This window comes from Duganella sp. CF517, assembly GCF_900110275.1.
GTDB lineage: Bacteria > Pseudomonadota > Gammaproteobacteria > Burkholderiales > Burkholderiaceae_D > Rugamonas.
Genome location: NZ_FODC01000005.1, coordinates 512,017 through 626,551, shown reverse-complemented (window position 1 = coordinate 626,551; position 114,535 = coordinate 512,017). Strand labels below are relative to the sequence as shown.

The 114,535-nt window shown below is 65.8% G+C and carries 101 protein-coding genes (2 of these 101 running past the window's edge); 59 read left to right on the top strand and 42 right to left on the bottom strand.

Going from position 1 to position 114,535, the window contains the following annotated elements:
• A protein-coding gene (locus tag BMX85_RS22070; RefSeq protein WP_090323750.1) for a YifB family Mg chelatase-like AAA ATPase crosses the window boundary here: on the bottom strand, nt 1-886 show its 5' portion. The gene continues 626 nt to the left of window position 1, outside the view; only the first 886 of its 1,512 coding nucleotides appear in the window; the start codon lies at nt 884-886; the stop codon falls past the left edge of the window.
• A 280-nt stretch (nt 887-1,166) separates the two neighbouring features.
• Between BMX85_RS22070 and BMX85_RS22065 the strand changes: the two genes are divergently transcribed.
• The 4 genes from BMX85_RS22065 to BMX85_RS22050 all read left to right on the top strand — a co-directional run bounded on the left by BMX85_RS22065 (nt 1,167) and on the right by BMX85_RS22050 (nt 10,721).
• Nucleotides 1,167-2,936, top strand: coding sequence for a M61 metallopeptidase family protein (locus BMX85_RS22065; RefSeq protein WP_090323748.1), 1,770 nt, complete (start codon nt 1,167-1,169; stop codon nt 2,934-2,936).
• A gap of 376 nt (nt 2,937-3,312) precedes the next feature.
• Nucleotides 3,313-6,273, top strand: coding sequence for a TonB-dependent receptor (locus BMX85_RS22060; RefSeq protein ID WP_090323746.1), 2,961 nt, complete (start codon nt 3,313-3,315; stop codon nt 6,271-6,273).
• 113 nt (nt 6,274-6,386) lie between these two features.
• Nucleotides 6,387-9,536: a glycoside hydrolase family 2 TIM barrel-domain containing protein gene (locus BMX85_RS22055; RefSeq protein WP_090323902.1), complete on the top strand. Its 3,150-nt coding sequence runs from the start codon at nt 6,387-6,389 to the stop codon at nt 9,534-9,536.
• 129 nt (nt 9,537-9,665) lie between these two features.
• Nucleotides 9,666-10,721 (top strand): LacI family DNA-binding transcriptional regulator, encoded by a 1,056-nt coding sequence (locus BMX85_RS22050; RefSeq protein WP_090323744.1) that lies wholly within the window; start codon nt 9,666-9,668, stop codon nt 10,719-10,721.
• A gap of 79 nt (nt 10,722-10,800) precedes the next feature.
• Here BMX85_RS22050 and BMX85_RS22045 read toward each other — a convergent pair whose 3' ends face one another.
• From BMX85_RS22045 to BMX85_RS30580, 3 genes are all read right to left on the bottom strand, one after another.
• Complete coding sequence (locus BMX85_RS22045) at nt 10,801-11,199, bottom strand: SWIB/MDM2 domain-containing protein (protein ID WP_090323742.1); 399 nt, start codon at nt 11,197-11,199, stop codon at nt 10,801-10,803.
• Nucleotides 11,200-11,446: 247 nt separating this feature from the next.
• Nucleotides 11,447-12,814: a signal recognition particle protein gene (gene ffh / locus BMX85_RS22040; RefSeq protein WP_090323740.1), complete on the bottom strand. Its 1,368-nt coding sequence runs from the start codon at nt 12,812-12,814 to the stop codon at nt 11,447-11,449.
• Between the two features lie 107 nt (nt 12,815-12,921).
• Nucleotides 12,922-15,108: an NHL repeat-containing protein gene (locus BMX85_RS30580; RefSeq protein ID WP_177196849.1), complete on the bottom strand. Its 2,187-nt coding sequence runs from the start codon at nt 15,106-15,108 to the stop codon at nt 12,922-12,924.
• A gap of 322 nt (nt 15,109-15,430) precedes the next feature.
• Between BMX85_RS30580 and BMX85_RS22030 the strand changes: the two genes are divergently transcribed.
• From BMX85_RS22030 to BMX85_RS21985, 10 genes are all read left to right on the top strand, one after another.
• Nucleotides 15,431-16,405, top strand: coding sequence for an ABC transporter substrate-binding protein (locus tag BMX85_RS22030; protein WP_090323735.1), 975 nt, complete (start codon nt 15,431-15,433; stop codon nt 16,403-16,405).
• Nucleotides 16,406-17,236, top strand: a complete 831-nt coding sequence (locus BMX85_RS22025; RefSeq protein ID WP_090323733.1) for an ABC transporter permease — start codon at nt 16,406-16,408, stop codon at nt 17,234-17,236.
• A gap of 13 nt (nt 17,237-17,249) precedes the next feature.
• Nucleotides 17,250-18,047 carry an ABC transporter ATP-binding protein gene (locus tag BMX85_RS22020; protein WP_090323731.1) on the top strand — a complete coding sequence of 266 codons (798 nt, stop codon included), beginning with the start codon at nt 17,250-17,252 and terminating at the stop codon, nt 18,045-18,047.
• 22 nt (nt 18,048-18,069) lie between these two features.
• Nucleotides 18,070-18,873: a cytochrome C assembly family protein gene (locus BMX85_RS22015; protein WP_090323729.1), complete on the top strand. Its 804-nt coding sequence runs from the start codon at nt 18,070-18,072 to the stop codon at nt 18,871-18,873.
• Nucleotides 18,870-19,178: a PP0621 family protein gene (locus BMX85_RS22010; RefSeq protein WP_090323899.1), complete on the top strand. Its 309-nt coding sequence runs from the start codon at nt 18,870-18,872 to the stop codon at nt 19,176-19,178. Before BMX85_RS22015 ends, BMX85_RS22010 begins: the two co-directional genes overlap by 4 nt.
• A gap of 15 nt (nt 19,179-19,193) precedes the next feature.
• Nucleotides 19,194-20,888, top strand: coding sequence for a sensor histidine kinase (locus tag BMX85_RS22005; RefSeq protein WP_090323727.1), 1,695 nt, complete (start codon nt 19,194-19,196; stop codon nt 20,886-20,888).
• Between the two features lie 14 nt (nt 20,889-20,902).
• A complete protein-coding gene (locus BMX85_RS22000; protein WP_090323724.1) occupies nt 20,903-22,384 on the top strand; it encodes a sigma-54-dependent transcriptional regulator in 1,482 nt (493 codons plus the stop codon).
• Complete coding sequence (ampD, locus tag BMX85_RS21995) at nt 22,381-23,004, top strand: 1,6-anhydro-N-acetylmuramyl-L-alanine amidase AmpD (RefSeq protein WP_090323721.1); 624 nt, start codon at nt 22,381-22,383, stop codon at nt 23,002-23,004. Before BMX85_RS22000 ends, ampD begins: the two co-directional genes overlap by 4 nt.
• A 273-nt stretch (nt 23,005-23,277) precedes the next feature.
• Complete coding sequence (locus tag BMX85_RS21990) at nt 23,278-26,214, top strand: ribonucleoside-diphosphate reductase subunit alpha (RefSeq protein WP_090323718.1); 2,937 nt, start codon at nt 23,278-23,280, stop codon at nt 26,212-26,214.
• A 117-nt stretch (nt 26,215-26,331) separates the two neighbouring features.
• Nucleotides 26,332-27,447: a ribonucleotide-diphosphate reductase subunit beta gene (locus BMX85_RS21985; RefSeq protein ID WP_090323716.1), complete on the top strand. Its 1,116-nt coding sequence runs from the start codon at nt 26,332-26,334 to the stop codon at nt 27,445-27,447.
• A 54-nt stretch (nt 27,448-27,501) separates the two neighbouring features.
• On the opposite strand, the gene BMX85_RS30810 is transcribed toward BMX85_RS21985, so the two are convergent.
• The 4 genes from BMX85_RS30810 to BMX85_RS30570 all read right to left on the bottom strand — a co-directional run bounded on the left by BMX85_RS30810 (nt 27,502) and on the right by BMX85_RS30570 (nt 30,443).
• On the bottom strand, nt 27,502-27,765 hold the full coding sequence (locus BMX85_RS30810; RefSeq protein WP_218147396.1) for a hypothetical protein: 264 nt from the start codon (nt 27,763-27,765) through the stop codon (nt 27,502-27,504).
• A 93-nt stretch (nt 27,766-27,858) separates the two neighbouring features.
• Complete coding sequence (locus tag BMX85_RS31440; protein ID WP_304529058.1) at nt 27,859-28,725, bottom strand: FAD-dependent monooxygenase; 867 nt, start codon at nt 28,723-28,725, stop codon at nt 27,859-27,861.
• A gap of 115 nt (nt 28,726-28,840) precedes the next feature.
• The gene (locus BMX85_RS31105; RefSeq protein ID WP_177196827.1) at nt 28,841-29,173 is read right to left on the bottom strand and encodes a hypothetical protein; all 333 of its coding nucleotides are present in this window, start codon (nt 29,171-29,173) and stop codon (nt 28,841-28,843) included.
• 574 nt (nt 29,174-29,747) lie between these two features.
• Entirely contained in the window at nt 29,748-30,443 is a 696-nt protein-coding gene (locus BMX85_RS30570; protein ID WP_218147391.1) for a hypothetical protein, read from the bottom strand.
• Nucleotides 30,444-30,898: 455 nt separating this feature from the next.
• Between BMX85_RS30570 and BMX85_RS21970 the strand changes: the two genes are divergently transcribed.
• A complete protein-coding gene (locus BMX85_RS21970) occupies nt 30,899-31,414 on the top strand; it encodes a YggT family protein (protein ID WP_090323710.1) in 516 nt (171 codons plus the stop codon).
• A gap of 153 nt (nt 31,415-31,567) precedes the next feature.
• Here BMX85_RS21970 and BMX85_RS21965 read toward each other — a convergent pair whose 3' ends face one another.
• The 8 genes from BMX85_RS21965 to BMX85_RS21930 all read right to left on the bottom strand — a co-directional run bounded on the left by BMX85_RS21965 (nt 31,568) and on the right by BMX85_RS21930 (nt 38,633).
• The gene (locus tag BMX85_RS21965) at nt 31,568-32,506 is read right to left on the bottom strand and encodes a carbohydrate kinase family protein (protein WP_090323707.1); all 939 of its coding nucleotides are present in this window, start codon (nt 32,504-32,506) and stop codon (nt 31,568-31,570) included.
• Between the two features lie 9 nt (nt 32,507-32,515).
• Nucleotides 32,516-33,928: a DUF3426 domain-containing protein gene (locus tag BMX85_RS21960; RefSeq protein WP_090323704.1), complete on the bottom strand. Its 1,413-nt coding sequence runs from the start codon at nt 33,926-33,928 to the stop codon at nt 32,516-32,518.
• A gap of 8 nt (nt 33,929-33,936) precedes the next feature.
• On the bottom strand, nt 33,937-34,869 hold the full coding sequence (gene prmA / locus BMX85_RS21955; RefSeq protein WP_090323701.1) for a 50S ribosomal protein L11 methyltransferase: 933 nt from the start codon (nt 34,867-34,869) through the stop codon (nt 33,937-33,939).
• Entirely contained in the window at nt 34,869-36,245 is a 1,377-nt protein-coding gene (gene accC / locus BMX85_RS21950; protein WP_090323699.1) for an acetyl-CoA carboxylase biotin carboxylase subunit, read from the bottom strand. Before accC ends, prmA begins: the two co-directional genes overlap by 1 nt.
• A gap of 114 nt (nt 36,246-36,359) precedes the next feature.
• Entirely contained in the window at nt 36,360-36,824 is a 465-nt protein-coding gene (gene accB / locus BMX85_RS21945) for an acetyl-CoA carboxylase biotin carboxyl carrier protein (RefSeq protein WP_090323697.1), read from the bottom strand.
• Nucleotides 36,825-36,923: 99 nt separating this feature from the next.
• Entirely contained in the window at nt 36,924-37,361 is a 438-nt protein-coding gene (gene aroQ / locus BMX85_RS21940) for a type II 3-dehydroquinate dehydratase (RefSeq protein WP_090323695.1), read from the bottom strand.
• An 83-nt stretch (nt 37,362-37,444) separates the two neighbouring features.
• On the bottom strand, nt 37,445-37,990 hold the full coding sequence (locus BMX85_RS21935) for a TlpA family protein disulfide reductase (RefSeq protein ID WP_090323693.1): 546 nt from the start codon (nt 37,988-37,990) through the stop codon (nt 37,445-37,447).
• A complete protein-coding gene (locus tag BMX85_RS21930) occupies nt 37,983-38,633 on the bottom strand; it encodes a hypothetical protein (protein ID WP_090323691.1) in 651 nt (216 codons plus the stop codon). The genes BMX85_RS21935 and BMX85_RS21930 overlap by 8 nt, the downstream gene beginning before the upstream one ends.
• An 88-nt stretch (nt 38,634-38,721) precedes the next feature.
• Here BMX85_RS21930 and mpl point away from each other — a divergent pair, with 88 nt between their 5' ends.
• The 10 genes from mpl to corA all read left to right on the top strand — a co-directional run bounded on the left by mpl (nt 38,722) and on the right by corA (nt 48,019).
• On the top strand, nt 38,722-40,089 hold the full coding sequence (mpl, locus tag BMX85_RS21925) for a UDP-N-acetylmuramate:L-alanyl-gamma-D-glutamyl-meso-diaminopimelate ligase (protein ID WP_090323689.1): 1,368 nt from the start codon (nt 38,722-38,724) through the stop codon (nt 40,087-40,089).
• Nucleotides 40,086-40,664, top strand: a complete 579-nt coding sequence (locus tag BMX85_RS21920) for a YqiA/YcfP family alpha/beta fold hydrolase (RefSeq protein ID WP_090323687.1) — start codon at nt 40,086-40,088, stop codon at nt 40,662-40,664. The genes mpl and BMX85_RS21920 overlap by 4 nt, the downstream gene beginning before the upstream one ends.
• Before the next feature lie 5 nt (nt 40,665-40,669).
• Entirely contained in the window at nt 40,670-41,272 is a 603-nt protein-coding gene (locus BMX85_RS21915; RefSeq protein WP_090323896.1) for a chorismate--pyruvate lyase family protein, read from the top strand.
• Between the two features lie 20 nt (nt 41,273-41,292).
• Nucleotides 41,293-43,347, top strand: a complete 2,055-nt coding sequence (locus BMX85_RS21910) for a ribonuclease catalytic domain-containing protein (RefSeq protein WP_090323685.1) — start codon at nt 41,293-41,295, stop codon at nt 43,345-43,347.
• Entirely contained in the window at nt 43,344-44,054 is a 711-nt protein-coding gene (locus tag BMX85_RS21905) for a DUF6445 family protein (RefSeq protein WP_090323683.1), read from the top strand. Before BMX85_RS21910 ends, BMX85_RS21905 begins: the two co-directional genes overlap by 4 nt.
• Before the next feature lie 76 nt (nt 44,055-44,130).
• A complete protein-coding gene (locus BMX85_RS21900; RefSeq protein ID WP_090323680.1) occupies nt 44,131-45,018 on the top strand; it encodes a TonB family protein in 888 nt (295 codons plus the stop codon).
• 2 nt (nt 45,019-45,020) lie between these two features.
• Complete coding sequence (gene aroE, locus BMX85_RS21895; protein WP_090323678.1) at nt 45,021-45,839, top strand: shikimate dehydrogenase; 819 nt, start codon at nt 45,021-45,023, stop codon at nt 45,837-45,839.
• The gene (mtgA, locus tag BMX85_RS21890; protein ID WP_090323676.1) at nt 45,836-46,546 is read left to right on the top strand and encodes a monofunctional biosynthetic peptidoglycan transglycosylase; all 711 of its coding nucleotides are present in this window, start codon (nt 45,836-45,838) and stop codon (nt 46,544-46,546) included. The genes aroE and mtgA overlap by 4 nt, the downstream gene beginning before the upstream one ends.
• Nucleotides 46,547-46,573: 27 nt before the next feature.
• Complete coding sequence (locus BMX85_RS21885) at nt 46,574-46,969, top strand: hypothetical protein (RefSeq protein WP_090323674.1); 396 nt, start codon at nt 46,574-46,576, stop codon at nt 46,967-46,969.
• An 81-nt stretch (nt 46,970-47,050) separates the two neighbouring features.
• Nucleotides 47,051-48,019 (top strand): magnesium/cobalt transporter CorA, encoded by a 969-nt coding sequence (gene corA / locus BMX85_RS21880; RefSeq protein ID WP_090323671.1) that lies wholly within the window; start codon nt 47,051-47,053, stop codon nt 48,017-48,019.
• Between the two features lie 75 nt (nt 48,020-48,094).
• On the opposite strand, the gene BMX85_RS21875 is transcribed toward corA, so the two are convergent.
• Together BMX85_RS21875 and BMX85_RS21870 are read right to left on the bottom strand one after the other, a co-directional pair.
• Complete coding sequence (locus BMX85_RS21875) at nt 48,095-49,729, bottom strand: methyl-accepting chemotaxis protein (RefSeq protein WP_090323669.1); 1,635 nt, start codon at nt 49,727-49,729, stop codon at nt 48,095-48,097.
• 201 nt (nt 49,730-49,930) lie between these two features.
• Complete coding sequence (locus BMX85_RS21870) at nt 49,931-50,677, bottom strand: GAF domain-containing protein (protein ID WP_090323666.1); 747 nt, start codon at nt 50,675-50,677, stop codon at nt 49,931-49,933.
• 300 nt (nt 50,678-50,977) lie between these two features.
• Between BMX85_RS21870 and BMX85_RS21865 the strand changes: the two genes are divergently transcribed.
• On the top strand, nt 50,978-52,708 hold the full coding sequence (locus BMX85_RS21865; protein WP_090323663.1) for an ABC transporter permease: 1,731 nt from the start codon (nt 50,978-50,980) through the stop codon (nt 52,706-52,708).
• A gap of 25 nt (nt 52,709-52,733) precedes the next feature.
• Nucleotides 52,734-54,017 (top strand): ABC transporter ATP-binding protein, encoded by a 1,284-nt coding sequence (locus BMX85_RS21860; protein ID WP_090323661.1) that lies wholly within the window; start codon nt 52,734-52,736, stop codon nt 54,015-54,017.
• Nucleotides 54,018-54,046: 29 nt separating this feature from the next.
• Here BMX85_RS21860 and hemL read toward each other — a convergent pair whose 3' ends face one another.
• Both hemL and BMX85_RS21850 read right to left on the bottom strand, forming a co-directional pair.
• Complete coding sequence (hemL, locus tag BMX85_RS21855; RefSeq protein ID WP_090323658.1) at nt 54,047-55,351, bottom strand: glutamate-1-semialdehyde 2,1-aminomutase; 1,305 nt, start codon at nt 55,349-55,351, stop codon at nt 54,047-54,049.
• A gap of 50 nt (nt 55,352-55,401) precedes the next feature.
• Nucleotides 55,402-56,253, bottom strand: coding sequence for a bifunctional hydroxymethylpyrimidine kinase/phosphomethylpyrimidine kinase (locus tag BMX85_RS21850; RefSeq protein ID WP_090323656.1), 852 nt, complete (start codon nt 56,251-56,253; stop codon nt 55,402-55,404).
• Between the two features lie 57 nt (nt 56,254-56,310).
• On the opposite strand from BMX85_RS21850, the gene BMX85_RS21845 reads away from it, so the two are divergent.
• The 6 genes from BMX85_RS21845 (at nt 56,311) to BMX85_RS21820 (ending at nt 66,214) form a co-directional block, all read left to right on the top strand.
• A complete protein-coding gene (locus tag BMX85_RS21845; protein WP_301547057.1) occupies nt 56,311-56,502 on the top strand; it encodes a rubredoxin in 192 nt (63 codons plus the stop codon).
• A gap of 102 nt (nt 56,503-56,604) precedes the next feature.
• Nucleotides 56,605-57,027, top strand: coding sequence for a response regulator (locus tag BMX85_RS21840; RefSeq protein WP_090323653.1), 423 nt, complete (start codon nt 56,605-56,607; stop codon nt 57,025-57,027).
• 19 nt (nt 57,028-57,046) lie between these two features.
• Nucleotides 57,047-57,448 carry a response regulator transcription factor gene (locus BMX85_RS21835; protein WP_090323651.1) on the top strand — a complete coding sequence of 134 codons (402 nt, stop codon included), beginning with the start codon at nt 57,047-57,049 and terminating at the stop codon, nt 57,446-57,448.
• Between the two features lie 3 nt (nt 57,449-57,451).
• Nucleotides 57,452-58,030, top strand: a complete 579-nt coding sequence (locus BMX85_RS21830) for a chemotaxis protein CheW (protein ID WP_090323649.1) — start codon at nt 57,452-57,454, stop codon at nt 58,028-58,030.
• Between the two features lie 85 nt (nt 58,031-58,115).
• On the top strand, nt 58,116-60,434 hold the full coding sequence (locus tag BMX85_RS21825; RefSeq protein ID WP_090323646.1) for a methyl-accepting chemotaxis protein: 2,319 nt from the start codon (nt 58,116-58,118) through the stop codon (nt 60,432-60,434).
• A gap of 38 nt (nt 60,435-60,472) precedes the next feature.
• Complete coding sequence (locus BMX85_RS21820) at nt 60,473-66,214, top strand: hybrid sensor histidine kinase/response regulator (protein ID WP_090323644.1); 5,742 nt, start codon at nt 60,473-60,475, stop codon at nt 66,212-66,214.
• A gap of 6 nt (nt 66,215-66,220) precedes the next feature.
• Here the strand turns inward: BMX85_RS21820 and BMX85_RS21815 are convergent, their stop codons facing one another.
• Nucleotides 66,221-67,666, bottom strand: coding sequence for a cryptochrome/photolyase family protein (locus tag BMX85_RS21815; RefSeq protein ID WP_090323641.1), 1,446 nt, complete (start codon nt 67,664-67,666; stop codon nt 66,221-66,223).
• 261 nt (nt 67,667-67,927) lie between these two features.
• Here BMX85_RS21815 and BMX85_RS21810 point away from each other — a divergent pair, with 261 nt between their 5' ends.
• The 6 genes from BMX85_RS21810 to BMX85_RS21785 are packed head-to-tail and all read left to right on the top strand — an operon-like array spanning nt 67,928 to nt 72,539.
• Nucleotides 67,928-68,533 carry a YqgE/AlgH family protein gene (locus tag BMX85_RS21810; protein ID WP_373923994.1) on the top strand — a complete coding sequence of 202 codons (606 nt, stop codon included), beginning with the start codon at nt 67,928-67,930 and terminating at the stop codon, nt 68,531-68,533.
• A 12-nt stretch (nt 68,534-68,545) separates the two neighbouring features.
• Nucleotides 68,546-68,932 (top strand): Holliday junction resolvase RuvX, encoded by a 387-nt coding sequence (gene ruvX / locus BMX85_RS21805; protein ID WP_090323636.1) that lies wholly within the window; start codon nt 68,546-68,548, stop codon nt 68,930-68,932.
• Between the two features lie 9 nt (nt 68,933-68,941).
• Nucleotides 68,942-69,457 carry a bifunctional pyr operon transcriptional regulator/uracil phosphoribosyltransferase PyrR gene (gene pyrR, locus BMX85_RS21800; protein ID WP_090323633.1) on the top strand — a complete coding sequence of 172 codons (516 nt, stop codon included), beginning with the start codon at nt 68,942-68,944 and terminating at the stop codon, nt 69,455-69,457.
• 19 nt (nt 69,458-69,476) lie between these two features.
• Nucleotides 69,477-70,442, top strand: a complete 966-nt coding sequence (locus tag BMX85_RS21795) for an aspartate carbamoyltransferase catalytic subunit (protein WP_090323630.1) — start codon at nt 69,477-69,479, stop codon at nt 70,440-70,442.
• An 8-nt stretch (nt 70,443-70,450) separates the two neighbouring features.
• Entirely contained in the window at nt 70,451-71,776 is a 1,326-nt protein-coding gene (locus tag BMX85_RS21790; protein WP_090323627.1) for a dihydroorotase, read from the top strand.
• 16 nt (nt 71,777-71,792) lie between these two features.
• Complete coding sequence (locus BMX85_RS21785; RefSeq protein WP_090323624.1) at nt 71,793-72,539, top strand: lysophospholipid acyltransferase family protein; 747 nt, start codon at nt 71,793-71,795, stop codon at nt 72,537-72,539.
• Between the two features lie 98 nt (nt 72,540-72,637).
• Here BMX85_RS21785 and BMX85_RS21780 read toward each other — a convergent pair whose 3' ends face one another.
• Nucleotides 72,638-73,507: a symmetrical bis(5'-nucleosyl)-tetraphosphatase gene (locus BMX85_RS21780; protein ID WP_090323621.1), complete on the bottom strand. Its 870-nt coding sequence runs from the start codon at nt 73,505-73,507 to the stop codon at nt 72,638-72,640.
• A 140-nt stretch (nt 73,508-73,647) separates the two neighbouring features.
• On the opposite strand from BMX85_RS21780, the gene rfbB reads away from it, so the two are divergent.
• The 9 genes from rfbB (at nt 73,648) to waaA (ending at nt 82,615) form a co-directional block, all read left to right on the top strand.
• Nucleotides 73,648-74,721, top strand: coding sequence for a dTDP-glucose 4,6-dehydratase (rfbB, locus tag BMX85_RS21775; RefSeq protein ID WP_090323618.1), 1,074 nt, complete (start codon nt 73,648-73,650; stop codon nt 74,719-74,721).
• Complete coding sequence (gene rfbA / locus BMX85_RS21770) at nt 74,718-75,626, top strand: glucose-1-phosphate thymidylyltransferase RfbA (RefSeq protein WP_229210611.1); 909 nt, start codon at nt 74,718-74,720, stop codon at nt 75,624-75,626. The genes rfbB and rfbA overlap by 4 nt, the downstream gene beginning before the upstream one ends.
• Nucleotides 75,623-76,168 carry a dTDP-4-dehydrorhamnose 3,5-epimerase gene (gene rfbC, locus BMX85_RS21765; RefSeq protein ID WP_090323612.1) on the top strand — a complete coding sequence of 182 codons (546 nt, stop codon included), beginning with the start codon at nt 75,623-75,625 and terminating at the stop codon, nt 76,166-76,168. The genes rfbA and rfbC overlap by 4 nt, the downstream gene beginning before the upstream one ends.
• Nucleotides 76,165-77,022, top strand: coding sequence for a dTDP-4-dehydrorhamnose reductase (rfbD, locus tag BMX85_RS21760; protein ID WP_090323610.1), 858 nt, complete (start codon nt 76,165-76,167; stop codon nt 77,020-77,022). Before rfbC ends, rfbD begins: the two co-directional genes overlap by 4 nt.
• Before the next feature lie 226 nt (nt 77,023-77,248).
• The gene (locus tag BMX85_RS21755) at nt 77,249-78,343 is read left to right on the top strand and encodes a glycosyltransferase family 4 protein (protein ID WP_090323607.1); all 1,095 of its coding nucleotides are present in this window, start codon (nt 77,249-77,251) and stop codon (nt 78,341-78,343) included.
• A 67-nt stretch (nt 78,344-78,410) separates the two neighbouring features.
• Nucleotides 78,411-78,731 carry an H-NS histone family protein gene (locus BMX85_RS21750; protein WP_090323605.1) on the top strand — a complete coding sequence of 107 codons (321 nt, stop codon included), beginning with the start codon at nt 78,411-78,413 and terminating at the stop codon, nt 78,729-78,731.
• 177 nt (nt 78,732-78,908) lie between these two features.
• Nucleotides 78,909-80,291 carry a phosphomannomutase/phosphoglucomutase gene (locus BMX85_RS21745; protein ID WP_090323603.1) on the top strand — a complete coding sequence of 461 codons (1,383 nt, stop codon included), beginning with the start codon at nt 78,909-78,911 and terminating at the stop codon, nt 80,289-80,291.
• 3 nt (nt 80,292-80,294) lie between these two features.
• Nucleotides 80,295-81,302, top strand: a complete 1,008-nt coding sequence (waaC, locus tag BMX85_RS21740) for a lipopolysaccharide heptosyltransferase I (protein ID WP_090323601.1) — start codon at nt 80,295-80,297, stop codon at nt 81,300-81,302.
• 5 nt (nt 81,303-81,307) lie between these two features.
• The gene (waaA, locus tag BMX85_RS21735; RefSeq protein ID WP_090323598.1) at nt 81,308-82,615 is read left to right on the top strand and encodes a lipid IV(A) 3-deoxy-D-manno-octulosonic acid transferase; all 1,308 of its coding nucleotides are present in this window, start codon (nt 81,308-81,310) and stop codon (nt 82,613-82,615) included.
• An 11-nt stretch (nt 82,616-82,626) separates the two neighbouring features.
• Here waaA and BMX85_RS21730 read toward each other — a convergent pair whose 3' ends face one another.
• The 9 genes from BMX85_RS21730 to BMX85_RS21690 form a co-directional block, all read right to left on the bottom strand.
• Nucleotides 82,627-82,806, bottom strand: coding sequence for a hypothetical protein (locus BMX85_RS21730; protein ID WP_177196846.1), 180 nt, complete (start codon nt 82,804-82,806; stop codon nt 82,627-82,629).
• 147 nt (nt 82,807-82,953) lie between these two features.
• Nucleotides 82,954-84,030, bottom strand: coding sequence for a patatin-like phospholipase family protein (locus BMX85_RS21725; protein WP_090323592.1), 1,077 nt, complete (start codon nt 84,028-84,030; stop codon nt 82,954-82,956).
• A 187-nt stretch (nt 84,031-84,217) separates the two neighbouring features.
• On the bottom strand, nt 84,218-85,177 hold the full coding sequence (locus BMX85_RS21720; RefSeq protein WP_177196845.1) for a M48 family metallopeptidase: 960 nt from the start codon (nt 85,175-85,177) through the stop codon (nt 84,218-84,220).
• Between the two features lie 17 nt (nt 85,178-85,194).
• Nucleotides 85,195-85,887, bottom strand: coding sequence for a lysophospholipid acyltransferase family protein (locus BMX85_RS21715; RefSeq protein WP_373923992.1), 693 nt, complete (start codon nt 85,885-85,887; stop codon nt 85,195-85,197).
• Between the two features lie 67 nt (nt 85,888-85,954).
• Nucleotides 85,955-86,536, bottom strand: a complete 582-nt coding sequence (gene gmhB, locus BMX85_RS21710) for a D-glycero-beta-D-manno-heptose 1,7-bisphosphate 7-phosphatase (RefSeq protein ID WP_229210609.1) — start codon at nt 86,534-86,536, stop codon at nt 85,955-85,957.
• Nucleotides 86,537-88,645, bottom strand: coding sequence for a glycine--tRNA ligase subunit beta (gene glyS, locus BMX85_RS21705; protein WP_090323587.1), 2,109 nt, complete (start codon nt 88,643-88,645; stop codon nt 86,537-86,539).
• A 5-nt stretch (nt 88,646-88,650) separates the two neighbouring features.
• Entirely contained in the window at nt 88,651-89,574 is a 924-nt protein-coding gene (glyQ, locus tag BMX85_RS21700; protein WP_090323584.1) for a glycine--tRNA ligase subunit alpha, read from the bottom strand.
• Nucleotides 89,575-89,673: 99 nt separating this feature from the next.
• Nucleotides 89,674-91,245, bottom strand: a complete 1,572-nt coding sequence (gene lnt, locus BMX85_RS21695; protein ID WP_090323581.1) for an apolipoprotein N-acyltransferase — start codon at nt 91,243-91,245, stop codon at nt 89,674-89,676.
• Complete coding sequence (locus BMX85_RS21690; protein WP_090323577.1) at nt 91,245-92,129, bottom strand: CorC family transporter; 885 nt, start codon at nt 92,127-92,129, stop codon at nt 91,245-91,247. The genes lnt and BMX85_RS21690 overlap by 1 nt, the downstream gene beginning before the upstream one ends.
• A 383-nt stretch (nt 92,130-92,512) precedes the next feature.
• On the opposite strand from BMX85_RS21690, the gene BMX85_RS21685 reads away from it, so the two are divergent.
• Nucleotides 92,513-94,321, top strand: coding sequence for a DUF4132 domain-containing protein (locus BMX85_RS21685; protein ID WP_218147390.1), 1,809 nt, complete (start codon nt 92,513-92,515; stop codon nt 94,319-94,321).
• An 18-nt stretch (nt 94,322-94,339) separates the two neighbouring features.
• Here the strand turns inward: BMX85_RS21685 and ybeY are convergent, their stop codons facing one another.
• Nucleotides 94,340-94,819, bottom strand: a complete 480-nt coding sequence (ybeY, locus tag BMX85_RS21680) for an rRNA maturation RNase YbeY (protein ID WP_090323572.1) — start codon at nt 94,817-94,819, stop codon at nt 94,340-94,342.
• Nucleotides 94,803-95,882: a PhoH family protein gene (locus BMX85_RS21675; protein ID WP_090323569.1), complete on the bottom strand. Its 1,080-nt coding sequence runs from the start codon at nt 95,880-95,882 to the stop codon at nt 94,803-94,805. The genes ybeY and BMX85_RS21675 overlap by 17 nt, the downstream gene beginning before the upstream one ends.
• A gap of 531 nt (nt 95,883-96,413) precedes the next feature.
• Here BMX85_RS21675 and BMX85_RS21670 point away from each other — a divergent pair.
• Complete coding sequence (locus tag BMX85_RS21670; RefSeq protein WP_090323567.1) at nt 96,414-96,746, top strand: hypothetical protein; 333 nt, start codon at nt 96,414-96,416, stop codon at nt 96,744-96,746.
• Nucleotides 96,747-96,883: 137 nt separating this feature from the next.
• Here BMX85_RS21670 and BMX85_RS21665 read toward each other — a convergent pair whose 3' ends face one another.
• Nucleotides 96,884-97,729: an HDOD domain-containing protein gene (locus BMX85_RS21665; protein WP_090323565.1), complete on the bottom strand. Its 846-nt coding sequence runs from the start codon at nt 97,727-97,729 to the stop codon at nt 96,884-96,886.
• Nucleotides 97,722-98,087, bottom strand: coding sequence for a hypothetical protein (locus BMX85_RS21660; RefSeq protein ID WP_090323563.1), 366 nt, complete (start codon nt 98,085-98,087; stop codon nt 97,722-97,724). The genes BMX85_RS21665 and BMX85_RS21660 overlap by 8 nt, the downstream gene beginning before the upstream one ends.
• Before the next feature lie 187 nt (nt 98,088-98,274).
• On the opposite strand from BMX85_RS21660, the gene BMX85_RS21655 reads away from it, so the two are divergent.
• From BMX85_RS21655 to BMX85_RS30565, 3 genes are read left to right on the top strand one after another with little or no spacing between them, the layout of a single operon-like run.
• Nucleotides 98,275-99,855, top strand: coding sequence for a sensor histidine kinase (locus BMX85_RS21655; protein ID WP_090323560.1), 1,581 nt, complete (start codon nt 98,275-98,277; stop codon nt 99,853-99,855).
• Nucleotides 99,856-99,867: 12 nt separating this feature from the next.
• Entirely contained in the window at nt 99,868-100,269 is a 402-nt protein-coding gene (locus tag BMX85_RS21650) for a DUF3224 domain-containing protein (protein WP_090323558.1), read from the top strand.
• A 35-nt stretch (nt 100,270-100,304) separates the two neighbouring features.
• Complete coding sequence (locus BMX85_RS30565) at nt 100,305-100,472, top strand: hypothetical protein (RefSeq protein WP_177196844.1); 168 nt, start codon at nt 100,305-100,307, stop codon at nt 100,470-100,472.
• A gap of 72 nt (nt 100,473-100,544) precedes the next feature.
• Here the strand turns inward: BMX85_RS30565 and BMX85_RS21645 are convergent, their stop codons facing one another.
• A complete protein-coding gene (locus tag BMX85_RS21645) occupies nt 100,545-100,895 on the bottom strand; it encodes a PEP-CTERM sorting domain-containing protein (protein WP_090323555.1) in 351 nt (116 codons plus the stop codon).
• Between the two features lie 236 nt (nt 100,896-101,131).
• Between BMX85_RS21645 and BMX85_RS21640 the strand changes: the two genes are divergently transcribed.
• From BMX85_RS21640 to BMX85_RS21620, 5 genes are all read left to right on the top strand, one after another.
• On the top strand, nt 101,132-102,001 hold the full coding sequence (locus BMX85_RS21640) for a ChaN family lipoprotein (RefSeq protein ID WP_090323553.1): 870 nt from the start codon (nt 101,132-101,134) through the stop codon (nt 101,999-102,001).
• Complete coding sequence (locus tag BMX85_RS21635; protein ID WP_090323550.1) at nt 102,002-102,322, top strand: thioredoxin family protein; 321 nt, start codon at nt 102,002-102,004, stop codon at nt 102,320-102,322.
• Nucleotides 102,323-102,412: 90 nt separating this feature from the next.
• On the top strand, nt 102,413-103,711 hold the full coding sequence (locus BMX85_RS21630; RefSeq protein ID WP_090323547.1) for an MFS transporter: 1,299 nt from the start codon (nt 102,413-102,415) through the stop codon (nt 103,709-103,711).
• 191 nt (nt 103,712-103,902) lie between these two features.
• The gene (locus BMX85_RS21625) at nt 103,903-105,306 is read left to right on the top strand and encodes an MFS transporter (RefSeq protein WP_090323545.1); all 1,404 of its coding nucleotides are present in this window, start codon (nt 103,903-103,905) and stop codon (nt 105,304-105,306) included.
• Between the two features lie 85 nt (nt 105,307-105,391).
• Nucleotides 105,392-106,384 (top strand): LacI family DNA-binding transcriptional regulator, encoded by a 993-nt coding sequence (locus BMX85_RS21620; protein WP_090323542.1) that lies wholly within the window; start codon nt 105,392-105,394, stop codon nt 106,382-106,384.
• 40 nt (nt 106,385-106,424) lie between these two features.
• Here BMX85_RS21620 and BMX85_RS21615 read toward each other — a convergent pair whose 3' ends face one another.
• The 4 genes from BMX85_RS21615 to BMX85_RS21600 are packed head-to-tail and all read right to left on the bottom strand — an operon-like array spanning nt 106,425 to nt 110,017.
• On the bottom strand, nt 106,425-107,687 hold the full coding sequence (locus tag BMX85_RS21615) for an NAD(P)/FAD-dependent oxidoreductase (protein WP_090323539.1): 1,263 nt from the start codon (nt 107,685-107,687) through the stop codon (nt 106,425-106,427).
• Nucleotides 107,684-107,989 (bottom strand): (2Fe-2S)-binding protein, encoded by a 306-nt coding sequence (locus tag BMX85_RS21610; RefSeq protein ID WP_090323537.1) that lies wholly within the window; start codon nt 107,987-107,989, stop codon nt 107,684-107,686. The genes BMX85_RS21615 and BMX85_RS21610 overlap by 4 nt, the downstream gene beginning before the upstream one ends.
• Nucleotides 107,982-109,088: an NAD(P)/FAD-dependent oxidoreductase gene (locus BMX85_RS21605; RefSeq protein ID WP_090323534.1), complete on the bottom strand. Its 1,107-nt coding sequence runs from the start codon at nt 109,086-109,088 to the stop codon at nt 107,982-107,984. Before BMX85_RS21605 ends, BMX85_RS21610 begins: the two co-directional genes overlap by 8 nt.
• Nucleotides 109,085-110,017 (bottom strand): 4-hydroxyproline epimerase, encoded by a 933-nt coding sequence (locus tag BMX85_RS21600; protein ID WP_090323532.1) that lies wholly within the window; start codon nt 110,015-110,017, stop codon nt 109,085-109,087. The genes BMX85_RS21605 and BMX85_RS21600 overlap by 4 nt, the downstream gene beginning before the upstream one ends.
• A 123-nt stretch (nt 110,018-110,140) precedes the next feature.
• On the opposite strand from BMX85_RS21600, the gene BMX85_RS21595 reads away from it, so the two are divergent.
• Nucleotides 110,141-110,968, top strand: a complete 828-nt coding sequence (locus tag BMX85_RS21595; protein ID WP_229210608.1) for an AraC family transcriptional regulator — start codon at nt 110,141-110,143, stop codon at nt 110,966-110,968.
• Here the strand turns inward: BMX85_RS21595 and BMX85_RS21590 are convergent.
• Both BMX85_RS21590 and BMX85_RS21585 read right to left on the bottom strand, forming a co-directional pair.
• Complete coding sequence (locus BMX85_RS21590) at nt 110,961-112,469, bottom strand: GGDEF domain-containing protein (RefSeq protein ID WP_229210607.1); 1,509 nt, start codon at nt 112,467-112,469, stop codon at nt 110,961-110,963. The genes BMX85_RS21595 and BMX85_RS21590 overlap by 8 nt on opposite strands.
• Before the next feature lie 161 nt (nt 112,470-112,630).
• Nucleotides 112,631-114,535: the 3' portion of a beta-galactosidase gene (locus tag BMX85_RS21585; RefSeq protein ID WP_090323528.1), read on the bottom strand. 450 nt of this gene lie beyond the right edge of the window; 1,905 of the gene's 2,355 nt are visible here — the last part of the coding sequence; the start codon falls outside the window, past its right edge — the gene reads right to left on this strand; its stop codon occupies nt 112,631-112,633.

The window sequence follows — 114,535 nt, the reverse complement described above, 5'->3', positions numbered from 1 at the left end:
GGGAGATCTCGCCGGGGCGCGGCACGCTGCCGCCGCCGACCAGGGCCACGCCCGACGACGTGTGGTGCGGCGCGCGGAACGGCCGGCGCTTCCAGTGTTCGATGCGGAAGCCGCCGGTCAGCGATTGCACGGCGGCCGCTTCCAGCGCTTCCTCGTCCGTCATGGCCGGCAGCAGTCCGGCGAAGCGCGCGGCCAGCATGGTCTTGCCGGCGCCGGGCGGCCCGACCAACAGGATGCTGTGGTTGCCGGCGGCCGCCACCTCCAGCGCACGCTTGACGAAGATCTGGCCTTTGACGTCGGCGAAGTCTGGATATTCGGCCGGCACGACCAGCGGCGACGATTCATGGCGCGACAGCATCGACTCGGCCGACCTGGCGGAGAAATGCGCGCACACCTGCAACAGCGATTGGGCCGGATAGATGGCGGCGTCGGCCACCAGCGCCGCCTCGTCGGCGTTGGCTTGCGGCAGGATGAAGGCCAGGCGGCCGCCGTCGCGCCGGGTGGCGAGCGACATGGCCAGCGCGCCGCGTATCGGTCGCAGCTCTCCCGACAGCGACAGCTCGCCTGCGAACTCGTATTGGTGCAGCCGCGAGGACGGGATTTGCTTGGAGGCGGCGAGGATGCCGAGCGCGATGGGCAAGTCGAAGCGGCCCGATTCCTTGGGCAGATCGGCCGGCGCCAGATTGACGGTGATGCGTTTGGCGGGAAACTCGAAGCCGCCATTCTGGATGGCGGCGCGCACGCGGTCCTTGGCCTCCTTGACCTCGGTGTCGGCCAGTCCGACGATGGTAAAGCCGGGCAAGCCGTTGGCCAGGTGCACCTCGACATTGACTTCCTGCGCGTCCATGCCGGCTAGGGCGCGGCTTTTCAACACGGCTAGACTCATCGGTTTCCCCAGGGCTGGTGGCGCGGATCAAACCAGTATAGGAAGCCGCGCGCGGAACGGTTTGCGGGTGAGCAGACGCGCGCGCATTGGACGCCCCCTCCACCCCGGGGTCAGTGCCGACATTCGGACAAATGGCGAAAAATCGGAACTTTTTTGGTTATTAGAAGTTCCCCAATGTCCGAATGTCGGCACTGACCCCGAAGGTTGGGGCTGTACGTTGCGCGGCGAAATGTTGACGGGTGGTAAAGTCGTAGCCTACCCCAGCCATTTCGGAGCACCCATGTTCGCAGATGTCGTCGCGCGTCGCGTTGCCGCTTTCCTGTTGTTGGCCGCGCTGGCCGTTGGCGCCGCCGCGCGGGCGCAGGCGCCTCTGCCCAAGCCGCTGGTGCTGACGCTTCAGCCGGGGCCGCTCAAACAGACCGACGACATCGATGCCGGCAGCGGCGTGGTCGACGTGACGATGACGATACCGGACGTCCAGGCCGCCGTCGGCGTGCCGCTGTTTAAGTTGCCGCGCGTGGTGGCCAATGTCGAGACGGTCGCGCTGACGCTGAAGGATCTCGTGGTGCGCGATGGCTTCGGCGAGGTGCCGCTCGCCGCCCGCGATGTCAAGGGACCGGATGGTCCGGTGCGCCACTGGTCGTCCACGCGCGAGGTGCAGGGCGATCTGGTGATCCATTACCAGGCGCCGATCGACAACCGGCCGCCGGCCCGTGGCGCGGCGCCGCCGTACAGCTTGCGCACCGAGGGCGGCGGCTTTTCCGGCGTCGGCAATGTGTTCCTGCTGCTGCCCGGGGGCGACAAAAATTATCCGCTGTCGCTGCGGTGGGACCTGTCCAAGCTGGGCGAGGGCGCAACCGCCACGTCGAGCTTCGGCGAGGGCGATCTGAACCTGCCGAACGGGGCGCCGTCGCGGCTGTGGTCGACCATCTTCATGGCCGGTCCGATGACGCGCGTGCCGGCCGCGGTGGCGCCGCATGGCTTCTCGTCCGCCTGGCTGGGTGCGCCGGCCACCGATCCGGCGCCGCTGATGGAATGGGCCGGCAAGCTGCATCAGTGGATGAACGGCTTTTTCGGCGACGGCAAACAGGCGCCGCCTTACCGCGTGTTCCTGCGCTATAACCCGATCAACGCCGGCGGCGGCACGGCGCTGACGCAGTCCTTCCTGATCACGCACGGCAAGGGTATCTCGACCGACGACCTGAAGATCACCTTGTCGCACGAAATGGCGCACACCTGGACCGAGGGCGTGGACGCGCCCTGGTACGACGAGGGCATCGCCGTGCACTACCAGGCGCTGGCGCCGTTTCGCGCCGGGCTGATCACGGCGAAGCAGTTTCTGGACGACCTGAACCACACCGCCGCGCGCTATTATTCCGACGCCCTCAACACCACGCGGGACGCCGAGATCATGCCGCGCTTTTGGGAGGACACGCGCATCCGCACCTTGCCGTACGATCGCGGCGCGATGTACTTCGCCGTCGTCGACGCGCGCATCCGCAAGGCTTCCAACGGCAAGCGCTCGCTCGACGATCTGGTGCTGGAGATGAACAGGCGCCGTGGCGCGACGTCCGACGCAAAATCCGACGCCAAGCCCGACGCCAAGCCCGCCGACATGGCCGCGTTGTGGCCGCAACTGCTGGCGCGCGAACTGGGGCCGGCGGGCACGGCGCTGCACGAGGCGATGCTGGCCGGCGAGGTGATCGTGCCGGAGTCCGACGACTTCGGGCCGTGCTTCAAGCGCACCACCCAAAAGGTGCGCCGCTTCGAGCTGGGTTTCGATCCGGCCTCGCTGGTGGGCGACGTCAAAACGATACGCGGCCTGCAGGCCGGCGGCGCGGCGGCCAAGGCCGGCGTGCGCGACGGCGATGTGGTGACCTACGCGGTGGCGATGGACAAGATCCAGGGCGAGCAGGACACCAGGCTGACGCTCAACGTCACCCGCGACGGCCGCCGCTTCCCCATCACCTATTTGCCGCGCGGCGAGCGGGTCCAGGTGTGGCAGTGGCAGCGCGCCTCCGGCGTCGCCGATAGCGATTGCCGGTTGTAACCGCTTCCCGGGCAAGAAAAAAATAATCGGAAAATAATGTAAGTCGCAAAAAAGATGTGCTACGATCTGAACTGTTATCGATAACACGTTGTCGGTACGCCCCCGGGCCGGCCCGGTCTTGCGCCGGTCTTGTTTCCCAGTGTTTGTCGCGGCATCGCTGGATATCGCTTTGTCTCCAGTGGAGCTGTATCCCCGTCGCTCTTGGCCGGCGGCCTCACGACCGCCGGTTTTTTTTACTGTTAGAAAAAAGAGACATACCGATCCGCAAGTATTTAACTGTCGTACAATGTGGCTGAAACCTGTTATCGATATCATGTCGGCAGAGTTTCTAAAAACGGGCACCAAGCCCGTATAAAACAATAACGGAGATCATTCAATGAACAAGCAAGTCACTGTCGCGGTACAGGTGTCGGCGCTCGCGCTCGCCGTAGCGCAAGGGTTATTGGTGGCGCCCTGCGCGCTGGCGCAGGAGCCCGAAGTCGTCGTCGTCACCGGTATGCGCGCCAGCGCCCGTTCCTCCCTGGCCATCAAGCGCGATGCGATGGAGATCGTCGATTCCATCACCGCCGAGGATATCGGCAAGCTGCCCGATCCCAATGTCGTCGATACGCTGACCCGCGTGCCCGGCGTGCAGGGCTACCGCTATGGCGGCGAGGGCGCGTCGCCGGTCGGCACCGGCTCCGGCCTGGTGATCCGCGGCTTGTCGGGGCAGACCGCCTCGCAGGTCAACGGCCGCGCCTACTTCACCGCCGGCAGCCGCGAATACAATCTGGAAGGCGCGATTCCGGCCATGATCGCCGGCGTCGACGTGTTCAAGAATCCGAGCGCCGAGCATATCGAGGGCGGCATCGGCGGCCTGGTCAACGTGCGCACCCGCAACCCGAGCGATTTCAAGGGACTGACGGTGTCGATGGGCGTCGCCGGCAAGTACAACGACCTGGCCAGGGAAACCGAGCCGGAAGTGTTCGGGCTGGTGGCCAACCGCTGGAACCTGTCGGGCGGCGCCAAGCTCGGCCTGATGGCGGCCGGCGTCTATCAAAAGAGCACCGGCCGCTCGGACAACAACCCGGCCAACGGCAGCGCCAACCTCAAGCGCGCGATCCGCGCCGACAGCGCCGAGTACGCGGCACTGGCGGCGGCCAACACCGGCAACAACCGCGGCCAGGCCAATCCCGCCTATGTGGGCCGCACGGACGTCCACTTCCTGACCGGCGTGCCCACGTTGCCGACGTCGGCGACCGTCGGCGCCAACACGCCCGACCTGCGCGGGCTGACGGCCGAGCAGGTCAACAATGTGATGGTCGCGCCCGCGCTGACCAGCAACGTGTTCCAGGAAACCATCATGCGCGAGCGCAAGGGGTTGAACCTGGCGGCCGACTACCGCGCCGACAACACCCTGCGCGTGTTCACCGAGTTCAATTACACGTTCTACGAATACCACCAGAACTATCGCGGCTTGAACTCGGTCGACGGCGCCAATGTGCAGAACCTGCAGACCACGCCGTTCGCCTTCACCGAGGGGCTGGCCAACCGCAACGCCAACGGCGGCGCCGACAATGTCCTGGTGGGCCAGCGCCTGCGCGGCGGCACCTTCCTCAATTCCGGCGTCAGCACCACCGGCGGCGACGAGCGCCGCCCTTACACCACATGGATCGCCGCCGGCGGCGTGGACTGGAACCCGACCGAGAACCTGTCGCTCAAATGGGACGTGAACTACGTCAAGGCCACGCAAAAGCAGGACAACCGCTCCGTCAACCTCGATTCGGCGCCCGGCCTGGGCTGGTCCACCAGCCGCGTGGCCGACGGCGCGCCGCACCAGCTGAACTTTGCCGGTCCGAGCCTGACCGATCCGGCCAACTTCGTCTATCGCGACTATAACAACGGCACCAACGTGAAGTACGACGACAGCGGCTACGCCAGCGCTCTCGGCGCCGCCTACAGCGTCGGCGACGGCTTCCTGCGCCGCGTCAAGGTTGGCGGCCGCTACGCGCACCAGGAAAGCACCTTCAATAACTTCACCTTCAACGGCCGGCCGCTGACCACCGACGGCGCGGCGCTCGCCGCCAACCGCTCGAACGCCATTTCGGTGGCCACCGTCGGCCAGGTCGAGCAGTCGCCGACCAATTTCATGAAAGGCGAAGCCGGTTATGCCGGCGGCTACCTGGTGTATGCGCCGGACCGCTTGACCGGCAACCAGGTGGCCACGCAGTTCCCCAACGCCGGCATCCGCCAGGAGGGCAACTATGTCGAGAACCTCGAGGCCCGCCGTCTGATCAGCGAGAACACGCTGGCCGGCTACATGATGGGCGAATTCTCCGCCTTCGACGACCGCGTCACCGGTAACGTCGGCGTGCGCGTGGTGCGCACCAAGGGCAAGGCGACCGCGCGCACCATCAACAACCAGACCACGCCGGCCAGCTATCCGGAGATCTTCCGCGAGACGTCGTACACCAACGCGCTGCCGTCGCTGAACGTGACCGGTTACATCACGCAGGATTTCCTGGCCCGCTTCGGCTACGGCAAGGGCATGACGCGCGCCGGCCTCGATCAACTCAATCCGAGCATCACCGTCAATCCGGTCAACGGCACCGGCAACGTCGGCAATCCGGACCTGCGGCCGCAGACGGCCAACAGCTTCGACTTCTCGCTGGAGCGCTATTTCAGCAAGTCGAACTATGTGTCGGCGGCGATCTTCGACAAGGAGATCAGCGGCTTCTTCAACGGCATCACGCAGTGCCAGGCGGTCGCCACCGCCGTGCCGTACAGCGGCTCGGCCGACAACGGTTGCAGCGGCGGGCAGTATTCGGTGACCAAGTCGGTCAATTCGGAAAAAGGCTATGTGCGCGGCATCGAGCTCGGCGGCCAGTACTTCCTCGACGCCTTCGGCGGCGTCTGGAAAAACTTCGGCGTGGCCGGTTCCTACACCCACGTCAACACCTCGAACCCGGTCAACTTCGGCACCGCGTCGGCGCCGCGCATCGTCGCCACGCCGCAGCCGATGCAGTCGAAGAACAGCTACAGCATTTCCGGCCTGTACGAGGACAACAAGCTGTCGGCGCGGCTGGTCTACACCTGGCGCTCGGAGGCGATCCTGTTCGGCGTGTCGGCCAACCCGATCGAAGCACGCTACATGGATTCCAACGGTGTGCTCGACGGTTCGATAAACTACCAGCTCACCGATGAGTTTACCTTGTCGTTGAACGCGTCGAATATACTCGACAAGGCAATCAACCGTTATGTCGGCGAACCGGGCACGTATCAGACCAGCCTGGAACGCCAGCACTACGGCAATGGACGGACCTTCAGCCTGGCATTGCGCTACAAATTCGGTAAATAAACCGGGGCGCTGTCATGGACAAGACGGAAGGTCATACCTTCCGTCTTTTTTCGTTTTTGGAACAAAAACAATAAAGGAGATAAAGACAGATGGCAAAACAGATGGCAAAACCGATGGCAAAACCGATGGCGCTGCGCCTTTCCGTTCACGCATGCCTGCTGGCGCTGGCCAGCCTATCCATGGGGACCGCGCACGCCGCGCCGCCGACCGAGTGGGAGCAGCCCGAAGTGGTTGCCGTCAATCGCGAGCCGATGAAGGCGACCTTTTTCAATTTCGAGAGCACGGACAAGGCGATCGCCGCCGACCCGGCCGCGTCCAAATACTATCTGTCGCTCGACGGCACCTGGTCGTTCGCGTACTCGGAGCGGCCGGAAACCCGTCCCAAGGACTTCTACCGCGACGGCTTCGACCTCGCCGGCTGGAAGACGATCCAGGTGCCCGGCATGATCCAGGCGCAGGGCTTCGGCAAGCCGATCTTCACCAACATCGATTATCCGTTCCCGATGGCCGAGCCGTTTATTCCGCCCGCGCTCAACGAGGTCGGCTCCTACCGCCGCGACTTCGTCGTGCCCGCCGACTGGGACGGGCGCGATGTCTTCCTGCACATCGGCGCCGCCGGCGCGGCCTACTACATCTGGGTCAACGGCGAGAAGGTCGGCTATTCGGAGGATTCCAAGCTGCCGTCGGAATTTAATCTGAGCAAATACGTCAAACCGGGCAAGAACAGCATCGCGATCGAGGTCTACCGCTGGGCCGACGCCTCGTATCTGGAAGACCAGGACTTCTGGCGCCTGTCCGGCATCGAGCGCAGCGTGTATGTCTACGCCGAGCCGAAGTCGCGCCTGCGCGACTACACGGTCACCGCGCTGCTCGACAAAAAGACCTACAAGGACGGCCTGTTCGCGCTGAACGCCGAACTGGCCGGCGCGCCATCGTCCGGCGAAATCGCCGTCACGGTGTACGACGGCGACAAGGCGGTGCTGAGCACCGCCGGCCGGGTGCGGGGCGACAAGCTGGCGCTGGACGGCGTGATCCGCAACGTCAAGCCCTGGTCGGCCGAGACGCCCAACCTGTACCGCATGGTGGTCGAGTACAAGGACGCCGACGGCAAGCTGCTGTCGGCGACGGCGCGCCGGATCGGCTTCCGCACGGTGGAGGTGGCCGGCGGGGAAGTGCGCGAGGTTCGCGTAAACGGCAAGCGCGTGATGATCAAGGGTACCAACCGCCACGAGCACGATCCGGTCACCTACCGCGTGATGTCGATGGACCTGATGCGCAAGGACATCGAGATGATGAAGCGGGCCAACGTCAACGCCGTGCGCACCTCGCATTATCCGAACGATCCGCGCTGGTACGACCTGACCGACGAATACGGCCTGTACGTCATGGACGAGGCCAACATCGAATCGCACGGCTACATGCAGGCCGGCGACCAGGCGCTGGAAAAGGGCCGGCCGGAGGAGCGCGAAAAGATCCAGCTCGGCTACAAGCCGCACTGGAAGGCGGCGCACCTGGACCGCGTCTCGCGCATGGTCCAGCGCGACAGGAACCATCCGTCGATCATCTTCTGGTCGCTGGGCAACGAAGCCGGCACCGGCCCCAACTTCGACAACGCGGCGCAGTGGATACGCGACAACGACCCGACCCGCCTGATCAGCTATCTGGGCCACGGCACCATCGGCGAGGAGCACCTGCCCAACACGTACACGGACATCTACGCGCCGATGTACGACGATATCGAGAAGATGGCCGACTATGCGGCCGATCCGCGCTACAAGCAGCCGATGATCCAGTGCGAATACGCGCACGCGATGGGCAATTCGCTGGGCAATTTCGAGGACTACTGGCAAGTCATCCGCGCCAACAAGAAGCTGCAGGGCGGCTTCATCTGGGACTGGGTCGACCAGACCGTCTACATGGACGATGACAAGGGCCGCCGCTTCTGGGCCTCCGGCTTCGACGTCAACCCCAAAAACGGCGACAACAGCGTGGTCGGCGACGGCGTGCTGCGCGCCGACCGCACGCCCGATCCCGAGTACTACGAGGTGCAGAAGGTGTATTCGCCGCTGGTGTTCGAGGGCAAGCCCGGCGCCGGCAGCATCACCGTGGTCAACCGCTACGACTTCAGGGACACCTCCGGCCTCGATTTCGACTGGGTGCTGACCAACGACGGCGTCGAGGCGGCCAAGGGTGTGTTGAAGGTGCCGGCCGTGGCCGCCGCCGGCAGGCGCGAGGTGCCGCTGCGCCTGCCCCGGATCGGCAATGGCGGCGGCGAGCAGGTGCTGACGCTGCGCGCCAAGGCCAAGGACGCGTCCACCATGGGCGTGGCCGCCGGCAGCGTGGTCGGCTGGTCGCAGTTCGTGCTGGCGCCGGCGCCGAAGGTGGCCAAGGCGACGCGGATGGTCAAGCCTTCCCGCAACGGCGACGACGTCCGCATCGAGGCCGGCAAGGCGTCGCTGCGGATGGATGCCAAGACCGGCTTGATCAACTACATCGTCGACGGCAAGATCCTGCTCAAGGGCGGCACGCCGAACTTCTGGCGCGGCCTCAACGACAACGACGAGGGCACCGGCGTCGAGAAGACGCACAAGGTCTGGAAAACCTTCACCGAGCAGCGCAATGTCCGCGCGGTGGAGGCGGGCGCCAACAGCGTCAAGGTGCTGTACAGCTTTGGCGCCGGGGCGGCGCACTGGGAAACGGTCTACACGCTGAACGCCGACGGCGTGCTGGGCGTGGCCTCGACGTTCACGCCGCTGCGCGACGACCTGCCCGATCCGCTGCGCCTCGGCCTGCGCTTCGACAACGACAATTCGCTCGACGGCGTGCGCTGGTATGGCCGCGGTCCGCAGGAATCGTACGCCGACCGCAGCACCGGCTACGCCATCGGCCGCTACAGCGGCAAGGTGGCCGACCAGTATTATGATTACAGCCGTCCGCAGGAAAGCGGCAACAAGACCGACGTCCGCTGGCTGTCGCTGTTCGACGCGCGCGGCGCCGGCATCACGGTCCGGGGCGCGGCGCCGTTGTCGGTCAACGCGCTGGCCTTCCCGTACGAGGACTTGTACCTGCGTCCGCGCGGGACGTGGAAAAGCTCGGAGATCGCGCCGCATGGCGACGGTTCGCTGTTGATCGACCTGGCGCAGGCCGGCGTCGGCGGCGATACCGGCTGGAGCCTGGACGGCCGGGCGCACGCCAAGTACCGCGTCAAGTTGCAGCCGGCCAGCTACAGCTTCACCGTGGCGCCGTCGGCGGTGCGTCAGTGAGGCTGCGCTAGGCACGCGCCCGGCTTTCGGACATGGCGCCCGCCCCGGGCGTCGGAAAGGCGGGCGTGATCGCATATAATCAGCACTTGATGAACCAAGGAATCGCTGACCAGCCAGCAAGGGAACCACGTGCCTGTAAAACAAAACGATCGGAGCCAGAGCGGCGCCACCATTTACGACGTGGCGCGCGTTGCCGGCGTATCGGCCATGACGGTGTCGCGGGTGATGAACGGCAACTCGCACGTCTCCGACGCCACGCGCGACAAGGTGACGGCGGCGATCGCGGCGTTGAATTACCAGGTCAACTTCGCCGCCCGCGCCGCCCGCGTCGGCACCCTGGGCGTCGGCCTGCTCTACAGCAACCCCAGCTCGGCCTACATGAGCGCCTTCCTGGTCGGCGCGATGGACCAGTGCAGCCAGAGCGGCGGCCAGTTGATCCTGGAGCGTTGCGACGACTTGCGCAGCCAGCGCAGCGCCATCGCGCGCCTGATCGCCAACGGCGCCGACGGTATCCTGGTGCCGCCGCCGCTGTGCGATTCCAAATCCGCGCTGAAGCAGCTCGACCAGATCGGCATGCCGACCGTGGCGATCGCCACCGGCCGGCCGGTGGCGGGCGTGTCGGCCGTGCGCATCGACGACTATGAAGGCGCGATGGCGATGATGCGCTACCTGCTGGGGCGCGGCCACCAGGACATCGCCTTCATCCAGGGCGACCCGCTGCACACGCCGGCGCTGCTGCGCTACAAGGCCTACCAGGACGCGATGGCCGAGGCCGGCCTGGCCGTGCTGCCGGAGCGCGTCGCGCCCGGCCTGTTCACGTACCGCTCGGGCCTGACGGCCGCGCGCCAGTTGCTGGCGCACAAGACCCGGCCGAGCGCCATCTTCGCCGCCAACGACGACATGGCCGCCGCCGTGGTGGCGGTGGCGCACGGCCTGCACCTGCAGGTACCCGAGGACCTGGTGGTGTGCGGCTTCGACGACACGCCGGTCGCCACCACCGTGTGGCCGGAGCTGACCACGATCCACCAGCCGATCAGCGACATGGCGCGCGCCGCCGTCGACCTGCTGATCGACCAGATCCGCCGCCGCCGCGCGGGCGACCCGGCGCCGGTGCAGCACAAGCTGATGCCGTTCACCCTGATCACGCGCGAATCGTCCGACGCCTCGCTGGCCGGCACGGCGTAACGCCGGCGTCGGGCAAAAAAAAATGCCTCCGTCGCTGGGCGAGGGAGGCATCTCCGGCGCGGCCTGGCGGCCGCTGCGCTTATTTCAGGTGGTCGGAAATGAGCTTGGTCATTTCGAACATGGACACTTGGGCCTTGCCGCCGAATACAGCTTTCAGCTTGTCGTCGGCGTTGATCATGCGGCGGTTGGCCGGATCTTGCAGGTCGAGCTTTTTGATGTAATCCCAGACTTTTTTGGTCACTTCGGTACGTGGCAGCGGATCGGCGCCCACGACGGCTGCGAGCACGGTCGACGGGGTCATCGCTTTCATGAATGCGGCATTCGGTTTGCGTGCGGCGGCCGGTGCCGCGGCTTTTTTCACTGCGGCTGGTTTGGCTGCCGCTTCTTTTGCGGGTGCTGCTTTTTTCGCGGCTGCCGGTTTGGCGGCCGCGGCCTTCTTAGCTGGTGCTGCTGCTGGGGTTTTTTTGGCTGTTGCCATTCTCGAGCCTCCTTAACGAACACATGGAAAATTGCGCAATTGATCGCACCGGCTAATATTGGTGGGGTTTTAAGCCTTATGCAAGTCTTTTTCGCGTTTTTGCCCGGAAACACCACGTAAATACCTGGCTACGTGAGCCAGTGCACCGTCCAGGGGCGCAAACCCGCATATTTCCCCGTGTGCGCGCTGCTTTGGCGCATGCGTTGGGGCACCCTCCGGGCACGCGCGGGCGCGCCCGTGGTCCGCCTTAGCGCATGCCAGGCATCATGCCCTTCATCGAGCGCATCATCTTCATCATGCCGCCGCCGGAGAGCTTTTTCATCATCGATTGCATCTGTTCGAACTGGGTCAGCATGCGGTTCACTTCCTGCACCTGGACGCCGGCGCCGGCGGCGATGCGGCGCTTGCGGGTGGCCTTGATCAGTTCCGGCTTGGCCCGTTCCTGCGGCGTCATCGAATCGATGATGCCGACCATGCGCCGCACCTGCTTGTCGGCCTGGTCCATGTTGGCGCCGCCGGCGGCCTGCTGGAACTGCGCCGGCAGCTTGTCGACCAGGCTGGCCATGCCGCCCATTTTCTTCATCTGGCCCAGTTGCGCCTTGAAGTCGTTCATGTCGAACTTGCCGCCGACCTTCATCTTCTGCGCCAGGTCGGCCGCCGCCTTGCTGTCGACGCCTTTGCGCGCCTCTTCCACCAGCGCCATGATGTCGCCCATGCCGAGCACGCGGCTGGCCATGCGGGCCGGGTCGAACGGTTCGAGGCCGTCGAGTTTTTCGGACACGCCGGCGAACTTGATCGGCTTGCCGGTGATGTGGCGCACCGACAGCGCCGCGCCGCCGCGCGAGTCGCCATCGAGTTTGGTGAGCACGATGCCGGTCAGCGGCAGCGCGTCGTTGAAGGCCTTGGCGGTGTTGATGGCGTCCTGGCCGAGCATGGCGTCGACCACGAACAGGGTTTCGATCGGCTTGACGGCCGCGTGCACGGCGGCGATCTCGGTCATCATCGCCTCGTCGATGCCCAGGCGGCCGGCGGTGTCGATGATCAGCACGTCGTGGTAGTGCTTCTTGGCCCAGTCGAGCGCGGCGAGCGCGATGTCGACCGGCTTGTCCTGCGCGGTCGACGGGAAGAAGTCGGCGCCGACCTGCGCGGTGACCGATTGCAACTGGGCGATCGCGGCCGGACGGTAGACGTCGGCCGACACCGTCAGCACCTTTTTCTTCTTTTCTTCCTTCAGGTATTTGGCCAGCTTGCCGACGGTGGTGGTTTTACCGACACCCTGCAGACCGGCCATCAGGATGATCGCCGGCGGCTGCTGGGCAAAGCTCAGCTGCGTGGCCTCCGGGCCGAGGTCGGCGCCCATCAGCGTGGCCAGCTCGCGCTGCACCACGCCCACCAGCGCCTGGCCCGGCGTCAGCGAGGAAATGACTTCCTCGCCCAGCGCCTTTTCCTTGACCCGGGCGATGAATTCGCGCACGGCCGGCAGGGCGACGTCGGCCTCGAGCAGCGCCATGCGCACCTCGCGCAGCATCTCGGCGGTGTTGGCCTCGGTCAGTCGGGCCTCGCCGCGCATCGTTTTGACGACCTTGGCAAGGCGTTGGGTAAGATTATCTAGCATGATGCACCTGGAGTATGGACGTGAGGGCGCCCGGCGCCAGGCCGGGCAATGGCCGCCATTTTACCGCATCGCACCGGGGTTGGCTGCGATGCGGCGTGCCCGTTCGCTTAGTTGGGCAGCAGCAGGCGCAGAACGGCGGCGCCGGAGATCACGGCAAAGCTGTTCGGGCCGGTCGGCACGATGCCGGCCGGCGCATACAGTCCGGCCGGCAAGGCGCCCAGGCGGATGCCCGGCACGCCCGGCGCGCCCACCGCCACCGTGCGCTTGCCGGCCGCGTCGGTGGCGTAAATCACGTCCTCGGCGGCGTCGGCCGTGTAGACCAGGCCGTTCGGCGCCGCGTTCAGGCCGGCCGGCAGCGCGGCGATGGTGGTGACCACCGCCTGCGGCGTGACCTTGCGGAACTTGTCGACGTCGCTGACATAGAGGTTGCCGGCGATGTCGATTCCTTCGAGCTTAGGTGCGATAAAGGTTGCCGCTGCGCCGGTGCCGTCGGTCGACGCGGTTTGGCCGCGCGTGGCCGTGCCGGCGAACACCGTGACGGCGCCGGCGGCCGTGACCTTGTACAGCGCGCCGCCCGAGTTGACCGACATCGAGTTTTGCGGCGGGCGCGCCGACAGGAAGACGTTGCCGTCGGCGTCGACGACGATGCCGTTCGGTTTGAACGCGAAGTCCTTGTCGGCCACCACGGTGCTGACCGTGCCGTCGGCGGCGACCTTGCGCAGCCACAGGCCGTGGGCGTCCTCCATGCGCGCGCCGAAGTTCCACTCGGCGAACTCGAGCGTATAGAGGTTGCCCGCCAGGTCGGCCGCCAGATGGCTCAGGCGCACGAAGCGCGCCGTCTCGCCCGGGCCGTCGACCTCCAGGTGGCTGTCGCCCTCGAAGCCGGCGAACGGTTGCAGCGTGCCGCCGCTCAATTGGTCGATCTGGGCTTCGCGCGCCAGCTGGATGGTGCGCGTGGCGCTGTTGAAGCGCAGCTTGCGCACGCCCGTGGCGCTGCCGTAGGGCGGGAACAAACCGGTGGCCGGCGGCTTGGCCACCCGGTGCAGCGTGCTCACCACGCCGGCCGGGGTGACCTGGCGCACGTTGACGCCGTCGCTGCCCTCTTCGAGCACGACGAGGTTGCCGTTGTTGTCCAGCGAGACCGACAGCAGTCCGCCGAAGCGCGCCGTGGCGGCGTCGCCGTCGATCGATTCGTAGGGGGCGCCGACCACGCCGGCGACGGTGGTCACCAGGCCGGTGCGGCTGATCTTGCGCAAGATGTTGCCGTCGGCGACGTAAAGGTCGCCGTTGGCGTCGGTGGTGGCGTCGGTGATGTTCCAGAAGCGGGCGGCGGCGCCCTGGCCGTCGGCTTGCACGCCGGCGGTGGCGGCGCCGGCCAGCACGGTGGCGGTGGCGCCGTCGGCGGATGCGCGCAGCACCTGCGCTTCGCTGTAGAGGTAGATGTTGCCGTTACGGTCGATCACCACGCGCGCGGCGGCCAGGTTGCTCTGCAAGGTGGTGATCTGGCCGCCACGCAGCACGCGCAGGCGCGCGCCGCCGTCGTTGTCGACGAAATAGATGTCGCCGTTGGGGGCGGCGGCCAGGCCGCTGACCTTGCCGGTCTGCGCGGTGGCGGCGCCGCCGTCGGCGTGGCCGTAGCCGAGCGACGCCGTCGGCATGGCCGTCAGCACGTTGCCGCTCGGACTGACGACGCGGATGACGGTGAACTGGTTTTGGATACCGGCCGCTGTTCGGCTGTCGGCCCAGTTGAGATCGGCCACCACCAGATTGCCGCTGCGGTCGACGTCCATGGCGCCGATTTCCAGGAAGCGCGCCGCCGTGCCCTGGCCGTCGATCAGGCCCTTGCCGCCCAGCGAGCCGGCCAGCAGGGCCAGGCCGGTGCGCTGGCGCGGGTCCGGCATCAGCGCCAGCTTGGCCGTGGCCGTCACGCCGGCCGAGGTGGCGGTGATGGTGACCGGCGTGGCGGCGCTCACGGCGGCGGCCGGCGGCGTGTAGGTGACGCTGGCGCCGGTCGTGGCCGACAGCGTGCCCAGGCTGCCCACGCCGAGCGCCCAGGTGACGTCGGCGGCGCGGCCCAGCGTCGCCGTCAGGGTCACCGGTTTGGTGCCGACGATGCGGCTCGCGGTGGTGCCCAGGTCGATCTTCTGCGGCGCCTCCGGCGCCGGCGGCGTGGTGGGGGCGGTGGTGCCGCCGCCGCCGCCGCCGCCGCAGGCGGCCAGGTTGGCCGCCACCAGGGCGCCGAGCGCGGTGCCGACGAACTTGCGGCGCGTATAGGTCTTTTTGCTTGAGGTCATCTGCGACTTTCTTGGTGGGTTGTTGTAGTTTTGTGCCCGCCCGGCGGCGCCGGTTCGCGAGGTTTGCTTCATTGAGCTAGGTCAACGTCCGTGCGGGAACTTTGTAATCTCATGTGAGTAGACGCAACCTTGGTGAATCAACATGTCATTATCGATGCAGATCGCCTTTAAATACTCACGCATTGTCACTCTGACAGGGTTGTTTTGTAACAAATAGCAACGGGAGACGGCTTCATGACGATAGGCAAGTGCCCGCCTGCTTGATATGATCGCCACACTACAAGAGTGGCCGCCGGCCATGTCGAGACCTTAGGAGGGACGGATGAGACTGAAATCGATCTGCAGGATGGTGTGTGTCGGGTTGTTGGTCAGCGCCGCCGGCGCCCAGGCGCAGGACGTGGTCCGGCTGGGCAACCTGAAGTTCGCCCACTACGGCGCCGTCTCCTATATCAAAGAGATCGCGCCCAAGTGCGGCATCAAGGTCGAGGAGCATGTCTTCGCCAAGGGGCTGGACGTGATGCAGGCCATCATCGCCGGCGAGCTCGACATCGGGACCACGGCCTCGGAGGCGGCCATCTCCGGGCGCGCCGGCGGCGCGCCGATCTACGTCGTGGCCGGCTTCGCCAAGGGCGGCGCGCGGCTGGTCGGGCGCACCGACCTCAATTTGAAGACCGTCAAGGACCTCAAGGGCAAGCGGGTCGGCGTCACGCGCGGCGGCATCCAGGAGGTGCTGCTGCTGGCCGAGCTGCAAAAAAACGGCATGACGTTCGCCGACCAGCCGGGCAAGGACGTGCAGCTGGTGTTCCTCGCTTACGCCGACCTCAACCAGGCGCTGCTGGGGAAGAACATCGACGCCATGATGCAGTCCGAGCCGCAGTCCTCGCAAGCGATCAACAAGGGCTTCGGCACCGAGATGCTCAAGCCCTACGACACGCCGATCGGCGAACCGGTGCGCACCATGGTGATGACCGAGAAGTTCTATAAGGAGAAGCGGCCGGTGGCCGAGAAGTTCATGAACTGCTTCGTGCAGGCGACCAAGAGCTTCATCGAGAACAAGGCGCTGGCCGAGAAATACGTGCGCGAGGTGGTGTTCAAGGGGCAGATCACCAAGGACGATTTCGACGACGCCATCGGCAATTCGCCGTACAGCTACGACATCACGCCCGAGCATATCCAGACCACCACCGACGTCATGGTCAAGACCGGCGTCGGCCGCATGAGCAAGCCGCCGCTGGCCAAGGACTGGGTCAAGACCGACCTGCTCGACGCGGCCAAGAAGAACCTGGGCGTGAAGTAAATGGCCGCCCGCTCCAACTCGTCCTGGCGGCAGGCCGCCGTCGGCATGGTGGTGCCGGCGCTGGTCATCGCCGTGTGGCAGGCGGTGGCGATGCTCGGCTGGGTCAATCCGCAGGTGCTGCCGTCGCCGCTGGCGGTGGTGGAAAAGTGGATCGCCTACCTGCTGCCGCTGCAGCCCTACGACCCGGCCGCCGGCGGCTGGCTGTCGTGGGCCGTCTCCGGCGAGTTGATCACCGATTCGATCGGCAGCCTGTATCGGGTGGTGGTGGGCTTCGTCATCGGCGCCGGGCTGGCGCTGCCGATCGGACTGGCCATGGGCGCCAACGCGCGCGTCTACGACTGGCTCAATCCGCTGGTGCAGCTGCTGCGGCCGATCCCGCCGATCGCCTACATTCCGCTGTCGATCCTGTGGTTCGGGCTGGGCAATCCGCCGGCCGTGTTCCTGATCGCGCTGGGCGCCTTCTTCCCGGTGCTGATGAACACCATCGCCGGCGTGCGCCAGGTCGACGGCATCTACCTGCGCGCCGCGCGCAACCTGGGCGCCACCGGCGGCACCATGTTCGTGCGCGTGATCCTGCCGGCCGCCGTGCCCTATATATTGTCCGGCGTGCGGATCGGCATCGGCACCGCCTTCATCGTGGTCATCGTCTCCGAGATGATCGCCGTCAACAACGGCCTCGGTTTCCGCATCCTGGAGGCGCGCGAGTACTTCTGGTCCGACAAAATCATCGCCGGCATGATCAGCATCGGCTTGATCGGCCTGGCCATCGACGTCGGCATGAACAAGCTGAATAACCACCTGCTGCGCTGGCACCGCGGGTTGGAAAACTAAGATTGGAGCATCGATGAGCGCCACCCATATCGTCGTATCGAATGTGAGCAAGGTGTTCCAGACCGCCGACCGCGAACTGGTGGCGCTCAAGGACATCAACCTGGAGATCCCGCAGGGGCAGTTCGTCTGCCTGCTGGGGCCTTCGGGCTGCGGCAAATCCACCTTGCTCAACGCGGTGGCCGGCTTCGCGCCGCCGACGGCGGGCAGCATCACCGCCGACGGCAAGCTGGTGACCGGTCCGGGACCGGAGCGCGGCATGGTGTTCCAGGAATACGCGCTGTTCCCGTGGATGACGGTGGCCGACAACGTCGCCTTCGGCCTGGAGATCAAGGGCATGGCCAAGGGCGAGATCAACGCCGTCGTCGACAAGCTGCTCGCCATGCTGTCCTTGCAGGACTTCCGCAGCCGCTTTCCGAAGGACCTGTCGGGCGGCATGCGCCAGCGGGTGGCGATCGCCCGCGTGCTGGCGCTGGACTCGCCGATCATGCTGATGGACGAGCCGTTCGGCGCGCTCGACGCGCTGACCCGGCGCAACCTGCAGGACGAACTGCTGCGCATCTGGTCCGAGCTGAAAAAGACCATCATCTTCATCACCCACAGCATCGAAGAGGCGATCTACCTGGCCGACCGCATCGTCGTCATGACCTACCGGCCGGGCACCGTCAAGCGCGACCTGATGGTCGACCTGCCGCGCCTGCGCGATCCGGCCGCCGCCGAATTCAACGCCTTGAAGCGCGAACTGGGGCAGCTGGTCATGGAGGAACAGCAGCGCCACCACAACGACGAACTGAGGATGGCAGCCGTCGACTGAGCGATGGTGTAAACTGCGGGACATGCAGACCTACTTGTTCATCGCAGCCATCGCGCTGTACATCCTGTGCGCCGCCCTGCCATCGCGCCGCGCCGGCCTGATTTCGGCCGTGACGGTGGCCGCCTGGACGCTGCACGGCGCCGGCCTGTGGCTGGAGGTGGCCGCCGCCGGTTCGCTGCGGATCGGCTTCGCGGCGATGCTGTCGTCGGCCTTGTGGGTGTCGGTGGCGGCCTACTGGCTGGAAAACCGCAATTTCAGCCTGGACGGCATGCGCCGCCTGGTCATGCCCAGCGCCGCCGTCGCCGCCGCGCTGCAAGCCGTCTTCCCGGGCAACCTGATCCCGCTGGAGGGCAAAACCTCATTGTTCGGCTGGCACATCGCCATCGCCACCATGGCCTATAGCACGCTGACCATCGCCGCCTTCCACGCCGTGCTGATGGCGCTGCAGGAGGCGCGCCTGCACGCGGCCACCGACCGCAAAAGCTTCCTGTCCGGCGCGCTGGACCAGCTGCCGGCGCTGCTGACGATGGAGAAGCTGTTGTTCCGCATGATAGGCTTCGGTTTCACGCTATTGAGTTTGACGGTGTTGTCGGGCATCGTGTTTTCGGAACAGTTGTTCGGCCAGGCGCTCAAATGGGACCACAAGTCGGCGTTTACGCTACTGTCCTGGATGCTGTTCGCCGCGCTGCTGGCCGGCCGGCGCTTCCGCGGCTGGCGCGGCAAGACGGCGCTGAGCTTCACGCTGGCCGGATTTGCGACGTTGTTGCTGGCATATGTCGGCAGCCGTTTTGTGTTTGAAGTGGTTTTGCATAAAGGATGGGCATGAGCCGTATTTTGATTTGGCTGGGATTGATTTTCCTGGTGATCTTCGCGATCCGCAGCAAAATCCGCAGCGCGCAACAGCGCAACCAGCAGCAGTTCCGCCAGCCGCCGCCGAACCAGGAGGTGCCGCCCGGCGCGCCTGGCGCCAGCCAGACCGCCTACAAGGCGCGCACCGACAAGGCGCTGGCCGACGCCGAGACGATGCTCGAATGCGCCAGGTGCGGTATTTTCTTCCCCGCCTCGGAGGCGGTCCACGCCAACGGCCGCGATTACTGCTGCGCGGCGCACGCCGCCGCGCCGGCGGCGTAAAGCCCGGGCCGGCCGGTGGTGGCGCGCCTGCAAGCCCTGTCGGCTGAATCGCGCGCCACCTTCTGGCGCTCGCTGCAAACGCTCAACGCCACCCGCGTGGTCATCGCGCTGGTGCTGCTGGTCTATCTGAGTTTCGACAGCCGGGGCCTGCGCGCCGTCGACGAATATCCGTACCTGCCGGTGTGCCTGGCGTATCTGGGCCTGGCGGTCGGCTTCGCGCTGATGGCCGTCTCCTGGCGCCGCCGCTTCCTGCTGCAACTGCTGTCGCAGATCGCCTGCGACCTGGCCGTCATCTCGCTGCTGTACCTCGCCGGCGGCGGCGTGCGCAGCGGCCTGGCCATCTTGTATCTGTTCCCGCTGGCCGGTTCGGCCATCCTGGCGCCGCTGGTGCTGGCGCTGTTCTGCACCGCGCTGGTGGCGCTGTTCATGCTGGGCGAGAGCGTGTGGCAGCTGCTGGCGATGGAGAGCCAGCACGGCCTGCTGCAATCGGGCCTGTACGGCGCCGCCTTCTTTGCCGCCGTGCTGGTGGTCAACCGCATGGCCGGCAAATTGATCGGCCAGGAGGAGCTGGCGATCCAGCGCGGCGTGGAAATCAATGTGCAGCAGGCGGTCAACCGGCTGGTGATGGCCAATATCGGCGACGGCATCCTGGTGGTCGATCCGGACGGGCGGGTCTCGGCCGGCAATCCGGCCGCGCGCCAGATGCTCGGACTGGTCGGCCCGGACCTGAACTTCAAGCTGTCGGCGGCCGCGCCATTGGCGCCGCTGGCGCAGGCGTACGCCGAATGGCGCGACGATCCGGCGCGCAGCACGGTGTTCGTCACCATCAAGCCGTTCAGCGACGCCGCGCTGCAAGGGTTGACCGCCGCCTGGAGCGCGCGCCGCGACCTGTCGGCGCATTTGAAGGTGCGCTTCGCGGCGGTCGACGCGTCGTCGTCCGGCGTCGGCTTCGAGCGCAGCGTGATTTTCCTGCAGGACGTGACGGGCATCGAAAACCAGGCGCAGCAACTGAAGCTGGCGTCGATGGGACGCCTGACGGCCAGCATCGCCCACGAGGTGCGCAATCCGCTGTCGGCCATCGGCCACGCCACCGCGCTGCTGGGGGAGGACCTGGACAGCGCCGTGCATCTGCGCCTGCTCAAGATCGTCGGCGACAACGTGGCGCGGGTCAACCGCATGGTCGAGGACATCCTGCAGCTGTCGCGCAAGGTGCAGCCGAATAACGAGCCGCTGGCGCTGGACGGCTTCCTGGCCGAGTTGCGCTCGGAATTCATCAACAACCACGGCCTGCCGCCGGACATCGTCGGCCTGTCGGTGGCGCCGGGCACGATGGTGCGCTTCGATCCGCTGCACCTGCGCGAGGTGGTGCTTAATCTGTTAAACAACGCCGTGCGCTACGCCAGCGGCGGGCCGCGGTCGATCCGGGTCGACCTGCTCACCCATCCGCACCACGCCCAGCGCATGGAGCTGCACGTGCAGGACGACGGCCCGGGCATCTCGCCGGAGGTGCGGGCCCACCTGTTCGAGCCGTTTTACACCACATCGAGCAAAGGCACGGGCCTGGGGCTGTATCTGGCGCGCGAATTGTGTTTGAATAACGAAGCCCGGCTCGATTACGAATACCGTTTCGATAGCCGCGACAGCCCCGATGGCGGCCGCCGCTCCAGCGGACGCTTTGTGATCACCTTCGCCCAACCGGCGCAAAAATAAGAAGAGGCAGTGCCATGAGCGAGCGTTCTCCCCGCGTGCTGGTGGTCGACGATGAAGCCGACCTGCGCGAATTGCTGGAACTGACCCTGGTGAAAATGGGGCTGGATGTCGACAGCGCGGCGACCCTGGCGCAGGCGCGCGCGCTGCTGGCCGGGGCGGAACGCGAGCATCGGGATTATCAATTGGTGCTGACCGACATGCGCCTGCCCGACGGCTTGGGGCTGGAGCTGGTGCGCGAGGTGAACGCCGCCCACAAGAACACGCCGATCGCGGTGGTGACGGCCTTCGGCAGCGCCGACAACGCCGTCGTCGCGCTCAAGGCCGGCGCCTTCGATTACATCTCCAAGCCGGTGGCGCTGGACCAATTGCGGCTGATGGTGCGCTCGGCGCTGCGCCTGAACGCGCCGCCGGCCGGCCTGGCGGCCAGCGAAACGCCGCCGGCCAGCCGGTTGAAGGGCGAGTCGGCGGTGATCCAGTCGCTGCGCGCGCAGATCGCCAGGCTGGCGCGTTCGATGGCGCCGATCGCCATCCACGGCGAATCGGGCAGCGGCAAGGAGTTGGCGGCGCGCGAAATCCACGCGCAAAGCTCGCGTGCCGGCAAGCCCTTCGTCGCGGTCAACTGCGGCGCGATTCCGGAGGCGCTGATGGAGGCCGAGTTTTTCGGCTACCGCAAGGGCGCCTTCACCGGCGCCGCCGACGACCGCGACGGCTTTTTCCAGGCGGCCGACGGCGGCACCCTGATGCTCGACGAGGTGGCCGACCTGCCGCTGGCGATGCAGGTCAAGCTGCTGCGGGCGATCCAGGAGCGGCGCGTGCGCAAGATCGGCGCCACCGCCGAGGAGCCGGTCGACGTGCGGATTATCAGTGCGACCCATAAAAACCTGGCGCAATGCGTGGAGCAGGGCAGCTTTCGCCAGGATCTGTTCTACCGGCTGAACGTGATCGAACTGGGCCTGCCGCCGCTGCGCGAGCGGCTCGACGACCTCGGCGTGCTGACCGGCGCGATACTGGAGCGGCTCGGCACCTTCGAGCACCGGGCGGCGCTGGGGGACGGCGTGCTCGACGCGCTGCGCGGCTATTCCTTCCCCGGCAACGTGCGTGAGCTGGAAAACATCCTGGAACGGGCGCTGGCCTTCGCCAACGATGGCGTCATCGAGGTGGCCGACCTGGCGCTCAAGGGCGCGCGCGGCGCCGAGTCGGCGGGGCCGTTGCCATCGCCGACGCCGGCGCCGGCGCCGATGTGGATACCGCTGCCGAATATCCCGGCGCAGCCGGACGCCGGGCCGGCACCGCCGCCCGCGCCGGTGCCGCCGCTGCCGGAGCCGCTGCCGGCCAGCCTGCCCGACTACCTGAACCAGATCGAGCGCGACATCATCCTGCGCGCGCTGACGCAGACGCAGTTCAACCGCACGCAGGCCGCGCAACTGCTGGGCATCAGCTTCCGCCAGCTGCGCTATCAAATGCAGAAGCTGAACATCCAGGAGCCCGAGGCATGAAGGACAGCATAGGCGCGGACGGCTGGTGGCCGGCGGCGAGCCGCTACGACAGCCCGCACTTCGATTGCCGTCCCGACCCGGCCGACATCACGCTGCTGGTGATCCACAATATCAGCCTGCCGGGCGGCCGTTTCGGCGGTCCCCACGTCTCCGACCTGTTTACCGGCCGGGTGGACTATAATGCTGACCCTTCGTTCGCCGACCTGCGCGGGCTGAAAGTGTCGAGCCATTTTTTTGTGCGCCGCGACGGCCGGGTGATCCAGTATGTCTCGGCCAACGACCGCGCCTGGCACGCCGGTACGTCGTCGTTTCGCGGCCGCGAAAAATGTAACGACTACTCGCTTGGCATCGAGCTCGAAGGCACCGACGACACGCCGTTCGAAGCGGCGCAGTACGCGGCGCTGGCGGCGCTGACGGCGGCGCTGGCGCGGCGCTACCCGCTGACCGACGTCCAGGGCCACGAGGACATCGCGCCGGGCCGCAAAACCGACCCCGGACCGTTGTTCGATTGGAACTTTTATGTTAAAAGTTGCCGGAAATTATGTGAAGAATTCCCGATCGCGAAAGCCGGGTTAGTGGGCGCTAGCGCTGTATTGCGCTTTGTAAAAGGCGTTCTGTAAAGTCAACCGAAAAAATGGCGGAAACGCAAAAATTTCCCCTTGTATTAGCCCCATCGGAACACTACAATCAGTGGATCGGTTCTTCGCAATCACTAGATATAGTAGTTAACATGGCACTGGTTAATCAAGTCACAGCAAGTTCCTGGACCAACTCACCACCCTTATTAAAGTAGTTTAACCAGCCAGGCAGGTGTGGCTGATCGCTTCAATTTGGCCTTTTTTTACAAACATAGCCGCGCAGCACTGACTGCACGCCGTTATCGGGGAGCTTAAATGCAATCTACACAAGACATCACCATCAATCCAGCGCTGGTACCAGCAGCCGCTGCGAGCACCGCCAGCAGCCCGTCCACGGCAGCGGGCGACCTCGGTGACTACCGCATCATCCGCCGTAACGGCGCGGTCGTCGCGTTTGAACCGTCGAAAATCGCGATCGCTGTCACCAAGGCCTTCCTGGCCGTGAACGGCGGCCAGGGCGCCGCCTCGGCGCGCGTCCGCGAACTCGTAGAACAGCTGACCGCCAGCGTCGTGACGGCGCTGGTGCGCCGCCAGCCATCGGGCGGCACCTTCCACATCGAAGACGTGCAAGACCAGGTCGAGCTGGCGCTGATGCGCTCCGGCGAGCACGATGTCGCCCGCGCCTATGTCCTGTACCGCGCCAAGCACATGGAAGAGCGCCGCGCGCTCAAGGAAGCACAGGGCGCCAGCGCCAAGATCGCCGCGCCGCAAATCCACGTGCTGGAAAACGGCGAGCGCAAGCCGCTGGAAATGGACCGCGTCACCGGCCTGATTAACGCCGCCTGCATCGGCCTGGAAAAGCACGTCGACGCCGACGCCATCGTCGCCGAGACCCTGAAAAACCTGTACGACGGCGTGCCGGTCGAAGAGCTGCACAAGTCCGCCATCCTGGCCGCCCGCGCGCTGATGGAAAAGGACCCGGCCTACTCGCAAGTGACGGCCCGCATCCTGCTGCACACGATCCGCAAGGAAGTCTTCGGCAAGGAAGTCGCGCAGGGCGCGGCCGCCGCCGAGTACCTCACCTACTTCCCGCAGTACATCGCCAAGGGCATCGAAAACGAGCTGCTGGACACCAAGCTGGCCGAATTCGACCTGGCCCGCCTGGCCAAGGCGCTGGTCGCCGACCGCGATCTGCAGTTCGGCTACATCGGCCTGCAAACCCTGTACGACCGCTACTTCCTGCACGTCCGTGACGTTCGCATCGAAATGCCGCAGGCGTTCTACATGCGCGTGGCGATGGGCCTGGCGCTGAACGAGTCCGACCGCGAAGCGCGCGCCATCGAGTTCTACAACCTGCTGTCGTCGTTCGACTTCATGTCCTCGACGCCGACGCTGTTCAACGCCGGCACCCTGCGCTCGCAGCTGTCGTCGTGCTACCTGACCACCGTCTCGGACGACCTGGAAGGCATCTACGACGCCATCAAGGAAAACGCGCTGCTGGCCAAGTTCGCCGGCGGCCTGGGTAACGACTGGACCCCGGTGCGCGCGCTGGGCGCCCACATCAAGGGCACCAACGGCAAATCGCAAGGCGTGGTGCCGTTCCTGAAAGTGGTCAACGACACCGCCGTCGCGGTCAACCAGGGCGGCAAGCGCAAGGGCGCGGTGTGCGCCTACCTGGAAACCTGGCACATGGACATCGAAGAGTTCCTGGACCTGCGCAAGAACACCGGCGACGACCGCCGCCGCACCCACGACATGAACACCGCCAACTGGATTCCGGACATGTTCATGAAGCGCGTGATGGAAAAGGGCGACTGGACCCTGTTCTCGCCGTCGGATTGCCCGGACCTGCACGACCTGGTCGGCAAGGCCTTCGAGAAAGCCTACCTGGGCTACGAAGCCAAGGCCGCCGCCGGCGAAATCCGCGTGTTCAAGAAGATCGCCGCGCTGGACCTGTGGCGCAAGATGCTGTCGATGCTGTTCGAAACCGGCCACCCGTGGATCACCTTCAAGGACCCGTGCAACATCCGTTCGCCGCAGTCGCACGTGGGCATGGTCCACAGCTCGAACCTGTGCACCGAGATCACCCTGAACACCGGTCCCGACGAAATCGCCGTCTGCAACCTCGGTTCGGTCAACATGCCGGCCCATATGAAAGAGGGCAAGCTCGATCACGTCAAGCTGCAAAAGACCATCCGCACCGCGATGCGCATGCTCGACAACGTCATCGACATCAACTACTACGCGGTCGACAAGGCCCGCAACGCCAACATGCGCCACCGTCCGGTGGGCCTGGGCGTGATGGGCTTCCAGGACTGCCTGCACATGATGCGCGTGCCGTTCTCGTCGCCGGAGTGCGTGGCCTTCGCCGACACGTCGATGGAAGCGGTGTGCTACTACGCCTACCTGGCCTCGACCGAGCTGGCGGAAGAGCGCGGCCATTATCAATCGTACAAAGGTTCGCTGTGGGACCGCGGCATCCTGCCACAGGACTCCGTCAAGCTGCTGGCCGAAGAGCGCGGCGGCTACCTGGAGCAGGACCTGTCGTCGGCGATGGACTGGACGCCGGTGCGCGAGCGCATCAAGAAGTTCGGCATGCGTAACTCGAACTGCGTGGCGATCGCCCCGACCGCGACCATCTCGAACATCATCGGCGTGTCGGCCTGCATCGAACCGACCTTCCAGAACCTGTACGTGAAGTCCAACCTGTCGGGCGAGTTCACCGAGATCAACTCCTACCTGGTGCGCGACCTGAAGGCGCGCGACCTGTGGGACGAGGTCATGATCGCCGACTTGAAGTACTTCGACGGCTCGCTGGCCAAGATCGACCGCATCCCGAACGACCTGCGTGACATTTATGCAACCGCATTCGAAGTGTCGCCGACCTGGCTGGTGGAAGCGGCGTCGCGTCGCCAGAAGTGGATCGACCAGGCCCAATCGCTGAACATCTACATGGCCGGCGCCTCGGGCAAGAAGCTCGACGAGACCTACAAGCTGGCATGGCTGCGCGGCCTGAAGACCACCTACTACCTGCGCACCACCTCGGCCACCCACACCGAGAAGTCGACCTCGAAGACCGGCGCGCTGAACGCGGTGTCGGTGGACGGCGGCATGTCTGCCAGCGCGATCGCCTCGGCGGCGGCCGCCGCTCCGGTGGCGGCGGCTGCGGCGGTGACCGCCGAAGCGGACGGCGAAGCCTGCTACCTGCGTCCCGGCGACGACGGTTTCGAGGAATGCGAAGCTTGCCAATAAGCCGGCCGCGGGCTTGCCGGCCTTGCCAACACGCCCGCGCCACCTAATATATATAGAGCGAACCGCCCCGGCCCGTCCGGGCGGTTCTATTTGACCGAATTCAGAAGGAAACACACTATGTCGCTGTCCTGGGACGAAGAAGCCGCACCAGCGGTACCACAAGCTATCAACGACGCCGCACTGGCCACCGGCGAAGCCAATGCCGAGCAAGTCGCGCTGCGCGTCAACGCCGACGACAAGCGCATCATCAACGGCAAAACCGACGTCAACCAGCTGGTGCCGTTCAAGTACAAGTGGGCATGGGACAAATACCTGGCCGGCTGCGCCAACCACTGGATGCCGCAGGAAGTGAACATGCAGCGCGATATCGAGCTGTGGAAGAACCCGAACGGCCTGACCGACGACGAGCGCCGCCTGGTCAAGCGCAACCTCGGCTTCTTCGTCACCGCCGACTCGCTGGCCGCCAACAACATCGTGCTGGGCACCTACCGCCACATCACGGCGCCGGAGTGCCGCCAGTACCTGCTGCGCCAGGCGTTCGAGGAAGCGATCCACACCCACGCCTACCAGTACATCGTCGAGTCGCTGGGCCTGGACGAGTCGGAGATCTTCAACGCCTATAACGAAGTCAAGTCGATCCGCGACAAGGACGAGTTCCTGATCCCGTTCATCGACACCCTGACCGATCCGGCCTTCACCACCGGCACCGTGGAAAACGACCAGAAGCTGCTCAAGTCCCTGATCGTCTTCGCTTGCTTGATGGAAGGGTTGTTCTTCTATGTCGGCTTCACCCAGATCCTGGCGCTGGGCCGCCAGAACAAGATGATGGGCGCGGCCGAGCAGTATCAGTACATCCTGCGCGACGAATCGATGCATTGCAATTTCGGTATCGATTTGATCAACACGATCAAGATGGAAAACCCGCTGCTGTGGACCCCGGCGTTCAAGGAAGAGATCAAGCAGCTGTTCCTGAAGGCCGTGGACCTGGAGTACGCGTACGCCGAAGACACCATGCCGCGCGGCGTGCTCGGTCTGAACGCGACCATGTTCAAGGGTTACCTGCGCTTCATCGCCAACCGCCGCGCCACGCAGATCGGTCTGGAGACGCTGTTCGACCAGGAAGAGAATCCATTCCCGTGGATGAGCGAGATGATCGACTTGAAGAAAGAGCGTAACTTCTTCGAGACCCGCGTGATCGAGTACCAGACCGGCGGCGCGCTGAACTGGGATTGATGGCGGTCTGAGTTGCATGGAAAAAGCCCGGCTTCGATAGCCGGGCTTTTTCTTTTATACGAACCGTTCCAGATACTCCCGCAGGCCCGCCTCCCCGCCGGCCAGCGCGCCGATGTAGCCGTCCGGCCGGATCGGCGCCACGTCCCCCGGCGCGAAACCGTACGCCGCGCGCAGATGGCCGCCGTCGTCGCGCGGCGCGCGGTTCATTCCAACGGTCACTATTCTCAGCCCGGCGCGCGCGGCGATGGCCGTGGCGCCGGCCGGCTCGTAGCGCAGCAAGGTCCACGCGCCGCCACCGAGCAACGCAAACAAACGCACAGGCTGACCGGCCGCGCCGCGTCATGGCGCGTCCGGCGCGCGGTCGCCGGCGCGCACGATGGCGTCGTCGTCGTCGTCGCGGCGCGTCGTGCGTCAGCGGCGAGCTCCGGTAGCCCAGGTCGAGCTGCTGCGTCTCGCGCCCGCGCCGCAGGTCGCCGCGCGTGCGCGCCGCCTGCAGCAGCTTGCCCGACAGCCCCGGCACGCCGGCCGCCACCTCGCGCCGCTCCGTCTCGTAGGTGTCGAGCAGCGCGTCCGGCGCGCCGTCCACCACGCCGCCAGTTTCCATCCCAGGTTCCACGCATCCCGCACGCTGGTGTTCGGACCCTGTCGGTGGGTCGGCGGGTGGACGTGCGCGGCGTCGCCGGCGATCACCACGCGGCCGACCCGGTAGCGGTCGGCCAGCCGTGAACTCATCTCTTGCACCGAGCACCAATGCACCGCGTGCAGCGCGATGTCGGCGCGCCCGGTGCGGGCGGCGATGACGGCGGCAGCGTCTTGCGCACGAGGATGCGGCCGCCGTCGGCGCCGACCAGGTGGCGCGCCCGCACCGTGGCCATCGCCGCCGGCCGTCGCCCGCCGCGCGGTGACGCCTTCGCCATCCGGTTCGAAGCCGGTCAGCTCGTGGCCGCAGCGCGGCGCGTGTCCGAGTTCGGCGAGCCTGTCGCGTAGGACGCCCTCGGTCAGATACCGCGGCGGCATCAGCGGCAGCGTGTACGGCTCGGCGGGCGAGGGCGCCAGGCCTTCGGTCGACGCTTGCTCGTCGTGGCCGCCGTCGGCGCGGTATCCGCGCTGCGCCGGATAAAGGCCGCCGGCGTCCACCATGCGATCGGCCACGCCCAGCGCGTCGAGCATTTGCAGGGTGCGCGGCTGGATGCCATTGCCGCGCGAGCCGCTGGGCGGTCCTTCAATTCTGTAGACCAGAACAACGTCGACGTGGCGGCGCGCGAGGTCGATCGCCAATGCGAGGCCGGCGCGGCGACGTGAACGCCCGGGTGCTGCGCCACAAGAGTACCGACGCCGACCACGAAGCCGAGTAGTCCGACACGCCCTCGCCGACGCGCAACGCGTCGAACACTCAACCAGCGCGCATCGGCGACAGCGCTCGCGACGCGCCGACACATCGTCGACCACTCGCCGACACACATCGCCACGCATCGACGCGCGCGCCGAGCGCGCAGGCGTCGTCGCGCATCGCTGTATTCCGCTTGCCATTCCCCGCACTCTGTCTCATAATCGCGACGAATTTAAAAACAGTGAGCAGCGACAGCGCGCATGCGATGCGCCAGCGCTCTCGAATTCGGAAGTTGGTGGCGAGCGACGCGCGCAGATGACGGCGGCATCGCAGACACCCAGGCGGCAATTGGCTCGCTTTGAAGCGCGATTTTTCCGCGCGGCGCGGCAGGCGCATTTTCGAACTCGATTGAGCGCGCACATCGCACCACGATGTCGCAAGCGAGCAAGCGCGAACTGCCACGCGTATGTGAAATGGCGAGCATAAGACGAAAAAAAGCGGACGAATACTTCTCGTGCCGGTTGCGTACCGACAAGGTTTTCGTGTACTTTACGAGATTGAAAATGTGTGTTTATAAAGGTGCGCTTTTTTTGAAGTGCGCACACCGCAGAAATGATCGCGATCACGGGATACAGATTCACAAAGATATGCACAAGACCAAACCGTTTTTGTTCAACCGTCTTTCCTGATTCGGTTCAGGTTGGGCGGTTTTTTGTTTGAAAACAAAAACGGTCGATGGCTGCGACGTAGGTCCCTGGAGCTGAGCACACGCCCGACCACCCGCAAAACGTCGCAACAAGATTTGTATCTGCACGCCGCGCCGGCCACGGACGGCGGACAGATAGATGGCTGAAGCGCTGCACTCGTGAGGGGTTGCAGCAGTTCAGCTGGTGCCGAATTCATTAGCGCAAACAGTGTCCTGTTTGTGCCGATGAATAATTCGCCTGGCCCAATCCGGGGCCGGACGGGTTTAAATCTTGTATGTGAATTTTCCCATCCCCGATGAAGGAGAACTAAAAATGGCAACTGCCGCAAAGAAACCAGCAGCAAAAAAGCCGGCCGCTACTAAAGCCGCCGCCCCAGCGAAAAAGCCTGTCGCCGCGAAAGCAGCCGCCAAGCCAGCAGCGAAAGCCGCCGCCAAACCAGCCGCCAAACCAGCCGCCAAACCAGCCGCTAAACCAGCTGCCAAAGCCGCTGCTAAACCAGCTGCAAAGCCAGCTGCAAAACCAGCAGTGAAAAAAGCAGCCGCCAAACCAGCAGCGAAGCCAGCAGCGAAAGCAGCAGCCAAGCCAGCGGCTAAGCCAGCCGTGAAAAAAGTAGCAGCCAAGCCAGCGACCAAAGCAGCAGCGAAGCCAGCAGCGAAAGCTGCAGCCAAGCCAGCAGTGAAAAAAGCGGCAGCCAAGCCAGCAGCAAAGCCAGCAGCCAAAAAAGCAGCAGCCAAGCCAGCAGCAAAGCCAGCCGCTAAAAAAGCAGCTGCCAAGCCAGCGGCGAAGCCAGCAGCAAAAGCTGCAGCCAAGCCAGCGGCAAAAAAAGTAGCCGCCAAACCGGCAGCGAAAAAAGCGGCCGCCAAGCCAGCCGCTAAACCTGCCGCGAAAGCAGCAGCTAAACCAGCAGCCAAAAAAGCTGTCGCCGCTAAACCAGCCGCCAAGGCAAAAACAGCAGCCAAGCCAGCTGCAAAGGCAGCGGCTAAGCCAGCAGCAAAAAAGCCGGTTAAGGCAGCGGCCAAGCCGGCAGCTGCCAAGAAGCCAGCCGTCAAGGCTGCCGCTAAACCAGCTGCCGCCAAGCCAGCCGCTAAACCGGTAGCCGCCAAACCGGCCGCCGCGCCAGCGCCGGCAGCCGCGCCAGTTGCCGCGGCAGCGCCTGCTCCGGCAGCCAAGCCGGCGGTGAAAAAAGCCGCCCCTAAAGCGGCCGCGCCGAAGAAGGAAGCTGTCGCCAAGCCAGCCGCTCCTGCCGCCGTGCCGGCAGCGAAAACCGTGTTGGCACCGGCGGCCGCATGGCCGTTCCCAACCAGCACGCGTCCTTCCTAAGCTAAATACTTAGGTGCCTGCTGAGGCAACCGGCCGCTGTGTGAGACAATCACACAGCGGCTTTTTTTTTGGAGGGACCGTGCTTAGTATTGTTATGTTGATTGTCGACGCCATCGCCACGCTGTTGGGCGGCGCCTTGCTGTTGCGCTTCTGGATGCAGGCGATCCGCGTGCGTCCGCCGCAATCGGTGGCCCAGTTCACGTTCCAGCTGTCGGACTGGCTGGTGCGGCCGCTGCGGCGCATCGTGCCGGGCATGGGCGGCTACGACTGGGCCAGTCTGATCGGCGCCTTCCTGATCGTGCTGCTGGCGACCTCGGTGCTGTTCTTTGCCGGCTGGCCGGCGCAGGCGGTGTTGCTGGCCGCGTTCGAGCGCTTCCTCAAATGGATACTGTACGGCTTCATGGCGCTGCTGGTGGTCGAAGCGATCTTCAGCTGGGTCAATCCGCACGCGCCGCTGGCGCCGTTCGTGCGCGCGCTCAACGAGCCGCTGCTCAAGCCGATCCGCCGCGTGGTGCCGCTGGTGGGCAATCTCGATTTATCGCTGCTGGTGGCGCTGATCGCGCTGCAGATCGCCCAGATTCTGCTGGGCATGGCCTTCAACGGCCGATAAAAAATCCGGGGTCCGGTCTGCCATTGCTACACGAGCTGTTGTGTAGATGGTGAACCCGATCCCGGATTTGCCTTGTGTGGCGGGCCCATCGTCCGCCATGTCCGCCACACGTGGGCCGTGTAGCCATGGCGGACCTGACCCCGGATGTGACTTTTAGAAGCGGTAGCCGAACGCGGCTTCGAAGCGATCGGCGATCTCGGCCGCCGTGAGCTGGTGGTTCTGGCCGCCCTTGCTGGCGATCTTGATCGCGCCCATCAGACTGGCCAGGCGGCCGGTCGTTTCCCATTTCCAGCCTTGCGTGATGCCGAACAGCAGACCGGCGCGGTAGGCGTCGCCGCAGCCGGTCGGGTCCAGCACGTCGGCGACCTTGACGGCGGGAATCTCGATCCGTTCGCCCTTGGCGTAAATCTCCGAGCCGTGCTCGCCGCGCGTGACGATCAGCGCGTCGAGGCGGCTGGCGATCTGCGGCAACGTCAGGCCGGTGCGGTCCATCAGCAATTCGATTTCGTAGTCGTTGGCGGTGACGTAGGTGGCCTTGTCGATGAAGGCGATCAGCTCGGCGCCATTGAACATCGGCAGCTGCTGGCCCGGGTCGAAGATGAACGGGATCTGCAGCTTGGCCAGGTCGGCGGCGTGCTTTTGCATGCCCAGGTGGCCGTCCGGCGAGATGATGGCCACCGCCGCCGTGCCCGCCTTGGCGACGTCGTTCTCGTGCGCGTACGACATGGCGCCCGGGTGGAAGGCGTTGATCTGGTTGTTGTCCTCGTCGGCCGTGACGAAGCATTGGGCGTTGTAGGCCTCCTGCTTGATCAGGATGTTGTCGGTCGAGATGCCGAGCTTGTGCAGGCGTTCGATGTAGGCGGCGTTGTCCTGGCCCATGACGCCGACGATGCGCGGCTCGCCGCCCAGCATCTTGAGGTTGTAGGCGATGTTGCCGGCGCAGCCGCCGTATTCCGTTCGCATCGTCGGCGCCAGGAACGATACGTTCACCTTGTGCAGCTGGTCGGCCAGCAGGATGCTGTCGAAGCGGCCCGGGAATTGCAGGATGGTGTCGATCGCGAGCGAGCCGCAGATGATGGATGTCTGAGTCATGATAGTTCTTTATGGATAGAAGACTGCGATGTGATAGCCGGATGCTTTCAGCTGTTTCAATTCAAAGTACAGTTTGACAGATTGCTCGCTGCGCGGGGCGAATCCTTTTTCCGGTGCGGCATCGGCGCCAAGATAGTCGCGCGGCGTGAACACGCGGCGCAAGATGGCCTTGTCGTTGGCGTCGTCGAGCACCAGTTCGATGTGCGGCCACTGCTGCGCGGTGGCGCCCTGGTTGCGCAGCAGGGTGGTGAACGAGAACGTGGTCTCGCTCAAGGTTTGCAGTTCGCCCTGCTCGATGACGAGCTCGTCGATCCGGGTCGGCAGTTCGATCTTGCAACCCAGTGCGGCGCAGATGTCCTGCAATGTCGGCTTGAGTCCCGGGTAGCTGGCGGCCAGCTGGTTGCGGAAGGTGGTCAAGCCTTGCGCCGCCAGCGCGCCCGCCAGCAGCAGCGAGCCGACGCCCATGGCGATGTTGATGGTCTTGCCGTAGCGCTCGCGGCGGCGGTCGCGCTTGAGGAAGCCCGGCTCGTTCGGGTCGTCGACTTCCGCTTCGACCGCCTCCGGTGCCGGCGGCTCGACGCTGTGGACTTCGGCCTGGGGCGCGAAGTGGTCTTGCGACGGGGCCGAGGCGGCGCGCAGCAAGGTGTGCAACTGTGGCGCGCTGTCGCGCTCCCTGGCGGCGGCGAGCTGGACCAGCGCCTCCTCGTCGGCCTCGTCGAGGTCGTAGCGGGAGTCGGGGTCGAGGGTGGGTTCCTGGCGGTCGGCGGCGGCCGTCGATGGCGCGGCCTTGGCTTCCTGCTCGGCCGCCCCGGCCGCGATGTCTTGCTCCATCAGCGCCAGTTCGGCCGCCAACGCCGCCTCCAGCTCCTCGTGCGTCATCGGTTCGATGGCGAGCGGGTCGTCCGGCGCCGGCTCGAGGACGGGCGGGCGCTGCTCTTCAGCAGGGAAAGGTTCGGGCTCGACCCCGGCTTCGGCTTGACGTTCAGCATCGGCCTCGGGTTCGACGTCGGACTCGGGTTCAGCGTCGGCCTCCGGTTCCGGCAGGACTTCGGGCTGGATCGCCGGCTCGGGTCCGATCGCGGGTTCGTGCCCGGACTGCCATTCCGGCGCCGTCTCGTCCACCGCGCTGTCGAGCTCCAAGGTGTAGATCGGTTCGGCTCCGGCCGGTTCAAGCGCGCGCGGATCCGGCGCGGCCACCGCTTCATCGAAGGGCGCGGGTGTCGGCGGAGGGAAGTAGGGTGCTTCGGACACAACCGGCGCGAACACCGGTTGCGGGATGGCGAGCGGCTCGAGCAGGGCCGCGTTGCCGTCGAAAACTTCATTGCAGGAGCCACAGCGCACTATGCCCCCACGTAATTTCAACTGGTCATGAGCGACCCGAAACGTCGTGCTGCAGTGGGGGCATTTAGTGGCGAGCGCCATCGCTGCCGTTAGCGCGGGGCGGGTACCGCATCACTGCCGAGCCGGCCATGCAGGGCGACCCAGCCGTCTTGCTCCGCCCAGACGCCGAGCTTGATGAACGGCGCGTAGGCGGCGGCCACTTCGTCGGCCTGGCGCGCCAGCACGCCCGACAGGATCAGCGCGCCACCGGGGGCGACGCGGCCCGACAGCATCGGCGCCATCAGTTTGAGCGGGCTGGACAGGATATTGGCGACCACGATGTCGAACTGTTGCGCGGCGTGCTGCGATTGCGCGAAGGTGTCCGGCAGGAAGTATTCGATGTCGCACTTGTTGCGTTCGGCGTTGTCGGCCGCCGATTCGATCGCCTGCGGATCGATGTCGACGCCGACCACTTCGCCGGCGCCGACCTTCTTGGCGACCATCGCCAGGATGCCGGAACCGCAACCGTAGTCGAGCACGGTTTTGCCGGGCGCCGGGTTCGCTTCCAGCCACTCCATGCACAGGCGGGTGGTCGGATGGCTGCCGGTGCCGAAGGCCAGGCCCGGGTCCAGTTCGAGGATCAGGCCGTCGGGGTCCGGCGCCTCGTGCCAGCTCGGCACGACCCAGATGTTCTTGCCGATGTGAATCGGCGCGAACTGCGATTGCGTCAGGCGCACCCAGTCCTGCTCCTCGACCTTGCGCGTGGCGAACTTCGGCAGGGTCGCCAGCTTGATCTGTTCGGCGGCGGCGGCCACGATGGCGGCCTGGTCGTCATCCTCGTTGGTCAGGGCGACGACGCGGCTGTGATCCCATGCCGCTTCGGTCGGTTCCATGCCCGGCTCGCCGAACAATGGGCGCTCCTGGTCGGTGCCTTCGTCGGCGTCTTCCACGGACACCGACAGCGCGCCGACTTCCATCAACGCGTCCGACAGGGCTTCGGCGTGGTCGCGCGCGATTTCGATGACGATTTCAGTCCAGCTCATTATTGCGCCTTCAAACTCAGTTTATGCAGGTCCGGCATGTCGGCCAGCTTCTGTTCCAGGTAATGGATGTTGGTGCCGCCTTCGATGAAGCGGGCGTCGATCATCAGTTCGCGGTGCAGCGGGATGTTGGTCGAGATGCCTTCGACGACCATTTCCGACAGCGCGATCTGCATGCGGCGGATCGCCTGCTCGCGGGTGGCGCCGTACGAGATGACCTTGCCGATCATCGAATCGTAGTGCGGCGGCACGTAGTAGCCGGCGTAGGCGTGCGAATCGACGCGCACGCCGGGACCGCCCGGCACGTGCCACGAGGTGATGCGGCCCGGCGACGGCGTGAACTTGAACGCGTCCTCGGCGTTGATGCGGCACTCGATGGCGTGGCCCGAGAGCATCACGTCGCGCTGGCGGAAGCGCAGCTTTTCGCCGGCGGCGATGCGGATCTGCTCTTGCACGATGTCGATGCCGGTGATCATTTCGGTCACCGGATGTTCGACCTGCACGCGGGTGTTCATCTCGATGAAGTAGAACTCGCCGTTTTCATACAGGAATTCGAAGGTGCCGGCGCCACGGTAGCCGATCTTGCGGCAGGCTTCGGCGCAGCGGTCGCCGATCTTTTCGATCAGCTTGCGCGGGATGCCCGGCGCCGGCGCTTCCTCGATGACCTTCTGGTGGCGGCGCTGCATCGAGCAGTCGCGTTCGCCCAGCCAGACGGCGTTCTTGTGTTCGTCGGCCAGGATCTGGATTTCCACGTGGCGCGGATTTTCCAGATACTTCTCCATATACACTTCCGGATTGCCGAAGGCGGTGCCCGCTTCGGTCTTGGTCATGGCCACGGCGTTGATCAGCGCGGCCTCGGTGTGCACCACGCGCATGCCGCGACCGCCGCCGCCGCCGGCCGCCTTGATGATGACCGGATAGCCGACCTTGCGGGCGATCTGCACGATCGCCTTCGGATCGTCCGGCAGCGCGCCGTCGGAACCGGGCACGCACGGCACGCCGGCCTTGATCATGGTTTGCTTGGCCGAGACCTTGTCGCCCATCATGCGGATCGATTCGGAGCGCGGGCCGATGAAGACGAAGCCCGATTTTTCCACGCGCTCGGCGAAGTCGGCGTTTTCCGACAGGAAGCCGTAGCCCGGGTGGATCGCTTCGGCGTCCGTCACTTCGGCGGCGCTGATGATGGCCGGCATGTTCAGATAGCTCAGCGACGAGGGCGCCGGGCCGATACACACCGACTCATCGGCCAGCTTCACGTATTTGGCGTCTTTGTCCGCTTCCGAGTGGACCACGACCGTCTTGATGCCCATTTCGCGGCAGGCGCGCTGGATGCGGAGGGCGATTTCGCCACGGTTGGCAATGAGGATTTTTTCAAACATGATAGGTTCGCGTATGTCTGTGAGCGCCGAAAATCCGGCAACGTCAGGTAGAGGAGGGAATGCGGAACAAAGCCGGCGCGCCCGTCACCGACGGGGGGAGGGCGCGAACCGGACTTAGCCTATCACAAACAGCGGTTGGCCGAATTCGACCGGTTGGCCGTTCTCGACCAGAATCTGGGTGATCGTGCCGGATTTGTCGGCATCGATTTCATTCAACAGTTTCATTGCTTCGATGATGCACAGGGTGTCGCCTTCCTTGACGACGGCGCCCACTTCGACGTACGCGGCCGAACCCGGCGCCGACGAACGGTAGAAGGTGCCGACCATCGGCGATTTAACGATGTGGCCGGTCGGCTCGGCTGCGACGGCCGGGGCCGCTGCGGCGGCCGGCGCGGCGGCTGGCGCGGGAGCTGCGTGGTACTGCGGCATGCCTTGCGGCTGCATCATCACCATCTGGTTTTGCGGCATGGCCGACGATTTGACGATGCGCACTTTGCTTTCGCCTTCGGTCACTTCGAGCTCGGCGATGTCCGACTCCGCGACCAAATCAATCAAGGTCTTCAGCTTGCGTAGATCCATGTAACCCCCGGAATATCTTGTTATGTAAAGTGTGAGCGGCGCCGCCTCGTGGGCGAAACCGTGTTAAGTTCGTAATTTTTTGCGCGCAGATCGCGTAGATTAACGCCTTTTAACGACGAAGTCGATGGCAAACCGATATCCTTCGATACCCAGTCCGCAGATCGTGCCCAACGCGATCGCGCTCAGGAAGGAATGGTGGCGAAACGACTCGCGCTGGTAAATATTGGAAATATGTACTTCCACGAACGGAATCGCGACCCCCGCCAGCGCGTCGCGCAGCGCGACGCTGGTATGGGTCAACCCGCCCGGGTTGATGACGATGGCGTCCACGCCTTCGGTCCTGGCGGCATGGATACGGTCGATCAGCGCCCCCTCGTGGTTGCTCTGGAAACAGGACAGCGTCGCGCCGGCCGCCTCGGCCTGCGCCACGGCGGCTTGCTCGACATCGGCCAAGGTGTTGGCGCCGTACACCTCCGGCTCGCGGGTGCCCAATAAATTGAGGTTGGGACCGTTGAGAAGTAGAAGCTTTTTTGCCATGGTTCTAGACCGTTTTCCGCGAAAGTTCCGCATTTTGCCGCCAACTGCTGGCATTGGCAAGAGAAAAAAACTGCTGAATCCAGTTAAAGAGTTGCAAGGTCTTTACGCAGCTCGTCGAATTTGAGCCGCCCCAGATAGGTCTTCTTGACCTGGCCGTCGGCGCCGATCAGCACCGTGTACGGCAGGCCGCCGCCGGTGTTGCCGAACTGCCGCGACAGCTCGGTGCCGCTCATGCCGGCCACCAGCACCGGATAGGTAATTTTGTATTTGTCGCTAAAAGCGGCGATATTTGACGGCGAATCAATACCGATGCCGATAACTTGCAGCTTCTTACCCGCTTCTCCGGCGGCCAGCTCGGACAGCTCGGGCATCTCCTGCACGCACGGCGCGCACCACGGCGCCCAGAAATTGACCAGCATCGCCTTGCCTTTATATTGGGCCAGCGCGGTCGGCGCGCCCTTGGCGTCGGGCAGTGTTTGCGCGTACAGCGCGCCCACCGGACCGGTCACGCCGGCCGGCGCCGTGGTGGTGATCGGCGCCGCATGTTGTTTGTTGAAGCCGACCCAGGCGCCGGACGCGGCGAACAGGAGGGCGACGCCGACATAAGCGGCCAGATGTTTTTTATTCATGATCGGGGTTTCGGTTGGTGTTGTCGTCGGTATGGGTGCTACTAACCAGCAGCGCGCGCACGGCGGCGATATCGGCGCGTATCAGCTTGTCGCCACGGGTTTTGACGGCGCCGCGCAAATCGTCCAGCTCATATAAGGCGGCGTGGACGCCTTCCTTGTGCCACATGAAGCTGACCGTCTCGACCGGATCGTAGCGCGGACCCTTGAAGTGCGGCGTTTCGGAGATGTCGATTTGCAAATTGCGGTTCAGCAGGAAGATCTCGACTTCCTTGGCGCTGTCGGCGAACAGTTGCAGATGGATGTCGTCGTGCGCACCGGCGGTGCCGTTCAGGACCGCGCCGGTCAGGAACGGATTGAACGCGGCCAGGCCTTCCATGATGTCGACCGCCAGGGTGCGCAGCCGGAACAGGCGCGCCGGCTGGGTGTCCGCGTGGAACAGCGATTGGTAGATGCGGACTTCCTCTTCGATCTGCGCGTTGTCCGGCAGCAGGTTCGGCGGCGGTTGCGTGTCGCCGAGGATTTGTTTGGCGGCCTTGCGCTTGGCGGCGTTGTAGTCGGCGCCATCCTGCGCGATCAGGCGCGCGGCGGCGGCGGCGATCTCGGCGCGGAGCAGCAGGACTTCTTCGATAACATTCGGCGTCATGGACGAGATAATACTCTGAACCGGGAATTCGGCGTCGGCTCAGGTAAAATCGCGTATTCACTTGCGCGGATCGATCCTGTTACACACTATGCATATTCATATTCTCGGTATTTGCGGCACCTTCATGGGCGGCCTGGCGGTCCTGGCGAAAGAGGCGGGCCACCGCGTGACCGGCTGCGACGCCAACGTTTATCCGCCGATGAGCACCCAGCTGGAAGCCCAGGGCATAGAACTGATACAGGGCTTCGGCCCCGAGCAGACCGCGCTCAATCCCGACCTGTACGTGATCGGCAACGTGGTCTCGCGCGGCAATCCGCTGATCGAAGAGATTCTCAATCGCGGCCTGCCGTACGTGTCCGGCCCGCAGTGGATGGGCGAACATATATTAAGGGACCGCTGGGTGCTGGCCGTGGCCGGTACGCACGGCAAGACCACCACCTCGGCCATGCTGACCTGGATACTGGAAGACGCCGGCTACGCGCCCGGCTTCCTGATCGGCGGCGTGCCGCTGAACTTCGGCGTCTCCGCCCGGGTGCAGGGTGATAAAGAGTCGATCTTCTTCGTCATCGAGGCCGACGAGTACGACACCGCTTTCTTCGACAAGCGCAGCAAGTTCGTCCACTACCACGCCAAGACCGCGATCCTGAACAACCTGGAATACGATCACGCCGACATCTTCCCCGACCTGGGCGCCATCGAGACGCAGTTCCATCACCTGGTGCGCACCGTGCCCGGCATCGGCCGCGTCATCTACAACGGCGACGAGGCCTCGCTGCAGCGCGTGCTCAAGCGCGGTTGCTGGAGCGAGAAGGAAAGCTTCGGCCACAATGACGGCGCCGAATGGGCGATGAACGAATACGATGACGGCACATTCGACGTCATTTTCGGCGGCGAAACCGTCGGCAAGGTCGAGTGGAACCTGACCGGCAAGCACAACCGCGCCAACGCGCTGGCCGCGATCGCCGCCGCCCGCCACGTCGGCGTGCCGGTGGCGCAGGCGGCCAAGTCGCTGGCCACGTTCGAGAACGTCAAGCGCCGCATGGAAGTGCGCGGCACCGTCAACAACATCACCGTGTTCGACGACTTCGCCCACCACCCGACCGCGATCGCCACCACCGTCGGCGGCCTGCGCCAAAAGATCGGCAAGACCGCGCGCATCCTGGCCGTGCTCGAGCCGCGCTCGAACACGATGAAGCTGGGCGCGATGAAGGATGCATTGCCGGGCAGCCTGGGCGACGCCGACCTGGTGTTCGGCTTCGGCAGCGAAAAGTCGCTGGGCTGGAGCCTGGGCGACGCGCTCGCGCCGCTGGGCGAGATCGCCAGCGCCTACGAGGACATCGACGCGCTGGTGGCGGCCATCGCCAAGGCGGCCCGGCCGGGCGACCAGGTCATTGTGATGAGCAATGGCGGCTTCGGCGGCGTGCACGCTAAAATCCTGGAAGCGCTGGCGCGATGATTCTTTACCTGCACGGATTCCGCTCGTCGCCGAAGTCGATGAAGGGGCGCGTGATCAGCGAGCGGATGGCCGAACTGGGTCTGTCGGACCAGCTGGTCTGCCCGCAGCTGCCGGCCTCGCCGAAGCTGGCGATGGAATTGGCGCTCTCTTTAATAGAGGGCGTGCCGGCCGAGGAGTTGAGCATTATCGGCTCCTCGCTGGGCGGCTACTACGCCACCTGGCTGGCCGAGCGCATCGGTTGCCGCGCCGTGTTGCTCAATCCAGCCATCGTGCCGTTGCAGGATCTGGACAAGCATGTCGGCGTGACAACGCAATTCCACTCCGACGAGCCGTTCGAGTTCAAGCGTGAATATATCGACGAACTGCGCGCGCTGGCGGTCGATCCGATCACCCGGCCCGCGCGCTATTTCCTGATCGCCGCCACCGGCGACGAAGTGCTGGACTATCGCGACATGGTCAAGCATTATGCGGGCGCGCGCCAGCACGTGATCGACGGCAGCGACCACGGCATTTCCGAGTTTCCCGAGTATGTGGATGCGGTGCTGGCGTTTTGCGGCATCGAGGCCGGCCGTTGAGAGTGTTGTCCTCGCCGAGCCGTGGCGCTTCCCTGCGACAGACCCAATGGCAGCCGCATGTGCTGGCCCTGAACGCGCCGCCGTCCCTGCGCCCATGGTTGACGGCCGGCGGTTCGCTGACCGCCAGACTGAAGGACCACAGCCAGACTTTCCGCGTGCAGTGCCTGCACCAGCGCGTCGCCCGCTGCCTGTCCGACGAGGCCGCCGTGATCGGCCTGCACCGGCCCGGCCGCGTGTGGGAGAGGGAAGTGTTGCTGCGGTGTGATAATAGGCCGGTGGTGTTCGCGCACACGGTGGTGCCGATGTCGGCCACGGCGGCCGATTGGCCTTTATTTAGCGCGCTGGGCGAGCGCTCGCTGGGGACGACCTTGTTTGGCGACCCGCAAGTGCGGCGCGGCGTTTTGGAATTTGCAAGATTGCGGGAAGGGCATCCATTGGCGCAGCGCGCCGCGGCCGCCCTGTTCCGCGAGAACGAGGCGCCTTTGCAAGAGCGCATATTATATGCACGGCGCTGTTTATATCGGCGCCGCCGGGGTACTCTGCTGGTCACGGAAGTGTTTCTGCCTGCCGTGCTGGACCTGAAACAACAGCGCAGTCATAACGAATAAACAACGAACAGAAGCGAGCAATGAATCTATTTTTCGAAGAATCCGGCGATTTCAAGGTCGGGACCATGATGTCGCAAGCGGGCGAGGCCTATCAGGTGGAGATGGCCAGCGGCAAGCGCAGCAAGGTCAAGATCAAGGACGTGCTGCTGCAGTACGAGAAGCCGTCGCCGACGGATTTGATGGAACAGGCGAAGGCGGTTGCCGCCGAGATCGACCTCGACTTCCTGTGGGAAGTGGCCGGCGAGGAGGAGTTCGGCTTCGCCGAGCTGGGCGCCGAGTACTTCGGCCACGCGCCGCTGCCGGCCGAGGCGGCGGGCCTGATCCTGAGCCTGCACTCCGCGCCGATCTATTTCTACAAGAAGGGCCGTGGCCGCTACAAGGCCGCGCCGGAGCAATCCCTGCGCGCGGCGCAGGCCGGTATCGAGAAAAAGAAACAGCAAGCGCTGATCCAGGCCCAGTATGTCGAGGAGCTGAAGGCCAACAAGTTGCCGGAATCGATGAAAAACATCGTCATGCAACTGCTGTTCAAGCCCGACAAGAATTCGATCGAATACAAGGCGATGGAAGCGGCTTGCAATGAATTGCACACCAATCCGCAGCGTTTGATGCTCGCGGCCGGTGGCGTGGAGTCGCCCAAGGCGCTGCACATGGCCAAGTTCCTGTTCGAGAGCTTCCCGCGCGGCGCCGGCTTCCCGGACGTGCCGGTGCCGGTGGCGCCGACCAAGCTGCCGCAGGCCGACGTCAAGGCGTTCTCGATCGATGACGTCACCACCACCGAAATCGACGATGCCTTCTCGGTCACCAGGCTGGCCGACGGCAACGTCAAGATCGGCATCCACATCGCCGCGCCGGGCCTGGGCATCAAGCCCGACGACGCGGTCGACAAGATGGCGCGCGCGCGCATGTCCACCGTGTACATGCCGGGCGATAAGATCACCATGCTGCCGGATTCGATCGTCGAGGCGTTCACCCTGGCCGAAGGCAAGACCTGCCCGGCGCTGTCGCTGTACGCGACCCTGAACCCGGCCGACTGGTCGGTGGTCGCCACCGAGACGCGCGCCGAGATGGTGCCGATCGCAAGCAATCTGCGCCACAACGACCTGGACGACCTGGTCAACGAGGAAACCCTGGCCAGCGGCGAGGGCGACTACGCCCACAAGGAAGAACTGGGCCTGATCTGGAAGTGGGCGCAGGTGCTGGAGGCGGCGCGCATGGTCAAGCGCGAAGGCTTCGGCCTCAAGCCGGAACAGAACAACCGCGTCGATTTCAACTTCTACGTCGAGAACGATATCGTCACCGTCAGCCGCCGCAAGCGCGGCGCGCCGCTGGACAAGATCGTCGCCGAACTGATGATCTTCGCCAACAGCACTTGGGGCAAGCTGATGCACGACCACGGCGTGCCGGGCATCTACCGCAGCCAGGGCCAGGGCGTCGGCGGCTGGGCCGCCAAGATGCAGGTGCGCATGGTCACGCATGCCGCGCCGCACCAGGGCCTGGGCGTCGATCAATACGCGTGGAGCACGTCGCCGCTGCGCCGCTATACCGATCTGGTCAACCAGTGGCAGATCCTCGCGTGCGCCGAGCACGGCGTGACGGCGCCGCTGGTGGCGCCGTTCAAGCCGAAGGATTCGGAACTGTTCGCCATCGTGTCGCAGTTCGACGCGGCCTACGCCGCCTATGGCGACCACCAGTCGAACATGGAGCGCTACTGGTGCCTGCGTTGGCTGGGCCAGGAAAACGCCCGCCAGGTCGAAGCGGTCGTGCTCAAGGACGAGGTGCTGCGCCTGGTCGACATTCCGCTGATCATCCGCCTGCCGGGCATGCCGTCGGTGGCGCGCGGCGCGCAGGTCAAGATCGACATCCTGCGTTGGGACGAGGTCGACCTGTCGATCGAAGCGCGCATCCTGGAAATTCCGACCACCGACGCGGTGGCCGCCGATGCCGAGCTGGACTACGAGGAAGAGGAGGCGATTCCCGCCGGCGACGCCAACGACCCCGAAGCAGCCGAGGAAAACACGGCCGAAGCAAGCGCGGCAGCGGAAGCGGCGGCAACGAGCGGGCCGCCGGCCGCATGATGTTCAATCCGCGCGCCAAGATCAGCGTCGTGCCCCTGTACGGCGAAGAAAACCTGGTCATCGTCGACGACTTGCTGCTGGAACCGCGCAAAATGATCGAACTGGCCGGCCGCGCGCGCGCGGAATTCAGCGATGCCGACCACAACTACTTTCCCGGCCCGGAACTGAACCTGGCGCCGGAAATGACCCAGGCCTTCGACCAGTTCGTGGTCCAGCATGTGCGCAAGCCGCTCGGCGCGCGCCGCACCACGATGCTGGCAACGCGGCTGGCCTTGGCCACGCTGCAGCCGCCGCAGTTGCGCAATTTGCAGCGCGTCTGTCACTTCGACACCGTTCCCCAGCCCAACCGGGAAGGCACCGGCGCCATGGTGCTGTATCTGTTTGAGGACCCGCGCCTGGGTGGCACCGGCTTCTTCCGGCAAACCTGCTCGGCGTCCGAGTTCGAGCACATGGTGTTGCAATCGAGCGTACTGGATCGCCAGGCGTTTACCGAGCTGACCGGCGCCGGCGACGGCTACGCGGTGGCCTCGGACCGCTACTTTGAAAAGGTCTACACCGCGCAGCCGGCGTTCAACCGGGCCATCTTCTACCACGGCACGGTGCTGCACAGCGCCGACATCCACAGTCCCGCGCTGCTGCGCGACGACGTGCATACGGGGCGGTTGACCGTCAACGCCTTCTTCAACTTGCGCCGCAACGCCGCCTGATGAGGGTGGTAAATCGGTTAAAATCAGCTACCGCCTTGGCGCATCGCCTTGAACCGACGAAACTGAAGCCCGCCGCGTGAAATCCTTCAAAGAAAACCGCTTCCTGTACATCGCCATCGGCATCTCGGTGGCCGCGCACGCCGCCATGCTGGCGGTGCGCTTTGTCGCCCCGACGCCGGCGCCGGTCAAGCCCACCGATCCCGGCCTGGAAGTCATCCTCGTCAACGCCAAGCACAGCAAAGCACCGCTGAAAGCCGAAGCACTGGCCCAGGCCAACCTGGACGGCGGCGGCAACGTCGACAAGGGCCGCTCCAAGTCGCCGCTGCCGGACATGCGCAAGACCGAAGACGGCGAAAGCATCAAGGCCTCCAAGCGCCGCATCGCCGAGCTCGAGGAACGCCAGCGCAACCTGCTGACGCGCGTGGCCAAGCCCGATCCGTTCAACGCGCCGCCGGTGACCGAGAAAGCCGCGCCCGATCCGTTGCCGAGCGGCGCCGACCTGCTCGACTCGAGCAAGGCCATCGCCCGCCGCGCCGCCGAGATCAGCGAAACCATCGAAGACCAGAACAAGCGGCCGAAGAAAACCTTCATCACGCCGAGCACGCGCGGGGTTGGCTACGCGATGTACTACAAATCGCTGCAAAAGCGGATCGAAGATATCGGTACGCTGAACTTCCCGCAGAAAAACGGGCGCAAGCTGTACGGCCAGCTGGTGCTGTCGATCCCGGTTTTCCAGGACGGCACGATTTACGAAAAGGAGGGCGGCATCAAGGTCGACCGCAGCTCCGGCAACGCCGCGCTGGACGACGCCGCCATGAATATCGTGCGCCGCGCGGCGCCGTTCGGCAAATTCCCGCCGAACATGCTGTCGGCCGACAAGGACGATCTGTGGGTGATCGTCACGACGTTCAAATTTACCCGCGATGACAAACTACAAGCCGACATGAGCGGCGGAGGACGATGACGATGGATCGCTATTGCGTGTTCGGCAACCCGATTGCCCATAGCAAATCGCCCGAGATACATGCGGCCTACGCGGCCCAGACCGGTCAAGCGCTGCACTACGAAAAACGGCTGGCGCCGCTGGACGGCTTCGCCGCCGCCGTGCACGCCTTCATCGCCGAAGGCGGCAAAGGCGCCAACGTCACCGTGCCGTTCAAGCTCGAAGCGGTCAAGGTCGCCAACGCGCTGACGATACGCGCGCAGGCGGCCGGCGCCGTCAATACCTTGCACTTCACCGAGGATGGCATCATCGGCGACAACACCGACGGCGCCGGCCTGGTGGCGGACATCGTCGGCAACGCCGGCGTGGCGATCACCGGCAAGCGCGTGCTGCTGCTGGGCGCGGGCGGGGCGGCGCGCGGCGTCGTGCTGCCGATCCTGGAGCATCGTCCGGCGCAGCTGGTCATCGCCAACCGCACCGTGGCCACCGCCCTCGCGCTGGCCGAACAGTTCGCCGCGCTGGGCGGCGAGGGCGTGGTGTCGGGCTGCGGTTTCGCCGACATCGACGGCGGATTCGACATCGTCATCAACGCCACCGCCGCCAGCCTGGGCGCCGAGGTGCCGCCGGTGTCGCCTTCGGTGTTCGCGCCGGGCGCGCTAGCTTTCGACATGATGTATGCGAAGTCCCCCACCGTATTTTTGCAGTTCGCCGCCCAACACGGCGCACGGCTGCGCGACGGCCTGGGCATGCTGGTGGAGCAGGCCGCCGAGGCGTTCAGCGTCTGGCGCGGCGTGCATCCGGCCACCGGCGACGTGCTGCAACGCCTGCGCGAGCAGCTATGAGCGCCGCCAAGGGTGGCCGCAAGTTCGCCTGGGTGAAGTGGATCTTCATCCTGCCGGTGCTGTTGTTCGCGGCGGTGCAGCTGTATTTCTTCCTGCAGATCTGGTGGTGGATCGACCACAATCCGTCGCGCACCAGCTTCATGCGCCAGCAGGAGTCGGCGCTGCGCGAGAAAAATCCCAAGGCCGAAATCAAGCAGGTCTGGGTGCCGTACAACCGCATCTCGAAGAATCTTAAACGCGCCATCATCGCCTCGGAGGACGCCAATTTCTCCGAGCACCAGGGCGTGGACTGGGAGGCGCTGCAAAAGGCCTACGAGAAGAACACCAAGAAGAGCAAGGTGGTGGCGGGCGGTTCGACCATCACGCAGCAGCTGGCCAAGAACCTGTTCCTGTCCGGCTCGCGCAGCTACCTGCGCAAGGGCCAGGAGCTGATCATCACCTATATGCTGGAAACGCTGATGGAAAAAGAGCGCATCTTCGAGATCTACCTGAACGTGGTGGAGTTCGGCAGGGGCATCTTCGGCGCCGAGGCGGCGGCGCAGCATTATTACCGCGTCAGCGCGGCCAACCTGGGCGCCTCGCAAGCGGCCAAGCTGGCCGTGATGCTGCCCAATCCGCGCTTCTACGACACGCACCGCGACTCCGGCTATCTGGCGCGGCGCACCGGCGTCATCCTGCGCCGCATGGGATCGGCGGAGTTACCATAGCGGTTGAACCCGCGCGGAGATATCGGTATGCAAAAACGGCAACACGGTTTCGGACTCATCCAGGTGGCGATCGTCATGGCCTCGCTGGCGGCGGTGGCGATGGCGTTGTTGATGTCGGCGCGGCACGAGCGTAATTTTTTCACCGAAGGGCTGGCCCGGCTGACCGGCAAGCCGCCGGCGGCGCCGGGCGCGGCCAACGCCAACGGTCACGCCGTCGTCGCGCCGCCGGCGCCGGCCGGCGTGCTGCGCAAATGCGTGATCGACGGCAAAACCGTGCTGTCCGATGTCGACTGCAAGGATGGCAAAGTGGTCAAATCCCTCGACACGCGCGGCATCGAGGCGCCGAAACCGCCCAAGCCCGACCCGGCCGAGTCCGGCCCGCGGTCGGCAACCGATAAAATGATTGAAAAAGCGACCCGATAGGGCGAAAAACCGTGTGGCAGGCTGGCCTCGGCAGGGGCTTTGCGGGTACACTTGCGCTGTTTCCAGAAGGCTCGCGTACCCATGATCAATGTTTTCGTTCTCCAGAATGGCCGACTCAACCAGGTGCCCATCGACAGCCGCTCGGACCTGGAACAGGTTGAGCCGGTCTGGGTCGACCTGACCGACCCGACGGACGACGAACGCGCATGGGTCAAGGCCATCTACGGCGTGACCTTGCCGGGCGAGGACGAAGTCAAGGACATCGAAGCGTCGGCCCGTTATTACGAAGCGGAAAACGGCGACTTGCACTTGCGCACCGACTTCCTGCTGGAAGAGGAGGACGGCCCGTCGCGCATCGTCACGGTCGCCTTCATCCTGGCGCGCAAGATGCTGTTCTCGGTCCACACCGACGACTTGCCGGTGTTCCGCCTGGTGCGCATGCGCGCCCGCTCGCGGCCCGGTTCGATCGCCGACTACATGGACGTGCTGCTCGACCTGTACGCCACCGACGCCGAATATTCGGCCGACGCGCTCGAGGGCATTTATCAGAATCTGGAAGAGGTCAGTGGCCGCGTGCTGCAGGAACAGTTCACCGACCAGGACGCGGCCGCCGCGCTGAACTCCATCGCCCACGAGGAAGACTTGAACGGCCGCATCCGCCGCAACATGATGGATACGCGGCGCGCCGTCAGCTTCTTGATGCGCGGACGCTTGCTCAATTCCGAGCAGTTCGAAGAGGCGCGCCAGATTCTGCGCGACATCGAATCGCTGGACGGCCACACGTCCTTCCTGTTCGACAAGATCAACTTCCTGATGGACGCCACCGTCGGCTTCATCAATATTAACCAGAACAAGATCATCAAGATCTTCTCGGTGGCCAGCGTGGCCTTCCTGCCGCCCACCCTGATCGCCTCGATCTACGGCATGAACTTCAAGCGCTGGTTCCCGGAATTGGATTGGGCGTTCGGCTATCCGTTCGCGCTGATACTGATGGTCACCAGCGCCATCGCGCCGTTCTGGTACTTCCGCCGGCGCGGCTGGCTGAAGTAATTTGTCCCGGCGCGCGCCGTCACGTTGACGGCGCTACCGCTCACTTCGTGTCCGAATGTCAGACTTGACCCCGGGCTAGCCGCGCGCCAGGCGCAGGCTTGGACGGGCGCTCGCCCTGCCAGCCTTGATGTGCGGCTGGGCCGCGGCAATGTGACTGCGATCGCCGTCCAGCTTGAACTGGCCGACCAGGCCGGCCAGGCCGGCCGACTGCTCCTGCAGTTGCTGGGCCGCCGCCGATGCTTCCTCCACCAGCGCCATGTTTTGTTGCGTCATGCCGTCCATCTCGCCGATGGCGCTGCCCACTTCGCCGATGCCCTGGCTCTGCTCGGCGCTGGCGGTGCTGATCTCGCCCATGATCTCGGTCACGCGCTTGACGCTGTCGACCACCGCGTGCATCGTCGTGCCGGCCTTGAGCACCAGTTCCGACCCGGTGCCGACCTTGGTGACGGAGTCGTCGATCAGCGCCTTGATTTCCTTGGCGGCGGAGGCCGAGCGCTGGGCCAGGTTGCGCACCTCGGTGGCCACCACGGCGAAGCCGCGGCCCTGTTCGCCGGCACGGGCCGCTTCGACGGCGGCGTTCAACGCCAGGATGTTGGTCTGGAAGGCGATGCCGTCGATGACCGAAATAATGTCGACGATCTTCTTCGACGATTCGTTGATCGAGGCCATGGTGTCGGTCACTTGCTGCATCACTGCGCCGCCATCCTCCGACACCGACGAGGCGGTCTGCGCGAGGGTGTTGGCTTGCTGGGCGTTGCTGGCGTTCTGTTTGACGGTCGAGGTCAGCTCTTCCATCGCGGTGGCGACCTTCTCCAGCGACGACGCTTGCGTGGCGGTGCGCGACGACAGGTCCTCGTTGCCGTGGGCGATCTCGGCCGAGGCGCTGGCGATCGCGTCCGTCCCCTGGCGCACCTGGCCGACGATGGATGCCAGGCTGTCACGCATGGTCTTGATCGCGTGCAGCAGGCTGTGGTGGTCGCCGTCCTTGAGGTCGACGATGACGGCCAGGTCGCCCTCGGCGATCTGGTTGGCGATCTCGGCCGCGTAGGCCGGCTCGCCGCCCAGCTGCTTGAGCAGCAAGCGCCTGATCTGGCGGGCGATCAGCACGCTCAGCACGAAGGCGACGATGGTGAGCGTGATGGCCCAGCTCCGCACGGTTGCCGCGCGGCTTTCGGACAGCTCGGCGGCGGCGGCGGCCTCCTGTTGCGTGGCCTTCACCAGCACCGCGATGTCGGTGACGATCTGGCGGCGCAGCGGGCTGCATTCGGTGACCAGGAATTTGCCGAACGCCTCCATCTGCTGGGCCTCGCGCAGTTTGCGCGGCTGCTTCAGCGCCTCGGCCATCGCCAGCAGGCCGGACTTGACCTTGCCGAACTGGGCGTTACCGCCGTAGGCCGGCGTCATTTTCTCGACGGCGGCCAGATACAGCGCCTTTTGTTCGTCGACGATCGCCAGTTCCCTGGCGGCTTGGGCGTCGTCGTTGAAAATGAAGGCGTTGCGCGCGGCCAGGCCGGTCTGCGCCAGCGCCTCGCGCGCCGCGTACAGCGGTTCGAGGTGCTGTTCATTGATACGGTCCTGCTGCTTGAAGGCGGCCGCGATCGACGACACGCCGACGATGGCGACGGCGGCCAGGATCAGCATGAAGGCGGTCAGCATGCCGAATCCCAACCTGAGCTGGGTACCGATTTTGAGTTTTTTCAGTGCGTTCATTGTATTTTCCCGAACATATAGAGGTCTCCACAACATCCGGCGCAACGCTGGCTAGGGAAACGAAACCGCAAGGCGGCGATAAGTGGTTTGGTGGCGGTCGCGGGAGCTGGGCGGGGCCGACGGATTTGCTGCTGTTTATCTGGTTGCTACCAAAGTGCTGGGCGCGCCGGCGGGGGCGGGGCGGCGCGCCTCGTGCGATCCTTAGCGCGGAGCGCGGCGCTGAATTTCTTCCGATGCCAACGCCGCCAGTTCGCGCAGCGAGCGCACTTCGCGGTCCCTGAGCTTGCGCGGTTCCCGGTCCAGGATGCACAGCGTGCCCAGCGGATGGTTGCCGCCGTCGAGCAGCGGAAACGCGGCGTAAAAACGAATATGGGGTTCGCCGGTGACCAGCGGGTTGTCGTGGAAGCGGGGATCGCGGGTCGCGTCCTCCACCACGAACAGGCCTTTTTGCAGGATCGCATGGCTGCAGAACGCCCAGTCGCGCGGCGTTTCGCTGGCGTCGATGCCGACGCGCGACTTGAACCACTGGCGGCGCGACGTCAATAAACTGATCAGTGCCATCGGCGAATCGGTGACCTGGCTCGCCAGCCACGTCAGGCGGTCGAATACCGACTCGGCCGGCGTGTCGACCAGCCGCGCCGCGTCGAGCGCCAGCAGGCGCTCGGCTTCGTCGTGCGCGACCGGGTACGGCGGCGCGGCGGCCGGCAGGAATTCGACGCCGCTGGCGGCGCGCTCGTTGGGCTTGGCGGCGCCGGCCGGCGCGCCATCGCCGTTGCGCTGCTCCATCAGGCGCCGCACCGCGCTCAGGCGCACGCGGCGGTGGCCGCCCGGCGTCTTCCACGACGGGATCGCGCCGTTCTCGATCCACAGCTGGGCCGTACTGACGGCCACGCCCAGCAATTCGGCGGTGGCGCGCGTGGTCAGGACTGAGTCTTTGCTATGGGGCATCGTTCGGCTTTCGGTGGGGGCGTCGGTCAATGCAGGGATTGTACTTAATTTCCATACGGAAATATAGGAAAATGACGAAAATGATTGCTTAGTTGGTTATTGGCAACGAAATGGTGGCGATTTATGACGATGTACGCGGGCGCCGGCGGTGGGCGGCCCGCCGGCCGTCAAATTCGTCATTTGTGAAATTTCCGTGTTCTGCGATAGCGCGTTCACCGTTGTTCAACTTTCACAACCGTAATAAAGGTGACATCCGTTTCCTTTAGAATGGCCGCCAGTCTCACTTTCCGGCCATAAGTCATGAACAAGAAACGCCAATTTTTCCCCCGCCAGGTGGTCGAGGCCGGCGGCAACCGCTGGGATTGGGCGCTGCTGCCCGTCGTGCTGGCGGTGTTCGTGCTGCTGGCCTACGGCGGCCAGCAGATGGCGCGGCCGTACGAGCTGGGCCAGGCGCTGCCGCTGTCGCTGGACCCGGTCAACCTGCCGTACTACCTGCTGCGCACCACCTTGCGCATGTTCATCGCGCTGGGCGCGTCGGTGGTGTTCGCCTGCGTGTTCGCCGCGCTGACCACCAAATACAAGCTGGCCGAAAAGGTGCTGGTGCCGCTGCTCGACATCCTGCAGTCGATCCCCATCCTCGGCTTCCTGTCGATCACGGTGACGGCTTTTATCGCGCTGTTCCCCGGCAACCTGCTGGGCGTCGAATGCGCGGCGATCTTCGCCATCTTCACGTCGCAGGCGTGGAACATGGCGTTCTCCGCCTACCAGGGCTTCCGCAACGTGCCGGCCGAATTGTCGGAGGCGGCCAGCGTGTTCCAGCTGTCGGGCTGGCAGCGCTTCTGGCGCCTGGAGCTGCCGTTCGCCATGCCCGGCCTGTTGTGGAACATGATGATGTCGATGTCCGGCGGCTGGTTCTTCGTGGTGGCGTCGGAGGCGATCTCGGTGTCCAACCAGAACATCAAGCTGCCCGGCATCGGCTCGTACATCGCGCTGGCGATCGAGCGCAGCGACCTTGGCGCGATGGGCTGGGCGGTGTTCGCCATGCTGATCGCGGTGCTGATGTACGACCAGCTGTTCTTCCGGCCGTTGCTGGCGTGGGCCGACAAGTTCCGCTTCGAGGAAACCGGCGGCGACACGGCCCAGCAATCGTGGCTGCTCACGTGGCTGCGCCGCACCGAGCGCACGCAGGCGCTGGTGGCGTGGTGCGGCGACCTGCTGTCGCGCTCCATCGCGCTGTTCCGCCTCGGACACGACGGCACCTCGATCCGCGCGCGCCGCCACACGCGGGCGCGCGGCGCGCAGCGGGTGTGGGACGCGGTGATCGCCGCCGTCGTGTTCTACGCCTTGTGGACCCTGGGTCATTTCATCAGCACGGAGGTCGGCTGGAGCGAGGTCGGACATGTGTTCGTGCTGGGGCTTTACACCTTGCTGCGCGTGGTGCTGCTGCTGGCGCTGGCGGCGCTGATCTGGGTGCCGGTCGGCGTCTGGATCGGCATGAACCCGCGCTGGGCCTCGCGCACGCAGGCGGTGGCGCAGTTCCTGGCCGCGTTCCCGGCCAACCTGGTGTTCCCGGTGGCGGTGATCCTGATCATGCGCTTCCATCTGAACCCGGACATCTGGCTGTCGCCGCTGATGATCCTCGGCACCCAGTGGTACCTGCTATTCAACGTGATCGCCGGCGCCTCGACGATACCGACCGAGCTGCGTCACGCGGCGCAGAATTTCGGCCTGGCCGGCTGGCTCAAATGGCGGCGCTATCTGCTGCCGGCGATCTTCCCCAGCTTCGTCACCGGCGCCATCACGGCGTCGGGCGGTTCGTGGAACGCCAGCATCGTGGCCGAATACGTCAGCTGGGGCAGCACCACCGTCAAGGCGCATGGGCTGGGCAGCTACATCGCCGAGATGACCGCCAGCGGCGATTTTCCGCGCATCGCGCTGGGCATCGGGGTGATGTGCATCTTCGTCATGGGCTTCAACCACTTCGTCTGGCGCCGCCTGTACACGCTGGCCGAAAGCCGGCTGCATTTCTAGCCGCATTTTTTGTATTGGGTCCATCATGAGCACACCTATCGTCGAATTGAAATCGGTCGGCAAACACTTCCGCGCCGCCGACGGCTCCGCGCGCGCGGTGCTGCAGGGCGTCGACTTCACGCTGCACGAGGGCGAGATCGTCGCGCTGCTGGGGCAGTCCGGCTCCGGCAAATCGACCATGCTGCGCATCATGGCGGGCTTGATTCCCGCCGACGACGGCCGGGTGCTGTATCGCGGCATGCCGCTGTACGGCACGGCGCGGGGCATCCGCATGGTGTTCCAGTCGTTCGCGCTGTTCCCGTGGCTGACGGTGCAGAAGAATGTCGAGCTGGGGCTGGAGGCGCAGGGCATGCCGGCGGCCGAGCGCGCGCAGCGCGCCGGGAAGGTGATCGATTTGATCGGCCTGTCGGGCTTCGAGGGCGCGCTGCCGCGCGAGCTGTCCGGCGGCATGCGCCAGCGGGTCGGCATCGCCCGCGCGCTGGTGATGGAGCCGGAGGTGCTGCTGATGGACGAGGCGTTTTCGGCGCTGGACGTGCTGACCGGCGAGCGCCTGCGCGAGGAGATCCTGGAGCTGTGGCAGTCGGGGCGGATTCCGACCAAGGCGATCCTGGTCGTCTCGCACAACATCGAGGAGGCGGTGATGATGGCCGACCGCGTGCTGATTTTCGCCAGCGATCCGGGGCGGGTGCGCGCCGAGCTGCCGATATCGCTGCCGCAGCCGCGCAAGGCCGAGGGGGCGGAGGTGCGCCACCTGATCGACCAGGTGTACGAGTTGATGACGGCGGGGGCGGGGCGGCGCGGCTTGATCAGCGAGAAGGAGGTCAAGCTGCAACTGGGCGACCGTCTGCCGCAGGCCAACATCGCGCACATGGAGGGGATACTGGAGCTGCTGGCCGAGGAGCCGTTCTCGGGGCGGGCCGATTTGCCGCAGCTGGCCGAGGAGACCGAATTGACCGACGCCGAGCTGCTGGAGGTGCTCAACGCCTTGATTTTATTGGGGTTCGCTTATCTGACCAACGGCGATATCCTGTTGACGGAGCTGGGCGGGCGCTACGCGGTGGCCGCCAACGCCGAGCGGCAGGCGATGTTCGGGGCGCAGTTGTTGGAGCATGTGCCGCTGGTGGCGTACATCTGCCATGGGCTCAAGCAGGACAAGTCGGGGGATTTGCCGGAGGAGTTGTTCCTCAAGCTGCTGCGCTTCACCCTCAGCGACGAGGAGGCCGAGCGCGCGTTGCGCGTGGCGATCGAGTGGGGGCGCTACGGCGATCTGTTCGAGTACAACTTCAATACGGGCGTCATCGAAACATGACGCCCTTGGTCCGGGGTTAAGACCGCGAATCAGCCCGCGAGCTTCTTGAACACCCGGCCCGCCGCCGCGATGGTCTCGTCGATCACTGCGTCGCTGTGCTGCGCCGAGACGAACCCCGCCTCGAACGCGGCCGGCGCGAAATACACGCCCTCGTCCAGCATCGCGTGGAAGAAGGTGTTGAAGCGCGCGCGGTCGCCGGCCATCATCTCGGCGTAGTTGTTCGGCGGCGTCTCGCTGAAATACAAACCGAACATCCCGCCCACCGAATCGGCGCAGAACACCACGCCGGCCGCCTTGGCCGCCGCCGTCAATCCCGCCGCCAGGCGCGCCGCCGTGGCGCTCAATTTTTCGTAGAACCCCGGCTCCTGGATGATCCGCAAGGTCGTCATCCCGGCCGCCACCGCCACCGGATTGCCCGACAAGGTGCCGGCCTGGTAGACGGCGCCCAGCGGCGCCATGTTGCCCATCAACTCGGCGCTGCCGCCGAAGGCCGCCACCGGCAGGCCGCCGCCGATCACCTTGCCCAGCGCCGTCAGATCGGGCTTGATGCCGTACAGTTCTTGCGCGCCGCCCAGCGCCACGCGGAAGCCGCACATCACTTCGTCGAAGATCAGCACCGAGCCGTGCTTGGTGCACAGCGCGCGCATGGTCCGCAGGAAGGCCTCGCTGGCCTTGATCAGATTCATATTGCCGGCCACCGGTTCGACGATGACGCAGGCGATGTCGTCGCCGAACGAGGCGAACGCCCCCTCCAGCTGTTCGACGTCGTTATAGTCCAGCACCAGCGTGTGCTTGACGAAGTCCTCCGGCACGCCGGCCGACGTCGGATTGCCGAAGGTGAGCAGGCCGCTGCCCGCCTTCACCAGCAGCGAATCGGCGTGGCCGTGGTAGCAGCCCTCGAACTTGACGATCTTGTCGCGCCCCGTGGCGCCGCGCGCCAGGCGCAGCGCGCTCATGGTCGCCTCGGTGCCCGACGAGACCAGCCGCACCTGCTCGATCGACGGCACCAGGCGGCAGATCTCCTCGGCCATCAGCACTTCGCCCTCGGTCGGCGCGCCGAACGACAGGCCGCGCGCGGCCGCCTCCTGCACCGCCTTGACCACCGCCGGATGGGCGTGGCCGACGATGGCCGGGCCCCACGAGCCGATGTAGTCGATATAGCGCTTGTCGTCGGCGTCCCAGAAGTACGGGCCTTCGGCGCGGGTGATGAAGCGCGGCGTGCCGCCGACGGAACGGAAGGCGCGCACCGGCGAGTTGACGCCGCCCGGCGTGGTTTTCTGGGCGCGGGCAAACAGGGTATCGTTGTTCGAGGTGTTGTTCGAGATCGTGGTCATGTTGGCATCTTCAGTGTCAGGTGTGTGGACGGCGCGCGAGGGTGGCCGGATTACTGCATGTCGGCGGCCGTGGTCAGCAAATGGAAAAAGCGGTTGGGCACGAACTTGCCCATGCCGTAGCGCTGCGCGTGCGCCAGCGCGCCGACGGTGTATTCCTGCGCCGCCGCCACCGCTTCGGGCACGTCGGCGCCGCGCGCCATGAAGGCGGTGATCGCCGCCGACAAGGTGCCGCCGGCGCCGAGGAAGGGCCCCGGAAGGTGCTGCCAGGCGTCGTGGCTGACCATGCCATCGGCGCCGAACAGCGTGTTGGCCAGGATGTTGGGCGAGCTCGGATCGCCCTGCGGCGTGCCGGCGGCGGTGCCGGTGACGAGCACGAATTCGCAGCCCAACGCCAGCAAATGCTCGACGTCCGATTCGAGCGTGTCCTCGGCGCCTTCGCGCCAGGTCTCAGCCAGCCGGCCCAGTTCCACCAGCGACAGCATCAGCAGGGTCGCCTGCGGCACCAGCAGCTGGCGCACGGCGGTGAGCAGTTCCTCGGCGTCGTCGTCGGGCAGGTCGGGCAGGCGGGAACTGAACGGATCGAGGATCAGCGGCGCGTCCGGATAGTCCGACAGGATCTCGGCGATCGCCGCCACCTGCTCGATGTTGGTCAGCGCCCCGACCTTGAAGGCGGCCATGGTCATGTCCTCCAGGACCACGCGGGCCTGGTCGGAAACCCAGTCCGGATCGATTTCCTGCACGTCCTCGACGCGCGCGCTGTCGCCGATCAGCAACGCGGTGGTGACCGCCAGTCCGGTGCAGGAGAGGGCCGAAAAAGCCGCCAGGTCGGCCTGGACGCCCATCGCGCCAGCCGGATCGGCAGCGCCGAAGCTTAATATGAGAGGAGAAGTTTGGTTTTGCACGGCTGGTAGATTAAGATACCTAATTCAGCATTTTACTTGATTGAAGGGTGGCAGAACGTGAGTAGCAATGAAACAACGCAGGAGTTCCAGACCTGGATGTGCCTGATCTGTGGCTGGATCTACGACGAGCAGGCCGGACTCCCGGACGAAGGCATCGCCCCCGGCACCCGCTGGGCCGACGTGCCGATGAACTGGAGCTGCCCGGAATGCGGCGCGCGCAAGGACGATTTCGAGATGGTCGCCATCTGACACAAGCCGGCGCGGGCGGTTGTATCCGGCCGCCCGGCGCCAGCAAGGCGCGCCGGCCGCTCCGCCTATGCTATCGTGTAGCATCAATCAAGCGATTCGATTATGACGACCACGCCGCAAGCCAATGTGACCGATTCGGCCCTGAAAATCATGGTGATCGACGATAGCAGCACGATACGCCGGTCGGCCGAGATCTTCCTGAGCCAGGCCGGCTATCGGGTGGTGCTGGCCGAAGACGGCTTCGACGCCCTGGCCAAGATCAACGACCACCACCCGGCGCTGGTGTTTTGCGACATCCTGATGCCGCGCCTGGACGGCTACCAGACCTGCGCCCTGATTAAAAAAAGCGCGAAATTCCATGCCACGCCGGTGCTGATGCTATCGTCCAAGGACGGTCTGTTCGACCGCGCGCGCGGCGCGATGGTCGGTTCGGCCGCCTATCTGACCAAACCTTTTACCAAGGACAGCCTGCTGGCCGCCGTGCGCGAGCACACCGGCGGCGCGTCCGTCCCGTCACCAGAATAAGAAAGCCACAGAGGCAATTATGGCCATACACCGCATTTTGATCGTCGACGATTCGCCCACCGAACGTTACTACCTGACCGATATCCTGGTGCGCAACGGCTTTTCGGTGTCCGTGGCCGAAAACGGCGAGGAGGCGCTGGTCAAGATCAAGGCCGACAAGCCGCAGCTGATCCTGATGGACGTCGTCATGCCCGGAGCGAACGGCTTCCAGGTCACCCGTTCGATCGCCCGCGACCCGGCGCTGCAGGATGTGCCGGTGATAATCTGCTCCAGCAAAAACCAGGAGACCGACCGTATCTGGGGCATGCGCCAGGGTGCGCGCGACTACCTGGTCAAGCCGGTCGACGCGGCCGACCTGCTGGCCAAAATCGCCGCGCTCGACGTCCAGGCGGGCAATGCCGGCCCGGCCGGCCAAGACTAAGCGATGGACAACCGCGCGCCAGACAGCGCCGCCGACGGCGCCGCCGCGCCGGCCGGCACGGAACGCCGCAGCCGCCTGCGCCAGTATCAGGTGCAACTGCTCGAGCGCATGCAGGCCGCCAAGACCGGGGCCAACGTCGGCGGGCGCGAATTGGGTGTGCTGATCGGCGGCCGTCCGTGCCTGCTGGACCTGACGCAGATCGGCGAGATCGTGCCGCCGCAGCCGGTGACGCCGGTGCCGTTGACGCGCGACTGGTATCAAGGCCTGGCCAATATACGCGGCAACCTGACCGGGGTTATCGACCTGGCGCGCTACCAGTGGCAGGGCGACGGCGCCGACGACACCACGGTGTCGGAGCGCCGCTTCATCACCTTCGCGCCGGGATTGGGCTTTAACTGCGCGCTGCTGGCCGGGCGCGTGCTGGGGCTGCGCAAGCTGGCGGACATGCAAGCGGCGCCGCCCGCCGACGGCGCGCCGGCGTGGTGCGGCCACCAATTCGACGACGCCGAGGGCCGAAGCTGGACCCGGATCGACCTGGCGCAGCTGGTGCGCGAGCCCGCTTTTCTGCAGGTGGGCTACTGATGCACGTACACTGCGGGTGATGGGGACCAAACTGGCAGGGGCGGGCCGCACCGCCGGTCGCATAATTTAATCCGGAGAGGGTGGAATGGCTTTCAAGATGGGTAGTTTTTCGAATGGCAACCGGAATGCCGACCAGGACCTGACAGCGAATTCGGAATTCGGCGAGGCCGGCGATTCGCAGTTCATGCATGCCGCCGCCGCAACCGAAAACGCCGCCGCCGATGCCGCCACCGACGGCGGCGCGCCGCTGCGCCTGCGCGATGCGCTGGGCCGTCTCGGCACCCGCGTGGCGCCCGCCGAAACCGCGGCCGGCTTCAAACTGCCGCTGATCGGCCATCTGCCCGCGCAGCGCCAACTGAGTATTTTGTCGACGGCGCTGGCCGTGAGCCTTGGCGCGAGCGCGGTGTTCGTCGCGCTCAACACCATCCACAGCGCCAACCGCTCGGCCCAAACCCAGGTCGCCAGCGACGCGTTGATGCATTCCCAGCGCATCGGCAAAGCGGCGCCGAACGCGGTGCAGGGTAGCGCCGAAGGCTTCCGCCAGCTGGAGGAAAGCCGCAAGGAACTCAATAACGACATCCGGCTGATGACGCGCGGCGGCACCTATCAGGGGCGCGAAATCGGCGAACCGCGCGCCGACCTGGCGCCGGTGGTGGTGGCGGCGAGCAAACAGTGGAGCGCCACCGACATCGCCGCCGACACCATCCTGACGCTCAAGGGCGACTTGAGCGGCGTCGACAAGACGCTGCAAAAACTCAACACGATGTCGCCGGACCTGCTGGCGCGCACCGAGGAAATCACCGCCATCAAGCTGCAGCGCGGCGGTACGGGGCGCGAGCTGGCGGCCCTGGGCGGGTTGTCGATGCTGACCCAGCGCATGAGCCGTGGCGCCAGCGAGTTCCTCACGGCCGGCGGCATCAGCTCGGAGACGGCGTTCCAGCTGGGGCGCGACACGACCGTGTTCCGCAACACGGTCGACGGTTTCCTCAACGGCAGCGCGCCGCTGGGCATCGCCGCCGTGCGCGACGCGGACCTGCGCGAGAAGTTCACCGCGCTCAAAGGCGACTTCGAGGAATATCAAAAGCTGGTGACGGCGATCCTCAACAAGCTGGATAAATTCAGCGCCGCGAAAACCGCCGAGCAGCTGATCTTCAATGACAACGAGGCCTTGCGCCAACGACTGTCGGTGCTGCAGCAGGCCTACCGCGAAGACCAGGACTCGCTCGGGCCGACGTTCTGGCTGATGGTGGCCGGCGGTTTGCTCACGCTGATCATAGCGGCGGCCATCGGCCGCGTGCTGCTGATGGATTCCCACAACCGCACGCGCGGCGCCGACCGCCGCCGCCGGGAGGCGGAGGCGATGCGCCAGCAATCGCAGCGCAAGGAGGAGGAAGCCAAGGCCATGAACGACCAGAACCAGGCGGCGATCCTGCGCCTGATGAACGAGCTGCAGGAAGTGGCCGACGGCGACCTGACGGTGCAAGCCACCGTGTCCGAGGACATCACCGGCGCGATCGCCGACTCGGTCAACTACACGGTCGAAGAATTGCGCGGGCTGGTGGGGCGGGTGACCGCGACCGCCGAACAGGTGACCAAGGCGTCGACGCACGCGCAAACGATCGCCAGCAATCTGCTGCAGGCGTCGCAGCGGCAGTCGCGCGAGATCCAGGACGCCAGCGCCACCGTGGCCAAGATGGCCAACGAGATCACCGACGTGTCGCGCTCGGCCAGCGAATCGGCCGACGTCGCGCGCCAGTCGGTGGCGGCGGCGCAGCAAGGGTCGACGGCGGTGGAAAACGCCATCAAGGGCATGCACGAGATCCGCGAGCAGATCCAGGACACCTCCAAGCGCATCAAGCGGCTGGGTGAATCGTCGCAGGAGATCGGCGAGATCACCGAGCTCATTTCCGACATCACCGAACAGACCAACGTGCTGGCGCTGAACGCGGCGATCCAGGCCGCGTCGGCCGGCGAGGCGGGGCGCGGCTTCTCGGTCGTGGCGGAGGAGGTGCAGCGGCTGGCGGAGCGCTCGGCCGAAGCGGCCAAGCAGATCGGCGCGCTGGTGCGCACCATCCAGACGGACACCCACGACGCGGTGGCGGCGATGGAAAAGTCGACCCAGGGCGTGGTCGAAGGCGCGCGTTTGTCCGACGCGGCCGGCGCGGCGCTGAACGACATCTCGCAGGTGTCGAACCGGCTGGCCGAGCTCATTTCCGGCATTTCGCTCGCCACCGGCCAGCAGGCGACATCGGCCAACGGCGTGGCGCACAACATCCAGCACATCCTCACGGTGACCGAGCAGACGCAGGACGGCACGCAGCAAACCGCGCAATCGATCCATAAACTGTCCGTGCTGGCGCAGGAATTGAAAAACTCGGTGGCGCGATTCCGTATCGCGTCCTGAACGCACGCTGCGCACCTCATTGAAAGGCCTAGGCAAGCATGACCACAACTGATTTTTCGACACCGCCGCAACCGCAACTGGATACCGGACCGCTGTCCTGGGTGATGGTCGAGATCCGCGAATCGCTGGCGCGCTCCAGGACCGCGCTGGTCGAGGCGGGCGGCAGGGCGGCGGAAGATCAGGCGACGCAGCTGCAGCATGCGAAATCGCATCTGCACCAGGCCCACGGCGCGTTGCAGATGGTCGACATCGACGGTGTGAGCCAGATGACGCAGCTGGCCGAGGCGGCGCTTGACCGCTTCAAGGCCGGCACGGTCAAGTGCAGCACCGATCATGTGGAGGCGGTCTCGCAGTTGTACCAGGCGCTGGTCGAGTATCTGGAGGAGCTGCTGGAGGGCGCGCCGTCGCAGCCGGCCAGGCTTTTCCCTTACTACCGCGCGGTGCAGGAGATGATAGGCGCCGACCGCATACACCCGGCCGATTTGTTCTTCCCCGATCTGTCCGCGGCGCCGGCCCCCGACTTCGCCGAAGGCGGCGAGGGCGCCGACGCGCCGGCCGACGCCGTGGCCGACGCCGTGGCCGACTACACGGCCTACCGACAGCGTTTCGAACGCGCGCTGCTGCCTTACATGAAAAGCACCGAGCCGGGGCAACAGCGGCAACACGCCGCCGCGCTGCTCGACGCCGTGAAGCTGGTCGCCGACGCCCAGCGCGACGCCAAGGCCCGCACCTTCTGGCTGGCGATGCAGGGCTTCGCCGAGCTGGTGGCCGACGGCGAGCTGGCCGGCAGCCTGTATGTGAAACAGCTGTTCGGGTTGATCAATCTGCAAATCCGCCGTCTCAGCCAGGGCACCGTCGCCCAGCCGGACACGATGCTGCGCGACGCGCTGTTCTTCATCGCGGCGGCCGGCGCCGGCACCGAATCGCCGACGGCGAGAACCATGCGCGCCGCCTTCGCGCTCGACGGCCTCGCGCCGGACGACTACGAGACCCGCCGCTATGGCCAGATCGACAGCGAGGCGCTGGAACGCGCCAAGACCGGCATGGCGCAGGCCAAGGCCAGTTGGGACAGGCTGGCCGACGCGGAAATCGATCCGGGTCTGGATGTCGCCTTCGACACCGCGCTGGCCGATGTGGCGGGCGAATGCGACAAGTTGAATATGCCGGCCCTCGGCGCGCTGATGCGCCAGTTGGCCGAGGTGGCCCGCACCGCCGTCGCGGCCGGCCGCAGCGAGGAGCTGGCGCTGGAAATGGCCACCGCGCTGCTGTTCGCCGAGCATGGCCTGGAACAGATCCGCCACCTGCCGACCGACTTCGCGGCGAACGCCGATACGATCGGCGCGCGCTTGCTGGCGCTGGTCTCCGGCGATACGCCGCCGGAGCCGGCGCAGTGGCAAAACGGTTTGGCGCGGCAGATGCGGCAGGACGACACCGCGATCGCGCTGGCGCTGGAAATGAAGACCGGCTTGCGCCAGGTGGAGAAGGTGCTCGACGAGTACTACATCGATCCGTCCAAGCGCGCGGCGCTGGCCGAACTCGATCCGGTGCTGCACCAGCTGCAGGGCGCGCTGGCGATGCTCGATCAGGAAGACGCGATGAAGGCGGCGCTGCACGTCAAGGCGTCGGTGCAGGCGCTGGCTGCCGGCGGCGGCGATCCGGCGCTGCAGGCGAAGACGCTCGACGACATCGCGCAGAATGTCGGCGCGCTGGGCTTTTTTGTCGATATGCTGGCGCAAAACGCGGCCGGCGCGCGCCAGCGTTTTACCTTCGATGCGCAGCAGGGGACCTTCCGTTCGGTGCCGTTCAAGAAGATGGCGGAATCGGAGTCGATACCTGTGCTGGATCAGGAGGTGATGGCGCCCGCGCCGGCGTCGATGCCGGCCGAAGCGCCGCCGCCCGCCGCCAGCGACGCGGCGGTGGAGGCCGAACTGCTGGAGATCTTCATCGCCGAGGCGCGCGAGGTGCTGGACTTTGTCGATGAAACGCTGGGCAAGCCGCGTTCGGCATTCGGCGGCGAGCAGTCGCTGATCATGTTGCGCCGCTCCTTCCATACGCTCAAGGGCAGCGGACGGATGGTGGGGCTGAACCAGTTCGCCGACGCCGCGCATGCGGTCGAGCGCGTGATGAACACCTGGCTGGCCGAGGAGCGGCCTTTGTCCGATGCGCTGTTCGAGTTGCTGGCCGCCGCCGCGCGGGAGCTGGGTGCATGGGTCGGGGAGCTGGCGTCCGCAGGCGTGTCGGCACGCAACGCCGACGCTTTGACGGCCGCCGCCCTGCGTGTTCAGGAGGGCGGCGAATTCTTCATCGAAGACGCGGCTGCGGCGCCGGAGGCGACCGAGGCGCCTGTGGCGATCGAGGCATCCGAGGTCGCCGAGCCGCCGCCGGCCACCGAACCGGTGCCGGTCGCCGAGCCGTCAACGCCACCTGCGGCGCCGTCCACCACCGGCAACGTCATCGAGTTCCCCACCGTCGCGCCGCCGCTGGCGCCGCGCGACGACAACGTCAAGCATATCGGCGAGCTGGCCATCCCCCTGCCGTTGTACAACATCTATCTGCACGAAACGGACGAACTGGTTCGCCTGCTGCAGCAGGACTTCGGCGAGTGGCGCCATGAGCCGCGCCGGCCGGTCAATCCCGAGGCGTTGCAGGCGTCCCACACGCTGGCCGGCACGTCGGGCACGGTCGGCTTCAAGGTGTTGCGCGAAGTGGCGCTGGCGCTGGAGGCCACGCTGGAATCGCTGCTGCCCCCCGCTCCGCATCTGGATCAGGCGCAGCACGACCTGCTGGACTTCGCGATAGAGCGCATCCGCCAGATGCTGCAAAGTTTTGCGCAGGGTGGGATGCCGGCCGCGCAGCCGGAACTGGTCACCGCCTTGCAGCAGTTGAGCGAGGAACTGGCCGCCACGCCACCCGGCGCCGGCCGGGATATCGAAGCGCGCCTGGACGATCTGGTGGCGGAGACGATGGAGAACATCGCCTCGCCGCCGCAGTCGACGGAGCCGGAGGCGGAGGACACGCCGCTGGACCGTTTGTTCAGGGACGCCTACGAAGTGCTGAGCGGGAGCGTGCCGGAATCGGAAGTCCCCGCGTCCGCGCCGGAGCCGAAAAAGATAGAAGCGCGCGCCGATGACAGCATCGATGACCTGTTCAACGCGGCCTTTGACGACGCCTTTGCCGAGCCGCCCCTGAACATCGCCGCGCCGTCGGAACCGGAAATGGAGCCGGAGCCGCAGCCGGAAGTGGCGCCCGGGCCGGAAGCGGAACCCGAGCCGGAACACGAACCCGAGCCGGAAGCCGAACCCGAACCCGAGCCGGAAGCCGAGCCGGAACCCGAGCCGGAACCGGCACCGGAACCCGAACCCGAGGCGGAATCCGAACCGGAACCCGCCGCCACGCCGGACGCCGAGATCATCGAACTGGCCCCGGCCGAGCCGGAAATTCTGGCCGCCGCCCCCGCGCTCTTCAACGACGAGCTGGACGCCGACCTGCTGCCGGTCTTCGTCGAAGAAGGCGCCGACCTGCTGCCGCAAGTGGGCGAAGCGTTGCGCGCCTGGCAGCATAATCCCGCCGACACGTCCCACGCGCAAGGCCTGCTGCGCCTTCTGCACACCGTCAAGGGCAGCGCGCGCATGGCCGGCGCGATGCGCCTGGGCCAGCACGCGCATGAAATCGAAACCCATATCGAAAACATGGTGCACGCCGGCTTCGCCACGCCGCAGGCGTTCGACGAGCTGCTCGCGCACTACGACCACGCCTTGCTGCTGTTCGAGCAGTTGCAGCATCCGGACGCGCTCAAGTCCGTCCCGGCCGAGGCGGGTGTGGCAGGCCTTGCCGCCGATATCGACAGCATGCAGGCCGGCACCCCGGCGACGGCGGGTGGCGATGCGGCGCCCGGCGCCGACATCGCGGCCGCGGACGACGTGGCCACCGCTGCGTCGGCGATACCGCCGGGCGAGGAGCCGCCGGCCGGCGCCAAATCGCCGCTGGTGCGCGTGCGCGCCGACATCCTGGACCGGCTGGTCAACCAGGCCGGCGAGGTATCGATCTCGCGCTCCAAGCTGGAGAACGAAGTGGCCACCTTGCGCTCGTCGCTGCTGGACTTCTCGGAGAACCTGACCCGCCTGCGCCGCCAACTGCGCGAGGTGGAAATGCAGGCCGAATCGCAGATCGCCTCGCGCATGTCGGTGTCGAGCGAGCGCGAATTCGACCCGCTCGAATTCGACCGCTTCACCCGCCTGCAGGAGCTGACCCGCATGATGGCGGAAAGCGTCAACGACGTCGCCTCGTTCCATGAAAGCTTGACCCGTGGCGTCGACGCCGCCGGCAACGATCTGGTGCTGCAAGCGCGCCTGACGCGCGACCTGCAGCGTGACCTGATGCGGGTGCGCATGGTGCCCTTCGCCAGCATCTCGGAGCGGCTGTTCCGCGTGGCCCGTCAAAGCGCCAAGGAAGTGGACAAGCGCGTCAACCTGGACATTCGCGGCAGCGCCGTGGAGATCGACCGCAGCGTGTTGGAGCGCATGGCCGCGCCGTTCGAACACCTGCTGCGCAACGCCATCGCCCACGGCGTGGAGTCGCGCGCCGCCCGGGCCGAAGCCGGCAAGAGCGAGACCGGCGAGCTGCTGGTGCAGGTCACGCAGCAGGGCAACGAGGTTGTCATCGAATTTTCCGACGACGGCGCCGGCCTCGATCTGGACCGCATCCGCGCCAAGGCGATCGGCAGCGGCCTGCTGCACGAGGGGGACGAGGTCACCGACGCGCAGATCGCCGACCTGATTTTCGAGCCGGGCTTCTCCACCGCCGAATCGCTGACCGAGCTGTCGGGGCGCGGCGTCGGCATGGACATCGTGCAGTCGGAGGCGCAAGCGCTGGGCGGGCGCGTCGACCTGTTCTCCGAGCGGGGCAAGGGTACGCGCTTCACCATCCACCTGCCGTTGACCCTGGCCGTCACCCAGGTCGTGCTGCTCGACGCCGGCGGCAAGACCTACGCCTTCCCGTCGATCCTGGTCGAACAGGTGCTGCAGATGAAGGACGCGGCGCTGGCCGACGCGCATCACAGCGGCTTCGTGCCGATCCAGGGGCACCAGGCGGCGCTGCATTACCTGCCCGCCTTGCTGGGCGAGGCGGATGCGCCGCCGCCGTCGCAGCGGTCGGCGCCGGTGATGATGCTCAAGAACGGCAACGAGCGGCTGGCGGTGCAGGTCGACGAGGTACTGGGCAACCGCGAGGTGGTCATCAAGAACATCGGTCCGCAGTTGTCGCGCATGGCGGGCATCGCCGGGGCGACGGTGCTGGGGACGGGCGATATCGTGCTGATTCTGAATCCGGTGGCGCTGGTGCAGCATCTGGCGCATCAGCCGGAGGCGCGGCGGCGGTATGCGCAGGCGGCCAATCCGGCGGCGCCGGCGCGTCCGGGCGCGCGCTCCATCATGGTGGTCGATGATTCGATGACGGTGCGGCGCGTGACCCAGCGCTTGCTGGAGCGCGAAGGCTACAACGTCCTGCTGGCCAAGGATGGCGTGGACGCGCTCGAGCAGCTGCAGGACATGACGCCGGATTTGATGCTGGTCGATATCGAGATGCCGCGCATGGACGGCTTCGACCTGACACGCAACGTGCGCGGCGACGACCGGACCAGGGAGATTCCGATCATCATGATCACGTCGCGCAGCGCCGACAAGCACCGCAATTACGCCTTGCAGCTGGGCGTGAACGCGTATTTCGGCAAGCCGTTCCAGGAGCCGGTGCTGCTGGAAGCGATCAGCGGCTTATTGAAATAACCGCGCTTATTCCGGCTGCGCGGGTTTCTTCACCACCTCGTAGCGCTCCAACGTGCGTTTGCGCGCTTCGTCGTGCATCACGACCGGTGCCGGATAATCGAGCGGCGGCATGCGCGGGGTTTGCCATGGTGCGTGGATTTCCTTGTCACCGAGGTCTTTCAACTGCGGCAGATAGCGCCGGATGAATTTACCGGCGCCGTCGAATTTCTCCGATTGCGTGATCGGATTGAAAATCCGGAAGTACGGCTGCGCGTCGCAGCCCGACGACGACGCCCATTGCCAGCCGCCGTTGTTCGACGCCAGGTCGAAGTCGTTCAGCTGCAGCGCGAAATACGCCTCGCCGCGCCGCCAGTCGATGCCCAGGTCCTTGATCAGGAAGCAGGCCGTCACCATGCGCAGGCGGTTGTGCATATAGCCGGTCTGGTTCAGCTGGGCCATCGCCGCGTCCACCAGCGGATAGCCGGTGCGGCCTTCGCACCAGGCGGCGAACAATGCATCCGCCTCCGGTCCCGTCTCCCATTGAATGGCGTCGTAGGCCGGCTTGTAAGCGCCGCCGACCACGTGCGGATTGTGGAACAGGATCATCGCGTAGAACTCGCGCCAGATCAGTTCGGCCAGCCAGACCGGCGCGCCTTCGCCGCCGGCGCCGCGCGCCATCAGGTCCACCACCGTGCGCACCAGATGGCGCACCGACAGGGTGCCGAAGCGGAAATGCAGCGACAGGTACGACGGCCCCTTGACCGCCGGATAGTCGCGCGCCGTCTTGTAGTCGGCGATGCGCGGCAGGAAATCGTCGAACAGCGCCGCCGCGCCGGACATGCCGGTCGGAATAGCGAGCTCGGCCAGATTACTCGGCTCGAAGCCCAACTCGGCCAGGGTCGGCAGCGCCGGCGCGGGCGAGGGCGGCGGCGCCAGCCGCGCCGCGTGCGGTCCGATGTGGTATGGCGCCAGCACCGACGGATCGGCCGTCATCTTTTTCAGCCAGGCGTTCTTGTAGGGCGTGAATACCGAGAACACGCCGCCGGTTTGCGACAGCACTTCGCTTTTTTCAAAGATCACCTGGTCCTTGTAGCTGAAGAACCGGCGGCCGGCCGCTTCCAGCGCCCCGGCCACGGCGGCGTCGCGGGCGATCGCTTGCGGTTCGTAATCGTGGTTGCAAAACACGGCGTCGACGCCCAGTTCGGCCGCCAGCGCCGGGATGTCGGTGACCGGATCGGCATGGCGCACGATCAGGTGGCCGCCCAGCTGGCGCAGCTCGTCGGCCACCTCGGCCAGGCTGGCATGGATGAAGTCGACGCGGCGGTCGCGGCGCGGCAGGGCGTCCAGGATGGTCGTATCGTAGACAAAAACACAATGCACGGCGGCGCTGTCCTGCAGCGCCTGATTCAGGGCGACATGGTCGAACACGCGCAAATCGCGGCGCAGCCATACCAGGGACGATTTCAGTTTCATTCGGTCTGTGTCAATCTCGTGGGGGAACGCAATCATGGCCGCACCCTCAATTCAGTGTAAACTATCGGTGAGAGGGACAGCTGCTAGCGGCGCGATGTTACAGCATTTGTCCAGGACAAGGCGAGGGAACTAGTGCAGGACCCAGCGGCGGCACGGTAAGATCACGCACCCAGCACAGAGAGAGCAACGCGTATGAAGAAGAGCAAAATCGGCAAAACTCTACCTGTATCGGCCCTGAGCAAGGGAGAATCCCGGGAGGAGATGGACGAACTGGGCCCCATCGGCACCGGCGGCACCCCATCCTTGAACCTGGCTAATCATTTCCTAATTGCAATGCCTTCCATGCAAGACCCGGTCTTTGGCGGCACCGTCGTATATGTCTGCGAGCACAACGAAAACGGCGTGTTGGGCGTGGTGATCAACAAACCGACCGATATGACCATGCAAGTGTTGTTCGAACGCATAGACTTAAAGCTGGAGGAGGGCCCGGGCCTGGAATCCCACGTGGACGAGCCCATCATGTTCGGCGGCCCGGTGCAGGACGACCGCGGCTTCGTGCTGCACACGCCGGGCCAGCGCTACTCGTCGTCGCTGACGGTGACCAAGGATATCGCCTTCACGACGTCGATCGACGTGCTCGAGGCCGTCGCCGCCGGCGAGGGCCCGCCGCAAATGCTGGTGTCGATCGGCTACTCGGGCTGGAGCCCGGGCCAGCTGGAGGAGGAGATCGGCCGCAATGGCTGGCTCACCGTCGGCGCCGATCCCGACATCCTGTTCAACCTGCCCATCGAGGAACGCTACACGGCCGCCATGCGCCTGCTGGGCATCGATCCGCTGATGCTCACGTCCGAGGCCGGCCATGCGTGAGTTCGGTCAACCGTGAGCGTCGACACCATCTTCGCTTTCGATTTCGGCGTCAAACGGATCGGCGTGGCCATGGGTAACACGATGATTCGCCAGGCCCAGCCAGTCAAAGTCATCGCCGCCATCGACAACGCCACGCGCTTTGCCGCCATCGGCGCCTTGCTCGACGAATGGAAACCCGCCCGCCTGGTGGTCGGCCTGCCGATGCATCCCGATGGCGCCGAGCACGACATGACGGCGCGCGCGCGCAAGTTCGCCAACCAGCTGCACGGCCGCTTCAACCTGCCGGTCGAGCTGGTCGACGAGCGCTATTCGTCGGCGGTCATTTCCGCCAGGCGCGGCGAGGTCATCGACGACCGCGCCGCCGCCATCATCCTGCAACAATATTTCGACGCAACCTAGCGAACCACCATGTCCACACTGAACCCCCACCAACTCGATGCCGAGACGCTGTACGCGGCCCTGCTGGCCGACGTCAAGGCCGGCCTGGAAGGCGTGTCCGACGTCGCCATCGTCGGCATCCACTCCGGCGGCGCCTGGATCGCCGAACGCCTCGCGGCCGACCTCGGCCTGTCGGCCCGCTGCGGCGTGCTCGACGTCTCGTTCTACCGCGACGATTACGCCAAGAAGGGCTTGCCGGCCGAGGTCAAGCCGACCAACATCTGCTTCGACGTCGCCGCCGCCAACATCCTGCTGGTCGACGACGTGCTCTACACGGGCCGCACCACGCGCGCCGCGATCAACGAGCTGTTCGACTACGGCCGCCCGGCGCGCATCATGCTCGCCGCGCTGGTCGACCGCAGCGAGCGCCAGTTGCCGGTGGCCGCCGATTTCGTCGCCGCGCACGTGGCCGTGCCGCCGGGGCAGGCGCTGGTGCTCAAGCGCGCCGACGATGGACAATTCACGCTTACCCTAGACCACGCATAACATCACGACCCCCACCACCATGCTCAATCCGCAACTGAATAAAAACGGCGAACTCCAGCACCTGCTGTCGATCGAGGGACTGCCCAAGTCCATCCTCAATCACATCCTGGACACCGCCTCGTCGTTCGTCGGCATCTCGGACCGCGACGTCAAGAAAGTGCCGCTGATGCGCGGCAAGTCGGTGTTCAATCTGTTCTTCGAGAACTCGACGCGCACCCGCACCACCTTCGAGATCGCCTCCAAGCGGTTGTCGGCCGACGTCATCAACCTGAACATCCAGGCCTCGTCGGCCAGCAAGGGCGAATCGCTGCTCGACACAATCGACAACCTGTCGGCCATGCACGCCGACATGTTCGTGGTGCGCCACGCGCAGTCGGGCGCGCCGTACCTGATCGCCAAGCACCTGCACGACACCAGGCAGTCGCACGTGCACGTGGTCAACGCCGGCGACGGCCGCCACGCGCACCCGACCCAGGGCCTGCTGGACATGTACACGATCCGCCACTACAAGAAGGACTTCACCAACCTGACGGTGGCCATCGTCGGCGACATCCTGCACAGCCGCGTGGCGCGCTCGGACATCCACGCGCTGACCACCTTGGGCGTGCCGGAAGTGCGCGCGATCGGCCCGCACACGCTGCTGCCGGGCGGCCTGGAGCAGATGGGCGTGCGCACCTTCACCAACATGGAAGAGGGCTTGAAGGGCGTCGACGTGATCATCATGCTGCGCCTGCAAAACGAGCGCATGAGCGGCGCGCTGCTGCCGTCGGCGCAGGAATACTTCAAGAGCTACGGCCTGACGCCGGAGCGCCTGGCGCTGGCCAAGCCGGACGCGATCGTCATGCACCCGGGGCCGATGAACCGCGGCGTGGAAATCGATTCGGCGGTGGCGGACGGTCCGCAGGCGGTGATTTTGCCGCAGGTGACGTTCGGCATCGCGGTACGGATGGCGGTGATGAGCATTGTGGCGGGAACGCAAGGATGAAAGCAGGAATGAACTCGAATAAAACTCTCCATATCAAGAACGGCCACCTGGTCGACCCGGCCAACGGCATCGACGCCAAGCACGACCTGTACATCGCCGACGGCAAGGTGCTGGCGGTGGGCGCGGCCCCGGCCGGCTTCACCGCCGACCACACCATCGACGCCGCCGGCCTGATCGTTTCGCCCGGCCTGGTCGACCTGTCGGCGCGCTTGCGCGAGCCGGGCTACGAATACAAGGCCACGCTGGAATCGGAAATGCAGGCGGCGATGCAGGGTGGCGTGACCAGCCTGATCTGCCCGCCGGACACCGATCCCGTGCTCGACGAGCCGGGCCTGGTGGAAATGCTCAAGTACCGCGCCAAGACCTTGAACCAGGCCCACGTGCACCCGCTGGGCGCGCTGACCGTCGGCCTCAAGGGCAAGGCGCTGACCGAGATGGCCGAACTGACCGAAGCGGGCTGCATCGGCTTCGCGCAGGCGGAAGAACCGATCGAGGACACCAACGTGCTGCTGCGCGCCATGCAGTACGCCAAAACCTTCAACTACACGGTCTGGCTGCGCCCGCAGGACGCGCACATCGGCCGTGGCGGCATCGCCGCCAGCGGGCCGCTGGCGTCGCGCCTGGGCCTGTCGGGCGTGCCGGTGATGTCGGAAACCATCGCGCTGCACACCATCTTCGAATTGATGCGCTCGAGCGGCGCCCGCGTGCACCTGTGCCGCCTGTCGTCGGCCGCCGGCCTCGAGCTGGTGCGCCAGGCCAAGAAGGAAGGCTTGCCGGTCACCTGCGACGTCGGCGCCCACCACGTGCACATGACCGACGCCGACATCGGCTTCTTCGACTCCAACGCGCGCCTGACGCCGCCGCTGCGCAGCCAGCGCGACCGCGACGCCATCCGCCTCGGCCTGCTCGACGGCACCATCGACGCGCTGTGCTCGGACCACACGCCGGTCGACGACGACGAGAAACTGTTGCCGTTCGGCGAAGCCTCGCCCGGCGCCACCGGGCTCGAGCTGCTGCTGTCGCTGACCTTGAAATGGGCCGACGACTATGCCGCCGGCCAGCACCACGGCGCCGGCAAAGCCGCCCCGCGTCCGCTGGCGCGGGCCATTTCGCGCATCACGGCCGACGCCGCCCGCGTGGCCGGCCTGGCCGCCGGCACCTTGTCGGTCGGCGCGGTGGCCGACGTCTGCATCTTCGATCCGCAGGCGACCTGGACCGTCGAAGCGTCGGCGCTGGCCAGCCAGGGCAAGCACACGCCGTTCATCGGCTACAACCTGACCGGGCAGGTGCAAACCACCATCGTGGCCGGCCACGTCGCCTACCAACGCGGCTGAGCGGCTGATTTTCTGGATGAAAATTTCAATGATCTTCCGCCTGACGCGGGTGATGTTGCACGTGCTGTCGGGGATGGGAATCTGCGCCACGGTGTTCCCGTGGATTAGCCAGCACAAGCGTAACGCGCACATCCGCCGCTGGTCGACCCGGTTGCTGAAGATGTGCAACGTCGAGGTCGAGCAGCAGGCGGCAGCGCCGATGCTGGAGCGGGCGGTGGTGGTGGCCAACCACGTGTCGTGGCTGGACATCTTCGTCGTCCACAGCCTGCACCCCAGCCATTTCGTCGCCAAGGCGGAAATCCGCTCGTGGCCGCTGGCCGGCTGGCTGGCGGAGAAGGCCGGCACCGTCTTCATTTCGCGCGGCAACCGGCGCGATCTGCGGCATATCTTCAAGGGGCTGGTGACGACGCTGGAGCGCGGCGAGCGCGTGGCGTTCTTCCCCGAAGGCACCACCTCGTCGCAGGGCAACCTGCTGCCGTTCCACGCCAACCTGTTCGAGGCGGCGATCGACGCCAGGGTGCCGGTGCAGCCGGTGGCCTTGTCGTACGTCGATCCGACGGGCGCGCGGCATCCGTCGGTCGATTTCATCGGCGACATGACCTTCGCCGAGAGCATCATCGCCATCCTCGACGGCCCGCCGGTGCTGGCGAAGTTGATGGTGCTGGCGCCGATCGACACCATCGGCGCGCACCGCCGCGAACTGGCCGAGGTGACGCACCAGGCGGTGGCCGCCGCGCTGGGCGTGACGGCGGCGCCGCATTGAGGGCACGGTGAAGCATGCCGGGCCACGGACAAGCAGGGCGGATTAGCGCGGCGTAATCGGCGTTGCGCCTGACCCGCCCTGCAGATCGCCGCGACCCATCAGGCTTTCTTCTTGTCGCTCGGCTCCTGGAACTGCGGGCATTGCACCTGCAGCAGGCTGCGGTCCTCCAGACACACCGCCGACAACTGCCCGCCCCACACGCAGCCACTGTCGAGGCCGATCAGGTTGGGCTTCAACGTCAGCCCCAGCGCCGACCAGTGCCCGAACACCACCGTGTCGCGCGCCGTGCGCCGCCCCGGCACCTCGAACCACGGCATCAGGCCCGAGCCTTCCTCGGCCGTGCCGCTTTCCTTCATCTTGAAATCCATCACGCCGTCGGCGCTGCAAAAGCGCAGCCGCGTCATGGCGTTGATGATGCAGCGCAGCCGGTCGGCGCCGCGCAGCCCGTCCGACCATCGGTCGGGCAGGTTGCCATACATCTCGGCCAGGAACTCGGCGAAGCTGTCGTCCGGGCCGCGCAGCATGTCCTGCACCTCGCCGGCCAGCGCGATGGCCTGGTCGGCGCTCCACTGCGGCAACAGGCCGGCGTGCACCAGCACGTGGCCCTGCACCCGGATCGCCAGCGGACGGCGCCGCACCCAGTCGATCAGCTCGTCGCGGTCGGGCGCGTGCAGGATGTCGGCCAAGGTGTCGGACTTGTGCTCGGCGCGGATGCCGTAGGCCACGGCCAGCAGGTGCAGGTCGTGGTTGCCCAGCACGCTGTCGATGAGGCCGCCGCTGGCCATGCACAGCTTGCGCACGTGGCGCAGGGTGGCCAGCGAATCCGGGCCACGGTTGATCAAGTCGCCCGCGAACAGGATGGCGGGCTCGGCCACGCCGACCTCGGCCGCGTGCGCGCGTATGCGGTCGAGCATGGACAAGGCCTGCTCGTGACAGCCTTGTAAATCCCCGATTACATAGGTTTTCATATGGAAGCTCTCTGGTTCGTTGCTTTGGAATCTGAATTACCCTGAAATCAGAGTGCGAATGTTGATTTTTGCCCGTAGGCAGCGCAGTTTCACATAAAATCACTCTTACGACTGTTTTGACTCTTGCTGCGGGATACTAAATGATTTTTGTTACAGGTGGTGCCGGGTTCATCGGTTCAAACTTTGTCATCGACTGGTTGGCGCAGTCCGACGAGCCGGTGGTCAATTACGACAAGCTGACCTATGCCGGCAATCTGAACAACCTGGCGTCGCTGAAAAGCGACCCGCGCCACATCTTCGTGCGCGGCGACATCTGCGACCAGGCCCAGGTGCTGGCATTGTTCGAACTGCACCAGCCGCGCGCCGTGGTGCACTTCGCGGCCGAAAGCCATGTCGACCGCTCGATCCTCGGCCCCGGCGAATTCATCAACACGAACATCAACGGCACCTTCAGCCTGCTCGAAGCCACGCGCGCCTACTGGTCGGCGCTGCCGGACTCGGAAAAGGCGGCGTTCCGCTTCCTGCACGTGTCAACCGACGAGGTCTACGGCACGCTCGGCCCGGACGACGCGCCGTTCAGCGAGACCACCGCGTTCGCCCCGAACAGCCCGTACTCGGCGTCGAAGGCCGCGTCCGACCATCTGGTGCGTTCCTATCATCATACCTACGGCTTGCCGACGCTGACCACCAACTGCTCGAACAATTACGGTCCGTATCATTTCCCGGAAAAACTGATCCCGCTGATCATCGCCAACGCGCAGGCGGGCAAGCCGCTGCCGATCTACGGCGACGGCCAGCAGGTGCGCGACTGGCTGTACGTGAGCGACCATTGCGCCGCGATCCGCCGCGTGCTCGACGGCGGCCGCCTGGGCGAGACCTACAACGTCGGCGGCTGGAACGAGATGGCCAACCTGGACGTGGTGCACACCCTGTGCGACATGCTCGACCGGCTGCGGCCGAAGGCGGACGGCGCCAGCTACCGGGACCAGATCACCTACGTCAAGGACCGTCCCGGCCACGACCGCCGCTACGCCATCGACGCCCGCAAGCTCGAGCGCGAACTGGGCTGGAAGCCGGCCGAGACCTTCCAGACCGGCATCGCCAAGACGGTGCAGTGGTATCTGGACCACCAGGCATGGGTCGACGACGTGCAGTCGGGCGGCTACGCCAAATGGGTGGAAACCAACTACTTTAATCGCGAAGGCCAATCATGATGGGCACCACCCACGAGAACCGCCGCAAGGGCATCATCCTGGCCGGCGGCTCCGGCACCCGCCTGTATCCGGTGACGATGAGCGTGTCGAAACAGCTGCTGCCGATCTACGACAAGCCGATGATCTACCATCCGCTGACGGTGCTGATGCTCGCCGGCATGACCGAGATCCTGCTGATCTCGACGCCGCAGGACACGCCGCGCTTCCAGGACCTGCTGGGCGACGGCAGCCAGTGGGGCATCCACATCAGCTACGCGGTGCAGCCGTCGCCGGACGGCCTGGCGCAAGCCTTCATCATCGGCAGGGAATTCGTCGGCGATGCGCCATCGGCGCTGATCCTGGGCGATAACATCTATTACGGCAACGATCTCGACGCGCTGCTCAACCACGCCAGCGAGCAGGCCAGCGGCGCCACCGTGTTCGCCTACCACGTGCAAGACCCGGAGCGCTACGGCGTGGTCGAATTCGACGGCGGCCGCCAGGCCGTGTCGATCGAGGAAAAACCCAAGCAGCCCAAGTCCAATTACGCGGTCACCGGCCTGTATTTCTACGATAACCAGGTGTGCGACATCGCCGCCGGCATCAAGCCGTCGGCGCGCGGCGAGCTCGAGATCACCGACGTCAACCGCGTCTACCTCGAGAAACAGCAGCTCAACGTCGAAGTCATGGGGCGCGGCATGGCCTGGCTCGACACCGGCACCCACGAGTCGCTGCTGGAGGCGGGCCAGTTCATCGCCACCATCGAGAAACGCCAGGGGCTGAAGGTGGCGTGTCCGGAGGAAATCGCCTATCGCAAGGGTTATATCGATGCGGCCCAGCTGCGCAAGCTGGCCGAGCCGCTCAAGAAGAACAATTATGGCCAGTATCTGCTGCAGATCCTGGAAGACAAGGTCGTGCCACGATGAAGGTTGTCACTACGCCGCTCGAAGGGTTGCTGGTGCTCGAACCGCGCGTGTTCGGCGACGAGCGCGGCTTCTTCTACGAGAGCTACAACGCGCGCCAGTTCGCCGCGGCCACCGGCGTGGCCGCCGAGTTCGTGCAGGACAACCACTCGCGCTCGCGCCGTGGCGTGCTGCGCGGGCTGCATTACCAGATCCAGCAGCCGCAGGGCAAGCTGGTGCGCGTGACGGCCGGGGCGGTGTTCGACGTCGCCGTCGACATCCGCAAGGGCTCGGCGACGTTCGGCCAGTGGTACGGCGTCGAACTGAGCGCGGAAAACATGCGCCAGATGTGGATACCGGCCGGCTTCGCGCACGGCTTCGTGGTCACCAGCGAGCACGCCGAGTTCCTCTATAAAACCACCGACTACTGGGCGCCCGAGCACGAGCGCGCCATCCTGTGGAACGATGCGGCGATCGGCATCGGCTGGCCGCTGGACGTGACGCCGACCTTGTCGCCCAAGGACCAGGCCGCGCTGCCGCTGGCCGCCGCCGAGGTGTTCGCGTGAAGATTTTGCTGACCGGCAGCACCGGCCAGGTCGGCTACGAGCTGGCGCGCAGCCTGCAGGGCGTGGGCGAGGTGGTGGCGGTGGACCGGCAAGTCATGGACCTGTCCGATCTGGACCAGGTGCGCGACGTGATCCGCCAGGTCAAGCCGGGACTGATCGTCAATCCGGCCGCCTACACGGCGGTCGACAAGGCCGAGGGCGAGCCGGCGCTGGCGCACCGGGTCAACGCCGAGGCGCCGGCGCTGATGGCGCGCGAGGCCGCGCTGCTGGGCGCGGCGATGGTGCATTACTCGACCGACTACGTGTTCGACGGCAGCGACCCGTCGGCGCGGGTGGAGGGCGACGCCACCGGGCCGCTCAATGTCTACGGCGCCAGCAAGCTGGCCGGCGAGCAAGCCATCATCGCGGCCGGCATTCCGCACCTGATCTTCCGCACCAGCTGGGTCTATGGCATGCGCGGCAAGAACTTCCTGCTCACCATGCTGCGCCTGGCCAGGGAGCGCGACGAGTTGCGGGTGGTGGCCGACCAGCACGGCGCGCCGACGTGGAGCCGCACCATCGCCGACACTTCGGCGCTGGTATTGTCGCAGGCGCGCGCCGGCGGCGCCGACTGGTGGACCCGCAACAGCGGCGTTTATCATTTGAGCGCGCAGGGCCGCACCACGTGGTTCGAGTTCACCCAGGCGATCGTCGAGGCCGCCGGGCTCGAATGCCGCGTGCTGCCGATCGCCAGCGCCGAGTACCCGACGCCGGCCAGGCGGCCGCAATACTCGGTGATGTCGTCGCAATTGCTGATGACGCGCTTTTGCCATCTGCCGGACTGGAAAGCGGCGCTGCGCCTGTGCATGGAGTGAGCGCGGCCGCCATTTGTATCGATTGGTAAGCATTTCCGCCCGACCACTTTTCTGCTGTTATGATGCCGGCGCATAGACAAAAGCCGGCCGCTCCGCCGCGAGGCGATTCCCCGTTATCAATTCAGGATTACCGCGGCCAATCCGGTACAATCGCGGGTTAGCGTGCCGATAACCCGGCGGACGAAGGCTATCCCAAGCGCATCCGGTAATTTTGTATAGATAAAATATGTTTTCCTTTTTACTGAGCTTTGTCGCTTCCGCGCTCCTCACCCTGCTGGTCATCAAAGAATCAAGATTGCACGGGCCGGCGCTGGATTCGGACTTCCTCGGCGTCCAGAAAGTGCACGCGCACCAGGTCGCCCGGATAGGCGGCTTGTCGATCTTTTTGTCGGTCGCGCTCAGTTCCGCCATTTCGGTTTGGCGCGTGCCGTCGATGGGCAATTGGTTGTTTTCGCTGCTGGCGTGCGCGTCGATCGCCTTCGTCGGCGGCATCGTCGAGGATTACACGGGCCGCGTCAGCGCCACGCGCCGCTTGTTGCTGACCATGGCCGCCGCCGCGCTGGGCTACCTGCTGCTCGACGCCCGCATCGACCGCATCGATTTTCCGTTCGCCGCCTGGCCGATCCAATATGTGTGGATCACCCTGCCGCTGACGGTCCTGGCGGTGGCCGGCGTGGCCAACGCCGTCAACATCATCGATGGTTTTAACGGCCTGGCCAGCGTGGTCTGTATTTGCATGCTGCTCTCGCTCGGCTATGTGGCCTTGCAGGTCAATGATATGTTCGTGCTGATCGCGGCGCTGATGGTGGCGGGCGCCACCGCCGGTTTCCTGATCTGGAATTATCCGGTCGGCATGATATTCCTGGGCGACGGCGGCGCGTATTTCATCGGCTTTATGTTGGGCGAGTTGGCGTTGTTGCTGGTAATGCGCAATCCTCAAGTTTCTACCTGGTACGCCGCGTTGTTATTAATTTATCCGACGTTTGAAACCTTGTTTTCCGTTTATCGACGAATGTTCGTCCGTGGCAAGTCTCCCGCCATGCCCGACGGTATCCACCTGCATAGCCTGATCTTCCGCCGCATCGTGCAATGGGCGGTCGGCCGTAAAGAAGCGCGCGCGCTAATCCGCCGCAATTCGCTGACGTCGCCGTATTTATGGATGTTTTCGCTGATGGCGGTGATACCGGCCACGGTATTCTGGCGCCACACCTGGGTATTAATGGTGTTCTGTATTTTGTTTATCAGCAGTTACATCTGGATTTACGTGCGCATTGTCCGCTTTAAGGCGCCGCGCTGGATGATACGCCATAAGAAATTGTGATTTTTCCGGATTGAGGTAATATATTCGCGCAGCGCTTTATATTGTCATCACTTTAAAGGAAAGCCAAATGGACCTGTCGAATATGTCTTCCGCGGATTTGCGTAATCTGCAAGAGCAAGTGAAACGCGAATTGAAACAGCGCGAGGGTCAGGATCTGGCCAAGGCCCGCGAACAAATATTGGCGATCGCGCAAAGCGTCGGCATGCCGCTCAAGGAGCTGGTCGGCGGCGTCAGCACCGCCCGCGGCGGCAAGAAAACCGGTTCGGTGGCGCCGCGCTACCGCAACCCGGCCGACGAATCCCAGCAGTGGACCGGCCGCGGCCGCCAGCCGAAATGGGTCAAGGAATGGCTGGACGCCGGCAAAGACATCGCCGGCCTGAAAGTTTAAGCGTTTTATCCCCGTGACGGGCGGGCGGGGGCTTGCCTGCCGCCGGCATCGCACTTACACTATGATGTTGTGTCCCGCCACCACGCGGGCGGCACCCTTTTTCCCTAATCCGCGTCCATCCGGCAAGGCAGTCCGCTACGCCACTGCATCGCTCCGGCACGCATATCACAATCCAATATGGTCTCCTTATCCAAAACGATCTTCAAAGCTTACGACATTCGCGGCATCATCGATAAAACCCTGGATGCCGGCGTCGCGCGTTCGATCGGGCAGGCGTTCGGCCAGGCCGCGCTGGCCAAGGGCGAGACCAGGGTGGTGATCGGCCGCGACGGCCGCCTGTCCGGACCGTCGCTGGCGGCGGCGCTGGCCGAGGGCCTGCAACTGGCCGGCGTCGACGTCATCGATCTGGGTGTGGTGGCCACGCCGATGGTCTATTTCGGCACCAACGTGCTGCGCGCGGCGTCGGGCATCATGGTCACCGGCAGCCACAATCCGCCGGACTACAACGGCTTCAAGATGGTGCTGGCCGGCGAAGCGATCCACGGCGAGGCCATCACCTCGCTGTACCAGCGCATCGTCGACCATGACGGTTCGTCCGCCGCCGCCAAGGGCGCATACAGCACCCACGACATCCGCGCCCAGTACCTCGAGCGCATCATCGGCGACGTCAAACTGGCGCGTCCGATCAAGATCGCCGTCGATTGCGGCAACGGCGTTGCCGGCGCCTTCGCCGGCGACCTGTATCGCGGCATGGGCTGCGAAGTGGTGGAGCTGTTCTGCGAAGTGGACGGCAATTTCCCCAACCACCACCCGGACCCGGCGCACCCGGAAAACCTGCAGGACCTGATCCGCGCGCTGCGGGAGACCGACGCCGAAATCGGCATCGCCTTCGACGGCGACGGCGACCGCCTGGGCGTGGTGACCAAGGATGGCCAGATCATTTATCCGGACCGCCAGATGATGCTGTTCGCGGCCGACGTGCTGACCCGCCATCCGGGCGCGCAGATCCTGTACGACGTCAAATGCACGCGCCACCTGGCGCCGTACATCGCCAAAAGCGGCGGCGTGCCGCTGATGTACAAGACCGGCCACTCGCTGGTGAAGGCCAAGCTGCGCGAAACCGGCGCCCCGCTGGGCGGCGAAATGAGCGGCCATATCTTCTTCAAGGACCGCTGGTACGGTTTCGACGACGGCCTGTACTCGGGCGCGCGCCTGCTGGAAATCCTGACCCGCGAAGCCGATCCGTCGGCGCTGCTCAATGCCCTGCCGCAGTCGGACAGCACCCCCGAGCTGCACCTGCACCTGAGCGAAGGCGAGAACGTCATCGTCATGGACAAGCTGCGCGCGGACGCGGAATTCCCGGGCAATGTGCAGATCATCACCATCGACGGCCTGCGCGTGGAATACGAGGACGGCTTCGGCCTGGCGCGTTCGTCCAACACCACGCCGGTGATCGTGATGCGCTTCGAAGCGGAGACGCCGGAAGCGCTGGCGCGCATCCAGGGCCAGTTCAAAAGCGTGATCCTGGCCGCCAAGCCGGACGCGGAACTGCCTTTCTAAGCGATGTCCCCGCGCACGGGCGTTGGCAAGCCGCTCAACATCTTGCTGGTGCGCGTCTCCTCGCTGGGGGACGTGCTGCACAACCTGCCGATGGTGGCCGACATCGCCCGCCGCTTCCCCGATGCGAACATCGATTGGGTGGTGGAGGAGGGTTACGTCAGCCTGGTGCGGCTCAACGCCCGCGTGCGCACCATCATTCCGTTCGCGCTGCGGCGCTGGCGCAAAAGCCTGGGCAAGCCGGAGACGCGGGCCGAGATCAAGGCCTTCTTCCGCACCCTGCGCCAGCAGCGCTACGACTACGTGTTCGACACCCAGGGGCTGCTCAAGACCGGCATCATCATGGGCGCCGCGCGGGTAGCCGAGGGCGGCCGCAAGGTCGGCCTGGCCAACGGCAGCGAGGGCTCGGGCTACGAGGGCGTCTCCCGCATCTTCCATAACCTGAGCATTCCGACCGATCCGCGCACGCACGCGGTGGCGCGCGGCCGCCTGGTGGCCGCCGCCGCGCTGGGCTACCAGGTCGACACGCCGGCCGATTTCGGCCTGCCGGAGGTGTCGGCCGACGAGCCGCGCCCGGCCTGGATGCCGGCCGAACCCTATGTGGTGTACTTCCACGGCACCGCGCGCGATCCGAAGAAATGGGCGCCGCAGAACTGGATCGCCCTGGGACGCGAGCTGGCGCCGATGCCGATTTTGCTGCCCTGGGGCTCGCCGAAGGAGCAGGCCGAGGCCGAGCACCTGGCGGCCAATTTGCCTAACGCGCGCGTGCTGCCCAAGCTGTCGATGGCCGACGCCATGCTGCTGGCGCGCCATGCGGGCCTGGTGATCGGCGTCGACACCGGCTTGACGCACATCGCCGCGGCCTTCGTGCGGCCGACGGTGGAAATCTACGCCGATTCGCCGCGCTGGAAGACCGAGGGCAACTGGTCGCCGCGCATCATCAATCTGGGTGATCGCGGCGCGCCGCCTTCCGTGTCCGAAGTGCTGGCCGCGGCCAAAAGTTTGCTGGGCTGAGTTCCATGCGTATTTTCTATTCCGTGATGTGGTGGCTGGCCATGCCGCTGGTGCTGGCGCGTTTGTGGCTGCGCGGCCGCAAGGAGCCCGGCTATCGCGAGCACTGGGGCGAGCGGCTGGGGTTTTACGACGCCTCGACCACGTCCTCGTCTTCGTCCGCATCCCCGGTGCTGTGGGTGCACGCGGTGTCCGTCGGCGAAACCCGCGCCGCCGAACCGTTGATCGACGCGCTGCTGGCCGAGTATCCGAACGGCCGCATCGTGCTGACCCACATGACGCCGACCGGGCGCGCCACCGGCAAGTCGCTGTTCGCCAAACATGGCGCGCGGCTGGTGCAGTCGTATCTGCCGTACGACACCGGCACCATGGTGGGTCGCTTCATCAAGCATTTCAAGCCGGCGGTCTGCATCCTGATGGAGACCGAGGTCTGGCCGAACCTGATCGCCACCTGCGGCGCGCGCGGCGTGCCGGTGGTGTTGGCCAACGCCCGCCTGTCCGAGCGCTCGCTGCGCAAGGCCGGGCGTCTCGGTTCGCTGATATTGGACGCGGCGCACGGCATCTCGCTGGTCGCCGCGCAAACCGAGGCCGACGCCCAGCGCGTGCGCTCGCTCGGCGTCAAGCGGGTGGAGGTCACCGGCAGCATCAAGTTCGACGTGGTGGTGCCGGAGACGGCGCTGGCCACCGGCGCGGCGCTGCGCAAGGCCATCGGCGCGCGTCCGGTGCTGCTGTTCGCCAGCACGCGCGAGGGCGAGGAGGCGTCGATACTGCAGGCGGTGCGCGAAGGGCGCTCCGAGCTGCCAGCAAACGTTTTGCTGTTGATCGTGCCGCGCCATCCGCAGCGCTTCGACGAGGTGGCGAAGATGGTGGGCGAGGCCGGACTGAATGTGCAGCGGCGCAGCGCGCTGGCGCTGGACGGCGCGGCCGAAGCGTCGATTCCCGCTTACATCGACGTGTTGCTGGGTGATTCGATGGGCGAGATGTTCGCCTATTACGCGGCGTGCGACTGCGCGTTCGTCGGCGGCAGCCTCCTGCCGCTGGGCGGGCAGAATTTGATCGAGCCGGCGGCCCTGGGCAAGCCGGTGCTGATCGGGCCGCATACCTTCAATTTCGCCGAGTCGACCGAGGATGCGCTGGCCGCCGGCGGCGCGCAGCGCGTGGCCGACGCCGCAGCGCTGGTGACCGCCGCCGCCACGCTGTTGCGCGACGACGCGGCGCGCGCCTCGATGGGGCGGGGCGCGCTGGCGTTCGCCAACCAGTACCGGGGCGCCACCCGCCGCACGTTGGCGTTGTTGGCGCCGCTCCTCAAACGCTGATCCGGCGGCCCCTATCCGCCGCCGATCCCCTCGGTGATGATGCCGCTGCCGCCGCAGTTGCTGCACGGGATGGTGTCGTCCTCGTCGAGGACGCGGCCGGTGCCATGGCAGATCGGACAGACGTCGTCGCCGGTGCCGGGCGTGCCCGGAGCCGCTTCGTCGCCGGGATTGACGGGTGCGTTTTCGCTCATGATCGCCTCCTAAAAATAGTGGTCGAATCATTGTAGACCGGCCGTTGCCGCACCCCGATCCGATTGAATTTGAGCAATGAATGCGAATCTTACAGGGCGGATCAGGCGGCACGCCGTAATCCGCCATGGGCCGCCGACCGCGCGTGCTTAAGCAGCCATCTCCGTATCTTCCGCGAAGCGCAACACGTCCGCGTTCTGACGGCAGAAGCGCGTCGCGGCCTTGTAGCCGACATCGAACAACAACTGCATATTCGACGACGACCAGTCCATCGTGTACGGAATGTGCTGATCCGGCACGGCGGCCATCAATTCCAGCTTGAGCATGTGGCGCTTCGGCTCGCCGGTTTGGTGGTCGGTGTTGTGCTCCAGCTCGAACAAACGCAACTGCTGCTTCGAAATGTTGACCAGCGGCGTGATCATCGAACCGACCCACGAATCGTACAGGTCGCGCGGCTTGCGCAGCAGGCGTTCGTCGCCCAGGATGTCGAGCACCACCAGCACGTCCGTATCCACGTGCTCGCCCTTGCCCTCGATGAACGGGTCGAAATTCAACGTCTCCAGCGCCGCGCCTTCGATGTAGTCCTCGCCGTCGATCGTGGTCGGCGCGTACAGGAACGGGAACGACAGCGCGGCGCGCACGTGTTCGACCTGGATTTCGCGCTTGTCCCAGATCTTCATGCTGTGCTGGTTCAGGTTGTAGGCGTTGATGTAGAACTCCGGCTTCATCGTCGAGATGGCCGAGAAGTCGATCGTGCCTTCCAGGAACGGCGCGTGGGCGCACAAACCGAGGCTTTTCGACGACAGGCTCGACGGCGACATGGTCGACATCATCAACTGGGTCCAGTCGGCCCATGGCACCGAACCACCCATGACTTTTTGCAGGCCCGGAAACACCGAATTGCCGGCATGGGGCGAGAACACGCCCCGGAAGGCGTCCGCTTCCTTGCCCGGCTTATGGAAAAGCTTGTAGTTAACAGGCATCATTTTGTAGATGGTGTCGGCCACGCCGGTGTCGGCCCAGCGCTTGAGCGCCTCGCGCGGCGAACCCTCCAGCGGCGCGGTGTAGAGCAGCCCCATCAACACACCCGCGCCCGAGGCGGAAATCACGTCGAACTCAACCTCCTGGTCGAGGAATGCAGCCAGCGCACCCGCTATCAATGGTGAATTTGGCGCACCACCACCCAGTACCAAACCCATCTTCTTGGTTGCACCTGCCTGACCCATATAACCCCCGTTTTTAGTGACACAATTTGCCGTTACTTGATTCGAATCAAATCAAACATGAGACAAAATATCACAGATAATTCCGTACGGCAATTAAATTGTGCGGTGCAATATGATAGTGACAGGCTATGGCGAACTCAGCAGTAAGAGGGAAGATGGCTGCAAAAGCACGCAGAATGCAGTGATTTCAGGCGAACAGCACCGGCAGCTCCTGCGCCCGTTTGCGCAGCAGGTTCTTCGCTTCGTCGTACTCGGGGTAGATGCGGCCGACGGTGTTCCAGAAGTCGGCGCTGTGGTTCATTTCCAGCGTGTGCGCCAGTTCGTGGGCGACCACGTAGTCGATCAGCGGCAGCGAGAAGTGGATCAATTTCCAGTTCAGGCGGATCTTGCGGTCGACCGTGCACGAACCCCAGCGCGTGCCGGCCGACGACAGGCCGAACGAGTGGTAACTGACGCCCAGGCGGCCCGCGTACAGGTCCAGGCGCTGCTCGAACAGCACCTTGGCCTCCTGCTGGTACCACGACTTGACGCGCTCCTTGAGCAGCGTCTCGGTGGCGCCGGGCACCAGCACCATCGACAGCTCGCGCGTGGCCGGGTTGTAGCTGGAGCGATTGCGCCCGCCCACGAGCAGCCGCAACGTGATGTCGGCGCCCAGATACGGAATCTGCGCGCCGTCGATCCATTCCACCGGCGGCTTTTGCAGCCGCGCGGCGCGGCGCTCGCGCCGTTCCTTGAGCTTGCCCAGTATCCAGTGCTGTTTGGTGCGGATCGCGTTGTCGATTTCGGCGATGCTGATGCGCTTGGGCGCGGTCACGCGCAGGCCGTCGTCGTCGATCATGAAGCCGATCGAGCGGCGCGTGGAACGCCGCAGTTCATATTCGAGGATGAATTCACCGACCATCAACTGGCGCTTGGCCGTCGGCGGCTGGTCGGCCGGCGGTGGCGCCACGCGCGGCTTGAGCGGGACCGCGGTGGTGGGCGGCGCTATGTACGGGGAAATCGGAGGAGGCTTGCTGGAGGAAGGAGGCACCGACCACACCGGCGAGGTGTAGACGGGTTTGGCGGAGGAAGCTTGACCCTGCGCCTGCGCCTCCCGTGCGAACAGGTCGAGCTGGCTGGCGTCGTCTTGCGGCGACGCCGGCTTCACCAACGTGGCCAGGTCGTCTAGCCAGCGTTGTAGGCGTGGGGCGAAATGACGCGCATTTCTGATTCTATCCAAGTTTCCACCTGTTGCATCATGCCGTCCGGAGTTTGTCCTTCGGGCGAAATTGGCTTACCTATCGATACTGTAACAAGGCCGGGCCGTTTGATGAAAGAGTTTTTTGGCCAGCACTCGCCGGAGTTGTGCGCGATCGGCACCACCACGGCGCCGGTGGCGATGGCGAGGCGCGTGCCGCCGCTTTTGTACTTGCCGGCCTGGCCGACGGGAATCCGCGTCCCTTCGGGGAACATGATAATCCATTGGCCGTCGGCCAGCCGGCGCTTGCCGTGGCGGACCACGTGCTTGAACGCGTTCTTGCCTTGCTTGCGGTCGATCGGAATCATGCGCAGCAGCGCCATCGCCCAGCCGAAGAAGGGAATATAGAGGATTTCCTTCTTGAACACGAATACCAACGGGCGCGGCAGGTTAGGCAGCAGGAAGATGGTTTCCCACGCCGACTGGTGTTTCGACAGCACCACCGCCGGCGCGTCCGGGAAGTTTTCGGCGCCCTTGATCTCGTAGCGGATACCGCAGATAACCTTGGCGCACCAGACGATGAACACATTCCAGCGCGCGGTGACCCAAAAGCGCTTGTTGTAAGGCAGCGGCGCGGCCAGGAAGCAGACCAGCGCCCAGACCACGGTCGATATCACCATGATGATGGTGAAAATCAGGGAACGCAAAAACAATACGGGATGACCCAATGCAGACTCCAAATACTTGTTAGCTAACGACGTGCAGCGCCGGCGGCACGCTGGTTTTGAGCAGGTGGCCCACCATCGCCGCCAGGTCGGGGAATACCAGCGTGCCGGGCGGCAGGCCGCCGGTTTGCTGCGTCTTTTCGCCCTTGCCGGTCAGGACCAGATAGGGCACGCAGCCGGTGACATAGCCGGCCTGCAGGTCGCGCAGCGAGTCGCCCACCACCGGCACGCCCTTGAGGCTGACCTTGTAGCGCTGCGAGATCTCGTTGAACATGCCCGGTTTGGGCTTGCGGCAATCGCAGTTGTCGGCCGCCGCGTGGGGGCAGAAGAACACGGCGTCGATGTCGGCGCCGACCTGCTGCGCCAGATTGTGCATCTTGGCGTGGATCGCGTTCAAGGTCGTCATGTCGAAGAACTCGCGCGCGATGCCCGACTGGTTCGACGCGATCACCACGCGATAGCCGGCCTGGTTCAGGCGGGCGATCGCTTCGAGCGAGCCGGGGATCGGAATCCACTCGGCCGGCGACTTGATGAAATCGGGCGAATCATGGTTGATGACGCCGTCGCGATCGAGGATGATCAGTTTCAAGGACGGCGCACCCATTTAGGCCGCCAGTTTCGAAATGTCGGCCACGCGGTTCATCATGCCATGCAGCGATGACAGCAATGCCAGACGGTTGTTGCGCAGGGCGACGTCGTCGGCCATGACCATGACATCGTTGAAGAAGGCGTCGACTTCGTCGCGCAGCTGCGCCAGGGTCTTGAGCGCGTCGGCGAAATCGCCCCGGATGAAGGCGGCGTCGATGTCCGGCTGCACGCGGGTGACGGCGGCGGCCAGCTTTTTCTCGGCCTCGTCCTGCAGCAGCGCCGGGTCGACGGCGCTGGTGCCGGCGGCGCTCAGCGCTTCCTCGTTCTTCTTCAGGATGTTGGTGATGCGTTTGTTGGCGGCGGCCAGCGAGGCCGCTTCCGGCAGCGCGGCGAAGGCCTTGACCGCTTCCAGGCGCTGCACGATGTCGTCCAGGCGGTCCGGGTTCTGGGCCACCACCGCCTCGATCTCGTTCGGCGAGAAGCCGCGCTCGCGCAGGATGCCGCGCAGGCGGTCCAGCATGAAGGCGGTCACTTCGAGGACCGGGTCCTTGAAGCCGGCGATGCCGGTGAACTGCTGCGCGGCCGAATCGAGCAGGCCGCGGATCGACAGCATCAGGCGTTTTTCGATCAGCATGCGCAGCACGCCGAGCGCGTGGCGGCGCAGCGCGAACGGGTCTTTGTCGCCGGTCGGCTGCAGGCCGATCGACCAGATGCCGACCAGGGTTTCGAGCTTGTCGGCCAGCGCCACGGCGGTGCCGGTGACGGTCGACGGCAGCGCGTCGCCGGCGAAGCGCGGCTGGTAGTGCTCGGAGGCGGCCAGCGCCACGTCTTCCGGCTCGCCGTCGTTGCGCGCGTAATAGGTGCCCATGATGCCTTGCAGCTCGGGGAACTCGCCGACCATGTCGGTCAGCAGGTCGGCCTTGGACAGCTTGGCGGCGCGGGTGGCCAGCGCGGAGTCGCCGCCGACCTGGGTGGCGATGAAGCCGGCCAACGCGCTGACACGCTCGCTGCGCTCGGCCTGGGTGCCCAGCTTGTTGTGGTAGACGACGTTCTTGAGCAGCGGCAGGCGCGATTCCAAGGTCTTTTTCTTATCCTGCTCGAAGAAGAACTTGGCGTCCGACAGGCGCGGACGCACCACGCGCTCGTTGCCGCCGATGATGGCGTCCGGCGTGTCGGTGGCGATGTTGGAGACGATCAGGAAGCGCGAGCGCAGCTTGCCGTCGGCGTCCGTCAGCGCGAAGTACTTCTGGTTGGTCTGCATGGTCAGGATCAGGCATTCCTGCGGCACGGCCAGGAACTCTTCTTCGAACTTGCATTCGTAGACCACCGGCCATTCGACCAATGCCGTCACTTCATCGAGCAGCGATTCGGGCATCAAGACCTGGTCGGCGCCGGCCTTGGCCAGCAGGTCGGCGCGGATCTGTTCCTTGCGCTGTTCGACGCCGGCCAGCACCTTGCCCTTCGATTTCAGCGTTTCGGCGTAGCTGTCGGCGTCGGCGATGGTGACCGCGCGTTGGCCCGGCGCGGTCAGGAAGCGGTGGCCCTCGGTCACGTTCGACGCGGTCAGTCCCAGCAAGGTCAATGGCAGCACGGTCGAACCGTGCAGCGCGATCAGGCTGTGGGCCGGACGCACGAATTGCACGGTGGCGCCGTCCGGACGCTGGTAGCTCATCACCTTGGGGATCGGCAGCTTGGCGACCGATTCCTCCAGCGACGCCTGCAGGCCCGATTGCAGCGCGCTGCCGGCCGCCGTGTAGGTGTAAAAGAAGCTCTCGGCCTTGCCGTCCTGCGCGCGTTCCAGGTCGGCCACGGTCAGGTTGGGGAAGCCCAGCGCGGCCAGTTTCTTGGCCAGCGGCGGCGTGCCGTTGCCGGCCGCGTCCAGCGCCACCGACACCGGCAGCACTTTTTCGCGGATCGATTTGTCGGGCGAGGTGGCGCGCACCCTGGTGATGGAAACGGCCAGGCGGCGCGGCGAGGCGAACGAGGTGGCGACGCTGTCGGCTTCGAGGAAGTCGCGCGCCTTCAGGCCGTTGACGATGCCGGCGGCGAAGGCCGCGCCCAGTTTGGCGAGCGCCTTCGGCGGCAGTTCTTCGGTCAGCAGTTCGATGAGGAGGGTCTGGGTCATATTATTTATACAGTTTGTTCAGCGGCGGCGGCCAGGCCAGGGGCCATCGGGAAGCCCAGGCGCTCGCGCGACTCGTAGTAGGCCTGCGCCACGAGGCGCGACAGGGCGCGCACGCGGCCGATGTAGGCGGCGCGTTCGGTCACCGAGATGGCGCCGCGCGCGTCGAGCAGGTTGAAGCTGTGCGACGCCTTCATGATCTGCTCATAGGCCGGCAACGTCAGTTGCGCTTCGATCAGGCGCTTGGCTTCCGATTCGTGGTTGTTGAATTGGGCGAACAGCAGTTCGGCGTTCGAATGCTCGAAGTTGTAGGCCGATTGTTCGACTTCGTTTTGGTGGAACACGTCGCCATACTTCAGCGTCTTGGTTTCGCCGTTTTCTTCCCACGTGGTCCACACCAGGTCGTACATGTTTTCCACGCCCTGCAGGTACATCGCCAGGCGTTCGATGCCATAGGTGATCTCGCCCAGCACCGGCTTGCAATCGAGGCCGCCGACCTGCTGGAAGTAGGTGAACTGCGTCACCTCCATCCCGTTCAGCCACACTTCCCAGCCGAGGCCCCAGGCGCCCAGGGTCGGCGATTCCCAGTCGTCTTCGACGAAGCGCACGTCATTCTGTTTCAGGTCCAGGCCCAGCGCCTCGAGCGAACCGAGATACAGGTCAAGGATGTTTTCCGGCGCCGGCTTCATCACCACCTGGTACTGGTAGTAGTGCTGGCCGCGGTTCGGATTCTCGCCGTAGCGGCCGTCCTTGGGGCGGCGCGACGGCTGCACGTAGGCCGCGCGCCAAGGCTCCGGGCCGATCGCGCGCAGGAAGGTCCCGGTGTGGAAGGTGCCGGCGCCGACTTCCATGTCGTAGGGCTGGAGCAGGGCGCAGCCTTGCTTGTCCCAGTAGGTTTGCAAGGTCAGAATGATTTGTTGAAATGTCAGCATCTTGTGTGGTCGATGGCGCGCCTCGCGGGGCGGGGAACGCGCGGTTGCGGTTATGCTAAAGGGGCAATTTTAGCGGGTTTTGCCGGCAGCCTGTAGAGATTAAGCGGCTTTGGCCCGGTTTTTTGCGCGGCGCGCCCAAAACCAGGCGCCGCCCAATGCCAGCGCCGCCAGCAGCAGAAACAGCTTGTTACCCCAGATGATGAAGGGCGTGCTGCCCGCCATGCCCTGGACGTCGGCGGCCAGGGTGCCGAAGGTGTTGACCTTCAACTGGTGCCGGACGACGCCGTGGCCGTCGATGATGGCGGTGGCGCCGGTATTGGTCGCCCGCAGCATCGGCCGGCCCGTCTCCAGCGTGCGCATTTGCGAGATTTGCAAATGCTGCGGAATGGCGATGGTGTCGCCGAACCAGGCCAGATTCGAGACGTTGAGCAGCATCGTGGCCGGCTTCTGGCCCCGCGCCGGATGGTTCAACTGCGCGGCGATCTCCTCGCCGAACAAATCCTCGTAGCAGATGTTGGGCAGCACGCGCTGGTCCCTGATCGGGAAGGCCGGCTGGATGTCGGCGCCGCTGGTCTGGTCGCCGAGCGGGATCGACATCAGGTTGACGAACCAGCGGAAGCCGAGCGGAATGAACTCGCCGAACGGCACCAGATGGTGCTTGTCGTAGCGGTAGTAGGCGCTGCCCTGGCGCGGCGTCAGGCCGATCACGCTGTTGAAATAGGCGGTCTGGCTGTCGGCCATCGGGATGCCGAGTATCAGGTTGCTGTCGGTCCTGGTCAGGAACTGGGCGATGCCGGGCAGGTAGTCCGGCGGCAGCTGCTGCGGCAGCATGACGATGGCCGTCTCCGGCGTGGCGATCAGATCGGCCGGCGCGGCGGTGATGGCGTCGTGGTACAGCTTCATGGTCTCGATGACGCGGGCGCCGTCGAATTTTTCGCTTTGCGGGATGTTCCCTTGCAGCAGGCGCACCGAAATCGGCTTGCCTTCCGGGTAGGTCCATTGCAGGTAGGTCAGGCCGACGCCGGCGGCGCAGATGGCGACGACCAGCGCCGCCGCCTTGATGCGGGTGCGGTGCAGCAGCAGCAGCAGGGCGCCGGCGATGACGGCCGCCAGCCATCCGAGGCCGTAGACGCCGATCACCGGCGCGTAGCCGGCCAGCGGGCTGTGATTGTGGGCGTAGCCGGACGACATCCACGGGAAACCGGTGAACAGCCAGGCGCGCACCCATTCGAACAGCGCCCACATGGCCGGCAGCACCAGCAGGTTGGCGGCCGGCAGCGGCAGCGACCAGCGCTTGCGCAGCCAGGCCGCGCCGCCCATCGCCAGCGCCGTGTAAAAGCCCATGCCCCAGGCCAGCAGCAGCACGGCGGCGACGGCGATCGGCGCGGCCATGGCGCCGAAGTCGTGCAGCGACACGTACAGCCAGTGGGTGCCGGCGGCGGTCCAGCCGAAGCCGAAGGCCCAGCCGATCAGGCCCGCGCTTTTGACGTCGGCGCTGCGCAGCACCTGGTAGAACAGCGTCGCCAGGCCGAGGATCTCGAGCGGCCACCAGCCGAACGGCGCGAAGGCGAATACGCACAGCGCGCCGGCCAGCATGGTGATGATCATCCGACCTTTGGTGCTGCGTTGCGGCTTGGGCGGGTCGTTCGGATTGGCGCGGCGAAAGCGCATTATTGCGTGTCGCCGGTGTCGGGGGCGGCCGGCAGTTTTTCCACCAGCAGCACGTGGATTTGGCGGGCGTCGGCGCGCAGCACTTCAAAGCGCATGCCCTGGTAGTCGAAGATGTCGCCCTTGTGCGGCATGCGCGCCAGGTGCTTGGCGACCAGGCCGCCGATGGTGTCGACGTCCTCGTCCGGCAGCGACGTGTCGAGCTCCTCGTTGAACTGCGCGATCTCGGTCAGCGCCTTGATGCGCCAGCGCGGTCCGTGCACGCCTTCCTTGATCGAGAGGATGTTGTCCTCTTCCTCGTCGAAGTCGTACTCGTCCTCGATGTCGCCGACGATCTGCTCCAGCACGTCCTCGATGGTGATCAGGCCGGCCACGCCGCTGTACTCGTCGACCACGATCGCCATGTGGTTGTGGTTGGCGCGGAAGTCCCGCAGCAGCACGTTCAGGCGTTTGGACTCGGGGATGAAGATGGCCGGGCGCAGCATGTCGCGCACGTCGAAAGACTCTTCGGCGTAGTAGCGCAGCAGGTCCTTGGCCAGCAGGATGCCGATCACCTTGTCGCGCTCGCCCTCGATGGCGGGGAAGCGCGAGTGGGCCGTCGCCAGCACCTGCGGCATCCATTCCTCGATCGGCTTGGAGATGTCGATGACATCCATCTGCGAACGGGGAATCATGATGTCGCGGGCGGACAAGTCGGAGACCTGGAACACGCCTTCGATCATCGACAAGGCGTCGGCGTCGATCAGGTTGCGTTCGTGGGCGTCGTGCAGAACCTCAAGCAGTTCCGCGCGGTTCTCGGGCTCGGGGGAAATCAGTGCGGTCAGGCGTTCAAACAGTGACCGATGGGGTTTGGCGTCAGTCTTGACGCCACTAGAGTGCTCTTGCATAGTAGGCGTGAGCCATTGTTTTGAAGGGGTATAGGATACACCAAAAGCTCGCCGACGCTGGTTTTTGCCAAAAAAACAGCGCTGTCGAACGCGTGTTATATTTTGCAACTATGCCCAATTCGCCACTTTCCCCTGTTGCCCGAGAGCTGCTCGGGCGGCTCACCGCCGCGCCCGACCATCAGCGTTTCGTCGGTGCGCCGGTCGCCATCGCCGGCCTGACACCGCATGATTTCGGCAGGTTGTGGCCGGCGTTGGAGGCCGCCCGCACCCTCGAATCCCATCCCGCCGCGCGCGCCGTCGGCCGTGCCCTGATCGAGCAGGCCGCGGAATTGCGGCTGACCCCGCTTTTCGACGCCGAGAGCGCCCTGCCCGCGTTCCGGTCGGTGTCGCTGCCTGCGATCGCCGTCCAGTGCCTGGGCTGGCTCGACGGCGAGGCGCCGCCCGCCCTGGCGGCGGAATTGCGCCGGATCCTGGGCGAGCCAGCGGAATGGACACGTTCTATTCATCAAAGCTATGCCTTGGCGCGCTGGAGCGATGCCGCCACCCGTGCCGAGCTGGCCGCGCTGGTGGCCGGCAAATACCGTGACGCGACCTATCTGTTGGCCGAATTCGCCATGCTGGACCGGCTGAGCGACCAGGCCGTCCTGACCCTCGGCGGTTCGGACTGGGTCGGCATCTACTGGCCGGGCGCGGCCGGCGACCGGGAGGGGCCGGGCGATCCGGCGCTGGCGCTGGCAGCGGAGCCGGCCTATGTCGCCTTCGCGCGCGACGCGCTGCGGCGGGCCGTGCTGCGTCTGGGCCAGATTCACGCCGGCGCGGTGCCCTACGTCGCCGACGGCGCCTTCGCCCTCGACGACACGCCGGTGATCGCGCGCGCGGCGCGGGTGGCGGCGCTGCGTGACGAGCCGTGGTTCCCGGACATGATCGGCGCCCTGCTGCCGCAATCGTGCGTGGCGCCGACCGCCGCCAAGACCGCGCCGTCGCAGTCGCTGGCGATCGCGCTGGGTCACTCGGTCGAAGGCGTGCCAACGCCCGAGGCGGTGCGGGCGCTGCGCGACGCGCTGGGCGTGGTGCGGCATGCCGGGGTGCAAAAAAAGCTGGCGCGCAATCTGAAGCCGGCCGAACGGGCCCTCATGGAGCGGCCCGAGGTCGCCCTGCGCATGCTTGCCAGCCTCAAATCCGGCAAGCGCGAGCAAGCCATGCTGGCGTCCTGCCTGGAATCCGGATACTGGCTGGTAACATCGCTGGACATGGATGCATGGCGTGCGCTGGCGCGATCGGCGGCTGGCGCGCCGGTGGCGCAGGCGCTGGTGTGGACCCTGGGGGCGGGCGATGCCGGTTTCATGATCCAGTCCACGCCGCAGGGATTGCTGGCGAGCGATAGTGCCGGCCGCCCGCTGGCGCTGCCGGACGCGGGCCGGGTCAGTCTGTGGCACCCGCTGGCGGCGGACGAGCCGGAGCGGGCCGCCTGGCAAGCGCTGCTGGCCGCGCGCCGCCTGCGCCAGCCATTTCGCCAGGTGTACCGCGAGTTCTACCTGCCGCCCACCGATTTCAGCGGCCACGTGCTGGCGGTGCGGCGCCTGCTGGGGCTGGCGCGGCGCGAAGGCTGGCGGATCGGCTACGACGACCTGCTACGGGGTTTCGGCGCGTTGCGGGTCGGGTTCTCCGTCAACGGCAAGTTGTATCCCGGGGCCGACGGGTATTGCGTGTCGACCGGGTTGCGCTTCGAACGGCGCGACGGCATAGGCTGGCGGACATGTGCGCCGGACGGCATCGCGCCGGTGGTCTTTTCAGAGGCTTGCCGGGCGGTTGATTTGTTGGTGAGCACGGCGGGCATCGGGCTCGATGACGACGGCGATGGGGCGGTGCCGGACGAGCTGCGCATGCTGCACTTGCACAGGCTGTCGGAGGTCAAGCCGGGGCGCATGGCCGATCTGCGGCGAAGCGCCTTGCTGCAGATATTCGCCCCGCTGATCGCGGCCGGGCGGGTGGCGGTCGGGGAGCGCGACGTCCGGGTGGGCGACCACGCCGTCAGTTTGGCGACCGGGCGGGTGACGCGCGGCGGGGCGCCGGTGGCGTCACCGGCGCGCCCGGACGGTCCCCGGCTGGCGGCCTTGCCGTGGTTGCCATACGACGAGGTGTTGCTCGAGCGGATAGTCGATACGGTCGGCGTGTTGGCGGGCGGGGCTTGAGGCGCAGCGATCGCGCCGCTACTCGACGGCTTTCTCGGCGGCGTAAGGATCGGCGTAACCGAGCTCGGTCAGCAGCTCGGTCTCGATGCCTTCCATCTCGGCCGCTTCCTCGTCGTCCTCGTGGTCGTAGCCTTGCGCGTGCAGCACGCCGTGCACGATCAGGTGGGCGGTGTGTTCCTCGACCGTTTTCTTTTGCTCGGCCGCTTCCTTCTGCAGCACGTCGGTGCACAGGATGATGTCCGCTTGCGTCGGCGCGTCCTCGTCCAGCTGCTCGCCGTCGTTGTAGGCGAACGTCAGCACGTTGGTGGCGTAGTCCTTGCCCCGGTATTGCTTGTTGAGCTCGCGGCCTTCGGCGGCGTCGACGAAGCGGATGGTCAGTTCGGCCGGCGCGAACAGCGCCGCCTGTATCCACTTGCGGATGGCCGCGCGGGTGATCACTTCCTTCAGGCGGGGGTCGGGATACTGCACCGACAAGGTCAATTTATTTTTTACGGACATTTTTAAGGGCGGTGGCTTTGAGGAGGGGGGCGATCTCGGCTTCGTGGTTGTGCGCCGTCTCGTAGGCGTCGACGATGCGCGCCACCAGCGGGTGGCGCACCACGTCCTCGCTGTTGAAGTGGCTGAAGGCGATGCCGCGCACGTCCTTCAGCACCTGGACGGCGTCGACCAGGCCGCTTTTCTGGCTCTTGTGCAAGTCCACCTGCGTGACGTCGCCGGTGATGACGGCCTTGCTGCCGAACCCTATGCGCGTGAGGAACATCTTCATTTGCTCGACGGTGGTGTTTTGCGCCTCGTCGAGGATCACGAACGCGTGGTTCAACGTGCGCCCGCGCATGTAGGCCAGCGGCGCGATCTCGATGACTTGCTTCTCGAACATTTTCTGCGTGCGGTCGAAGCCCAGCAGGTCGTATAGCGCGTCGTACAGCGGGCGCAGGTATGGATCGACCTTTTGCGCCAGGTCGCCAGGCAGGAAGCCCAGGCGCTCGCCGGCCTCGACGGCCGGGCGGGTCAGGATGATGCGCTTGACGGCGTCGCGCTCGAGCGCGTCGACCGCGCAGGCCACGGCCAGATAGGTCTTGCCGGTGCCGGCCGGGCCGACGCCGAAGCTGATGTCGTGTTCGAGGATGTTGCGCAGGTAGCGGATCTGGTGCGGCGTGCGGCCGCGCAGGTCGGTGCGGCGCGTCTTCAGCACCGGGCTGTTGATGTCCGGCTCGACGAACGGCGCCTCGGCCACCGCGTGCGGCTTGGCGTCGCCGGCAGCGCCTGCGGCGGTGGCGGCGGCCGCCAGGCCGGCGCGTTGTTCCACCAGCGCCAGCTGCACTTCTTCAATGGGCACCACCTTGTTGGCGACGGCGTAGAACTGTTCCAGGATCTGCACCGCGCGTTCGGCATTGTGGCCGCTGACGATGAATTTCTCGCCGCGACGGAAAATGGTGACGTCCAGCGCCGCGGAAATCTGCCGCAGGTTTTCGTCGAGGGGACCGCACAAATGGGCCAGGCGCGAGTTGTCGAGCGGCTCTGGAACAAAGTAATGCGGCTGAACGGGTGTTTTGGTTTTCAATGGAATGCTTTTAAGAGATGAGGCGGGATGGGGCACGGTTGCGCACAGGCGCTAGTTTAGCGTAATTTGCCGATGCAAACCGCGTTCGAGCCGCATTTTGAAACGCTGCCGCGGACCGGGCCGGACCCCGCCGGCGCGGTCCCGGCGCGCAAGAATGTTGCCCTGGCCATGACACAGTTGCCGAGGGGCAGCAAGCGCGCTGCCATTCTGCATGAACTTGCTTCATGTAACAATTTCCTACAAGTTCTTGCGTGCGACACCCTCCGTCCCCATGTGATGAAATAGTATAGTTGCTAAGTTTTCTAGCCGGCGGTTGATGTCAAACAATCTTCACGCACCGTGCGCCCGCTGGAGCAGTCGCTTTAAGCATAGAATTCTCTTGCACGAAAGGCAATTGAGGCGAATCGGGTCGAGGATTAATTTTAGTCATTCTGTTAGCTGCTTATCCTGGCAAGCGGTTAATTGATAAATTCTAAGTTGTCCTTAAGTTCCGACCAGCACTATCACTTCACCCAACCAACGAGGAAAATCATGGCACACCACGCTCTTGCTTCCCAAGAAAGCTACAACCCGAACCATCTGCTCGACATCCTGCTGGGCAAGATGCAATTGAAAAACGACGCCGCGCTGTCGCGCCTGCTGGAAGTGGCGCCGCCGGTCATCAGCAAGATCCGTCACCACCGCTTGCCGGTCGGCGCGTCGCTGCTGATCCGCATGCACGAGGTGACCGGCATGAGCATCCGCGACCTGCGCGATTTGATGGGCGACCGCCGCACCAAATACCGCCTGTCCGATGCCCAGGGCCGTCCGAAGCCTGAAGAGCGTCCAGAAAAGGCCGAGGCCGGAAATTACGCGCGTCATTAATGCGCCCGCAGCTTCCGCACCTGCCGCGCCGTGGTTGACGCGACGTCGAGTCGACGTCGTTCATCCCGGCCGGCAGGTGACGCTTTCTTGTCGTTCGTGCGTTTCATGACGGCTCGGCAGTCCGTCGGCGTCATCCGTTAGCTCAGCAGCACCATCGAAATTTCTTCATATTGCAGCTCGGTTTCCCGGAACAGTTGCAGATAGACTTCCTCATCGAGGCCCAGCGCGGTCCACGCCACGGTGGACACGGGCGGCACCAGATCGTCGCTCACCTGCGCCAGATCGAGCGCGTGCACGATGGCGTCGGCCACATGAATGATGGCCGCCAAGAAGCCCGCGCCCGGCGCTTCCGGATCGTGGTGGCCGCCGATGGCCAGCCGCATCGTGTCGGAAAAATTCCAGTGCTCCGCCAGCGCCATGCCGGCGTCGACATGATCGACGCCCAGCACCTTGCGTTCGGCCTCCAGCAAATAACAGTCGTGCTCCTCGCGGTAGGCCAGGGTGATCGAATATTGGTTGGGGAAGCACGACACCAGCACCAGCCTGCCTATATCGTGCAGCAACCCGGCCGTGAAGGCGTAATCCTGATTGAAACGCATTTGCCGCGCCAGCACCTTGGCGCAGGCGGCGGTGGCGATCGAGTGGCGCCAGAACGCCTTGTGGTCGAAGCCGGGGCAATGCCCCTCGGCGAAGCAGCCGGTGACGGCCGCCGCCGTGATCAGGTTGCGGGTGGTCTGGAACCCCAGGTAGGTGATCGCCTGCTGGATCGTGGTGACCTTCACCTGCAGTCCGTACAGCGACGAATTGGCCAGCCGCAGCGTCTTGGCCGTCAGCGCCTGGTCGTACGACACCTTCTTGGCCAGCACGGAGATGTCGACATCGTCCTGGTCTATGCTGTTGAGCAATTCCATCACCACCGCCGGCAGCGACGGCAAATCGTCGAGGTTGCGCACCACGTCGTCGTAGCTGAGGGTGTTACTCATGTCCGGGGTGCTCCGTGGCTTGCTCCGGGTCGGGTTTGCCCAGCCGGAAATCGGTGACGAAACGGCGCAGCAGCGCCGTGGCCCAGTCGTGGTCGCTGTCGGCATCGTTCTTGCGGAACAGCTGGTCGATGCGCGCCTGGTGGCGCGTCAACGCGGCCTGCGCCACTTCCGGCGCCACCTCGTCGCGCACGATCGGCAGCACGGCGATGCCGTGGCGCGGCATCAGCGCCAGCATCGCCTCGGTCAGCACCGTGCCCTGCGGTAGCAGCACGTGGCCCTGGACGTCGAGCAGCACGTCGGACAGGACCATGCCCGGCCGCACCTCGGCCGTCGCCAGTTGATGATAATTGCCCGTCATGGTGCCTCCGCTAATGTCGGGTTGTCCGCCGCGTGTCGGCGGCCCACCTGTTGCACGATATTACCATTGCGCGCGGGCGAAGTCTGCCGGCTGCCTGCCCGCGATCGCCCCAAATTCTTGCCAAGACGCAGCCCATACCGTACATTGGGATGTTGCCGTCAAATACGTGGTCGGGGGAGGGTGTTCGATGTCTGGTATTCAAGGCCGTTTGACGCTGCTGTTCGTGGTCATCGTGACCCTGGTGTTGGGCATTTCCGGCACCTACGCGCAATATAGCCTCGGGCACGAACTCGAAGTGAGCAGCCAGCGCCTGCGCCAGGGCGTGCTGACGCGGCTGCAAACCAGCCTGCCGTCGGCGTTGTGGGACCTGGACAAGGCCAAGGTCGACAACATCGTCGCGGCCGAGATGATGCCGCCCGAACTGGTGTCGATCCGCGTCTACGACACCTCGGTCGGCCTGTTTTCCGGCCGCCTGCGCCACGAGGACGGCAAGATCAGCGCCATCGACAACGACGCCGCCGTCGCCGGCACGCCGGTGGTGGCCGACCTGGCCTACCGCGACTCCGGCGCCGCCGGCGCCGCGCTCAAGCCGGTCATCGTCGGCCGCGTGGTGGTCAACTTCAGCCGCGCCCAGATCGACGCCACCTTGGCCGCCGAGGTGCGCCGCAAGGTGATCGAAGTGTTGCTGCTCGACCTGATCCTGGTGGCCGCGCTGGCGCTGTCGCTGCGCATCGTGTTCGACCCGCTCAAGCGCCTGCGCGACGGCCTGTTCGACCTGGCCACGCGCGGCAGCGACGAGGTCGAGGAATTGCCCGACAGCCGGCGCGACGAGCTCGGCGAGGTGATCCGCGGCTTCAACGCCATCCAGCGCAAGGTCAAATCGAACATCCAGCGCATCCGCGAGGCCGAGGACGAGGCCCGCAAGTCGGCCCAGGCCACCGCGCGCGCCATGGCCGACCTGCGCCGCACGCAGGAATCGCTGCTGCAGGCCGAGCGGCTGGCCTCGCTGGGCGGGCTGGTGGCCGGCGTCGCCCACGAGATCAACACGCCGGTCGGCATCGCGCTGACCAGCGCCTCGGTGCTGATGGAGGCGACCGAGAAGGTGCAGCTGGCCGTCGAGGGCGGCAACATCAAGAAATCCGACATCATGCGCTACCTGGACACGGCGGCCGAAAGCACGCGCCTGATCATGAACAACGCCTACCGCGCCGCCCACCTGATCCACAGTTTCAAGCAGATCGCCGTCGACCAGGTCAGCGAGGCGCGCCGCCGCTTCGAATTGCGCGATTATATAAACGAAGTGGTCTCCAGCCTGCAGCCCAAGCTGAAGAAAACGCATATCGCGGTCGGCATCGATTGCCCGCCCGACATCATGCTCGACAGCTACCCGGGCGCGCTGGCGCAGGTGATCACCAATTTGACGCTCAACTGCGTCGACCACGCGTTCGAACCGGACGACGAGGGCCGCATCACCATCGGCGTGGTGCGCCAGGACGACTGGATCGAGATGCGGGTGAGCGACAACGGCAAGGGCATTCCGCCGGAAATGCTGGACAAGGTGTTCGATCCGTTCGTGACCACGCGGCGCGGGCAGGGCGGCACCGGGCTCGGGCTGAACATCGTGTTCAACCTGATGGCCAAACAATTCGGCGGCACGGTCACGGTCGCCAGCGTGCTGGGCCACGGCGCCAGTTTCACGCTGCGCATGCCGTGCGTGACGCCGGTCGACGACACCAGCGGGCAGGCGGAAAGCCGCCTGCCCGCTTAACAGGAGGCAGCGATGAACAGGATCACAGGGGAATTTAGCGTCAAGATGCAGCCGGAATCGACCTCGGCGGTGGCGGCCGACACCGGCGTCGGCCGCATGTCGCTCGACAAGCAATACCATGGCGCGCTGGCCGCCACCGGCAAGGGCGAGATGCTGGCCTATATGGACAGCGCGCTGGGCTCGGGCGTGTACGTGGCGATCGAGCGGGTCGAGGGCACGCTCGACGGCAAGCGCGGCGACTTCCTGCTGCACCACCGCGGCATCATGGAGCGCGGCGCGCCCAGCCTGGCGGTGGCGGTGGTGCCCGATTCCGGCCGCGACCAGCTCGCAGGGCTCAGCGGCACCCTGAACATCCGCATCGAAGGCGGCAAGCACTACTACGATTTCGACTACACACTGGCGGACGCCGCCTGACGCGCAAGCGCATACCGCCTCGACCGGGGGGCTGCATGAATAAAGACGCCATCAAGGGTTTGCTGATCGTGGTGGCCATCGCCTTGGCGCTGGCGCTGGGCGCGGTGATGCTCACCGACGACGGCTGGCGCAAGCTGGGCTGCGTGTTCCGCGCCATCGCCCAGGGCGTCGCCATCAGCAACATACGATCGCTGTGCTACTAGCGAGCAAAATGTAGCGGCCAAAAAAAAATCCCGCACCGGGCGGGATGTTTGTCGTGCCGCACAGCGGCGAGGTTAGTTCTCGAACTTGTCCGACGATGGACGGCGGCGCGAGGAGAAACCCAGCAGCGCCAAACCCAGCGCCATCATGGCGAAGGTTTGCGGCTCCGGCACCGGCGAGGCGGCGGCGTCGACCTGCTGCGCCGGATTGGCTTTCGGCAGCGTGGCCAGATCGATATTGTCATCGTCCTTGGCGGCGGAATCGTCGGCGGTCAGGCAAGAGGAGGCCGCGTTCGGCACGCATTTTTCAGCGTCAATTGTTGCAGGTGCGATAGGCGCTGCCGGCTTGGCGTCGACCTTGGCGTGCGCCGCGCCGGTCAGGCTCAGCGCAAACAGCAGGGAGGTTATAAGCGGTGTTATTTTCATAATTTATTCCTATGGCAATACTGCGGGTCCGGGTCTTAACAGCAATTTAATGCAGACACCTTAGACTTGCGGCCGCAATGCGTTGAACGTTTATTGCACAAAGACTATTAAACCACAATTCATAACATATTGCTATCTGTGTTTATATCAAGGAAATTTAATATTGCGCCGCAACAACAGCATAACATATGGCGGGCGTAACGTTTTTTCTAGCGAACACGGACGTGAGGAGCGGAATGATATCCACTAATAAAAAAGTCTGGCGGACAATTGGTTTTGCGGCAACATTCACCGTCGGCCTGGCCTTGGCGGGTTGCGCCGGCGGCCAGCGGCGGGAGGCGGCACCGGTGCCCGGGGAGGGCGCCCCTGCCGGCCCCAACCCGCAAGTGTTGTTGCTGGGCGAGGTGCACGACAACGCCCAGGGGCACCGGCTGCGCTACGAGTCGCTGCGCCAGCGGGTGGAGGGCGGCTGGCGGCCGGCCATCGTCATGGAACAGTTCGATCGCGAAGACCAGGATTTGCTCGCCAAGGCGCAACAGGGCTGCCTCGACGCGCAATGCGTGATCCGCGTGGTCAACGGCGCCCGCTGGGACTGGCAACTGTACTACCCGGTGATCCAGCTGGCGCTGACCTATCACCTGCCGCTGGTGGCCGGCAACCTGTCGCGCGCCGACGCCTCGCGCGTGGTGCGCGACGGCGTCACCGCCACGTTCGACGCGCAAAGCATCAAGGACTACCGCCTGGACCAGCCGCTGCCGGCCGACGTGCGCGCCGCCCAGCAACGGGAAATCGCCGTCGGCCACTGCGACATGATGCCGGAGATGATGATCGGGGGCATGGTCAACGCCCAGGTCGCGCGCGACATCTGGATGGCCAAGATCGTGCGCGAGCAGCGCCCGCGCGACGTGGTGCTGATCGCCGGCAACGGCCACGTGCGCAAGGACATCGGTGTCGCGCGCTGGCTCAATCAGATTGAGCCTATACTGGCGGTGCGCAGCGAGGGTTTCGTCGAAGGCGGCGACGCCGGCGCCAGCCTGTACGACGTGGCGCACAAGCTCAAGACGCAGCAGCGCACCGATCCATGTGCCAAGTTCAAGACCAAATAAATGAAAACTGTTTACACCGCCGAGGCGCCGCAGCGCGCCGAGATCGACGCCATGCCCGGCGCCACCGTGCTCGAGTTCGGCGCCAACTGGTGCGGCCACTGCATGGCGGCCCAGCCGCCGCTGCAGCAGGCGATGGCCGGCCATGACGCCGTCAACCACTACAAGGTCGAGGACGGCCCGGGCCGTCCGCTGGGCCGTTCCTACAAGGTCAAGCTGTGGCCGACCCTGATCTTCCTGCGCGACGGCCGCGAAGTGGCGCGCGTGGTGCGGCCGCTCAAGGCCGACGAGATCGCCGCCGGACTGTCGCAAATCGATCACTGACCCGGCCCCGCAGGCAATCATATCTGCTTGGCAAGCTGCGGACCGGGTGTGTATGATGAGGCGCACCACCCATCCGCAGGAGCCTCACGCATGAGCATGTCTCAACCGGGATCGTCCAAGACCAACAAGCCGTCCACGGTGCTGTTCGCCAGCTTGATCGGCACCACCATCGAATTCTTCGATTTCTATATCTACGCCACCGCCGCCGTGCTGGTGTTCCCCAAGCTGTTCTTCCCCGCCAGCGATCCCGCCGCCGCCACGTTGCAGTCGCTGGCCACCTTCGCCATCGCCTTCTTCGCGCGCCCGGTCGGCTCGGCCGTGTTCGGCCACTTCGGCGACCGCGTCGGCCGCAAGGCGACCCTGGTCGCGGCGCTGCTGATGATGGGGATCTCGACCGTGGTGATCGGCATGCTGCCGACCTACGCGCAGATCGGCACCCTGGCGCCGGCGCTGCTGGCGCTGTGCCGCTTCGGCCAGGGCCTGGGCCTGGGCGGCGAGTGGGGCGGCGCGGTGCTGCTGGCGACCGAGAACGCGCCGCCGGGCAAACGCGCCTGGTACGGCATGTTCCCGCAGCTGGGCGCGCCGATCGGCTTCTTCCTGTCGGGCGGCATCTTCCTGCTGCTGAGCGAGGTGCTGACCGACGCCGAGTTCTTCAGCTACGGCTGGCGCATCCCGTTCCTGGCCAGCTCGCTGCTGGTGATCGTCGGCCTGTACATCCGCCTGAAGATCCACGAGACGCCGGACTTCCAGAAGGTGCTCGACAAGAACGAGCGCGTCAAGGTGCCGGTGGTGACGGTGTTCCGCGACCACGGCCGCGTGCTGGTGCTGGGCACCCTGATCGCGCTGGCCACCTTCGTGCTGTTCTACCTGATGACGGTGTTCGCGCTCAGCTGGGGCACCACGGCGCTCAAGTTCACCCGCAAGGATTTCCTGATCCAGCAATTGATCGCCGTGCTGTTCTTCGGCCTGACGATCCCGCTCGCCGCGCTGTGGGCCGACCGCTACGGCCGCCGCACCACCCTGATCTGGGTCTCGGCCGCGATCGCCGTGTTCGGGCTGGCGCTGGCGCCGCTGTTCGGCTCGGGCAGCCTGGTCCAGATCACCGTGTTCCTGTCGGTCGGGCTGGCGCTGATGGGCATGACCTACGGCCCGCTGGGCACCATCCTGTCCGAACTGTTCCCGCCGGAGGTGCGCTACACCGGCGCCTCGCTGACGTTCAACCTGGCCGGCATCCTCGGCGCCTCGCTGGCGCCGTACATCGCCACCTGGCTGGCCACCAACTACGGCCTGCAATACGTCGGCTACTACTTGTCGGGCGCGGCGGTGATCAGCCTGGTGGCGCTGCTGCTGGTCAAGACCGGCGACGCCCGCGCCGCCCGCGCGGCCTGAGGTCGTCCTACAACCCGTCCCGGCCGATCGCCGGGACGGCGTGAATCGCTCAACTTCGTGCGCGTTGCGGCGGCAACCGGCTGATCTTTATGCTTGCTTAACAAGTTTTATAGTTGTACGATGACATACGACTAAAGTGATCTCGTGGAGACCGAGAGATCATCACCAAAAACCAAAACATAAGTGATGCCATGAACCTGAGCGAGCCTGTAACTCCGCACGTGGTGGGCCAAGCCGTCGGTAAATACCGATGGACCATCTGTGCACTGTTGTTTTTTGCCACCACCGTCAACTACCTGGACCGCCAGGTATTGAGCCTGCTGGCGCCGGACCTGTCCAAGGAGTTCGGCTGGACCAACACCGACTACGCCAACATCGCCGCCGCCTTCCAGTTCGTCTACGCGATCTCGATGCTGTTCGCCGGCCGCGTGGTCGACAAGATCGGCACCAAGGCCGCCTACGTGGTGGCGATCCTGATCTGGTCGCTGGGCGCGATCCTGCACGCGTTCTCGGTGCCGATGGGCGAGGGCGCGGCCGTCCTCGGCGCCGCCTTCGGCGTGGTGCTGGTGCCGTCGATCGTCGGCTTCATGATTTCGCGCGCGGTGCTGGCGGTCGGCGAGGCCGGCAACTTCCCGGCCGCGATCAAGGCCACCGCCGAATACTTTCCGAAGAAGGAACGCTCCTTCGCCACCGGCATCTTCAATTCCGGCGCCAACGTCGGCGCCATCCTGGCGCCGATCACGGTGCCGCTGATCGCCGCCGTCTGGGGCTGGCAGTCGGCCTTCATCATCATCGGCGCGCTGGGCTTCCTGTGGATGGCGGTGTGGCTGTGGCTGTATGAAAAGCCGGAACAGCAAAAGCGCCTGTCCAAGGCCGAGCTGGCCTACATCCGCAGCGACTCGGTGCAGCCGGTCGAAACCACCGAGCAAGCGTCGGCCGCCGCCGCCAAAAAAGTGTCGTGGTTCCAGCTGCTCAAATACCGCCAGACCTGGGCCTTCGCCTTCGGCAAGTTCATGACCGACGGCGTCTGGTGGTTTTTCCTGTTCTGGCTGCCGACCTACCTGTCGGCGCAATACGGCATGAAGGGCGACGCCATCATCGTGCCGCTGGCCGTGTTGTACAGCATGACGATGATCGGCTCGATCGGCGGCGGCTGGTTCCCCAGCTACTTCATGTCGCGCGGCTACGCGCCGTACGACGGCCGCATGAAAGCCATGCTGGTGATCGCCTTCTTCCCGCTGGTGGTGCTGCTGGCGCAACCGCTCGGCGCGATCAGCTTCTGGGTGCCGGTGCTGCTGATCGGCGTCGGCGCCTCGGCGCACCAGGCCTGGTCGGCCAACATCTTCACCACCGTGTCGGACATGTTCCCGCAAAAATCGGTGGCCTCGGTGATCGGCATCGGCGGCATGGCCGGCGGCATCGGCGGCGTCGCGCTGACCAAACTGGGCGGCTGGGTGTTCGACTATTACAAGTCGGTCAACGACATCCGCACCGGCTACATGATCATGTTCGGCATCTGCGCGCTGGCCTACCTGGTGGCGTGGTGCGTGATGAAGGCGCTGGTGCCGCGCCATAAGGAAATCACCGACCTGTAGGCGGCCGATCGGCGGGTTGATCGGGAGGGCGGGGGCGCGTGCTAATATCCCCGCTTTGGCGCCGCGCCTATCCCACAGCCCGATCATGAAAAAAAATGTAGCAACCATCCGCGACGTCGCGGCGGAGGCCGGTGTATCGACGGCCACCGTCTCCAAGTTCGTCAACGGCGCGCAGCGCTTCTCGCCGGCGGTGGAGGCGACCATCAGGGAAGTCATCGCGCGGCTGGGCTACCGCTCCAATCCGCTGGCGCAATCGATGATCACCGGCCGCACCAAGAGCATCGGCCTGTCGGTGCTGGACGTCGGCAACCCCCATTTCACCAGCATCGTCAAGGGCGCCAACCGGGTCGCGCTGGCGCACGGCTACACCTTGCTGCTGGTCGACACCGAGGAAAATCCCGACCGCGAGCGGCCCCTGCTGGAGGCGCTGAGCCGGCGCGTCGACGGCCTGATCATTTTTTCGCGGATGCTCGAATCGGAAATGGACTGGGTCATGGACCTGGGCAAGCCGCTGGTGTATTTCGGCCGGCCGGCGCGCTTGAACCTGCCGTGGGTCGGCAGCGACGACCATCGCGGCGCCGGCATGCTGGTGCGGCACCTGGTCGCGCAGGGACACAAGCGGATCGCCTACCTGCGCTTTCCGCGCTCGCGCCGCGACGAGGACCGGCTGGGCGCGATCCGCGAATGCCTGGCCGGCTACGGCCAGCAATTGACGGTCTACGAAGGCGGCGCGCCGACCTCGGCCGAAGGCGAGCGCCTGAGCTCGGCCATCATGCTGGGCGAGCAGCCGCCCGACGCCTTGATCTGCTACAACGACCTGATCGCGCTCGGCTTCATGAAGGCGGCGCAAACCTTGGGCTTCAACCTGCCGGCCGACATCTCGGTGGCCGGCTTCGACAACATCCAGTACGGCCAATACACGTCGCCGGCGCTGACGACGGTCGACCTGCAGAGCGAACGGATGGGCGTCGCCGCGATGGAAAAGCTGATCGCCGCGATCGACGGCAAGCCGCCGTCGGATACCGTGATGATCGAACCGCAACTGGTGCTGCGCACCTCGGTCGCCAAGCGCAATTAATTTTCCAGACCCCGCTCGGGCCGGCCTGGCCCGGCGTTGCTCAGGCGATGATGGTGTCGATGCGCGCCGGCGAGATCGGCATGCGCACCGCGTCGGGACGCCAGCCGTACAGCACTTCGGTGGCGCCGCCGCAGATGCGGCCCTGGCACGGCCCCATGCCGCAGCGCGTTTGCAGCTTGGCGCAGCGCCACGTGGTGTGGGTGCGCAGTTCGCCGTGGGCGACGTCCTCGCAGCGGCAGACGATGGTGTCGTCGCCGGCCAGCGTGGCCAGCTCCGGCCGCAGCGCGAAGGCGCGCGCCAGGCTGGCGGCGAATTTGCGCCAGCGCGCGCGTTCGCCGAATTCGGCCTGCGCCGGCACGATCTGGCCGCTGGCCGACAGGCCGGCGATGCGGCCCTCCACCAGCGCCAGGTCGACCCCGCCCACGCCCGTGCCTTCGCCGGCGCAGTAGATGCCGAGCACCGAGGTTTGCTGAAAGTGGTCGGCGTCGACCACCGTTTGCGCGCCGTCGCTGGCGGTGGCGCAGCCGAGCGCCTGCGCCAGTTCCACGTTCGGCATCAGGCCGTAGCCGCAGGCCAGGTAGTCGCACTGCAGCGTTTCCAGCTCGCGTCCATGCCCGCGCTGGACCAGCACCGATTGCAAGGTGCCGTCGCCGTGCGCCGAATGCACGTAGCTGTCGCGCAGATACGGCACGTCCTTCAGTTGCGCGGCCAGCCGCAGCGCCTGCCCGATCTTGGCCGGTGTCCAGACCAGGCCCAGCGCGAAGCGCGCCATCGCCGGCGTCGCCGCCTGCTCGATGATGGCGACGATGTGCGCGCCCTTGAATTTGAGCGTGGCCGCCACCGCCAGCAGCAGCGGACCGCTGCCGGCCACCACCACCCGCTTGCCTTGCAGCGGATAGCCGCCCTTGGCCAGCGCCTGCAGGCCGCCGGCGCCGGTCACGCCGGGCAGGGTCCATCCGGGGAAGGGCAGCAGCCGTTCGCGCGCGCCGGTCGCCAGGATCAGATGGCCGAAGCGCAGCGTGTCCGAGGCCGCCGCCGACTGCACCCGCAGCTGTCCCGGCTCCGGCGAATACAGCACCCGCGTTTGCGGCAGGAAGGTGACGTTGGGCGCGTCGCGCAGTGCGCTCCACAGCGATTGCGCGCGCGGGTCGGCCTGCCGATCGGGGCCGCCGCGCCAGATCTGGCCGCCGGCCAGCGGATTGTCGTCGACGATGCCGACCCGCACGCCGCCGCCGCAGGCGGCATGCGCCGCCGCCAGGCCGGCCGGGCCGGCGCCGATCACCAGGATGTCGTAGTGGCTCATGCCGCGCGCTCCGGCGCGCCGGTCTGCACATGCATGCCGTCGGCGCACAAGGCCTGGCACGAAAGCTGATGCGGCCGGCCGTCGATGGTCACGCGGCATTCCTGGCACACGCCCATGCCGCACAACGGCGCGCGCGCGGCGCCGCCGACCGAGCGCCGGGTGACGATGTTGCCCGCCATCGCGATGGCGGCGGCCACGCTGACGCCGGGCGCCACGCTCACCGCGCGCGCATCGATGCTGAGGGTGATGCTGTCGCCGTTGGCGCGGTTGTTGGCAAAAGTGTGGGCGGCGAATTCAAACATGGAAGCGGCGGGGCAGGTAGGGATTGATGGGGATGCGCGTGCTCTCGCCTTGCATCTGGCCGGCCAGCAGCTGCGCCGTCGCCAGCGAGGTGGTGATGCCCAGGCCCTCGTGGCCGGTGGCGAGCCACAGGCCGCGCCGCGCCGGGTGCGGCCCGATCAGCGGCAGGCCGTCGGGCGTGGCGGCGCGCAGGCCGGTCCAGCAACGCAGCACGTGCAGTTGCGCCAGCGCCGGGGTGAAGGTGGTGGCGTGCCTGAGCATCCGTTGCAGCATGGCCGGCTCCACCGCCGTGTCGATGGTGTCGAACTGGCGCGAGGAGCCGATCAACACTTGTCCGGTGGGACGCGGCTGCAAATTGAACGCGACCGAGTCGCCGCTGGCGGCATGGGCGCTTTTGATATAACCCAGCTCCACCAGCTGGTGCCGGACGAAGCCGGGATAGCGGTCGGTGATGGCGATGTGTCCTTTCTTCGGCTGCACCGGCAGCTCCGGCAGCAGCGCCGACGAGCGCGAACCGGCGGCCAGCACGATGTGCTGCGCCTGGTGGCGCGTGCCGTCGGCCAGCACCACGCCGTGGTCCTCGATGGCGGTCACGGCGGCGCGCTTGGTGATGGCGCCGCGCCGCATCGCGCGGTCGAGCAGGATGCGCGCGCTCTTGGGCGGGTAGACCAGGCCGTCGCCCTTGACCAGCAGTCCTCCCGCCAGCCCGGCGCGCAGCTGCGGCTCGCGCGCGTACAGCGCCGCCGGCGACAGCAGTTCGCAGGTGACGCCGTAGGCCGACAGCGTCTGCGCCTTGACGCGCGCGGCGTCCATTTCCTCTTCATCGGCGGCGACCCAGATGGTGCCGCAGCCGCTGTACTCGTGGCGCTGCGGGCGTTCGCCCACCAGGTCGTTCCACAACGAGACCGAATACGCCGACAGCGCCAGTTCGGCCGCGTTGTCGTCCATGACCACCAGGTGGCCCATGCCGGCCGCCGTGGCGCCGCCGCCGGCGATATCCTGCTCGACGACCGCCACCCGCAGTCCGCGCTCGCTGAGCGCGTCCGCGCAGGCCGCGCCGACGATGCCGGCGCCGACGACGATCACGTCGGTGTTGTTCACCGGATGCCCCACACGAAAGGATCGGTCGGGTCGAGGATCAGCGACGCCTGCGCGTTGACCCACGCCTTGCCGCGGATGCTGGGGATCAGCTGCTCGCCGCGATAGCGGTAGGACGCCTCGAACACGCTGCCGATGACGCTTTCCTGCTTCCACAGCGCGCCCTCGGCCAGTTTGCCGTCGGCCGCCAGGCAGGCCAGCTTGGCGCTGGTGCCGGTGCCGCACGGCGAGCGGTCGTAGGCTTTACCGGGGCACAGCACGAAGCTTTGGCTGTCGGCGCCGGTGCGCGATGGCGCGAACAGTTCGATGTGGTCGATCAGCGCGCCGCCGTCGCCGGTGACGCCGTCCCGCTGCAGCGCCGCGCCCACGGCCGCGCTGTAGGCGGTCAGCGCCTCGACGTTGGCGACATTCAGTTCCAGCCCATGACCGGCGACCAGGAAGAACCAGTTGCCGCCGTAGGCGACGTCGCCGGTGACCGCGCCGTAGCCCGGCACGTCCACGGTGACCTGTTCGCGGCTGCGGTAGGAGGCGACGTTGTCGACGGTGACGCTGCCGTCTTCGTGCAGCCGCGCCTCGACCACGCCGACCGGCGTGTCGATGCGGTGGCGGCCCGGCCCGATGCGGCCCATGAAGGCCAGCGAGGCCACCAGGCCGATGGTGCCGTGGCCGCACATGCCGAGGTAGCCGACATTGTTGAAGAAGATGACGCCGGCCGCGCAATCGGCGGCGTGCGGCTCGCACAGCAGCGCGCCGACCAGCACGTCGGAGCCGCGCGGCTCGCACACCACGGCGGAGCGGAAGGTGTCGTGTTCGCGTTTGAGCAGTGCCAGGCGCTCGTCCAGGGGGCCGTTGCCCAGATCCGGGCCGCCCTCGGTGACCAGCCGGGTAGGCTCGCCGCCGGTATGGGAGTCGATGATGGTGATGGTTTTCATGCTCAAATCTTAGGCTTCCCGGGCCTGGCTGTCTTGCACCGCCTGCGCACGTTAAATGACGAAATCTGCACAATCGCGAAAAAACAGCAGACTGCGGCGCGGACCGCTGGCACAATCGCGAACATGGACAATTCCTCCCCTCCCGACGACCCCGCCCGCCGCGCGCTGGGCGCAGGCATAGCCGATCCCTTCTTCGCCGAAGCGCTTTTCGACGCGCTGCCGGACGTGGTTTTCTTCGTCAAGGACGTGCAGGGAAGGTATGTGGTGGTCAATCAAACGCTGGTGCAGCGGTGCGGCCGCCGGCACAAATCGGCGCTGATCGGGCGCACCCCGGCCGAGGTGTTCGCCCATCCGTTCGGCCAGTCGTACGTCGCGCAGGACATGGCGGTGCTGGCCGGCGGCAACGACATCGAGGACCAGCTCGAGCTGCATTTGTATCCCAGCCGCGATCCCGGCTGGTGCCTGACGCGCAAGACGGCGCTGCGCGACGCCGCTGGCCGCATCGTCGGCCTGACCGGCGTCTCGCGCGACCTGGCGATGGCGGACAAGAAGAATCCCGCCTACCGCAAGGTGGCGGCGGCGGTGAACCTGATCCAGGAGCAGTACGGGCAGCCGCTGCACCTGGCAGAACTGGCGCGCACGGCCAACATGTCGGTGGCGCAGATCGAGCGCTACTTCCTGCGCATCTTCCACCTGACGCCCCGGCAGATGATCATCCAGACCCGCGTCGAGGCGGCGTCGCGCATGCTGGGCGGCGGCGCCAGCGTGGCCGAAATCGCCCAGGCCTGCGGCTACGGCGACCATTCCGCCTTCACGCGCCAGTTCAAGGCCACCACCGGCGTCACGCCGAGCCAGTACCGCCAGCTGGCGGGCAAAGCGCCCGGCCAGCCCGCCCACCAACCGGCCGGCCAGGCTGCCGGCGGCGCCGGCACCCAGGCGGCGCTCAGGTGACCATCTCGGCGTCGGCCACTTCGACCCGGTTGCGGCCCTGCTGCTTGGCGCGGTACAGCGCCGCGTCGGCCAGTTTCATCAGATCGAGCGGGTGGTCGTCCTCGCATGGAACGATCAGCGCCACGCCGACGCTTGCCGTCAGCACCTGGAACGGCGAGCGCTCGTGCCCGATCCCGAGCGCGGAGATGGAGCGGCAGATCATGTCGGCCATCGCCAGCGCGTGCGGCAGGTCCTGCGCTTCGGCGATGATGGCGAACTCCTCGCCGCCGTAGCGGGCCACGAAGTCGCTGTTGCGGCGGATATGCGTGGTCAGCTCGTCGGCCACGGCGCACAGCGCGTCGTCGCCGGCCTGGTGGCCGTAATGGTCGTTGTACTGCTTGAACAGGTCGACGTCGAGCATCGCCAGCATCAGCAGCCGGTTGCCACGGCGGCAGCGGTTCCATTCGCTGGCCAGCATCTCGTCGAAGCGGCGCCGGTTGGCGATGCCGGTCAGGCCGTCGGTGGCGCTCATGGCCGCCAGCAGGCTGTTCGACTTTTCCAGTTCCCGGGTGCGTAGGCGCACGCGGTTTTCCAGGTCGCGCTCGCGCGCGTGCAGTTCGTCCAGCAGCACGGCGAAGCCGATGCCGACGATGCAAAGCGTGAGGATGAACTCCTGCGCGCGCACCGTCTCCAGATGCACCGGCACGTCGCCGAAAGGCTTCAAGCCTGTGGTCATCATCATCGCCGTCGACAGCGAAATCAGCGCCACCGTCAGCGTGGTGAGGCGGATGCCGCAGCGGAAGGCGATCAGCGCCACCGCCGGCAGCAGCAGGGTCGGCGTCACCGAGACGCCGTCGATCTCGCCGCCGTGCGCTGACAGCACGGCCGTCGCCAGCAGCAGGGTGAAGATCAGCAGGGTGTCGTCGAGCCGCGTCAGGCGCCGTTCGTGGCGCGCCGGCTGCGACAGCGACACCAGCAGCGGCGTGTAGATCAGCAGCCCGAGACCGTCGCCGAACCACCACAGGCGCGTCAGCGTGAAGTACGAAGGCGGGGCGTGAAACAGAAAATGCAGCACCGCCGCCGCCATGAAGGCCGCCAGCAGCGCGCCGACCACGGGGCCGGCCAAAATGAAGATCATCAGGTCCTTCAGGCGCTGAAGGCTGAACGACGCGCCGCTGCGGCGCATCAAAGCGTATGTAACGAGGACTTCCGTCAAATTGCACACGCTGAACAGGACAGCACCCATCCAGCCGAAGGCGTTGACGTTGGCCAGCACGTCGGAGGTGAAGGTGAGGGCGGCCAGCAGCGGCGCGCGGCGCCCCTCGAAACGCAGCAGCGCCGCCAGCAGCACCGCGTTGGGCAGCCAGACGACCACCACGTTTTCAGGCGTGACGGCGCAGAAGAAGGTCAGCTTGACGCTGGCGAAGTGGAACAACGGCAGCAGCAGGCAAAACAGCCAGCCCGGATGATGCCAAAAATTCTCGCGCTTGTTCATCGCCGGCTGCCCTTGTAACGCCATCATCCCGGCCACCGTGGCCGTGGTTGAGATGATTGCGCGACAAGATAGTTGCTGTCAATGCTTGCATGCGCCTAGGGACGATAAGCGCGGCGTAATCGGCCATGTGTGTCATCGGCGACGCACACATGGCCGCTTGACCGCGCGACCGCGCGACCGTTGTGCGGTCAGCCGGTTTTGACCAGCTGCTCGCCGACGTAGACGCGGTAGCGGCGTATCCGCCCGGTCACCCCGTCGGCGCCCTGGCGCGGCGTGTAGCGCAAGCCGGCCACCGTGTCCGACTGCCCCAGGTCGAGGATGATGCGGTGCGGGTGGGCCGGATGCGGCGCCTTGCCGGTGTAGGCGCTATGCCAGAAGTCCGTGGCCTGGCCGTTGATGGCGTTGAGCGCCGAGCCGTCTTCCCTGGTGCGTTCCTCGCTGCTGACGTAGGCGATGGTCCAGTTGGACTGGTTCAGCGTCTTGCCGTCCGCGCCGAGCAGCGCCAGTTCCGCGATGGCCGCGAACTGCTTGCCGTCGAAGGCGTCGAGCGACTCCAGGCACACCTGGCGGCCTTTGACGGCCTGCGCGAACTTGACATCCTGGGTCGCGGCGCCGTTCTGGAATTGGCCCTCGTGCGCCGGCTTGACGTTATCCAGCGCGGGTTTGTCGTTGTTCGGCGGCCGGGCCAGATCGAGTTCCGGACGCAGCTTGTCGAGGATAGGCGCCTTCAGGCCGGCGATGCGCGCGCTTTGCGGCCCGGTCAAGTCCAGCACCACCACCTCGTTGCGGCCACGCTTGATCCAAGGGCCGGGCAGGTACATGGTCTGCGTCGGCCCGATGTTCCAGTAGCGTCCCAGGCAGCGGCCGTTGACCCAGACCACGCCCTGGCCCCAGCTTGACATGTCGAGGAAGGTGTCGCCGGTTTGCGGCGCGTCGAACTCGCCGCGCCAGAAGGCCGGACCCCTGGCGCGGCCGGTTTTCCACGCCAGCGGCGGCAGCACGCCGTCGGCGTCGAAGTCGATGGCGCGGATTTCCCAGTTTTCCAGCGGCTGGCCGGCCAAACGCACCGGCCCGTGCATGCCCTTGCGGTCGTGGATCTCGACGCCGAAGTTGACCCGCGCGATGGTGTACAACAGGATTTCAAGGGTCGCCGGCCGGCTGCGCGCCGGCAGGTCGACCTTGAAGCGGCGGTAGCGCGTGTCCATCGTGCCGACCTGCTTGCCGTCGATGTAGACCCAGGCCAGGTCGCGCACCTTGGCCGCTTCCAGCGTGGCGGCCGGACCGGCGGGCAGGGTGACCTTGTAGGACACCAGCCCCCGGCTGATGTCGTACTGCTCGATCGGCTGCGGCGAGACGGCCTTGATGGCGTCGGCCGGCAAGGCCGACGACACCGACGCCGACTGCTTCAGCGTGAACGGCGCGATGGCGATCAGCGGGTTTTGCGGCGGTGGCGGCGGCAGCGTTTCGCCGGCCATCAGGTAGGGCTTCATGCCGTCGCGGTAGGCCTGGAATTTTTCGCCCGTCCATCCCGCTTCGCTGATCGGCGCGTCGTAGTCGTAGCTGGTGGTGTCGGGACGGAAGGGCCGGTCGCAGCCGCCCCACAGGCCGAAGGTGGTACCGCCGTGCGCCATGTACAGGCTGAAGGAGCCGTTCGCCTTGAGCATGGTCTGGATGTCGGCCACCGCGCCGGCGGCCGAGCCGCGCCGGTGCGGCGCGCCCCAGGTGTCGAACCAGCCGGAGTAGTATTCGCCGCACATGCGCGGCCCTTTCTGCACCTGGTCCAGCACCTTGAAGCCGGCCGCCGGATCGCTGCCGAAGTTCGCCACCGAGAACAGCTCCTTCAAATGGGTCTTGGCGACGGCGTTGGTCGGATTGCACTGGAACAGCGGGACGTCGAAACCGGCGTCCAGCAGTCCCTGGCGCATCTCGCGCATGTAGTCGAGGTCTTCGCCGAAGAAGCCGTACTCGTTCTCGACCTGCACCATCAGGATAGGACCGCCCTTGGTGATTTGCTGCGGGCCGAGCGCGCGGCCGACTTCCTTCATCCAGCGCTTGGCAGGCGTCATGTAGTTGGCGTCGCGCGTGCGCAGGAA

What these genes read in the sequence shown, in the direction of transcription:
- BMX85_RS21785 (WP_090323624.1), top strand. Translation starts at nt 71,793, where the DNA reads ATGAAAATTTCAATGATCTTCCGCCTGACGCGGGTGATGTTGCACGTG.
- BMX85_RS21665 (WP_090323565.1), bottom strand. Translation starts at nt 97,729, where the DNA reads ATGAGTAACACCCTCAGCTACGACGACGTGGTGCGCAACCTCGACGAT.
- BMX85_RS21860 (WP_090323661.1), top strand. Translation starts at nt 52,734, where the DNA reads ATGAGCACACCTATCGTCGAATTGAAATCGGTCGGCAAACACTTCCGC.
- BMX85_RS21690 (WP_090323577.1), bottom strand. Translation starts at nt 92,129, where the DNA reads ATGCAAGAGCACTCTAGTGGCGTCAAGACTGACGCCAAACCCCATCGG.
- aroE (WP_090323678.1), top strand. Translation starts at nt 45,021, where the DNA reads ATGGATCGCTATTGCGTGTTCGGCAACCCGATTGCCCATAGCAAATCG.
- BMX85_RS21905 (WP_090323683.1), top strand. Translation starts at nt 43,344, where the DNA reads ATGATGTTCAATCCGCGCGCCAAGATCAGCGTCGTGCCCCTGTACGGC.
- BMX85_RS21865 (WP_090323663.1), top strand. Translation starts at nt 50,978, where the DNA reads ATGAACAAGAAACGCCAATTTTTCCCCCGCCAGGTGGTCGAGGCCGGC.
- BMX85_RS21790 (WP_090323627.1), top strand. Translation starts at nt 70,451, where the DNA reads ATGAACTCGAATAAAACTCTCCATATCAAGAACGGCCACCTGGTCGAC.
- BMX85_RS21960 (WP_090323704.1), bottom strand. Translation starts at nt 33,928, where the DNA reads ATGGCGCTCGCCACTAAATGCCCCCACTGCAGCACGACGTTTCGGGTC.
- BMX85_RS21835 (WP_090323651.1), top strand. Translation starts at nt 57,047, where the DNA reads ATGGCCATACACCGCATTTTGATCGTCGACGATTCGCCCACCGAACGT.
- BMX85_RS21730 (WP_177196846.1), bottom strand. Translation starts at nt 82,806, where the DNA reads ATGAGCGAAAACGCACCCGTCAATCCCGGCGACGAAGCGGCTCCGGGC.
- BMX85_RS21745 (WP_090323603.1), top strand. Translation starts at nt 78,909, where the DNA reads ATGGTCTCCTTATCCAAAACGATCTTCAAAGCTTACGACATTCGCGGC.
- BMX85_RS21660 (WP_090323563.1), bottom strand. Translation starts at nt 98,087, where the DNA reads ATGACGGGCAATTATCATCAACTGGCGACGGCCGAGGTGCGGCCGGGC.
- BMX85_RS21825 (WP_090323646.1), top strand. Translation starts at nt 58,116, where the DNA reads ATGGCTTTCAAGATGGGTAGTTTTTCGAATGGCAACCGGAATGCCGAC.
- BMX85_RS22055 (WP_090323902.1), top strand. Translation starts at nt 6,387, where the DNA reads ATGGCAAAACCGATGGCGCTGCGCCTTTCCGTTCACGCATGCCTGCTG.
- BMX85_RS21885 (WP_090323674.1), top strand. Translation starts at nt 46,574, where the DNA reads ATGCAAAAACGGCAACACGGTTTCGGACTCATCCAGGTGGCGATCGTC.
- BMX85_RS21590 (WP_229210607.1), bottom strand. Translation starts at nt 112,469, where the DNA reads ATGATGGCGTTACAAGGGCAGCCGGCGATGAACAAGCGCGAGAATTTT.
- corA (WP_090323671.1), top strand. Translation starts at nt 47,051, where the DNA reads ATGATCAATGTTTTCGTTCTCCAGAATGGCCGACTCAACCAGGTGCCC.
- BMX85_RS21840 (WP_090323653.1), top strand. Translation starts at nt 56,605, where the DNA reads ATGACGACCACGCCGCAAGCCAATGTGACCGATTCGGCCCTGAAAATC.
- BMX85_RS21780 (WP_090323621.1), bottom strand. Translation starts at nt 73,507, where the DNA reads ATGAAAACCTATGTAATCGGGGATTTACAAGGCTGTCACGAGCAGGCC.
- BMX85_RS30565 (WP_177196844.1), top strand. Translation starts at nt 100,305, where the DNA reads ATGAATAAAGACGCCATCAAGGGTTTGCTGATCGTGGTGGCCATCGCC.
- BMX85_RS21965 (WP_090323707.1), bottom strand. Translation starts at nt 32,506, where the DNA reads ATGACTCAGACATCCATCATCTGCGGCTCGCTCGCGATCGACACCATC.
- aroQ (WP_090323695.1), bottom strand. Translation starts at nt 37,361, where the DNA reads ATGGCAAAAAAGCTTCTACTTCTCAACGGTCCCAACCTCAATTTATTG.
- BMX85_RS21985 (WP_090323716.1), top strand. Translation starts at nt 26,332, where the DNA reads ATGTCGCTGTCCTGGGACGAAGAAGCCGCACCAGCGGTACCACAAGCT.
- BMX85_RS21875 (WP_090323669.1), bottom strand. Translation starts at nt 49,729, where the DNA reads ATGAACGCACTGAAAAAACTCAAAATCGGTACCCAGCTCAGGTTGGGA.
- BMX85_RS21755 (WP_090323607.1), top strand. Translation starts at nt 77,249, where the DNA reads ATGTTTTCCTTTTTACTGAGCTTTGTCGCTTCCGCGCTCCTCACCCTG.
- ffh (WP_090323740.1), bottom strand. Translation starts at nt 12,814, where the DNA reads ATGCTAGATAATCTTACCCAACGCCTTGCCAAGGTCGTCAAAACGATG.
- lnt (WP_090323581.1), bottom strand. Translation starts at nt 91,245, where the DNA reads ATGCGCTTTCGCCGCGCCAATCCGAACGACCCGCCCAAGCCGCAACGC.
- ampD (WP_090323721.1), top strand. Translation starts at nt 22,381, where the DNA reads ATGAAGGACAGCATAGGCGCGGACGGCTGGTGGCCGGCGGCGAGCCGC.
- BMX85_RS21810 (WP_373923994.1), top strand. Translation starts at nt 67,928, where the DNA reads ATGGACGAACTGGGCCCCATCGGCACCGGCGGCACCCCATCCTTGAAC.
- BMX85_RS22025 (WP_090323733.1), top strand. Translation starts at nt 16,406, where the DNA reads ATGGCCGCCCGCTCCAACTCGTCCTGGCGGCAGGCCGCCGTCGGCATG.
- mtgA (WP_090323676.1), top strand. Translation starts at nt 45,836, where the DNA reads ATGAGCGCCGCCAAGGGTGGCCGCAAGTTCGCCTGGGTGAAGTGGATC.
- BMX85_RS22065 (WP_090323748.1), top strand. Translation starts at nt 1,167, where the DNA reads ATGTTCGCAGATGTCGTCGCGCGTCGCGTTGCCGCTTTCCTGTTGTTG.
- BMX85_RS21990 (WP_090323718.1), top strand. Translation starts at nt 23,278, where the DNA reads ATGCAATCTACACAAGACATCACCATCAATCCAGCGCTGGTACCAGCA.
- BMX85_RS30580 (WP_177196849.1), bottom strand. Translation starts at nt 15,108, where the DNA reads ATGACCTCAAGCAAAAAGACCTATACGCGCCGCAAGTTCGTCGGCACC.
- pyrR (WP_090323633.1), top strand. Translation starts at nt 68,942, where the DNA reads ATGTCCACACTGAACCCCCACCAACTCGATGCCGAGACGCTGTACGCG.
- ybeY (WP_090323572.1), bottom strand. Translation starts at nt 94,819, where the DNA reads ATGTCCGTAAAAAATAAATTGACCTTGTCGGTGCAGTATCCCGACCCC.
- BMX85_RS21795 (WP_090323630.1), top strand. Translation starts at nt 69,477, where the DNA reads ATGCTCAATCCGCAACTGAATAAAAACGGCGAACTCCAGCACCTGCTG.
- waaC (WP_090323601.1), top strand. Translation starts at nt 80,295, where the DNA reads ATGTCCCCGCGCACGGGCGTTGGCAAGCCGCTCAACATCTTGCTGGTG.
- BMX85_RS22010 (WP_090323899.1), top strand. Translation starts at nt 18,870, where the DNA reads ATGAGCCGTATTTTGATTTGGCTGGGATTGATTTTCCTGGTGATCTTC.
- glyS (WP_090323587.1), bottom strand. Translation starts at nt 88,645, where the DNA reads ATGACCCAGACCCTCCTCATCGAACTGCTGACCGAAGAACTGCCGCCG.
- gmhB (WP_229210609.1), bottom strand. Translation starts at nt 86,536, where the DNA reads ATGGGTGCGCCGTCCTTGAAACTGATCATCCTCGATCGCGACGGCGTC.
- BMX85_RS21650 (WP_090323558.1), top strand. Translation starts at nt 99,868, where the DNA reads ATGAACAGGATCACAGGGGAATTTAGCGTCAAGATGCAGCCGGAATCG.
- BMX85_RS21815 (WP_090323641.1), bottom strand. Translation starts at nt 67,666, where the DNA reads ATGAAACTGAAATCGTCCCTGGTATGGCTGCGCCGCGATTTGCGCGTG.
- BMX85_RS21670 (WP_090323567.1), top strand. Translation starts at nt 96,414, where the DNA reads ATGGCACACCACGCTCTTGCTTCCCAAGAAAGCTACAACCCGAACCAT.
- BMX85_RS21610 (WP_090323537.1), bottom strand. Translation starts at nt 107,989, where the DNA reads ATGTTTGAATTCGCCGCCCACACTTTTGCCAACAACCGCGCCAACGGC.
- BMX85_RS22015 (WP_090323729.1), top strand. Translation starts at nt 18,070, where the DNA reads ATGCAGACCTACTTGTTCATCGCAGCCATCGCGCTGTACATCCTGTGC.
- glyQ (WP_090323584.1), bottom strand. Translation starts at nt 89,574, where the DNA reads ATGCTGACATTTCAACAAATCATTCTGACCTTGCAAACCTACTGGGAC.
- hemL (WP_090323658.1), bottom strand. Translation starts at nt 55,351, where the DNA reads ATGACCACGATCTCGAACAACACCTCGAACAACGATACCCTGTTTGCC.
- BMX85_RS21600 (WP_090323532.1), bottom strand. Translation starts at nt 110,017, where the DNA reads ATGAAAACCATCACCATCATCGACTCCCATACCGGCGGCGAGCCTACC.
- BMX85_RS21625 (WP_090323545.1), top strand. Translation starts at nt 103,903, where the DNA reads ATGAACCTGAGCGAGCCTGTAACTCCGCACGTGGTGGGCCAAGCCGTC.
- rfbB (WP_090323618.1), top strand. Translation starts at nt 73,648, where the DNA reads ATGATTTTTGTTACAGGTGGTGCCGGGTTCATCGGTTCAAACTTTGTC.
- BMX85_RS21635 (WP_090323550.1), top strand. Translation starts at nt 102,002, where the DNA reads ATGAAAACTGTTTACACCGCCGAGGCGCCGCAGCGCGCCGAGATCGAC.
- BMX85_RS21970 (WP_090323710.1), top strand. Translation starts at nt 30,899, where the DNA reads ATGTTGATTGTCGACGCCATCGCCACGCTGTTGGGCGGCGCCTTGCTG.
- BMX85_RS21935 (WP_090323693.1), bottom strand. Translation starts at nt 37,990, where the DNA reads ATGAATAAAAAACATCTGGCCGCTTATGTCGGCGTCGCCCTCCTGTTC.
- BMX85_RS21910 (WP_090323685.1), top strand. Translation starts at nt 41,293, where the DNA reads ATGAATCTATTTTTCGAAGAATCCGGCGATTTCAAGGTCGGGACCATG.
- BMX85_RS21930 (WP_090323691.1), bottom strand. Translation starts at nt 38,633, where the DNA reads ATGACGCCGAATGTTATCGAAGAAGTCCTGCTGCTCCGCGCCGAGATC.
- accC (WP_090323699.1), bottom strand. Translation starts at nt 36,245, where the DNA reads ATGTTTGAAAAAATCCTCATTGCCAACCGTGGCGAAATCGCCCTCCGC.
- BMX85_RS21725 (WP_090323592.1), bottom strand. Translation starts at nt 84,030, where the DNA reads ATGGGTCAGGCAGGTGCAACCAAGAAGATGGGTTTGGTACTGGGTGGT.
- BMX85_RS21595 (WP_229210608.1), top strand. Translation starts at nt 110,141, where the DNA reads ATGGACAATTCCTCCCCTCCCGACGACCCCGCCCGCCGCGCGCTGGGC.
- prmA (WP_090323701.1), bottom strand. Translation starts at nt 34,869, where the DNA reads ATGAGCTGGACTGAAATCGTCATCGAAATCGCGCGCGACCACGCCGAA.
- BMX85_RS21655 (WP_090323560.1), top strand. Translation starts at nt 98,275, where the DNA reads ATGTCTGGTATTCAAGGCCGTTTGACGCTGCTGTTCGTGGTCATCGTG.
- BMX85_RS22045 (WP_090323742.1), bottom strand. Translation starts at nt 11,199, where the DNA reads ATGGCAACAGCCAAAAAAACCCCAGCAGCAGCACCAGCTAAGAAGGCC.
- BMX85_RS21920 (WP_090323687.1), top strand. Translation starts at nt 40,086, where the DNA reads ATGATTCTTTACCTGCACGGATTCCGCTCGTCGCCGAAGTCGATGAAG.
- BMX85_RS21830 (WP_090323649.1), top strand. Translation starts at nt 57,452, where the DNA reads ATGGACAACCGCGCGCCAGACAGCGCCGCCGACGGCGCCGCCGCGCCG.
- accB (WP_090323697.1), bottom strand. Translation starts at nt 36,824, where the DNA reads ATGGATCTACGCAAGCTGAAGACCTTGATTGATTTGGTCGCGGAGTCG.
- BMX85_RS21715 (WP_373923992.1), bottom strand. Translation starts at nt 85,887, where the DNA reads ATGGTGATATCGACCGTGGTCTGGGCGCTGGTCTGCTTCCTGGCCGCG.
- waaA (WP_090323598.1), top strand. Translation starts at nt 81,308, where the DNA reads ATGCGTATTTTCTATTCCGTGATGTGGTGGCTGGCCATGCCGCTGGTG.
- BMX85_RS22030 (WP_090323735.1), top strand. Translation starts at nt 15,431, where the DNA reads ATGAGACTGAAATCGATCTGCAGGATGGTGTGTGTCGGGTTGTTGGTC.
- BMX85_RS31105 (WP_177196827.1), bottom strand. Translation starts at nt 29,173, where the DNA reads ATGCGCCTGCCGCGCCGCGCGGAAAAATCGCGCTTCAAAGCGAGCCAA.
- BMX85_RS21620 (WP_090323542.1), top strand. Translation starts at nt 105,392, where the DNA reads ATGAAAAAAAATGTAGCAACCATCCGCGACGTCGCGGCGGAGGCCGGT.
- rfbC (WP_090323612.1), top strand. Translation starts at nt 75,623, where the DNA reads ATGAAGGTTGTCACTACGCCGCTCGAAGGGTTGCTGGTGCTCGAACCG.
- BMX85_RS21640 (WP_090323553.1), top strand. Translation starts at nt 101,132, where the DNA reads ATGATATCCACTAATAAAAAAGTCTGGCGGACAATTGGTTTTGCGGCA.
- BMX85_RS21870 (WP_090323666.1), bottom strand. Translation starts at nt 50,677, where the DNA reads ATGCCCCATAGCAAAGACTCAGTCCTGACCACGCGCGCCACCGCCGAA.
- BMX85_RS21750 (WP_090323605.1), top strand. Translation starts at nt 78,411, where the DNA reads ATGGACCTGTCGAATATGTCTTCCGCGGATTTGCGTAATCTGCAAGAG.
- BMX85_RS21615 (WP_090323539.1), bottom strand. Translation starts at nt 107,687, where the DNA reads ATGAGCCACTACGACATCCTGGTGATCGGCGCCGGCCCGGCCGGCCTG.
- mpl (WP_090323689.1), top strand. Translation starts at nt 38,722, where the DNA reads ATGCATATTCATATTCTCGGTATTTGCGGCACCTTCATGGGCGGCCTG.
- BMX85_RS21645 (WP_090323555.1), bottom strand. Translation starts at nt 100,895, where the DNA reads ATGAAAATAACACCGCTTATAACCTCCCTGCTGTTTGCGCTGAGCCTG.
- rfbA (WP_229210611.1), top strand. Translation starts at nt 74,718, where the DNA reads ATGATGGGCACCACCCACGAGAACCGCCGCAAGGGCATCATCCTGGCC.
- BMX85_RS21820 (WP_090323644.1), top strand. Translation starts at nt 60,473, where the DNA reads ATGACCACAACTGATTTTTCGACACCGCCGCAACCGCAACTGGATACC.
- BMX85_RS22000 (WP_090323724.1), top strand. Translation starts at nt 20,903, where the DNA reads ATGAGCGAGCGTTCTCCCCGCGTGCTGGTGGTCGACGATGAAGCCGAC.
- BMX85_RS22060 (WP_090323746.1), top strand. Translation starts at nt 3,313, where the DNA reads ATGAACAAGCAAGTCACTGTCGCGGTACAGGTGTCGGCGCTCGCGCTC.
- BMX85_RS21630 (WP_090323547.1), top strand. Translation starts at nt 102,413, where the DNA reads ATGAGCATGTCTCAACCGGGATCGTCCAAGACCAACAAGCCGTCCACG.
- BMX85_RS22020 (WP_090323731.1), top strand. Translation starts at nt 17,250, where the DNA reads ATGAGCGCCACCCATATCGTCGTATCGAATGTGAGCAAGGTGTTCCAG.